Source organism: Rhizobium sp. RAF36 (assembly GCF_052114105.1).
Taxonomy (GTDB): domain Bacteria; phylum Pseudomonadota; class Alphaproteobacteria; order Rhizobiales; family Rhizobiaceae; genus Rhizobium.
The window spans coordinates 1-115343 of record NZ_JBFREC010000003.1 but is presented as its reverse complement, the minus strand read 5'-3'; the positions used below and the strand labels follow the sequence as shown (position 1 = coordinate 115343).

103 protein-coding genes and 9 pseudogenes are annotated in these 115343 nt (G+C 58.1%); 47 read left to right on the top strand and 65 right to left on the bottom strand.

Annotated elements, in window-relative coordinates:
* Positions 1-42: 42 nt before the first annotated feature.
* The 3 genes from AB4Z25_RS11800 to AB4Z25_RS11790 are packed head-to-tail and all read right to left on the bottom strand — an operon-like array spanning position 43 to position 2866.
* Positions 43-1461 (bottom strand): NAD(P)/FAD-dependent oxidoreductase, encoded by a 1419-nt coding sequence (locus AB4Z25_RS11800; protein WP_442208049.1) that lies wholly within the window; start codon positions 1459-1461, stop codon positions 43-45.
* Complete coding sequence (locus AB4Z25_RS11795; protein ID WP_442208048.1) at positions 1458-1748, bottom strand: (2Fe-2S)-binding protein; 291 nt, start codon at positions 1746-1748, stop codon at positions 1458-1460. Before AB4Z25_RS11795 ends, AB4Z25_RS11800 begins: the two co-directional genes overlap by 4 nt.
* On the bottom strand, positions 1748-2866 hold the full coding sequence (locus tag AB4Z25_RS11790; RefSeq protein ID WP_442208047.1) for an NAD(P)/FAD-dependent oxidoreductase: 1119 nt from the start codon (positions 2864-2866) through the stop codon (positions 1748-1750). The genes AB4Z25_RS11795 and AB4Z25_RS11790 overlap by 1 nt, the downstream gene beginning before the upstream one ends.
* 556 nt (positions 2867-3422) lie before the next feature.
* Here AB4Z25_RS11790 and AB4Z25_RS11785 point away from each other — a divergent pair.
* On the top strand, positions 3423-5459 hold the full coding sequence (locus tag AB4Z25_RS11785) for a hydantoinase/oxoprolinase family protein (protein ID WP_442208046.1): 2037 nt from the start codon (positions 3423-3425) through the stop codon (positions 5457-5459).
* Between the two features lie 4 nt (positions 5460-5463).
* Positions 5464-7443: a hydantoinase B/oxoprolinase family protein gene (locus AB4Z25_RS11780; protein ID WP_442208045.1), complete on the top strand. Its 1980-nt coding sequence runs from the start codon at positions 5464-5466 to the stop codon at positions 7441-7443.
* A gap of 177 nt (positions 7444-7620) precedes the next feature.
* On the opposite strand, the gene AB4Z25_RS11775 is transcribed toward AB4Z25_RS11780, so the two are convergent.
* From AB4Z25_RS11775 to AB4Z25_RS11755, 5 genes are all read right to left on the bottom strand, one after another.
* On the bottom strand, positions 7621-8541 hold the full coding sequence (locus AB4Z25_RS11775; RefSeq protein WP_442208044.1) for a LysR family transcriptional regulator: 921 nt from the start codon (positions 8539-8541) through the stop codon (positions 7621-7623).
* Between the two features lie 107 nt (positions 8542-8648).
* The gene (locus AB4Z25_RS11770) at positions 8649-9371 is read right to left on the bottom strand and encodes an ABC transporter permease (RefSeq protein WP_442208043.1); all 723 of its coding nucleotides are present in this window, start codon (positions 9369-9371) and stop codon (positions 8649-8651) included.
* A 1-nt stretch (position 9372) separates the two neighbouring features.
* Positions 9373-10083, bottom strand: a complete 711-nt coding sequence (locus AB4Z25_RS11765) for an ABC transporter permease (RefSeq protein ID WP_442208042.1) — start codon at positions 10081-10083, stop codon at positions 9373-9375.
* 75 nt (positions 10084-10158) lie between these two features.
* Positions 10159-11010, bottom strand: coding sequence for a lysine/arginine/ornithine ABC transporter substrate-binding protein (locus tag AB4Z25_RS11760; protein ID WP_442208041.1), 852 nt, complete (start codon positions 11008-11010; stop codon positions 10159-10161).
* A gap of 57 nt (positions 11011-11067) precedes the next feature.
* The gene (locus AB4Z25_RS11755; protein ID WP_442208040.1) at positions 11068-11841 is read right to left on the bottom strand and encodes an ABC transporter ATP-binding protein; all 774 of its coding nucleotides are present in this window, start codon (positions 11839-11841) and stop codon (positions 11068-11070) included.
* A 248-nt stretch (positions 11842-12089) separates the two neighbouring features.
* Here AB4Z25_RS11755 and AB4Z25_RS11750 point away from each other — a divergent pair, with 248 nt between their 5' ends.
* Complete coding sequence (locus AB4Z25_RS11750) at positions 12090-12992, top strand: LysR family transcriptional regulator (protein ID WP_442208039.1); 903 nt, start codon at positions 12090-12092, stop codon at positions 12990-12992.
* A 39-nt stretch (positions 12993-13031) separates the two neighbouring features.
* On the opposite strand, the gene AB4Z25_RS11745 is transcribed toward AB4Z25_RS11750, so the two are convergent.
* Entirely contained in the window at positions 13032-13523 is a 492-nt protein-coding gene (locus AB4Z25_RS11745) for an Lrp/AsnC family transcriptional regulator (protein ID WP_442208330.1), read from the bottom strand.
* 115 nt (positions 13524-13638) lie between these two features.
* Between AB4Z25_RS11745 and AB4Z25_RS11740 the strand changes: the two genes are divergently transcribed.
* The 8 genes from AB4Z25_RS11740 (at position 13639) to AB4Z25_RS11705 (ending at position 26190) form a co-directional block, all read left to right on the top strand.
* Entirely contained in the window at positions 13639-13830 is a 192-nt protein-coding gene (locus AB4Z25_RS11740; RefSeq protein ID WP_442208038.1) for a hypothetical protein, read from the top strand.
* A gap of 38 nt (positions 13831-13868) precedes the next feature.
* Positions 13869-17567: a trifunctional transcriptional regulator/proline dehydrogenase/L-glutamate gamma-semialdehyde dehydrogenase gene (gene putA, locus AB4Z25_RS11735; protein WP_442208037.1), complete on the top strand. Its 3699-nt coding sequence runs from the start codon at positions 13869-13871 to the stop codon at positions 17565-17567.
* Between the two features lie 238 nt (positions 17568-17805).
* Positions 17806-20124 (top strand): hypothetical protein, encoded by a 2319-nt coding sequence (locus AB4Z25_RS11730; RefSeq protein ID WP_442208036.1) that lies wholly within the window; start codon positions 17806-17808, stop codon positions 20122-20124.
* Between the two features lie 199 nt (positions 20125-20323).
* The gene (locus AB4Z25_RS11725) at positions 20324-21199 is read left to right on the top strand and encodes a hypothetical protein (RefSeq protein WP_442208034.1); all 876 of its coding nucleotides are present in this window, start codon (positions 20324-20326) and stop codon (positions 21197-21199) included.
* Between the two features lie 241 nt (positions 21200-21440).
* Positions 21441-22208 carry a hypothetical protein gene (locus tag AB4Z25_RS11720; protein ID WP_442208033.1) on the top strand — a complete coding sequence of 256 codons (768 nt, stop codon included), beginning with the start codon at positions 21441-21443 and terminating at the stop codon, positions 22206-22208.
* Between the two features lie 36 nt (positions 22209-22244).
* Positions 22245-23075 carry a hypothetical protein gene (locus tag AB4Z25_RS11715; RefSeq protein ID WP_442208032.1) on the top strand — a complete coding sequence of 277 codons (831 nt, stop codon included), beginning with the start codon at positions 22245-22247 and terminating at the stop codon, positions 23073-23075.
* Positions 23076-23582: 507 nt separating this feature from the next.
* Positions 23583-24404 (top strand): hypothetical protein, encoded by an 822-nt coding sequence (locus AB4Z25_RS11710; protein WP_442208031.1) that lies wholly within the window; start codon positions 23583-23585, stop codon positions 24402-24404.
* Between the two features lie 181 nt (positions 24405-24585).
* Positions 24586-26190, top strand: coding sequence for a hypothetical protein (locus AB4Z25_RS11705; protein ID WP_442208030.1), 1605 nt, complete (start codon positions 24586-24588; stop codon positions 26188-26190).
* 15 nt (positions 26191-26205) lie between these two features.
* Here the strand turns inward: AB4Z25_RS11705 and AB4Z25_RS11700 are convergent, their stop codons facing one another.
* From AB4Z25_RS11700 to AB4Z25_RS11665, 8 genes are all read right to left on the bottom strand, one after another.
* Positions 26206-27012, bottom strand: coding sequence for a hypothetical protein (locus AB4Z25_RS11700; RefSeq protein WP_442208029.1), 807 nt, complete (start codon positions 27010-27012; stop codon positions 26206-26208).
* A gap of 126 nt (positions 27013-27138) precedes the next feature.
* On the bottom strand, positions 27139-27576 hold the full coding sequence (locus AB4Z25_RS11695; protein WP_442208028.1) for a very short patch repair endonuclease: 438 nt from the start codon (positions 27574-27576) through the stop codon (positions 27139-27141).
* 6 nt (positions 27577-27582) lie between these two features.
* The gene (locus AB4Z25_RS11690; protein WP_442208027.1) at positions 27583-33057 is read right to left on the bottom strand and encodes an ATP-binding protein; all 5475 of its coding nucleotides are present in this window, start codon (positions 33055-33057) and stop codon (positions 27583-27585) included.
* Positions 33054-34574, bottom strand: coding sequence for a hypothetical protein (locus AB4Z25_RS11685; RefSeq protein ID WP_442208026.1), 1521 nt, complete (start codon positions 34572-34574; stop codon positions 33054-33056). Before AB4Z25_RS11685 ends, AB4Z25_RS11690 begins: the two co-directional genes overlap by 4 nt.
* On the bottom strand, positions 34571-36673 hold the full coding sequence (locus AB4Z25_RS11680; protein WP_442208025.1) for a hypothetical protein: 2103 nt from the start codon (positions 36671-36673) through the stop codon (positions 34571-34573). The genes AB4Z25_RS11685 and AB4Z25_RS11680 overlap by 4 nt, the downstream gene beginning before the upstream one ends.
* A 5-nt stretch (positions 36674-36678) precedes the next feature.
* A complete protein-coding gene (locus AB4Z25_RS11675) occupies positions 36679-37992 on the bottom strand; it encodes a DNA cytosine methyltransferase (RefSeq protein WP_442208024.1) in 1314 nt (437 codons plus the stop codon).
* Between the two features lie 318 nt (positions 37993-38310).
* Positions 38311-39342, bottom strand: coding sequence for a radical SAM protein (locus AB4Z25_RS11670; protein ID WP_442208023.1), 1032 nt, complete (start codon positions 39340-39342; stop codon positions 38311-38313).
* Between the two features lie 895 nt (positions 39343-40237).
* The gene (locus AB4Z25_RS11665; RefSeq protein ID WP_442208022.1) at positions 40238-41029 is read right to left on the bottom strand and encodes an alpha/beta fold hydrolase; all 792 of its coding nucleotides are present in this window, start codon (positions 41027-41029) and stop codon (positions 40238-40240) included.
* A gap of 142 nt (positions 41030-41171) precedes the next feature.
* Here AB4Z25_RS11665 and AB4Z25_RS11660 point away from each other — a divergent pair, with 142 nt between their 5' ends.
* Both AB4Z25_RS11660 and AB4Z25_RS11655 read left to right on the top strand, forming a co-directional pair.
* Positions 41172-41639, top strand: a complete 468-nt coding sequence (locus AB4Z25_RS11660) for a MarR family winged helix-turn-helix transcriptional regulator (protein ID WP_442208021.1) — start codon at positions 41172-41174, stop codon at positions 41637-41639.
* 154 nt (positions 41640-41793) lie between these two features.
* Positions 41794-41934, top strand: a complete 141-nt coding sequence (locus AB4Z25_RS11655; RefSeq protein WP_162698776.1) for a hypothetical protein — start codon at positions 41794-41796, stop codon at positions 41932-41934.
* A 135-nt stretch (positions 41935-42069) separates the two neighbouring features.
* On the opposite strand, the gene AB4Z25_RS11650 is transcribed toward AB4Z25_RS11655, so the two are convergent.
* A complete protein-coding gene (locus tag AB4Z25_RS11650) occupies positions 42070-42981 on the bottom strand; it encodes a LysR family transcriptional regulator (RefSeq protein WP_112539133.1) in 912 nt (303 codons plus the stop codon).
* A gap of 96 nt (positions 42982-43077) precedes the next feature.
* Here AB4Z25_RS11650 and AB4Z25_RS11645 point away from each other — a divergent pair, with 96 nt between their 5' ends.
* The 4 genes from AB4Z25_RS11645 to AB4Z25_RS11630 all read left to right on the top strand — a co-directional run bounded on the left by AB4Z25_RS11645 (position 43078) and on the right by AB4Z25_RS11630 (position 45282).
* Positions 43078-43407, top strand: coding sequence for a nuclear transport factor 2 family protein (locus AB4Z25_RS11645; RefSeq protein ID WP_112444910.1), 330 nt, complete (start codon positions 43078-43080; stop codon positions 43405-43407).
* Positions 43404-44192, top strand: a complete 789-nt coding sequence (locus tag AB4Z25_RS11640; RefSeq protein ID WP_112444912.1) for an SDR family oxidoreductase — start codon at positions 43404-43406, stop codon at positions 44190-44192. The genes AB4Z25_RS11645 and AB4Z25_RS11640 overlap by 4 nt, the downstream gene beginning before the upstream one ends.
* Positions 44193-44323: 131 nt before the next feature.
* Positions 44324-44905 (top strand): DNA-3-methyladenine glycosylase I, encoded by a 582-nt coding sequence (locus AB4Z25_RS11635; protein ID WP_442208020.1) that lies wholly within the window; start codon positions 44324-44326, stop codon positions 44903-44905.
* A gap of 113 nt (positions 44906-45018) precedes the next feature.
* Positions 45019-45282 carry a hypothetical protein gene (locus AB4Z25_RS11630; RefSeq protein WP_442208019.1) on the top strand — a complete coding sequence of 88 codons (264 nt, stop codon included), beginning with the start codon at positions 45019-45021 and terminating at the stop codon, positions 45280-45282.
* A gap of 329 nt (positions 45283-45611) precedes the next feature.
* Here AB4Z25_RS11630 and AB4Z25_RS11625 read toward each other — a convergent pair whose 3' ends face one another.
* The 3 genes from AB4Z25_RS11625 to AB4Z25_RS11615 form a co-directional block, all read right to left on the bottom strand.
* A complete protein-coding gene (locus tag AB4Z25_RS11625; protein ID WP_112539132.1) occupies positions 45612-46175 on the bottom strand; it encodes a hypothetical protein in 564 nt (187 codons plus the stop codon).
* 75 nt (positions 46176-46250) lie between these two features.
* Positions 46251-47186 (bottom strand): pirin family protein, encoded by a 936-nt coding sequence (locus AB4Z25_RS11620; protein WP_112539131.1) that lies wholly within the window; start codon positions 47184-47186, stop codon positions 46251-46253.
* 89 nt (positions 47187-47275) lie between these two features.
* Entirely contained in the window at positions 47276-47935 is a 660-nt protein-coding gene (locus tag AB4Z25_RS11615) for a hydrolase (RefSeq protein WP_112539130.1), read from the bottom strand.
* A 137-nt stretch (positions 47936-48072) separates the two neighbouring features.
* Here AB4Z25_RS11615 and AB4Z25_RS11610 point away from each other — a divergent pair, with 137 nt between their 5' ends.
* Entirely contained in the window at positions 48073-48948 is an 876-nt protein-coding gene (locus tag AB4Z25_RS11610; RefSeq protein ID WP_112444960.1) for a LysR family transcriptional regulator, read from the top strand.
* A 14-nt stretch (positions 48949-48962) separates the two neighbouring features.
* Here AB4Z25_RS11610 and AB4Z25_RS11605 read toward each other — a convergent pair whose 3' ends face one another.
* Both AB4Z25_RS11605 and AB4Z25_RS11600 read right to left on the bottom strand, forming a co-directional pair.
* Entirely contained in the window at positions 48963-49880 is a 918-nt protein-coding gene (locus AB4Z25_RS11605; protein WP_112539128.1) for an alpha/beta hydrolase, read from the bottom strand.
* 22 nt (positions 49881-49902) lie between these two features.
* Positions 49903-50862, bottom strand: a complete 960-nt coding sequence (locus tag AB4Z25_RS11600; protein WP_442208018.1) for a quinone oxidoreductase family protein — start codon at positions 50860-50862, stop codon at positions 49903-49905.
* A gap of 267 nt (positions 50863-51129) precedes the next feature.
* Between AB4Z25_RS11600 and AB4Z25_RS11595 the strand changes: the two genes are divergently transcribed.
* Positions 51130-51870, top strand: a complete 741-nt coding sequence (locus AB4Z25_RS11595) for an SDR family NAD(P)-dependent oxidoreductase (RefSeq protein WP_112444924.1) — start codon at positions 51130-51132, stop codon at positions 51868-51870.
* A gap of 457 nt (positions 51871-52327) precedes the next feature.
* On the opposite strand, the gene AB4Z25_RS11590 is transcribed toward AB4Z25_RS11595, so the two are convergent.
* From AB4Z25_RS11590 to AB4Z25_RS11580, 3 genes are all read right to left on the bottom strand, one after another.
* A complete protein-coding gene (locus AB4Z25_RS11590; RefSeq protein ID WP_112444926.1) occupies positions 52328-52750 on the bottom strand; it encodes a type II toxin-antitoxin system VapC family toxin in 423 nt (140 codons plus the stop codon).
* The gene (locus AB4Z25_RS11585) at positions 52747-53001 is read right to left on the bottom strand and encodes a type II toxin-antitoxin system Phd/YefM family antitoxin (RefSeq protein ID WP_112444963.1); all 255 of its coding nucleotides are present in this window, start codon (positions 52999-53001) and stop codon (positions 52747-52749) included. Before AB4Z25_RS11585 ends, AB4Z25_RS11590 begins: the two co-directional genes overlap by 4 nt.
* A 480-nt stretch (positions 53002-53481) precedes the next feature.
* Entirely contained in the window at positions 53482-53616 is a 135-nt protein-coding gene (locus tag AB4Z25_RS11580) for a hypothetical protein (RefSeq protein WP_442208017.1), read from the bottom strand.
* Between the two features lie 236 nt (positions 53617-53852).
* Between AB4Z25_RS11580 and AB4Z25_RS11575 the strand changes: the two are divergent.
* Positions 53853-53897: pseudogene (locus AB4Z25_RS11575) on the top strand (hypothetical protein); the annotation flags it as partial.
* A gap of 77 nt (positions 53898-53974) precedes the next feature.
* Here AB4Z25_RS11575 and AB4Z25_RS11570 read toward each other — a convergent pair.
* The 7 genes and pseudogenes from AB4Z25_RS11570 to AB4Z25_RS11540 form a co-directional block, all read right to left on the bottom strand.
* Positions 53975-54154, bottom strand: a pseudogene (locus AB4Z25_RS11570) (putative quinol monooxygenase); the annotation flags it as partial.
* A 246-nt stretch (positions 54155-54400) separates the two neighbouring features.
* Positions 54401-54802, bottom strand: a complete 402-nt coding sequence (gene vapC, locus AB4Z25_RS11565; RefSeq protein WP_112444930.1) for a type II toxin-antitoxin system tRNA(fMet)-specific endonuclease VapC — start codon at positions 54800-54802, stop codon at positions 54401-54403.
* A complete protein-coding gene (gene vapB / locus AB4Z25_RS11560; protein WP_037086583.1) occupies positions 54802-55032 on the bottom strand; it encodes a type II toxin-antitoxin system VapB family antitoxin in 231 nt (76 codons plus the stop codon). Before vapB ends, vapC begins: the two co-directional genes overlap by 1 nt.
* Positions 55033-55134: 102 nt before the next feature.
* Positions 55135-55554: pseudogene (locus AB4Z25_RS11555) on the bottom strand (GNAT family N-acetyltransferase); the annotation flags it as partial.
* Positions 55551-55829 carry a type II toxin-antitoxin system TacA family antitoxin gene (locus tag AB4Z25_RS11550; RefSeq protein WP_148194292.1) on the bottom strand — a complete coding sequence of 93 codons (279 nt, stop codon included), beginning with the start codon at positions 55827-55829 and terminating at the stop codon, positions 55551-55553. The gene AB4Z25_RS11550 and the pseudogene AB4Z25_RS11555, both read right to left, overlap by 4 nt.
* A gap of 1140 nt (positions 55830-56969) precedes the next feature.
* A complete protein-coding gene (locus AB4Z25_RS11545) occupies positions 56970-57371 on the bottom strand; it encodes an SEC-C metal-binding domain-containing protein (protein ID WP_442208016.1) in 402 nt (133 codons plus the stop codon).
* A 104-nt stretch (positions 57372-57475) separates the two neighbouring features.
* Positions 57476-58174: a hypothetical protein gene (locus tag AB4Z25_RS11540; protein WP_112539127.1), complete on the bottom strand. Its 699-nt coding sequence runs from the start codon at positions 58172-58174 to the stop codon at positions 57476-57478.
* 32 nt (positions 58175-58206) lie between these two features.
* Here AB4Z25_RS11540 and AB4Z25_RS11535 point away from each other — a divergent pair, with 32 nt between their 5' ends.
* The gene (locus tag AB4Z25_RS11535; RefSeq protein WP_112539126.1) at positions 58207-58959 is read left to right on the top strand and encodes a hypothetical protein; all 753 of its coding nucleotides are present in this window, start codon (positions 58207-58209) and stop codon (positions 58957-58959) included.
* 499 nt (positions 58960-59458) lie between these two features.
* Here AB4Z25_RS11535 and AB4Z25_RS11530 read toward each other — a convergent pair whose 3' ends face one another.
* The 11 genes and pseudogenes from AB4Z25_RS11530 to AB4Z25_RS11480 form a co-directional block, all read right to left on the bottom strand.
* Positions 59459-59716 carry a hypothetical protein gene (locus AB4Z25_RS11530; protein ID WP_112445815.1) on the bottom strand — a complete coding sequence of 86 codons (258 nt, stop codon included), beginning with the start codon at positions 59714-59716 and terminating at the stop codon, positions 59459-59461.
* A 124-nt stretch (positions 59717-59840) separates the two neighbouring features.
* The gene (locus AB4Z25_RS11525; protein WP_112518689.1) at positions 59841-60698 is read right to left on the bottom strand and encodes a nucleotidyl transferase AbiEii/AbiGii toxin family protein; all 858 of its coding nucleotides are present in this window, start codon (positions 60696-60698) and stop codon (positions 59841-59843) included.
* Positions 60695-61522 (bottom strand): type IV toxin-antitoxin system AbiEi family antitoxin, encoded by an 828-nt coding sequence (locus AB4Z25_RS11520; RefSeq protein ID WP_112445819.1) that lies wholly within the window; start codon positions 61520-61522, stop codon positions 60695-60697. Before AB4Z25_RS11520 ends, AB4Z25_RS11525 begins: the two co-directional genes overlap by 4 nt.
* Before the next feature lie 217 nt (positions 61523-61739).
* Positions 61740-62570 carry a hypothetical protein gene (locus AB4Z25_RS11515; protein WP_442208015.1) on the bottom strand — a complete coding sequence of 277 codons (831 nt, stop codon included), beginning with the start codon at positions 62568-62570 and terminating at the stop codon, positions 61740-61742.
* Positions 62571-63284: 714 nt separating this feature from the next.
* Complete coding sequence (locus AB4Z25_RS11510) at positions 63285-64589, bottom strand: hypothetical protein (protein ID WP_112539125.1); 1305 nt, start codon at positions 64587-64589, stop codon at positions 63285-63287.
* Positions 64586-66535, bottom strand: a complete 1950-nt coding sequence (locus AB4Z25_RS11505) for a DUF3732 domain-containing protein (protein ID WP_112539124.1) — start codon at positions 66533-66535, stop codon at positions 64586-64588. The genes AB4Z25_RS11510 and AB4Z25_RS11505 overlap by 4 nt, the downstream gene beginning before the upstream one ends.
* The gene (locus tag AB4Z25_RS11500) at positions 66532-67023 is read right to left on the bottom strand and encodes a three component ABC system middle component (protein ID WP_112539123.1); all 492 of its coding nucleotides are present in this window, start codon (positions 67021-67023) and stop codon (positions 66532-66534) included. Before AB4Z25_RS11500 ends, AB4Z25_RS11505 begins: the two co-directional genes overlap by 4 nt.
* An 8-nt stretch (positions 67024-67031) precedes the next feature.
* Positions 67032-68243: an ABC-three component system protein gene (locus tag AB4Z25_RS11495; protein ID WP_112539122.1), complete on the bottom strand. Its 1212-nt coding sequence runs from the start codon at positions 68241-68243 to the stop codon at positions 67032-67034.
* Positions 68244-68414: 171 nt separating this feature from the next.
* Positions 68415-68849 (bottom strand): type II toxin-antitoxin system VapC family toxin, encoded by a 435-nt coding sequence (locus AB4Z25_RS11490; RefSeq protein WP_112539121.1) that lies wholly within the window; start codon positions 68847-68849, stop codon positions 68415-68417.
* Entirely contained in the window at positions 68846-69442 is a 597-nt protein-coding gene (locus tag AB4Z25_RS11485) for a DUF433 domain-containing protein (RefSeq protein WP_112539120.1), read from the bottom strand. The genes AB4Z25_RS11490 and AB4Z25_RS11485 overlap by 4 nt, the downstream gene beginning before the upstream one ends.
* Before the next feature lie 115 nt (positions 69443-69557).
* Positions 69558-70808, bottom strand: a pseudogene (locus AB4Z25_RS11480) (HD domain-containing protein); the annotation flags it as partial.
* A gap of 188 nt (positions 70809-70996) precedes the next feature.
* Here AB4Z25_RS11480 and AB4Z25_RS11475 point away from each other — a divergent pair.
* A complete protein-coding gene (locus AB4Z25_RS11475; protein ID WP_112390175.1) occupies positions 70997-71245 on the top strand; it encodes a MarR family winged helix-turn-helix transcriptional regulator in 249 nt (82 codons plus the stop codon).
* Between the two features lie 325 nt (positions 71246-71570).
* On the opposite strand, the gene AB4Z25_RS11470 is transcribed toward AB4Z25_RS11475, so the two are convergent.
* Positions 71571-72305: an SDR family oxidoreductase gene (locus AB4Z25_RS11470; RefSeq protein ID WP_112539118.1), complete on the bottom strand. Its 735-nt coding sequence runs from the start codon at positions 72303-72305 to the stop codon at positions 71571-71573.
* Between the two features lie 129 nt (positions 72306-72434).
* On the opposite strand from AB4Z25_RS11470, the gene AB4Z25_RS11465 reads away from it, so the two are divergent.
* The 3 genes and pseudogenes from AB4Z25_RS11465 (at position 72435) to AB4Z25_RS11455 (ending at position 74612) form a co-directional block, all read left to right on the top strand.
* On the top strand, positions 72435-72851 hold the full coding sequence (locus AB4Z25_RS11465; protein ID WP_112390177.1) for a winged helix-turn-helix transcriptional regulator: 417 nt from the start codon (positions 72435-72437) through the stop codon (positions 72849-72851).
* 306 nt (positions 72852-73157) lie between these two features.
* Positions 73158-73894: pseudogene (locus AB4Z25_RS11460) on the top strand (SDR family NAD(P)-dependent oxidoreductase).
* Between the two features lie 142 nt (positions 73895-74036).
* Positions 74037-74612 (top strand): hypothetical protein, encoded by a 576-nt coding sequence (locus AB4Z25_RS11455; protein ID WP_162698775.1) that lies wholly within the window; start codon positions 74037-74039, stop codon positions 74610-74612.
* A gap of 85 nt (positions 74613-74697) precedes the next feature.
* Here the strand turns inward: AB4Z25_RS11455 and AB4Z25_RS11450 are convergent.
* The 3 genes and pseudogenes from AB4Z25_RS11450 to AB4Z25_RS11440 form a co-directional block, all read right to left on the bottom strand.
* Positions 74698-74838 (bottom strand): annotated as a pseudogene (locus AB4Z25_RS11450) (intradiol ring-cleavage dioxygenase); the annotation flags it as partial.
* Between the two features lie 98 nt (positions 74839-74936).
* A pseudogene (locus AB4Z25_RS11445) lies at positions 74937-75323 on the bottom strand (lipocalin-like domain-containing protein); the annotation flags it as partial.
* A gap of 49 nt (positions 75324-75372) precedes the next feature.
* The gene (locus tag AB4Z25_RS11440) at positions 75373-76206 is read right to left on the bottom strand and encodes an SDR family oxidoreductase (protein ID WP_112539140.1); all 834 of its coding nucleotides are present in this window, start codon (positions 76204-76206) and stop codon (positions 75373-75375) included.
* Positions 76207-76301: 95 nt separating this feature from the next.
* Here AB4Z25_RS11440 and AB4Z25_RS11435 point away from each other — a divergent pair, with 95 nt between their 5' ends.
* The gene (locus AB4Z25_RS11435) at positions 76302-77201 is read left to right on the top strand and encodes a LysR family transcriptional regulator (RefSeq protein WP_442208014.1); all 900 of its coding nucleotides are present in this window, start codon (positions 76302-76304) and stop codon (positions 77199-77201) included.
* A 42-nt stretch (positions 77202-77243) separates the two neighbouring features.
* Here the strand turns inward: AB4Z25_RS11435 and AB4Z25_RS11430 are convergent, their stop codons facing one another.
* The 3 genes from AB4Z25_RS11430 to AB4Z25_RS11420 all read right to left on the bottom strand — a co-directional run bounded on the left by AB4Z25_RS11430 (position 77244) and on the right by AB4Z25_RS11420 (position 79366).
* Positions 77244-77570, bottom strand: a complete 327-nt coding sequence (locus AB4Z25_RS11430; RefSeq protein WP_112390182.1) for an Atu4866 domain-containing protein — start codon at positions 77568-77570, stop codon at positions 77244-77246.
* A gap of 96 nt (positions 77571-77666) precedes the next feature.
* Entirely contained in the window at positions 77667-78212 is a 546-nt protein-coding gene (locus AB4Z25_RS11425; RefSeq protein WP_112445830.1) for a nuclear transport factor 2 family protein, read from the bottom strand.
* Positions 78213-78307: 95 nt separating this feature from the next.
* Entirely contained in the window at positions 78308-79366 is a 1059-nt protein-coding gene (locus AB4Z25_RS11420) for an aldo/keto reductase (protein WP_112539114.1), read from the bottom strand.
* Positions 79367-79461: 95 nt separating this feature from the next.
* Here AB4Z25_RS11420 and AB4Z25_RS11415 point away from each other — a divergent pair, with 95 nt between their 5' ends.
* The 3 genes from AB4Z25_RS11415 (at position 79462) to AB4Z25_RS11405 (ending at position 81776) form a co-directional block, all read left to right on the top strand.
* Positions 79462-80352 (top strand): LysR family transcriptional regulator, encoded by an 891-nt coding sequence (locus AB4Z25_RS11415; protein ID WP_112539113.1) that lies wholly within the window; start codon positions 79462-79464, stop codon positions 80350-80352.
* 160 nt (positions 80353-80512) lie between these two features.
* Positions 80513-80962 (top strand): MarR family transcriptional regulator, encoded by a 450-nt coding sequence (locus tag AB4Z25_RS11410; RefSeq protein WP_112390708.1) that lies wholly within the window; start codon positions 80513-80515, stop codon positions 80960-80962.
* 4 nt (positions 80963-80966) lie between these two features.
* Positions 80967-81776, top strand: coding sequence for an NAD-dependent epimerase/dehydratase family protein (locus tag AB4Z25_RS11405; protein WP_112390707.1), 810 nt, complete (start codon positions 80967-80969; stop codon positions 81774-81776).
* Positions 81777-82769: 993 nt separating this feature from the next.
* Here the strand turns inward: AB4Z25_RS11405 and AB4Z25_RS11400 are convergent.
* From AB4Z25_RS11400 to AB4Z25_RS11390, 3 genes are all read right to left on the bottom strand, one after another.
* Entirely contained in the window at positions 82770-83690 is a 921-nt protein-coding gene (locus AB4Z25_RS11400; RefSeq protein WP_162698774.1) for a nucleotidyl transferase AbiEii/AbiGii toxin family protein, read from the bottom strand.
* Positions 83680-84300 carry a type IV toxin-antitoxin system AbiEi family antitoxin domain-containing protein gene (locus AB4Z25_RS11395; RefSeq protein ID WP_112390705.1) on the bottom strand — a complete coding sequence of 207 codons (621 nt, stop codon included), beginning with the start codon at positions 84298-84300 and terminating at the stop codon, positions 83680-83682. The genes AB4Z25_RS11400 and AB4Z25_RS11395 overlap by 11 nt, the downstream gene beginning before the upstream one ends.
* A gap of 1180 nt (positions 84301-85480) precedes the next feature.
* Entirely contained in the window at positions 85481-86620 is a 1140-nt protein-coding gene (locus tag AB4Z25_RS11390; protein WP_442208013.1) for an RHE_PE00001 family protein, read from the bottom strand.
* A 151-nt stretch (positions 86621-86771) separates the two neighbouring features.
* Here AB4Z25_RS11390 and AB4Z25_RS11385 point away from each other — a divergent pair, with 151 nt between their 5' ends.
* From AB4Z25_RS11385 to AB4Z25_RS11355, 7 genes and pseudogenes are all read left to right on the top strand, one after another.
* Positions 86772-87182: a type II toxin-antitoxin system Phd/YefM family antitoxin gene (locus AB4Z25_RS11385; protein ID WP_442208012.1), complete on the top strand. Its 411-nt coding sequence runs from the start codon at positions 86772-86774 to the stop codon at positions 87180-87182.
* 53 nt (positions 87183-87235) lie between these two features.
* Positions 87236-87460 carry a hypothetical protein gene (locus tag AB4Z25_RS11380; protein WP_442208011.1) on the top strand — a complete coding sequence of 75 codons (225 nt, stop codon included), beginning with the start codon at positions 87236-87238 and terminating at the stop codon, positions 87458-87460.
* Positions 87453-88594 (top strand): annotated as a pseudogene (locus AB4Z25_RS11375) (tyrosine-type recombinase/integrase). Before AB4Z25_RS11380 ends, AB4Z25_RS11375 begins: the two are co-directional and overlap by 8 nt.
* Positions 88595-89927: 1333 nt before the next feature.
* Complete coding sequence (gene repA, locus AB4Z25_RS11370; protein WP_112390704.1) at positions 89928-91106, top strand: plasmid partitioning protein RepA; 1179 nt, start codon at positions 89928-89930, stop codon at positions 91104-91106.
* Positions 91103-92104, top strand: coding sequence for a plasmid partitioning protein RepB (repB, locus tag AB4Z25_RS11365; RefSeq protein WP_112390703.1), 1002 nt, complete (start codon positions 91103-91105; stop codon positions 92102-92104). The genes repA and repB overlap by 4 nt, the downstream gene beginning before the upstream one ends.
* Before the next feature lie 163 nt (positions 92105-92267).
* The gene (repC, locus tag AB4Z25_RS11360) at positions 92268-93479 is read left to right on the top strand and encodes a plasmid replication protein RepC (RefSeq protein ID WP_112390702.1); all 1212 of its coding nucleotides are present in this window, start codon (positions 92268-92270) and stop codon (positions 93477-93479) included.
* Positions 93480-94315: 836 nt separating this feature from the next.
* Positions 94316-95200, top strand: coding sequence for a DUF3991 and toprim domain-containing protein (locus AB4Z25_RS11355; protein WP_112445763.1), 885 nt, complete (start codon positions 94316-94318; stop codon positions 95198-95200).
* Positions 95201-95462: 262 nt separating this feature from the next.
* On the opposite strand, the gene AB4Z25_RS11350 is transcribed toward AB4Z25_RS11355, so the two are convergent.
* Entirely contained in the window at positions 95463-95822 is a 360-nt protein-coding gene (locus AB4Z25_RS11350; RefSeq protein ID WP_112445765.1) for a PepSY domain-containing protein, read from the bottom strand.
* Positions 95823-96128: 306 nt separating this feature from the next.
* Between AB4Z25_RS11350 and AB4Z25_RS11345 the strand changes: the two genes are divergently transcribed.
* Both AB4Z25_RS11345 and AB4Z25_RS11340 read left to right on the top strand, forming a co-directional pair.
* Positions 96129-96308 (top strand): hypothetical protein, encoded by a 180-nt coding sequence (locus AB4Z25_RS11345; RefSeq protein ID WP_405049661.1) that lies wholly within the window; start codon positions 96129-96131, stop codon positions 96306-96308.
* On the top strand, positions 96295-96543 hold the full coding sequence (locus AB4Z25_RS11340; protein ID WP_310301134.1) for a hypothetical protein: 249 nt from the start codon (positions 96295-96297) through the stop codon (positions 96541-96543). Before AB4Z25_RS11345 ends, AB4Z25_RS11340 begins: the two co-directional genes overlap by 14 nt.
* A 260-nt stretch (positions 96544-96803) precedes the next feature.
* Here AB4Z25_RS11340 and AB4Z25_RS11335 read toward each other — a convergent pair whose 3' ends face one another.
* Positions 96804-98462 carry a phosphoethanolamine transferase gene (locus AB4Z25_RS11335; protein ID WP_112390699.1) on the bottom strand — a complete coding sequence of 553 codons (1659 nt, stop codon included), beginning with the start codon at positions 98460-98462 and terminating at the stop codon, positions 96804-96806.
* A gap of 225 nt (positions 98463-98687) precedes the next feature.
* Here AB4Z25_RS11335 and AB4Z25_RS11330 point away from each other — a divergent pair, with 225 nt between their 5' ends.
* A complete protein-coding gene (locus tag AB4Z25_RS11330) occupies positions 98688-99056 on the top strand; it encodes a response regulator (RefSeq protein WP_112390698.1) in 369 nt (122 codons plus the stop codon).
* Complete coding sequence (locus AB4Z25_RS11325; protein ID WP_112390697.1) at positions 99053-99733, top strand: phosphatase PAP2 family protein; 681 nt, start codon at positions 99053-99055, stop codon at positions 99731-99733. Before AB4Z25_RS11330 ends, AB4Z25_RS11325 begins: the two co-directional genes overlap by 4 nt.
* 43 nt (positions 99734-99776) lie before the next feature.
* On the opposite strand, the pseudogene AB4Z25_RS11320 reads toward AB4Z25_RS11325, so the two are convergent.
* From AB4Z25_RS11320 to AB4Z25_RS11310, 3 genes and pseudogenes are all read right to left on the bottom strand, one after another.
* A pseudogene (locus tag AB4Z25_RS11320) lies at positions 99777-99899 on the bottom strand (hypothetical protein); the annotation flags it as partial.
* A gap of 156 nt (positions 99900-100055) precedes the next feature.
* Positions 100056-101414: an ATP-binding protein gene (locus AB4Z25_RS11315; protein WP_442208009.1), complete on the bottom strand. Its 1359-nt coding sequence runs from the start codon at positions 101412-101414 to the stop codon at positions 100056-100058.
* Positions 101401-102078: a winged helix-turn-helix domain-containing protein gene (locus AB4Z25_RS11310; protein ID WP_112390695.1), complete on the bottom strand. Its 678-nt coding sequence runs from the start codon at positions 102076-102078 to the stop codon at positions 101401-101403. Before AB4Z25_RS11310 ends, AB4Z25_RS11315 begins: the two co-directional genes overlap by 14 nt.
* A 200-nt stretch (positions 102079-102278) precedes the next feature.
* Between AB4Z25_RS11310 and AB4Z25_RS11305 the strand changes: the two genes are divergently transcribed.
* The 4 genes from AB4Z25_RS11305 (at position 102279) to AB4Z25_RS11290 (ending at position 105118) form a co-directional block, all read left to right on the top strand.
* On the top strand, positions 102279-102542 hold the full coding sequence (locus AB4Z25_RS11305; protein WP_112390694.1) for a hypothetical protein: 264 nt from the start codon (positions 102279-102281) through the stop codon (positions 102540-102542).
* Positions 102543-102556: 14 nt separating this feature from the next.
* On the top strand, positions 102557-103339 hold the full coding sequence (locus AB4Z25_RS11300; protein ID WP_405049662.1) for a COG4705 family protein: 783 nt from the start codon (positions 102557-102559) through the stop codon (positions 103337-103339).
* 223 nt (positions 103340-103562) lie between these two features.
* Positions 103563-104294, top strand: a complete 732-nt coding sequence (locus tag AB4Z25_RS11295) for a phosphatase PAP2 family protein (protein WP_112445773.1) — start codon at positions 103563-103565, stop codon at positions 104292-104294.
* 26 nt (positions 104295-104320) lie between these two features.
* The gene (locus AB4Z25_RS11290; protein WP_112390692.1) at positions 104321-105118 is read left to right on the top strand and encodes an undecaprenyl-diphosphate phosphatase; all 798 of its coding nucleotides are present in this window, start codon (positions 104321-104323) and stop codon (positions 105116-105118) included.
* 713 nt (positions 105119-105831) lie between these two features.
* On the opposite strand, the gene AB4Z25_RS11285 is transcribed toward AB4Z25_RS11290, so the two are convergent.
* The 6 genes from AB4Z25_RS11285 to AB4Z25_RS11260 all read right to left on the bottom strand — a co-directional run bounded on the left by AB4Z25_RS11285 (position 105832) and on the right by AB4Z25_RS11260 (position 112294).
* The gene (locus AB4Z25_RS11285) at positions 105832-106434 is read right to left on the bottom strand and encodes a HupE/UreJ family protein (protein WP_112390690.1); all 603 of its coding nucleotides are present in this window, start codon (positions 106432-106434) and stop codon (positions 105832-105834) included.
* A gap of 346 nt (positions 106435-106780) precedes the next feature.
* Positions 106781-107800 (bottom strand): IS110 family transposase, encoded by a 1020-nt coding sequence (locus AB4Z25_RS11280; RefSeq protein ID WP_442208007.1) that lies wholly within the window; start codon positions 107798-107800, stop codon positions 106781-106783.
* A gap of 571 nt (positions 107801-108371) precedes the next feature.
* The gene (locus tag AB4Z25_RS11275; RefSeq protein WP_162706091.1) at positions 108372-109052 is read right to left on the bottom strand and encodes an FAD-dependent monooxygenase; all 681 of its coding nucleotides are present in this window, start codon (positions 109050-109052) and stop codon (positions 108372-108374) included.
* Between the two features lie 928 nt (positions 109053-109980).
* The gene (locus AB4Z25_RS11270; protein ID WP_112390685.1) at positions 109981-110193 is read right to left on the bottom strand and encodes an ATP-binding protein; all 213 of its coding nucleotides are present in this window, start codon (positions 110191-110193) and stop codon (positions 109981-109983) included.
* 461 nt (positions 110194-110654) lie between these two features.
* Positions 110655-110954, bottom strand: coding sequence for a helix-turn-helix transcriptional regulator (locus AB4Z25_RS11265; protein WP_112390684.1), 300 nt, complete (start codon positions 110952-110954; stop codon positions 110655-110657).
* 17 nt (positions 110955-110971) lie between these two features.
* Positions 110972-112294, bottom strand: a complete 1323-nt coding sequence (locus AB4Z25_RS11260; protein WP_112390683.1) for a type II toxin-antitoxin system HipA family toxin — start codon at positions 112292-112294, stop codon at positions 110972-110974.
* A 720-nt stretch (positions 112295-113014) separates the two neighbouring features.
* Between AB4Z25_RS11260 and AB4Z25_RS11255 the strand changes: the two genes are divergently transcribed.
* The 3 genes from AB4Z25_RS11255 (at position 113015) to AB4Z25_RS11245 (ending at position 115303) form a co-directional block, all read left to right on the top strand.
* Entirely contained in the window at positions 113015-113143 is a 129-nt protein-coding gene (locus tag AB4Z25_RS11255; RefSeq protein ID WP_310301160.1) for a hypothetical protein, read from the top strand.
* Positions 113144-113654: 511 nt separating this feature from the next.
* Complete coding sequence (locus tag AB4Z25_RS11250; RefSeq protein ID WP_112390682.1) at positions 113655-114239, top strand: hypothetical protein; 585 nt, start codon at positions 113655-113657, stop codon at positions 114237-114239.
* Positions 114240-114514: 275 nt separating this feature from the next.
* Positions 114515-115303: an ArdC family protein gene (locus AB4Z25_RS11245; RefSeq protein WP_442208006.1), complete on the top strand. Its 789-nt coding sequence runs from the start codon at positions 114515-114517 to the stop codon at positions 115301-115303.
* Positions 115304-115343: the final 40 nt, after the last annotated feature.

The following is a 115343-nucleotide window of genomic DNA, read 5'->3' as shown; positions in this document are numbered from 1 at the left end:
ATTTTCTCGAATGCGGTCCGCGATCGGGATTCCCACGTTCGATCACTCGTGATGGGATGCCGTTTCGACTTTCTCTGTTTCCTGCGCTGCAAGCATTGCCACTGTGAGTGGCACGAACGGGGGGCGGGGTTTGTAGAGTCCCACGGAGTCCGGGGACAAGCCGGTCGCCGCCTTGAGCAATTCGTGGACCGGGTAACCACACTGCCGTCCCTGGCACGGCCCCATACCCGCTCTCGTGAAACTCTTAAGCTGGTTCGGACCCTTGCAGCCGCCGTCTTGGGCCGCCTGCCGAAGGGTGCCGGCGCTCAGTTCTTCGCAACGACAAATGATTGTACCGTCTCGCGGAGAAGATCTGGCAATCTTCGGCGGGTAAACCCCATCAAGGAACCTTCGGAACGCCCTCAATCGACCCAAGCGGGCGCGAAGAGGCGCGGCCTCGTCATCGGCTCGTTGCGGCGTGAGCCGCGAGGCGTTCTGAAGTATACCGATTGCAGCGATCTCACCTTCGATTTCCGCGTTTGCCGCTCCTCCGATGCGAGCTCCGTCACCGGCCAAATACAGGCCATCCCGACCAGCATTCATCCAGTCGTCGCGTTCAAGGATGAAGGCATACTGACGCTGATCCCAGACGAGCTTGGCTCCTGCTGAAACAGCGAGATGGTGTCCAGGAACCAAGCCTTCGTGGACAAGGAGGGTACCGGCCTCAACACGCCCTCGTTGACCGCCACCACGCCTGAAGTGGACGGCTTCAAGTCTGCCATTGCCGACGGCAGTGATGTCAACGACGTTTGCGACCTGCTTGATACCGGTGAAAATGGGCATCCAGGCCATTCCCTTCAGGACCTGCCCAGGCTCTCGGATCGCTCCGGCAAGATTGCGCACCGCTCGTGCGATCAATCCGCGGGGGGTAGTGTCAAGGAACGCCACCGGCTTCGCGCCCGCCAATCGCATCTGCTGCAAGTAGAGCAAAGGCAATGGTCCGTTCCCAGCTACCACAACCGGACCTTTGGGGAGTTGTCCAGCGGTCTTAAGGAGAATTTGCGCCGCTCCTACGGTCATGACACCGGGTAAAGTCCAGCCTGCAAAGGGAACCGGTCGTTCTTGCGCGCCGGTCGCAAGCAGAAGATTCTTCCCCTGGACGCTACGGATCTCACCGTCCAGAACGAATTCGACAGTCCAACCGTCGGCAATCCGGCTAACCTGCGCTTCCGGCAAATAGCTGGCACCGCAATCGAGAAACGCTTGCACCTGCCCCACGCCACGCTGATATTCCTCGCCCAAAACTTCCAAAAGCGGGCTCTGCGCATTCCGCCCTGCATTGCGCCAGATTTGACCTCCTGGCTGGGCTTGAGAATCCAGCACGATAACAGTGAGGCCACCCGCAACCGCTCGCCTTGCTGCGGCCATTCCGGCAGGTCCGGCGCCCACGATGATGAGGTCAGCAGATCGTTTCTCTGTCATTTCAATCTCTTCGGCTGATCTTGGCGAACCACCCTCATTCCATCGCGCACGGACTGCTGACAGCTCCTTACCGTACCGACACCATCAACATGGACGACGCATTCAAAGCAGACGCCCATCATGCAGAAGGGAGCTCGAGGCTCGGAAGATGGATTAGAAGTGCGGGTGTGGATGTCATCCTGTCGTAAAAAGACGGCAGCCAGCGGCTCGCCCTCGCGCGCTGAGACAACTTTGTCGTCAATCACGATTTCGACGTTTATTCCGGAGGTCAGGAGGGCCTTGTCCATCAAGCGGCAACCCCCAGATCAAAGCGGTGACCGCTGAAGTCGGCGAACGTTTCATCCGTTGCGCCGGACGCCAGCCACTTTGCGAAAGGACCAGCATGAAGTGCTGCAAGGGTGACGCCTGAGTGGCAGGCAACGACGAAGACGCCCGCATACGTGCGTGACCTGTCGTAGACAGGGACCCCATCAGGGGTCAAAACCCGCAGCCCGGCCCACTGACGGACAACTCGAAGCTCCCCAACATCGGGCATAACGTTGATAGCTCTATTTGCTATATGATGAGCTCCGGCTGCCGTCACATCGGTCGATCGCCCAACTCGTTCATTGGTAGCACCAAACTGAAACGTGCCAGTCGCTGTCTGACGGATGCCGCTTGCGGCGAAATGGAAAATCGGGGCAACGCGCTCCGTGATCAGCATCTGGCCTCGCTCAGGCACGAGGCGTAAAGGCAGGGACAACGATTGGACGAAGTCCATGGAATCGTTGCCTGCGGCGACAACCACACGCTCGGCCTCTATCGTTTGACCCTGTCCGGATAGTTGATACCCTCCGGCGGCAGCCATCACATTGGTGACCTTTTCCCCCGTGATCAGGGTCCCTCCGAGGCGAACAAAGCCGTGCAAAATTGATCGCAAAGCAAGGAGAGGGTTCACGTCACCGTCCATTGGGCTGAAAGATGCAGAGCAAACCTTCGGGCCGAGCCGGATGTCAGGCAACATTCTTTCAAGTCGCGATCGTTCCAGCATCTCGAAGCTATAGGCGGGATGGATCTTTCCCATCTTCTCGCCGATTGCCTTTTCTTCCTGCGCCTTTGAGTCCGAGAGACAGAAAAGCAGGCCTCCATTTCGACGGTATTCGACATCCAGCCCGGTATGCTGGCGAAGTTCTTTTGCGAATTCAGGCCATAGGTCGGCGCTCTGTCGCGTTATCCGCTGGTAGGCGGGATAGTCATCCCCTTTCCCCTGAACCCAGATCAGTCCAAAGTTCGTGTGGGAGGCTCGCAGGGAATCGTCGGCTCCATCGATGAGAATGGTTCGAAGCCCCTGCTTGGCCAAACCGTATCCAATCGAGGCACCGACGATCCCACCGCCAATAACTGCAAATTCGTAGTTGCGACCCATTTCACCTTCTCACCAGAGGAAAACAGCGCCAGGCGACCACAAGGCGCACGACCGCAGTTCCAAGAGCATCTTCGACGCTGGACTAAAGGCTCCTCCAGGAGCCGCCTCAGACGATTTCACTTCTGGTCCGGCTGCACGACACGCCGACAGCTGCTCAGTCATCAGCAACAGCCCGTCCTCGTCAGTCACGTGGACCACGGGGAATCGGATGTCTCCACCAAGAGATTCCCCTCACCAGAAGTACGTTCATGCTTTCCATGTCGCAAGGGTAGTAATCGGCATGCGGCCATGTGCAAATGTTATGCAAGCTCTGGTGTCGCCGTAGCTGGAGGAAGCTCGTGGTAGTCTGAAGGATATTGATCACAATCGTCCGACGCTTCGCGTTCCATTGATCCATTTTGCCAATCAATGCCGCGGATTCTCGAATTCTCTCAATTCGGGCTTCTAGCTATCAATGGAGCAAGGGCAGATCGCCCACAGTTCAGATGGGAGAGTTCAATGAATTCAGGCTTAGTCATCGAGTCTCATAGCGGAGACCATCTAGCGGGAGTTTTTCATGCTTAGGATCGGCGTCGATATCGGTGGAACATTCACCGACTTTTGCGGCTGGCGCGAGGGCGACGAGAACATCGTCACATTGAAGGTTCCTTCGACGCCGCCGAACTTTGAAGACGGTTTTCGCAACGGGTTCGAGAAACTTCTCGAACAGCTGCCGCCCAATCCAGGCGAGGCCGCTTTCGTCATGCACGGTACCACCGTCAGCACGAATGCCGTGATCGAGCGTAAGGGTCCAAAGATCGCTTTTTTCGTAACTGAAGGCTATCGCGATCTGCTGGAACTGCAGCGCGTGGGCGTCCGAAACCCGCTCAATATCTTTGAAGCACGGACCAAACCGCTGATCGATCGCGAGATGGTCTTCGAAGTAAAAGAGCGCATCCTGAGAGGCGGCGAGATCAGAACCGCGATCGACAATGCGGAAGTCGAAGCTCTGGCACGCAAGGCGGCTGGGGCCGGCGCTACTGGCTATGCAGTTGCGTTGCTCCACAGCTATGCAAACCCCGATCACGAGGCTGCCGTTGCGCGGGCAATTCGGAAGGCAACTGGCGAAGATGCCGAGATCAGCCTTTCCAGCGAAATCTGGCCCAGGATAGGCGAATATGAACGGGCCATCGTAAGTGTGCTGAATGCTTTCGTGCGGCGTCGCATGAACGAGTACATCGGTGCTGTCGAGACCTATGTGGCCGAACGGCTTCCGGGCTCCCAGCTCTTTGTTACCCGCTCGAATGGCGGCGCGATGGCGGCAAGCGAAGCCAGGAACTTTCCCGTCCATACTCTCCTGTCCGGCCCTGCCTCGGGCGTCACCGCCGTTCAATACCTCGGGCGGGCGATGGGTGAGGCCAACATTCTCACGATGGACATGGGTGGGACAAGCACTGACATCTCTCTGGTTCGCGATGGCGAGGCTCCTACGTCTACCGCGGCGGAAGTCGGGGAATTCCCGGTCGTGATGCCTGTCACAGGCATCGAAGCAATCGGGGCCGGCGGAGGCTCGATCATCTCGATGGACGGTGGCGTCCTGCGGATTGGCCCGCGCAGTGCCGGCTCATATCCCGGCCCGGTCTGCTTCAGCCGCGGTGGTAACGAACCCACGCTCGCCGACGCGTTCCTCATTGCGGGATATCTGCCTGAGGCCCTCCTCGGGGGCGAAATGAAGCTCGACAAGAGCGCCGCCGAGCGAGCACTGGCTCCTGTAGCTCAGGCCTTGAATACCGATGTGCTCAGCGCGGCGGAAATGTGCGTGACCGTCGCAAGTTCGAACATGGTCGCAGGCGTATTGCCCTACTTGGCGCGACAGGGGGTTGATCCGGAAGATCTTACCCTTCTCGTTTACGGTGGCGCTGGCGCGATCCAAGGCCCGCTGCTGGCAGCGGAAATCGGCGTGAACCGTGTGCTTGTTCCGATGAACCCCTCTGTCTTTTGCGCGCTTGGCGGCCTGGTTTCCGACCTGAGCAATGATGCTCTCGAAACGGTCCACGGCCAGGCGGTCGACGGCGCTTTGATTGCCGGCAAATTCGCTAGGTTGCGCAACCGTGGCGCCGAATGGCTGTCGCGACAGGCCCCAGCCGAGCGTCTTGCAAGCACGAATTTCGAATGCTGGGCTGAGATGCGTTACGTAGGCCAATCATTCCAGGTCGATGTGCGGCTTCCTGACAGCGCGATCGAAAATCATGACCTCGCGGCGATGTACGCTGCATTTCATGAAGAGCATGAGCGGATCTACAGTCATGCTGACACGACGGCGCCAGTCGAATTCGTTGACCTGCGATTGCGTGTTCGGGGTGCGATGTCGATCCCCGAGCCTACCAGTAATGGATCACCGGACGCGGGGCCTAGCGTCAAGGCCACTCGATCGATGCGTTTCCACAATCAGCTGATCCCGGCCGTGCCCGTGTATGACCGAGAAAAACTCACCTCAAACGAAGCTGTCCAAGGCCCGGCCGTCATTGAGCAACGCGCCGCGACAATCGTCGTTCCGCCTGAATTCGTGGCACGTGTCGGAGCCTACGGCGCAATACTTATGACAAGGAGCTGAACCGATGGATGCCGTTCGCACTGCCATCATGAACAATCGATTCAACGCAATTGTCGAAGAAGCCTCGGCCGCAATCTATCGCACAGCACATACGACCTTCGTCAAGATCGTCCAAGACTATCAGTGCGCGATTGCCACGGCTGAAGGCGAAACGTTCGCGTACCCGATGCTCTCGGGTGTCAACGTCTTCGTAGGGTCTCCCCTGCGACCCACACTCGACGTTATCGGCCTGGAAAATCTGAAACCCGGCGACATTATCATCACCAATGATCCCTTTGGGACTGATGGCCTTGTTACACATCTAATGGACGTAACGCTTCTCTATCCGATCTTTCGCGATGGCAAGTTGATCGCGGTGGGCTGGGCTTTTGTTCATGCCTCCGACATCGGCGGGGCCGTTCCGGGTAGCATCTCACCGGCATTTACAGAGATCTTCCAGGAAGGTCTGCGTGTCCGCCCCGTCAAGCTATATGAGGGAGGCGTTCTCAACGAGGCGATCAAGTCGATCTTCCAGGACAATAGCCGCATCCCGACCGAGCTCTGGGGAGACATACAGGCGATGATATCCGGCCTGAAGAGCATGGATCGTCGCCTCAACGAGCTATGCGATCGATACGGACGGGACTCGGTCGAGGAAGGGATGCGCGACGTTATCAATTATGCCGAAGCCAAAACGCGAGCCGTGATCAAGAAGATTCCTAACGGCGTATACTCCTTCTCCGACTATCTCGAAGGCATTCACGAGGGTCAGCTCGCATTCTTCAGCGTCACGATGACGGTCAAGGATACAGAGATCGAGGTCGATTTCACGGGGACCGATCCGCAGCTCGCCGCGGCCTATAATCTGGTGACTGGGGCAACGACGCACCCCTACATCATTCAATGCCTGTATGCCTATATCCTGACTGTCGATCCGCTTACGCCTCGGAATTCCGGCATTCTTCGGGCGATCCGCAGTCACGCCCCACGCGGTACGGTTCTCAATGCAGTCTATCCCGCGTCGGGTGGCTCGCGTGCCGCATCCGCGACCCGCGCCTACGACGTCATCCTTGGATGCCTCAATCAGGCTCTTCCCGAAGGACTTGCTGCCGCAGGCGGCGGCATGAGCGGCGTGATCGTCGTATCTGCGCCGGACCCTCGCACGGGACGCGACAGGGTCAACGTGGTCGGCACGATTGATGGCGGCGGTGGTGCACGCCGTGGCGTCGACGGTTTGGACGGATCTGAGGTTCGCTACTCGCAGCGGAGCGTACCGGTCGAGGTGATCGAGATCGAGACCGTACTTGTCATGCGGGCAATCAGACTCGTGCCGGACAGCCGGCGGGCTGGGCGTTATGTGAGCGGCGCTGCGCTCGAGGTCGAGATGGAGAACACGGCTTATCGGGCCGTCATCACAGTTCGAAACCTCAATCGCTTCGTCTTCGCGCCCTGGGGCTTTAGGGGCGGCGAAATCGGGCTGTTGGGGAAGGCGGTCGTCAACCCCGGAGCTGAGGATGAGCGCTCGATCGGAAAGATCTCGGTGCTGGAACTAGGTCAAAATGACGTTCTCAGGATCACAAGTTCCACCGGCGGGGCCTTCGGCAATCCGTTGGAACGCGATCTCGGATCGATTGCGCGCGAGATTGACAACGGGATGTTGTCAGCGGAGCGTGCGGCCGAGGTCTACGCAGTCGTGGTTGACCACGATGGTCGCGTTGACGAGACCGCAACAATCCAACAGCGGAACCTGCGACCTTCGCGGCCGACAGCGGACTTCCAGTTCTGCGAAGAAAGACAGCTTCACGACCTGGCCTGGAACGAAACCATTCGCCGCGAACTTGCAACCTTGGCTCTCACCCACGAGCTAAGGATCCGCAGCCAGCTTGTCGAGCGGGTCCATCATCGGTTGGTCAAGACAGGCGTTCCGGTCGATCCCAGCTTGCTTCGCGAAACAATCAACGACGAGGCCGCCAGACTGTCGGGCGTGAAGCTTTCGGCCGCTTAGTATTTGCCGCGCGCTTTACGCAAAGTTCCAGGGGGCGTCGTCATGACGCCCCCTTTTCCATACTGGCTCCCCACCACGGCAGAAGTCTCACGCACTCGCCGTTCAAGGGAAGCCGGCACTTAAACTGGGTGATTTGCTTCTCGATTTGGCCGTCGAAGGTGAGGACCGTGGGACGTTCTATGCCCGATCAGTCGCTAATCGCTGGGCGGCAAGTGTCGCGTATTCGACGAACGGCAATATGCCCGGAACAGGGCAATCCGGGTTCCAGCCCACTGCCATGGCAATTTCCACCGTGAGGTCGTCGACGACCCTAGTCACAAAACTATCGCCTCCGGAGTTGGAGACCCATTCAGGCAGGAAGGTGATTCCGACACCAGCGGTGACCAGCGCAAGAGCGGTGGTCGTGTCGGAGACCGTAACTGTGCTTTCCGTGAGCAGTCCAGCCTTTGAAAGCTGTTCCCATACGGTTTCGAAGCTGGAGAGCTCAAAACGCTTCAAGGCAAACACGCTCTCGCCGGCGAAGTCGGTTAGCTTGAGAGTGGTTTTGGTGGCCAGCTTCGATTGCCGGGGGATGACTGCAACAAATCGCTCAGCAATAAGATGACGAAACCGGACGAGGTTACTGTTAGATGGCGGCCGCAACAATCCAACGTGAAAGTCGCCTCGCTCGATTCCGCGAAGAAGGTCTCTGGAATCTGCTTCCTTGATAATCAATCTCGTGCTCGGGAAGCGACCTTGAAAGCGATTGAGCACGAGCGGAAGAAGCCGGCTTGTCGCCGGACCGATCGCACCTATGATCAGTTCCTCGCCTCCAGGACTGAGTCCCCCTGCTTCGAGTTTCGTGTTGAGGATTGCTTCGTCGACCTTCAGCAAGATCTCGCGCGCATGATTGAAGAAAACTATGCCGGCGGGTGAAAGCTCCACCCGACGCGTCGATCGAATGAACAGACGCAGGCCTATAATGTCCTCCAGGCGGCGTATCTGCTGGCTGAGCGTCGGTTGCGCCATATTCAATTTGGTGGCCGCGCGATGAAAGTGCAGTTCTTCCGCAGCGACGACAAAGCAGCGCAGACTGGCCAATTCAACTTGGTTGGACATCGCACCTCCATTCTTCTGGCCCGAGCTGCCTGACCCGGCTACAAACGCAGTAGCGTGCCGCGATATTTATCCCGGCACGCTTGCTCGAATTTCATGTAGGCCAGACGCTAGTGCGTCTCGATCGCTTTCACGGGCTTAAGTGCGCGGGATCGCATATGCGGATTCAGCCACCATTCTATCATCATGACGATCCGACTGACGACGAAAGTGATCGAGAGATATATTGCACCGGCGACGATGAATATCTCGACCGGCCGATATGTGGCGGAAATGATCTGTTTCGCCAACCCCGTGACCTCGACGATCGTGATGGTCGATGCGAGCGAAGTCGACTTGATGATCAGCATGATCTCGTTCCCGTAGGCGGGAAGCGCCTGTCGGATGGCGATTGGGAAAATGATCCTTCTGAATTGAAGGAACGGGGACATACCAATGGCACGAGCAGCTTCGATCTGGCCGGCGGATACCGATTGTATCCCGCCACGAATGATTTCGCTGGTATAGGCGCCGGTGTTCAATGCCAGTGCGAGGATCGCACAGAACCACGGCTCTCTGAACGACGACCATAGCCCAACACTCCCGAGAAATCCTCGAAACTGAGCGGAGCCGTAGTAGATCAGGAACATCTGCACGAGCAGCGGCGTGGATCTGATGATGTAGACGTAGCCGTAAGCAACAAAAGAGAGGGCGCGGTTCTTCGATAGCCGCATCAGTGCGACAGGAACGGAAATGAAGAAACCGATGAAAATTGACACGAATGCCAGTGTCAGGGTCGTCGGGATAGCAGCGATGAGTTTGGGAAACGAATCCTGGATGAGTTGGAAATCCATTTTACAGCCCCCTAACGCCGCGGTTTGCCCATCTTTCAGCCTTCAGGAATCCCCGGTTTGATGCTGATGACAGAAGAAGGAAGATCAGGAATGCGCTGATGTAGAATGTGAAGGGTTCTTTCGTCGAACCGGCACCCATGGCAGCCGTTCGCATGATTTCGACGAGGCCCACCACAGAAATGAGGGACGTATCTTTCAGCGTAAATTGCCAGACATTTCCAAGTCCCGGCAATGCAAACCGCGCCGCCTGCGGAATCAGCACCCGGCGCAAAAGTAAAATTGGCCCCATGCCGACTGCTTTTGCGGCTTCGATTTGACCAGGCGGGACGGCAGCAACGGCGGCACGGATGACTTCGGTTGCATAGGCTCCGGCACTAACGCCAATGCAAATGACGCCAATAACGAAAATGGGGGGCTCGATGTAGCCATCGTATCCAAAAAGCCCGTTGGCGATTGTGCGCAACAAGCTGCCGCCGCCAAAGAATACGAGGAAAATGATCAGAAGTTCCGGAACGCCGCGAACGACCGTGGTGTAGATGTCACCAAGAAGACGAAGCGACCAGAATCGAGAGAGCTTGGCCGCGGCAAAAATCGAGCCGAAGACAATCCCGACAAAATAGGAACACAGAGCGACGACAACCGTCATAATCGCACCTCTGACCAGCTCGTCGCCCCAGCCAGCATCGCCCCATGCAAGAAGTGTAAGATCCATCGTGATTGGCTCTAACTTTGGAGATGAGAGGAAGTGCCGGGCACCGAGTTCCGGCACTTCCAACGATCGGGCTGCTTACTTCTGCGGTGCGGCGTCGTAGCCGAACCACTTCTGCGAAAGATTCTTTACCGTGCCGTCGGCCACTGCGGCGTCGATAGCCTTATCGAACATCGCCTTCAGCTCCGGATCTTCCTTCCGCATGCCGACGCCGACGCCCTTGCCGAACAGTCCGCCAGACATTTTGGGGCCGAACATTTTCAGATCCTTGTTTTCCGGCTTGTCCGTGAGCGGCTTTAGGAAGCTCACCGAAGCGAGACTTGCGTCGATGCGTCCGGCCTTCAGATCGAGAACGACGTTGTCGATGGTGTCATAGGTCGAAATCTTCACAGTCGGCATCATTTCCCGCATGAAGGTTTCATGCGATGCGCCGGCCTGCACGCCGAACTTCATCCCCTCGAACTGCTTCCTATAGGTGTTCAGGACAGCCTGCTTCTCCGGCGTCATGTCGTCGAGAGGAAGGGTATCCATGGCGTTTGCAATCTTGAGCAACGGGCTGTCCGCGGTCGTCACGAAAGTCATCGGAGTCAAAAGATACGGGCGAGAAAAGGCAATGACCTTTTCGCGGGCCGGCTGGATGCCCATCGCGGCCATGATCGCGTCGTAGCGACCAGCGTTCAGCGACGGAATGATGCCGTCCCATGCCTGCTCGACGAACTTGCACTCGATGTTCATTCGCTTGCAGAGATCGTTACCGAGGTCGATATCGAAACCGATGAGCTTGCCGCCTGCATCCTTGAAATTGTAGGGCGCGTACGAACCCTCGGTGGCGATGGTGATACTTTTGTAGTCCTTTGCAACCACCGGCGCGGCGGCCAGAAGAGCTCCGGCAAGCATGGCTCCGATTGCGCTGAGTTTCAGAATTGTCATGATGTTCACCTCTGTTGATATTGTCATTGATTCTGAGAAAAACTGACGCTTTGCGGTTCAGAGAACGCTCGAAAGAAACTCTCGACACCGCGCTGACGTTGGATTGCGGAACACTTGGTCAGGTGTGCCCTGCTCTTCGATTTCTCCTTTTTCCAGGAAGAGAACTTTGGTGGAGACATCTCTTGCGAAACCCATTTCGTGCGTGACGACGACCATCGTCCTGCCTTCTTCGGCTAGCCTTCTGATGACCTTGAGAACTTCACCGACCAGTTCGGGATCGAGGGCCGATGTCGGTTCGTCGAAGAGAAGCGCCGCTGGCTGCATCGCCAGGGCTCGCGCTATACTGACGCGCTGTTGCTGCCCGCCGGAAAGTTCGGACGGGTAAGCCGCGTGCTTGTTGGCGATACCGACCTTGTCCAGGAAATCCATGGCTCGGTCGCGAACTTCGCCCTTCGTTTCCTTAAGGACATGGAGCGGACCCTCCATGACGTTCTGCAAGACCGTCATATGCGACCAAAGATTGAAGTTCTGGAACACCATTCCGAGCTGCATTCTCATCCGCTCGATCTTCTTGCGATCTACGCCGACCAGCCGACCAGCAGCATCCGTTTTGACCTGCACCTCATCATTGCCGACAGAAATGCGGCCCTTGCTCGGTATTTCGAGAAAGTTCATGCAGCGCAAAAACGTGCTCTTACCGGACCCCGAACTGCCGATAATTGAAACGACGTCGCCCTTGTTGGCCTTGAGTGTTATCCCCTTTAGAACTTCGAGATGTCCGAAGCTCTTATGGATATCTTCTGCCACCAATGTTGGTTGCACGTCAGTCATCTACGTTCCCTCGTATTTTTGTTTAAGCCCGCTTGGGTCGCAGCTCGATGGGCGGCTGAAAAAGGATCAGCCGCGAATTGACGAGCGCATGATGAGTGAGATCGACCCATTCGCATGTGCTGCTATGTCAATCGCCGAGGTATTCTTCCAAACTGGCAATCAATTTCTCTAAGTTACTAAAACCTTGCCTTCCATACGACAAGGGTAGTAATAAGCATGCGCCCATGATCAAATGTTATGGAGGATAGATGATCCAGTCGCGGCAATTGGAGGCTTTTCGCGCTGTAATGCTGACGGGCGGAATGACCTCGGCAGCTGATCTTGTTCGGATCACCCAGCCAGCGATAAGTCGTTTGATCCGCGATCTCGAGGATGAGACAGGACTTCAGCTGTTCGAGCGTTCAGGCAACCGCCTTCGGCCGACGCGTGAAGCCGGGATACTGTTCAAAGAGGTCTCAAGGCACTTCACCGGTATCGAGCATATTGACAGGGTCGCGACTGAGCTGCGGAAGTCTCACATGGGTTCCCTTCGCGTTGCTTGCTACACGGCGCCGGCGCTGAGCTTCATCTCGGGAGTGATCCAGTCGTTCCTTGCAGATCGACCCGACGTCTCGATCTTTTTGGACACTGTTCCTTCGCAGACCGTCTTGGAACTTGTCGCACTGGAACACTATGACATGGGGCTCTCGATCCTCACAGGCGACTATCCAGGCCTGATGGTCGAGCCCCTTCCGGCGTTTCGTGCGGTGTGCATTCTTGCGAAGGAACATCGGCTTGCTGAGAAGGAAACGATCGAAGCTACGGACCTAAACGGCGAGTCCCTTATCTGTCTCGGGCCGCCCAGCCTTCTGAGAATCCAGACGGATGCAACACTCGATGCTCATCATGTTCAGTGCGGCCGACGCATCGAAAGCAGTCTCGCTTTGAGTGTGTGCGATCTGGTCAGCCGCGGTCTCGGCGTTGGTATCATCGATCCCTTCACGGCGAATTACTATTCGACCAGAGATCTTTGTCTCCGGCCATTTCTCCCCGCGATCCCCTATCATTTTGGAATGGTCTTTCCGAGCGGGAACCCCACGCCGCGATTGGTTGAAGAGTTCCGTTCAGCCCTGCTCAAAGCGCTGGCGGCATTGCCATATGAGACGATGTGAGGGCGCCGCGCGCTAGAATAGCCTTGCCGTATGTTTGGGCTAGATCGCCGATGAAAATCGGTCCCACCCTTCTTTGATGGTCTCCATCGCCGGGTTTGTCGACGTATTCGCCACATGTGGAAGCGTCGAAATCTTCTCCCCGAGGACGCGGCGGTAGCGACCGATATCCCGTGTCCGGACCTTCAAAAGGTAGTCGAACCTGCCGGCGATCATATGGCACTCCTCGATCTCGCGGACCTTCTTCACTGCATCGTTGAAGCTCCTGAGAGCCTCTTCGCGCGTATCGGAAAGCTTCACTTCAACGAACGCCACGTGATCCAGCTGCATCTTGGTAGGATTGAGGATGGCGCGGAAACCCTCGATATAGCCGTCGGCAATGAGACGGCGAAAGCGGATCTGACAAGGGGTTTTCGACAGACCGACGCGCGCAGCGAGTTCAGTGATAGAAATTCGCCCGTCTTCAATGAGGACCTCAAGGATTTTTCGATCAAATTGGTCGAGTTCACTAAGAAGATTGATATCTGTAGCCATTTCGATCTTTCGTCGCCCGCTATAAAAGGCGTTTAGCCCCGTCTTACTGCAAAAACAAGCCAGCTTGCCGTGCAAGCTCATGATAGCATTCGTGTGCCGAGTTGGAGAACAGATCATGGCGAGTGAGCCCAAGCGCGCCGATGCGCGGGTAAGCGAAGAAGAGGTTAATCTGGTGGAGAAGTACGGCCCTATCGGTCCGTCTGCGGTGCGCGCTGCTGTCAGCGTCAGATCGAGAAAGCCACTTCAGAACAGGAAGACGGACAAGTTCGATCACCTGCTTGCCCCGGAGCACCTCCCGGAGAGATGAGCCGGGTTGAACCAATATCATAACCAGGATTGCCCGAAATGCTGAACGTCGTGGCCGACAACTCGCCCCAAGCCCTCACTTCCCCATTCTCACAGTTCGCGCCGCCGATCCGTGAGCAATCGGTTCTCCGCAAGGCGATCACGGCCGCCTATCGCCGGCCGGAAACGGAATGCCTGCCACCGCTCGTCGAAGCCGCCAGGGTTCCCGCCGATCTGAAGGCGACGATCCGTGGCACGGCGAAGAAGCTGATCGAGGCACTGCGCGCCAAGCACAAGGGCACCGGCGTCGAAGGTCTGGTGCAGGAATATTCGCTGTCGAGCCAGGAGGGTGTCGCCCTCATGTGCCTGGCCGAAGCGCTCCTGCGCATTCCCGATACTGCGACGCGTGATGCGCTGATCCGCGACAAGATTTCCGAGGGCGACTGGAAGTCCCATGTCGGCGGCGGACGTTCGCTGTTCGTCAACGCCGCGACCTGGGGCCTGGTCGTCACCGGCAAGCTGACTTCCACCGTCAACGACCGCAGCCTTGCCGCAGCGCTGACGCGCCTGATCGCCCGCTGCGGCGAACCGGTGATCCGTCGCGGCGTCGATATGGCGATGCGCATGATGGGCGAGCAATTCGTCACCGGCGAGACGATCGATGAAGCGCTGAAGCGGGCGCGTCCGCTGGAAGCACGCGGCTTTGGCTATTCCTACGACATGCTGGGTGAAGCGGCGACGACAGCCAAGGATGCCGAGCGCTACTACCGCGACTACGAGAACGCCATCCATGCGATCGGCAAGGCATCGGCCGGCCGTGGCGTTTATGAAGGTCCCGGCATCTCGATCAAGCTGTCCGCCCTCCACCCCCGTTATGTCCGCGCCCAGTCCAAGCGCGTTATGGACGAGCTGCTGCCGCGCGTCCGCTCGCTCGCCCTGCTTGCCCGTAAATACGATATCGGTCTCAACATCGATGCCGAGGAAGCCGATCGCCTCGAGCTGTCGCTCGATCTCCTCGAGGAACTCAGCCTGGACACGGAACTGAACGGCTGGAACGGTCTCGGTTTCGTCGTGCAGGCCTATGGCAAGCGCTGCCCGTTCGTGCTCGACTACATTATCGACCTCGCCCGCCGCTCCGGCCGCCGCATGATGGTGCGCCTCGTCAAAGGCGCCTATTGGGACGCCGAAATCAAGCGCGCCCAGCTCGATGGCCTGCCGGACTTCCCGGTCTATACGCGCAAGATCCATACGGACGTCGCCTATGTCGCCTGCGCCCGCAAGCTGCTGGCCGCAACAGATGCCATCTTCCCGCAGTTCGCGACGCATAATGCCCAGACGCTTGCGACGATCTATCAGCTGGCAGGTCCGGATTTTAAGGTCGGCAAGTACGAGTTCCAATGCCTTCACGGCATGGGCGAGCCGCTCTATGACGAAGTCGTCGGCAAGCAGAACCTAGACCGGCCCTGCCGCATCTATGCGCCGGTCGGCACGCATGAAACGCTGCTCGCCTATCTCGTGCGCCGCCTGCTTGAGAACGGCGCCAACTCCTCCTTCGTCAACCGCATCTCCGATCCGAAGATTTCAGTCGATGAGCTGACTGCCGATCCGGTCGATCTCGTCGAAGCCAACACTCCGGTTGGAAAGCCGCACGATCTGATCTCTCTTCCGGCAAACCTCTACGGCGCCGAGCGGCAGAACTCCTCCGGTATCGATCTGGCGAACGAGACCGAGTTGGCTCGGCTTGCCGGCAATCTCGTCGACACGACCAAAACATCCTGGCACGCGACACCGCTTCTCGCCGACGGCTCGACCGAAGGCACGACCCAGCCGATCCTCAATCCCGCCGACCATGGCGACGTCGTCGGCCAGGTCACCGAAGTCGAGATCGAAGCCGCGGCCAGAATTGCCAAGCTTGCCGAAAAGGGCGCGCAGGAATGGTCGCAGGTGTCGCCGGCTGACCGTGCCGCATGCCTCGACAGTGCTGCCGAGATCATGCAGTCTCGCATCGAGCCCCTGATGGGCATCATCATGCGCGAGGCCGGCAAATCTGCCGCGAATGCGATCGGCGAAGTCCGTGAAGCGATCGACTTCCTGCGCTATTATGCCGAGCAGGCCCGCCGTACGCTCGGTCCCTCACATGCTCCTCTTGGTCCGATCGTCTGCATCAGCCCGTGGAACTTCCCGCTGGCAATCTTCACCGGACAGGTCGCAGCGGCGCTGGTCGCCGGCAATTCCGTCATGGCAAAGCCCGCTGGCGTGACGCCGATCATCGCGTTCGAGAGCGTCAAAATCCTGCACGAAGCAGGCGTCCCGCGCGGCGCACTCCAGTTTACCCCCGGCAGCGGGCGTCTGGGCGCAGCCCTCATCGACGCGCCGGAAACGGCCGGCGTCATGTTCACCGGCTCGACCGGCGTCGCACGGATGATCCAGGCGCAGCTCGCCAACCGGCTTTCCACGTCCGGCAAGCCCATCCCGCTGATCGCCGAGACCGGCGGCCAGAACGGCATGATCGTCGATTCCTCGGCACTTGCCGAACAGGTGGTTGGCGACGTGATCGCCTCAGCCTTCGATAGCGCCGGCCAGCGTTGCTCCGCACTCCGCGTTCTCTGCCTGCAGCAGGACGTGGCGGATCGTACGCTGACCATGCTGAAGGGCGCCCTCCAGGAATTGACGATCGGCCGCACCGATCAGCTAAGCATCGATGTCGGCCCGGTCATCTCCGCCGGCGCCAAGGGCGAGATCGACGCCCATATCGAGAAGATGAAGGCGCTTGGCTGCAGGGTAGAACAACTGCCGCTTCCGCCGACCGCCGATCTCGGCACCTTCGTGCCGCCGACGATCATCGAGCTCAAGAAGCTGTCCGATCTCGAAAAGGAAATCTTCGGCCCGGTCCTGCACGTCATCCGCTACCGCCGCGAGGATCTCGACCGTCTGATCGACGATATCAACGCGTCCGGCTACGGCCTGACCTTCGGCTTGCACACCCGCCTGGACGAGACGATCGCGCATGTGACGAGCCGGGTGCAGGCAGGCAATCTCTATGTGAACCGCAACATCATCGGCGCAGTCGTCGGCGTGCAGCCTTTCGGCGGACGCGGTCTTTCAGGTACGGGTCCAAAGGCTGGCGGTCCGCTTTATATCGGCCGCCTTGTCCAGAAGGCACCGGTCCCGCCGCAGCACAGCTCCGTGCATATCGATCCGGCGCTTGCCGACTTCGCAGTCTGGCTCTCGGGCAAGGATAGAGCCGACGATGCGGAAGCCGCCCGTGAGCTCGGCAGCTTGTCGGCAGTCGGATTGCAGAAGGAACTCGTCGGCCCGGTCGGTGAGCGCAACCTCTATGCCCTCCACCCCCGCGGCCGCGTTCTTCTGGCCCCGGTTAGTGAACGCGGGCTTTATCGTCAGGTCGCCGCCGCGCTCGCCACCGGCAATCAGCTCGTCATCGACGAAGCTTCAGGCCTTCGTTCGACGCTGAGCAACCTTCCGGCAAGCGTTGCGCATCGCATCAAGTGGACAACGGACTGGAACAAGGACGGCCCATTCGCATCAGCCCTCGTCGAAGGCGACGCGGAGCGGGTGATGAAGGTCAACAAGGCGATCGCCGCGCTCGACGGCCCGCTGGTGCTGGTGCAGTCGGCAAGCACGGCGGAAATCGAAAGCGATATCGAAGCCTATTGCCTCAACTGGCTTGTCGAGGAAGTTTCGACCTCGATCAACACGGCGGCAGCAGGCGGCAATGCCAGCCTGATGACGATCGGCTAAAATTAGAAATCTCGATTGCCGGGGCTCTCCCGCTGGCAATCGAGCAGGCCGAAGCTCGCTAGAACTTGCCGCCCCGCGAGGTGTCGGTCATCGCGTCGGGCATTACCCTGCCGTGCGCCGGCTTCAGCCAAAACAAACAAGCGCTTTCGTGCTCTGATTGTCAGGCTCGATGGCTGTATCTTCCCGAAGCGGGTTTGAACACACTATCTAATATTATCAAGCATATAATGAGATTTGAATGTCCGGAAATGCCGCAACGGAGGGTTTCGAGCGGAAGATACGAAGCTTCGCCGAAGTCCGCCTCAGCCCCCTCCTCTCCTCCGACGACCTTGAACGACTTACCGGGTACATGATCGACCTGATCCGTCATCGGGAGAGACCGCCAACCAGGATCGGGAGAACCGACTGGTCGGAGATCGTATTCGCCTGTGGTCTGAAATCCGAGTTGAATGCAAAGCTGAAACGGATTGCTCAGAATGGTTTCGAGGCGATCGTTCGATGGCTCGTCAACAACGAGCCATTCTCCGCGGAGAGCCTGCCCTCGCGCCCGCGCAAAGTGAGTGCGCAGCGGCCAGGGCGCTCGAAGAACCAGACAAAGTCAAGCGCGCGACGGAGACAACTGAAAGCTGACGAAAACCCGTCTGAAACCCATGAAGATTTCCCGACTGCGCTTTTCGATCGATATGACGATCCCAAGTCGTTTCAGGCTTCCCTGGAATTGCAGATGCGCCGGTTCGGCGAAAGTTATTATTACCTCCACCGTGCCATCAAGCGCCCTGGCGACATTTTCGACGACACCACCATGTTGAGCTGGCTGAAAGGCACCAAGGTTCCCCGCAGTGTCGAGAGCATGGACGTGCTTGGCCGGATCGAGTATCGATATCAACTTCCCCAAGGCTATTTCAAAGCCAAGCTTCCGCATCAATCACGGTCGGTATCCGGCCACGACCTTGGCGAGGATGTCTCTCCGGCAGAACGGCGACGTCTGGCCTGGCACCTGCCGGACGATTTCAACAAACTTCCCTTTGCAAAGCGGGACGAGATCCTCGAGTGGGTGCGGCGGGTCATCATTACCGGAGCCACCGACTATCGACGTTTCCAGGCCGCAGCTTCGAAACAGCGCTATGCCATCCGGTTCCCCGCAATGACTTACGGGGGACGCGTCATGCCCAGCCTCGGCCGAGCGAACACGCCTGCCTTCGATCCATCCGCCGACATCGACGACCCAGATCTGCTGTCCGGCGTCATTGACGCGCCTCCCCGGCTTTCCATGGAAATGGCCAACCTCATCACATTCAAGACGACCACGTTGACGGCGATCGGGTTTCAACGAAATGGCGTGTGGGGTGAGGAAACCGCCGCCCAGAAACTCGAGCATCTGGGTCTCATGTTCGGCGCGCTTGCGGCATCCCCAAGTGGCGAGGTTGCTGGCCGCGGCATACCGCTTGGAGCGCTGACATTCGGCCTGCTGATTTTCCCGGGAATCTGGGACTGGTACCTGCAGTGGCGAGAGCGGCGGCGGGGTTTTTACACTGCCTGGGAAGCCGACATGCTCAGCATCGCGCTCTCTTTGACGCGGGAGGAGACGGGCTGGCTCCGCCAGCATCCGGAGCTTGTCGAACGGGTGGTTCCTGTGACTGGCCTGGTAAGCGCTAGCGAAATCGAAGCCGCCAAACGAGACTGGCATGCGAGCCTCGATGCATTTCATATCCATGCGCGGAACCGTATCAAGGAAATCCAACGCGTTATGCGGGTTCATCGCGATCCCTTCGAACCGGTCATGTGTGTCCTCGAGGCACCCAGCCCGCTCGCGGAATATCGCAAGATAACCGACGAGATCCTGCTTCGGATGCCGGACAAGGATCGGTATCCACGCTCTGCGGCGGAATCAGTCCGGTCGTTCCTGATGCTGCGGTTGGGATTGCATCTGGGACTACGACAGAAGAACCTACGGCAGCTTCTCTTTTGCCCGCGCGGCCACTTCCCGACATCGGAGCGCAGGCTCGAGGAAATGAAACGGGGTGAAATCCGATGGAACGACCGCGAAGCTGGCTGGGAAGTCCTGATCCCCTCTGTCGCGTTCAAGAATTCGAACTCGTCATTCTTCGGTTCCAAGCCGTTCCGGCTAATCCTGCCGAATCTCCTTGATCTCTATCATCATATCGGGGCTTACATCGACCGACACAGGGGTATCCTGCTAAGGGATGCCAAGGATCCAGGGACCTTTTTCGTGAAGACCGTGAAACAATCCAGTACGGACGCTGAATACAATCAGACGACGTTCTACGAGGCTTGGCGACTTATCATCCAACGATACGGGATCTATAACCCATATACCGGCCGGGGAGCCATCAAGGGTCTTCTTCCGCACGGGCCACACAACGTGCGGGACATCCTTGCGACCCATATCCTCAAGCTGACGGGTTCGTATGAACAGGCGAGTTACGCCATCCAGGATACGCCGGATATGATCCAGCAGCATTATGGCCGGTTCCTGCCACAGGACAAGGCCGCCCTTGCGGCACGCATTCTGAACCAGGTTTGGGAGGCTGCCTAGGAATAGACAGTAAAAACGTGTTGAGGATCTTCAATGGCAAAGCGCGACCTGTCGAGAGAAGAGCTCTTCGCATTGGTATGGGAGCGCCCAACCAGCGAGATCGCCAACGAACTCGGCATCTCCGACAGAGAGTGGTCGCGTTGCCGTCAAATGGGGGACGTCGGTCAGGGCAAGGATCGGAAAGCTCGTCGAGCGATTGATGCCGCTTGCCCGTCCGCAATTGCTGGCCTTCGAGACAGAAGGCAAGCGCCATTCGTTCTCGGCCGCAGGTCCGATTGTATTCGTCAGGTGGACAAAAGAACTTCAGACCAGGATAGCAACGCTTGCGGGGATCGCACGGAATCAAAATCTTAGCCACGTGGTGCAACCGCTGTCGGCTGCAGACCATGCATGGTCGAGCACCCATCTCTATCAGCCGGAATCAGATTTCATTCTGAATAGCTACCTATGCATTTCGTCAGACGCTACCTGGATAGAATGGTATCGTCGATCGTGGCGCGAGGATAACCCACCGGAACGACACTCGACAACCAAGATCAAATTGCGTGACGTGATGCCGATCGATTTTCTGGATGGAGAAGAGGACAAGGTCCTGCCTCCCGGCATCTCCGAAGCGAAAGTCAAACCCTATCTGTCTCGTTTGCAGGCGCTTGATGAGGCCGAGCGGATCTACGAGATGATCACCAACGCAGCTTATGCCTTGGACAGGTCGGTTCCAAACGAGATCCTGGCCATGGCCGATCGGATCTGGTTTGGAGATGATCGCCCGTTTCAGGCGGCCCGTGAAGCATTTGCCCACATTGAAACGGATCTGGAGCGCTGGGAGCAAGAAATTGAGGCCGAGCGATCACATCTGGCGCAAGCCGTTCTCGGCGTCAGACCCGGTGACATCGTTGCGTCACAGCAGAACGGGGCGCTCATGCGCATTTCGGCAGAATCGATTTCGCTCTACTCCACTGAGAAACGCGTCACATTTGTTGTCTCTGGCAGGCGCTTTCGCAAAGACGGAACCCTTGGCAAGATCAGCGAGACCATGAGTTTTGTCCTGGATCGCGCTGTCGGAGATGGCAAGTAGATCACCGGATCAGAGCGCGAAACATTCGCGGGTTTTCGTGACTATCTCAAAAGCTCTTAATGGGGTTCGAACCGACGATCCCGTTGTTGGCCGAAGCCAAGTATCTCAAATGTTCCAGTGGCGGACGCAGCTGGCCGGAAGCGGACTAGCAGCTCTCTCGGGTGACGAGTAGATTGCTTATCTTCGTTCAGGAGATCGCCCACTGCGAAGACCCTGCAACACTTAGCGAAGGATTCGGCGGGTGCGAGAAATCGAGGATTTCACTGACGATCGGCTGAAGACCTGGTGCATTCACTGTGGCGCGGTGATTGCCGACATCGAAAGCAATCGCGACCATGTTCCGACCAAATCGCTCCTGACGAAGACACTTCGGGAACGGGGCGCCGACTACGACAGCGGCGCGGGGGATGACATGGACTATCTGCCCCAGGTTATCATCTGTCGGCGCTGTAATTCCAGCTTCGCGCCAGACGAGAACTACCTTCTCTGTGTGCTTCACGCGGTTATGGCTGGAAGCCTTTATCCCGATCCGACAAAGCATCCCGAGGCGGCAATCATTCTGCGGAGTAATCGGCACGTCGTCCGATCCCTGAAGAAACAGCCGGACGGACAGCTTCCTTTGTTCGAAAACCTCCAGCCGTTCACCCTCTTTCCCGACACAGACAAGGTCCAGCGCGTCATCGTAAAGAACGCTCGAGGCCATGCCTATCACGAGATCGGCGAGCCACTTCTCGAAGCGCCTGATCACGTTGCATTCATACCGCTGGAGCAGTTAAGTCGAGAGCAGCGTGAAGCCTTCGAGGCCGCTGGTACGGGCGCAGAACTCTCTGTCTGGCCAGAAGTCGGAAGTCGTATGACCGTCCAACTTTTCGACGACGAAGCGATGATCGGCGGCTGGATTACGGTCGAGCTCGGTCGCTACCGCTATTCGATAGACTGGTCCGACGCCGTGACGGTGAAGACTGTAATATGGGAATACCTCGCTACAGAGACCCGCTGGGAGCGCTAGACGCGGCACATTTGCACCCACTCAACGAGGATGGATATGAAGGCTTACGTGATTGACAGCAATATGCTGCAGTCGGACGAACTCCGCCGTTACTTGAAGCAAGAAAAACGCAATCTGGCGATACTTCCGGATTTCGCGTGGTATGAACTCTACAAGCAGCAATCCTTGGAAGGATTAAGACTGGGGCTTTCTGTCGTCGGTGATCATCCTGAGCAGGTGATCCTCCTTCGGTCCGGGGGCCATATATCGCGCTTGGATCCGGCGGTCGCTGAGGATTTGAACAGACTGGTCTTCGACGGACCGGAAGGCGAGATCAGCGAACTTGTTCGCCTTGTTAGATCTGACGAACCAGTGAAGGATCTGGCGGCGGCTCAACTGAACTGGTTATGGGATTGGGCACGAAACCTGCAGCCTTCGTTGATCGAAGGCGCGGCGGACATCGCCGTGTCTTTTCCTGAGATGCAGGAGCAGATGTTCAATCGCCAGGAGGTTCGGATTATAAGGAGGGCCGGCAAGTACACGGAAAAGATGGTTCTCACCATCTTCGGCGCCGCACTGCAGATTTGGGAAACTTTGGCAGGCCATTACGAAATCGAGTGGGAGGGCCTGGACGAAACCGTCGTATGCCGGGCCTATCTCTTTCGGTATGCGCTAGGCATAGTGATCAATCTTCTCTGGTGGATCCGAGGTGGCAGTCAAGCGGTGGTGCGCATGGACCGAATGAGCAATGACCTCATCGATCTCGGTTTCGCTGTTTACGCCACGTACTTCGACGGACTTTTCACTCGTGACGAGAAGGCCGCCTGGGTTCATGCCAATCTCGTCGCAGCAATCACAACCTTTCGTGACATTCATAGCACGGATTGACCTCATGCCGTGCATGCTTCCCAAGGGCCGCACGATTGTCGACGGTCGATGCCGGAGGCTTGCGGCGAAGTACTAGCTGAGGCGTGAACAGTGTCGATCGTGAAAGGGGTTTTGCTCCAGGAGCTCTTTGCGTTGCTGTCGCCCAAGGCCGCCCAAGACGAAGGCATTTAGCCGATTTTGGTAATGCGCGTGATCGTAACAAACCCGGTATGGTGTTCAACCTGGGTTCGGGTATCCTCGGCAATGTGCTGCCTCGAAGAGGTTAGGCAGGTTCCTTACGACATCAATACCGTGTCCAAGCCATTGACAGGTGCGTCGGCACAGGATCGACAGAGGCAGACAATGACCGAAGCGACTGACCGAAAGAGAGGGTGGGTCCTGGGCCGGAAGGTTCCACGGGCGTCTGAACTATTGCGCGCGATCTTGATCACAGTTGAGGGAGGCCCTTTCGCAAGAAAGAATCGTCGAAAGTTGGTCGCACGCGAGGTCGGGTTCCGGACAAGCGATATGGCAACTCGTTACGAGGACGAAGGCGGAGCGTCCTTCAATGATAGTTTCCATCACGCAATCCAACACTTGATTGACGAGAAAATGGTGGTCCTTTTTGACAAAAGGCTCAGCCTCGCAGCGTCGATCCGCGATCAGGCCCGCGCGGTGCGCATACCGCAAATGCCCGACTACCAAGTCGGCTCAACAAACAGGCCGTTGACAAGCTCGGCCTCATGGCCCGTCAACATGCAAAAGCTCGAAACCGAACTTTCAAGGTATACCGTCGAGCAACTGGTCGCCACGTTCGAGGCCGCCGAAAAGCGGTATAGGGAGCTGGAGGGGAAAGAAAAGATACTGGGGAAACGGATCAACGCCTTGGGTGTCCAACTGCATGTCCGACAAGAATTCATCCGCCGAGGTTTTTTTTCTGAGGACGATGAGGTCGGTGAGTTTCGTTGGCCCACGACCGCAGCTAGCGGTGGCAATGGGATGCTTGTCCTGCATGAGCTTCCCGCCATCGGTCCCTTGAAGGCCCTTGGATATGCGGTCGGCAAAGGGTCGCCGGGTCCGGTGCAGCGGCATCAGCTTCTCACCAAAGCATTTCTTCAAGACTTGCCCGAGGTCGAAGGTGTCGAGGAATGGGGAGGCAATGACTCTTCGCGCCGCCTACAGAAGATGGCCGAATCCATCGCGGCCTTCGTTAGGAACGCGAAACGCCGCAAGAAGACGAATTGGGATGATGCCATTGTCCGATGGGAGAACGACCTCGAATACCTCCGTATCAAGCACTACGTTGGCCGCTTTGACGGAGCCTGGGCATTTCCAACTACCAAAATATAATCGAGCGGTAGTATCACTCGCTCGAACGATCTACTAGAGGTCACCTGGGATGCAGCTAGAAACCGGGTTTCCAGATAAAAAGTTCATGTCGGCCAAGGGATAACGCGAACTCCAGCCTTCGGTTTTCACAACCCCCCTCGGCGATAGATGAAAATGGATTCAAAATAGCAGCGAGGTGTCAATGGCGTCCGCAAATTGGTGGCTAGGGAACCCCGGGGAACGGTATTGGCTCGAATCGACCGACCGGGCGGACATCGGGCTGGACCTGCGCGCGCCCGAGCTTGACAGCAAGAACGAAGACAATTGGCGGTATTCGCTTTTCAAAAGCACCATCGTAGGCGACTTGGTGTTTCACTATGACAAGAAGCGATCGGCCATCACGAGCGTTTCACGGATTGCCGGCGCATGGGCTAGCCGCGAAATCGTTTGGGCGGCCCGTGGAACGAGCGCCCGGGAGCGGGCCGCTGTTCCACTGCGTGTGCCGGGCTACTTCGTTCCGCTCGAGGACCATATCAGCCTGGAAAACGTGATCTCCCTCGACGACCTCAGGCTGCAAAGGTCCGTCCTGGAGAAAATCGAGAAGGCAATCCCCAGGAGTAAGGGAAAGGCGGCTTATTTTCCGTTCGAGCTATCGGCGCGCCCCGTTCGGCCACTGCAGGGGTACGCATTCAAGTTGCCGGCCGACATGGTCCGCTCGTTTCCGGCGATGCAAGCAGCCGCGCGCCAGCTCTTGGATTTGCCCGGGAGGGAAAAGCCCGAGGACTTGGTGCGGAGCGCCGTTTCCGCTATCGAGCGAGAAGCCAAGCCCTATGGTATCTCCCGGCTGCAGCAAATGCGATCGCACGCACTTGGACTCAGCCGCACGTCGCGAACAATCTTTGGCCCTGGCCTTAAGGGACCCGATTGGACCTTTCACCTTGGTGGTCGAGGCGAACTCCAATTCAACGTCGGCCACGATCAACTGGACAATGGCGGTCCTGCGATCCGTGTCGGCGTCGCATTCTCCTTCCAGGCGAGTCGTTCCTTTCCAAAAATTGATGCGCTTCTTCCGAAGGTGGCGAGGTTCAACGCCTGGCTCCGGGATCATGTGGAAGAGCTGGGGGACCTAAAGATGTGGTTCTGGCAAGGACTTACTCGCGGACCAAACGTGACCCCATCACCCGTCACGGAAGCCTCGTTCAAGGAAGGAAACTTCATATTCCTCGGTGCGGTGCAGCCACTCGCCAAATTCGACCCGATTGCTGCGCTTCAGGTGCTCGACCGGCTGCTACCTCTCTACGAGGCCGTGGAGTTCCCGAGTTCGAAGGGAGCCAATACAATACCTGCCCACGGTGCTGGTTCGTTGCGCGACGACATCCTCCAGATCGGCAAAGGCAGGGAGGTCGTTGGCGGTCGCTGGATAACGGCTTCGACAAAGGAGCGCCTCTTGAATATCTACCTCCGTCACGCAGAGGTACAGCGGCGCCTCCGGGAAGCGCTCGTCGAGGAGGGCTATTGCAAGATATTATGCGAGGTCCCCATCGGCTCTCGTTCCGTCGACTTGATCGGTTGGCTCGGCGAAGCGCTTTGGATGTTCGAGATCAAGACTGGCCCAACCGTTCGCAGTTGCCTTCGCGAGGCGCTCGGGCAGCTTCTCGAGTACGCCCTGTGGCCGGGGGCAACTAAACCCGATCACGTCGTCGTCGTCGGGACACCCGCCCTCGACGAAAAGGCACGCCGGTACATCGAGGAACTCAACAGGGCGTTCCCCGTGCCGCTCTCCTATCGGCAGGTGCCCCTAGATTGAAATAGCGATCCTACGCTACGCGCGGCCAGGAAGTCCGTGTTCCCCGTTCCACTTCTTGATGATGAAATAACAGGATGAAAGCGCGACGTTCCTGCCAAACCTGACGTATTCCTGCTCGGTGAAGCCGATAGGCCGGTGCGCGCCTTGGCTTACCAGCAGGTAATTGCCGGCGATGGACTTCTCTTGCCCGTTGTCGAGGAAACCCGCTGACACGAGGAAAGAAAGGGCAGCACCAAACTTCGCCGATTCCGACGGCGTCGCACCAAGTTCGGTGGCCAAGGACTTGACCAGGGTTTCAAGGGCGATGCGGACATTGCTCAAGCAGTTGTTCATCTCGGATCGCCGGAAAGCGTCGGACGCAGCCTGGAGGCGATCAATAATTTCCGGCCCCAATGGAACCCCCGACCGCTGGATCGCAATGGAGAGCTCGTCGTCAAAAGGCTTGATGCCATCAAGTTTTGGCTCGACGGGAACAAGGTACTTCTGAGGCTGGCCGTATTCGTCGAGCGCAACGGCAAATCCATCCAGCGACAAGCAAAGAAACAAATCCTCCCAACGCTCATCGAACACATAGCGCGGGCTGACATTGTTGCGCCAAGATGCAGCGGTTCGAACCAATTCCTGCAAGAGGTCACCAATTCGCGAGGCTGGCGCCTGAAGCATCCAGTTGCGAACCGTCATCACCCAGGGCTCAGGGACCCAGCCGCCGTTGTCATCTAGTGGCGTGATACCGTGCTTCTCCAGGAATAGTGTCACATCCGTGCGATTCAGCTCCTCCAGCAACTGGCATAGCGAATACTTGCTACGAATTGAAATTTCCATGAACAACCTCTTGCTCGGCGAATCGCGGAGTAGACCTCTTCGCAGGACGCTTGCGACATCACAGTCTCGTGCTGCGCAAAAGTCATTCCGCGTGGGATTTGAACGGCAAGACACGAGCGTCCTGAACTATTCCTTTCCAGGCCGCGTGTGCCCGAGACGCAAGGAAATCTCGGCCGCTGCGTTCACTGCCTTCTTGGTAGACGTTACCTCGCACTCCCAAGCGGTAAGGACCTGCCAACCCAGGTCCTCAAGCTTTTCCACGTTCATTTTGTCACGTGCGACGTTCCTGGCGAACTTTTCCTCCCAGAAAGGTGCGTTGCTCTTCGGCGTGGACGCGACCTTGCACCCATCATGTCGGTGCCAGAAGCAACCGTGGACGAATATCACCGTCTTGAACCGCGGTAAGACTATATCTGGCTTGCCCGGCAGCCTATTGTCGTTGAGACGGAAGCGCAGGCCAAGCGCATGCAATGCCCGCCGCAGTGCAAGCTCGGGCGCCGTATGGGAAGAACGGATGCGAGACATCCGCGCCGATCGCTGCTCTGGCGTCAAGAAATCTGGCATGAATTCCTAAGGTGTCCCTTCCTCCCTAGCCTTCATCAACTCGAAGAACGGGTATCCCCGTATTATTTCGCCCTGCACATCGAACGACTTGTAGAGGCAGCGATGGTTTGCCAAGGTTTTCACGCGCTCGGCAACCTCTCCGGCGTTCGCAGTCAGGCCAAGGGCTGAGAGTTCTGCCGCTGTAACGTTTGGTACCTTGTGAATGAACCAGGTCAACAGTGGCTCCCGGTAATCAGTCGCGCCTGCCTTGAAATGGCGCAGGTACTGCGATGCAAGGATGACGCCGGTGCCAAATTCGCGGCCTTGGAGAAGCAGCTTCCTCAACACGTCGAATTCATATCGCATGATATTATCAGCTTCATCGACCAGCAGATATGAGTCGATCGCGCGAAGTTGTGGGTCTGTCCCCAGGAAGGGCCGCTTGGGTGTCCTGAGCATGTTTTCATAGAACATGTTCAGCATGACCGCGACGAGCATGTTCTTGCTATGATCGTCCTGGCCGAGTGCACTGAGCGAGATGACGACCACTCCGTCAAGGAAGGTATCGAAGGGCACCGTCCTTGCCTCGTCCGGCTCGAAGATCTCCATGTCGATCAAGTCGTCAATGATGGCCATGGGAGAGTCAGACTTGCCATCCAATATTTCGGAATAGGCGGCGTGGACGTCTCGAAGCGTCGGAGGAGACCCGGCCGGTGCGCGCTCGTACGACTCGCGGACAGCTCGCTTTAGCTTGTCGCGCTGGACCGGGCCGATGCCCGGATAGATCTTCGCCAGCACGTCGGCGAAGAAGCGGAAGCGGTCGAACCACGGAGTCGACACATCCCCGATTGTACGGGTGTCGAAGAGGTTCAGCGGAAGTCGGTGCGGCCGCACGACCTTCGCTCCCGTCGCCGCGACAAAATCTTGGCTACTGTAGTCGTTCTTGTAGTCAAAGATCAGGAAGCGCGGGCGTATCCCGCGGTTTGCTTCCTCACCATCGTTGATCTGAGTGATGATGGACTTGAGAAGTTGCGTCTTTCCCGTGCCCAGGTCGCCGACCACTCCCATGTTGAGCTGGTTCAGTCTCGTGTCAGAGACATTGAGCGAGAGTTGTCGCGAGCTGAAGCCATCGACCGTCGCGCCGACGTCAAGGACAAGACCTGTTGTCGACTGAGGCGGCGGTACGTCTTGTGTTACTTCCGCCTCGGGCGTGGCGTGCCCTGACATTACTTCGATTGGCTCCGCAACAAAAGCAGGAGCTGCCCCGATCTCGTCTTCATCTTGGACCCGGCCATCACCCGCAGTAGTCTCGTCAACTCGGGAGCTGTCGGTCAGGCGAGGAAGGAAGTCCCAGTCTCCTAGCCGTGATCGCACCATCTCGTAGAAGGTAGCAGGATCACCCGCCACAATCTTCCCGGCGTCCTCGCGGCCAATCACGATCGTCTCGTCAAAACCGTCCTTGTCGTTGTCCCTGGGCGCGCTGGTATGGGAATCGTCGACAACGATCAGTCGACCGCGTCGATCGATTTCGACTGTACCCCCACCATCAAGAATTGCCTTCGCAATTCGTTCATGCAGGTCTGGCCAACGCGATGGATGGCCGGCGACCTCCTCCTGTTGGCTATAAACTCGCAGGCCGAACCCAATTATCGACAGCAGCAGGTGCTGGAACGCAAGGGCCCACAGGGTGGGCTGGCCTTCGTGAGGCGCAAGTGCCGACAGCAGGGAGGAAAAAGCCTTTGCCTGTGCGAGGGCGTCGGACGCATCGCCCTGTCCGAAGGATGCGGTGGGCCTGCACTTTACTTCGACAGGGGTAATCCTGATCCTCGGGGAGGAACCGACGAAATCGATACCAACGACGACTAGGTCCGGGCGAAGCAGGCCGGCATCCTTCAACTCTTTGCCGAGGGCACGGCTGAGGTCGGCGAGGTAGTTGCGAAACGGATCGACGGGAATCACGAGCGAGACCGTTGGACTGCTGGCGGTTCCACCAAGTATTGGCAGGATGCCACCTGCCGGGGAGGCGCCCCGCCGGAATCGATCCTGAAGCAACCTTGCTCCGACGAGGACTCCAAGGTCTCCAGTGGCTCCCGCGTCGTCGCCCGCAAGTCCCTTGATCGTAGGAATTCCCCGGCGAGCGACTTCGAGCAACACCTCGTTTATCTTGCTGCCTTCGATCCGTTCGCAGCCTGGTAATCGAGCCAATGCCTTTTCGAGCGACTCCCGGTCGGCATCCGATACTTGCGACAACAAGTAGTAGCCGTTGGTATCCCCGGACCGATGGGAATAAGATGGTAGTTCATAGTCCCAGAGATATGCTCCCTCAAGCCATTCCCCAAGGAAGCAAGCTGGATCAATAGCCGATGAGGAGACGGCGACGAAGTCGGTCTTGCGTCCGAACAGCATGTGCCTGACCTCGTGGACGTTTGGCGCGAACTGTAGGGCAAGGCGGTTCTCCGGGGAGTTCTCCATTGCAGATGCCAAGGACGAGACCTTGTCCGCGAGTATGTTTGTACTTGGCACAGGCGCGGTCGACTGCCTAGATTCCGAAAGATATATGCGCATTTGACGCCGCACCCGATGCCTGATGAGGGCGCCAATCCCAAGTGGGCTCCGGTGCTCCGCCGCTGCGACGCCCGGTTCTGACATGTCGAGCTGCGCGATAATGCCGAGGTCGGGATTGCTATCCTCGGGCTGCCCTGAAAACCACCTGACGGCGTTGCGCGTATCCTCGGAGAGATTCGCAATTCTTGCGTCGTCCGGACGGGCGGCCTCTGGCCGTTCGTCATAGACTTCTACGAAGCGTGGGCCGGTAGCCCGGGAGCGGGGACGCCTGGCCTCTTCCTCATAGCGAGCCTTGCACCATTCGAGGAGACCGTCATTACACGCGTTCGTCGTTCCCCCGACGCTCGACACCGCAACCGAAATCACGGGCTTGGCAGCAAGCAGTTCCGAGACATCGTCGAGGGCCCGGCCGACTTGCGCCGCGCTGAAACCTGCGGAAATGCCGCCGACGGTAATACCAAAGTCCTCGCCAAACGGCGCCTCCTGCGAGCGACGGGGCAGGTCCGCCAACCGAGATCCATTCCAAAGGACGGACCAATAGTCGGTACCGTTCTCAGCGGCCAGGAAATCCACCCGCTCAATTCCTGAAGGTGCCCTAACATGCATCGACATAATGTCGGGTACGCAGTCCGGATCGAGCACGCTCGCTGCCGGACAGGGCTTGCCTAGCTCGTCAGCCTCAAGAAGTACCTCTTGCGCGACGGCATGCCAGCCGAGCCGCAGTGGGTGGAAAGGCGACAGCATTACCGCATCCGGGACGCGTGACAGGCTGCGTCCACTACTGTCCAGCGAGCACACGGCAATAACATCGCACCAGCAAGCCACGTCCGGTGCAGCGGCGAGCCAGGCATTGTAGGATTCGACATATTGCTCGACGGTCGCCCTGAAATCGGCGTCCCGCGAAATCCACTCCCCGAGCCTGGCGGTCTCGAAGACCCCGGATTGGTCACCATCTCCCCTCACCCGGCGCGCGATTTCCTTGCGGGTCGAGAGGAATGCAGCAGGCGGCTCGAATTCCTCCGGCGACGGCCGGGGATCGGATATGAAGGTTCCCGCGGAAAGGATTGGCCCGTGCCCATCTCCCCACCGCGGCGGCGCCCAGTGGGCGCCATAGTCATTGGCAAGGATGAGCGGTTGGTAGGATTTTTCTACCATGGCGTCCGACAGCATCCAGTCCTGCAGCATCGTCGCCCGTGCCGGTCGATTGAGGTCGATTTCAGCACGCGCGTCAAAAGCCTCGAGTTGCCGGCGGTTCACGCGTATCAAGCGTTCAAACTCGCTCCGGCACCCAAGGCCCGGCGCGTCCTCGCAAACAATGAACGCGCGGCAGCTTTCCTCTGAGACACTGCCGTCGCGCAAGGTTCGCCTGAACTTGAACTCGACCTGGTAGTTGCCCTCTGCCTCGACCTCTAGCTGCAACATCTCCCGGAAGGGCCGTATGGGCAACTGGATTGGATCAGACCGGCCATCAAGCTGATCGGACAAGCCCGTCGCTATCCGCTCGACCTCGACGTCGGGCGAATTGAAGACTAGCAATTCATAACGTCCAGGGCCGGGCAAGGTAAGGGTCGTCTCCCAACCGACGGGACCCTTGCTTGCCGCCTTCGTGGTCCTGCGTGGACTTGCAAGCTTCTTGGAGGCCCTGCATGCGACAAGAATTCCGGGCTGCCAGGTTGCAAGCGATACGACCTTCATCGAGCCGGGCTTGTAGCCAGGTGCGGAAGCCTTGTAGCTGATTGGGTTCTTGTGGGACGGGGGCGAGTTGTCTGCCAGAACCTCCCCGGCATCCGCGATAACCTCGCCGACTGCCTTGGCTCCTCCGGCTGGCGTCCTCTCAACCAGCACACGTACGCCACTTTGCTCGCCGCCCTTCGTGGCGAATGCGAGCTCGACCCTGTCAAGCACGACCGCGGGCGTCGCCTTCCCGAGGTCGGCGAGCGAATTGGTGCAGGTCATGAGGATGTCGCCGGATACACCCGGCTCTTCCGCAAGAAGTTCGGACCATCTCTCCACGTCGAGATGGCCCCACCAGCCCGGTGGCTGCGAAACCGATAGCCCGTCTCCGGGCGAGTAGTAAGCAGCGGTCGCGCGAGCGAACGTCGTTTGAATCTGGCACCTGGACCTCACATGCAGGAGAAATTCCTCGAGTGCCTGCCGGTCCTCCTCTCCAGCTCCTTCGGAAAGCCGGTCGATTCCACTGCGAAAACCCTCCACCATGGCCTCTGCGATCTTGTCGAGTGTCGCCAATTGCTCGCGTGCCGAGATCAAGCCATTTCTCTTTGGAGGCAGACCGCAAGCGAGGCTTAGCCCAACTCCCGGTTGGGAGGCCAATGCGGCTGGTATCTCGAACAGGCGCGACAGCACCCGCCAGACGCCGCGCCGAACCTCTCCAGCATGTTCAAGCTCGTCCGCCGCGCGCGCGGCGGCCTCCACTAGGAGCCGCCCTTCCTCCCACTGGCCTTCCTGAACGCCAGCCATCGACAGCCCTTCGGTGACAAGCCGCTGGACAAAGGCGTCGTCCCACCAATCCTCAAACGGCGCGTTCGCACCGTTGGTTGCCTCGTCGACGCCGAACTTGATCGTCGTCGACGATACGGAAAGAATGCTGTGCTGTCCCGGGGGCACGAGAGCCACGAAGCTCGGTTGACCGGGCAGGTTACGAAGATCCAGGAGGTGGGTCTCATCACACCAGCCGGACTCGCCGACGCCAGGATTTTCAGCCGGAAGCTCGCCACGTGGCACCTGTAGCAGGTAGGGTGGTTTTCCCGACCCTGGTGCAACTTGTCCAGCTACCAACAGTTCGAAGACGTTTGATAGGATCTCGAGCGGCGGCCCATGGAAGACAAGCCTGATCTCTGCATTACCGCCAGTCGAGCGTGCTGCGGCGTCCACCTGGGACTCGACGTAGTCTGCGAGGGCGTGGGCGATGGAGGTCATCGGGGTGTTCCTCCAGGATTTTGGGTGCCGAACGGCGGCAGGAGCAACATGCCACTCTCGGCATCAGGGCTATCGAGCACTAGGCCAAGCATCCTCAGCTGGCTACCAAGGTCATTGTGGGGAATGTCACCGTGGTCGACAGTAACACCATATTGCCCGAGATGCTGCGCGAGCCGGTGGACCGACCTCGGTCCAGCCACGCCGGATAATGCACAATGCACCAGCGTCAACACAGCCACCGGACCTAGAGAAACTATCCATGGACTATTCGTACTAGTCCCGGACTTCTTGAGGAAGAAGCCTTGGTCATAGGTGCGCAAGCTTTGGTTCGCGGTCTGCCGTTTTCCTAGCGCATGCCTGGCAAACTCGTTGATGTTGGAACCGATCCCGCGCCTGCACAAAAGTACGCGGGTCTCCTTGTCCAATAGGCTTGAAGTGGCTTCCCGGATAGACAAGCCAGCCAACCCTCCGCGGTTAACCCTCACCTCCTCGCAGAGGCTGGCAAGTCCAGCGGCCGAGGATAGACCGTCCGAGGGCTTTATTCCAAGGCTATCGAGGCCCCAGAGAACAGCGTTGATGCTAAGCCGGGCAGCGAGATACTGCGAGACCGTGTCGCGGATGGATGGCAGGGCCTTGTTACCATATGGAAGGCAGGCGAACCGATCGGGATACATGGCCACGCGCGCGCTACCCTCGTCCGTCGGTCCTGCGCCGTCAAGCGCGCTTGCCAGCGCTTGCCATATGCGGCCGTGAACTTCGCAAAGCCACACGACATGTGCAACAGAGGCAAGGCGCAGGATGGACTCCAGCAGGCTGGTCCATTGCCGGCGAGTCATCATCGGCTTGGCAGCAATCACGGCCTTCAGGTCGAGGACCATTTGCCGAGCGGGAAATATTGCAACCTTCGCGTCCTCGAGCGACAGCGACTTCGTGTCTGGAAGATCAAGCAGGTGCCACGATGGCTCAGGAAACCAGCACTTAAGTTCCGCTTGCAGGAACCGCGCAAAGACATCGTCGTCTTCGGTTACCGAAAGAGCATCGAAGAGCGCCTGCCAGGTCGATCTCGCGGAGGCTGCGCTTGGCGAACCAAGCCAGATCATTCGGCGAATAAGCTGCCCTGGCGTCCAGGGATTTCCCGCTAGGCGTGCCGATCCCGAGAAAATCGCTACTTGCGGAACAAGGGGCGTCACCTGGAGGAAGCGCTTGGTCGATTGGTTTGGAAGCTTGGGGCTCTCGAGCACGGATCCCAGCAGGTTCTCGAATGCGTCTGCCTCGAGCGTAGCGCCTTCGGGCTTACGGGACCTCTCCCTCGCACGCTTCAATAGCCGGTCGAGCTCCCTGCCTCGCAGCGGAACGGTGCGCTCTTGTGCTCCTTCTATCCCTATGACCCTGTACACCGAGGACAGGATCACCTCCGAGCTGGCATATTCGGGCGCGGGGGAAATGGCGAGCGTTGCGCTGCTGTATAGCTCGTGCGATTTTCCCCAAGGGTCATCCAAGAAGTCTACAAGGCTCATCGCCCGCCCTCTCGTATTATCCCGAAGCCATTGCGCCGGAGCTGGACCGACAATCCTTCCGGGCCAAGCTTCATCTCGGCCCTGGGCAACACGCTGGCATCACGCACTATCGGGCCGCCAAGTTTCGCTCCGGTTGTGTCGAGAAGCGCGAGGACCGCGCGCGGGAGGGAAGCCCTCGACATGCCTCGCTCGATTTCCCTGACGGCCTTGAACAACTCGTATGTCAAAGCAATCTTCTGGGCCGAATGCCCCTCACCAACCTCGAGGAATTGCAACGGTGAACGGGGCCGACCTTCGCCGTTGACCTCTGGCGGTTGGACATGCCTCCTTTGGACCACGAGAGTTGCGCGGCGGCTTGGCGGGGGCAGCGGCTGCCCAAAGGTCGTGGTGAGCGAGACCTCGAAATTCTGCCCCTTGTTCAATAATTGCTCGACTTGCCGCGCAACGTCGAACAGAGCGTCGTCACCCTTGTCCTCGACGATGTGCTGAAATTCGGCCAATATGTCAGCATCGCGCACGGCTCCGGTTCTCGCACCAATGCTCCTGCGCACGATCCGGCATGAAAAATCGCGGATAACCCGTTGAACCCTGGTGGCAACGGCGGGTTTTTTCCTTCGCACCTGCTGTTGCGACAACAGCAAGTCGACCTCCGAAAGTCGATCAAGCAGGTGCGTCTCGACTAGTGTCAGGACACGCGACTTGCGCACGAAGTCGAGCCCCTCGGCGACAGACCTGCTGAACCGCGTGTCGAGCTCACGGAGCTTGAACGTCGTCCCACTGGTGACGGCAACCTCGGTATCCGGGCTCGCCAAGGCTGGGTCAAGAAGCTGGTCGATACCATCCAGCAGGCCGGAAATCATGGTGGGCAGGTATTGTGATCGCCGCGATGAAAGGAACCACGCCAGCCCCATTGCGGTATGGTTCTCCCTCAGTCCAAGCTCACCAAGGTCGCGAAGCAACGCATTGCCCGCCCCCTTGTCCCAGCCGTGGAACAATGCGTGCTGGTATTGCGCCGCGACTAGCCGATAAATCGAGGTCGCCGACCGCGCATTAGGCCGCGCCCCACGCTGGGCATCGTCGAGCTTGATCTGCGATGCAGCCCAGGTACAGGGCGAACCGTCATCCCGGGACGCTTCTTCCCGATGTCCTGCCAGCAAATATGACATAAGGGAGAAAACGTCCCTGAAACTCCAGCGCTTGCCGCTTCCGACCTCGAAGTAACGCAGCATCTGGTGCAGCGCCTTCCCCTGCCGGTTTCGTGCCAAGGCGACCCTGCTTCCGCAAAAAGGACAACGTGGTCCCGCCTCGCAAGTACCTGCTTCCGGCCATCTGGATGCATCCAGTGCCCTCGCAAAGATCTGCCCGTATGGAGCCGGTTGGCCATCGTCTGTCGCGGTGAAGAGGGAATCCATGTCCATCGGCCACACGACAACTTCAGGATATCCAGACAATGGCCAGCAAGAGGGAGCCCCAGGCGACACGCTTACTGCCTGGCAAATCCGCTCGAGGAGCACTCGGGATCGATGGTCCTCACGATCAATCGCCTCAATTAAGGCGTCATCAAGAACCCCGCGATTGACGCAGCATAGATATAGGTCCGTCGCACCGGCCTCGGTCGCCCTTGTAAGCTCCTCCCTGAGGAGGCTGGCTGGAGAGCGACCGGGAAAACCAAAGACTACCGTTGCATCCTGCACGATGGACAGCCGCAGAGCTCGCCGTGGACTGGCGAGTTCCCCTGCCTCAACTTCCACCCTTCGCGGGACCTTTTCCCCCGTCGGACAAAATCTTTCACTCAAGTCGTCGACAAGTCGCCCGGCGCAGCCAAGCGCTTTGTCAAGCGAGCGGACGGTCGTCTCGATCGCCTCCGTCTTGCCGTTTCCCGGCCCGCCAACCAGAAGGATCACGCGGGCTGCCTGCTGGTCGCCATCCCTCACCATCGAGGCCCATTTGGCGAGACGCGACAATAGGTTTGTTTCCAGAACGCCTTCGCCAGACCAGCCGCTCGTTTGGTCAAACAGCCTTCGAACACCGCCCGACCGATGGCCCGCCCATACCAGCAGGCCCGCTGGAAACTGCACTGCCTCATTCTCGCCCGGCATCCGTGTCACCCCGAAACCGCCACAGCCTGCACAGGGCTCGCACTTTCACTATCGATGGCGGACTGGATTTGAGCCAGGGCCTTGGTGAGTGCTGTCCCGATAGCCCTTGCAAGAAGTGGCGGTACTGCATTCCCGACTTGCGTATAGCGGGGGCATTCGCGGGTGCGACGGTCTCCCCCGGTCGTGTACTTGCCTTTAAATTCAAACCAATCTGGAAACGATTGGAGGCGCGCGGTTTCCCTCACCGTCAGGATCCGCGGCTCGGAATAGTGCAGGACGTCGTCCGGAAGTGTGGTTACTGTTGGAGCGGGATTGCTATCCAGGAGCGGGTAGATGCGATGTTTCTTGAGTCCATAGCTACGTCTGGATTCGTCGTCCATCCGCACACCTCGCCGGCATTCCGCCAGTATCCTTGCAAAACGCTCGCGTACATCATCCCGATGGCGTGCCAACCGCATGCTGTTGGGGTGTCCATGTCCCCCTTGCCGCATCAAGCGCTGGTAAGGTGTAGTCGCCCGGCTCCGCCTCCCCTCCAGGAATCCGGGCGGCGATTCTGGATCATCACAGGTACGCAGCGCTACTTTGGAAGTTTCTAGGTCTGAAAGCGCCTCCGCGGCAGACACCACACCGTCCAAGCTGAGCGCAGCGAGTTGCTGGCTTCGAACGTCCTCCAGGAGCTTGAAGACGCGCCCCACCCCTCCGTCGAGCCAGCGGGACATATCCTTGCGCACCCCAATCGCAATGAGCCGGGAGCGCTTTTGCGGAACTCCAAACCTTGATGCGTCCACTAGCATCGCCTGTACATCATAACCGATCCCATCAAGGCTTTCGGCAAGCTTCTCGTAAAAGGATTGCTTTCTCGGTTGGCCGGACACCAGGTCAACCACATTCGTCGGCCGGTGGACCACCTTCATTCCAGGGACGTTCTCCAGGATCAAGGCCGCCGGCCGGATTGCCTCGACCGCCTCTACATACTTCTGGAAGAGCATGTTCCTCGGGTCGTCTTCAACCCTGCGGCCAGCAAAGCTGAATCCCTGGCAGGGCGGCCCTCCAGCTAGGACGTCCACCCCACCGCGCAGCCGCGCCAGGTCTTGCCGATGCTCCTCCAGAAGCTCGTCTATTGCCCAAGCGCGTTGCTCTAGCCAAGCCGGCCATTCGAAACGGTTCGCCAGATGCGATGTATCTTCGACCATGTTCGCCGCAAAGGTACGAAATGCCATCGGGTCGCGTTCGATAGCGAACAAGCCCCGCATGCCGGATTGTGCTAGCCCTAGCGAAAGGCCTCCGCAACCCGCAAACAAATCTATGAATTTCGGCACTGGCACTCCATTCGACTGGTCAATTCTGCGGTCGGAACGGAGGGCATAGTCGGGCCTACCAAAGGGCACCTGCTACTGAATCCGTTGAAGAATCCCCAACCGCGAAGCAGTTTGACGTATAACAGGGAAAGGTCCTGCCTTCCATGGGGAAGTTCCCGTTGGTAAAGATCGGTTATTTTGCTTCATTCTCTCTCGCTGGTCGGGACGCGCCATTTTCCTCCAGCCCTGGCGGCACTAACCCTCGCTTTCTCTATTGCTGTAGTTCGGTTTCAAGAAAACGATGACAGTGGGGTCCAAGGCGTTTCGTTAATCGCCAATCTACCCTTGGTCCAAGAAATGTTGATGCGAACTAATCATATTTGAGACAGCCGGCCGATTAGAAAAAGATTTAGGGGGATGTATCCCGGCCCAATCCTTGCGGAGCCAGCTTTGATACTTTTCGAGAACTGCTGGCGAATTGATCGATTCAAGCATCTCTGGCAATGAAAGCCGCGACAAATTTCCAAGCGGTATGTTTGGAGGCGCCAGAGCAACGTCTCCATTGTGATTTATGCTGATGCCGAGCGGGTTCTGAAACGAAAAGTCAGAAAAATACGAAGCTGCACAATCGACCATCCGCAGCTCGTTGACGACGGTTGATTGCCGGCGGACGTCAAAGACGAAGATCTCGTCGTAGTACTCGCCTAGTGGAGAATAGACCTCACTCACTCGAAGGATCTCGTTGGCGTATTCCTCATCACTCACTGCCATTGCTGCGGCATGCAAGCTTCCCCTGCCGCTTGGGGTGAACTTGATGCAATTGAAGTAACTTGCGCCAAGCGTCGCAGCGAGCTTCGCCGTCGACAACGCATGACCGAGATTCTGCTGACAGCATACGTAGTTCACGCCCCAAAGGATTTTTCCGAAGGAGGCAAGTTCATACATGCCAAGGAGAGTTCCATAAAAGCTTCTTGGCCCGCGGATCCGTCCGTTGATTCCGTCGTCGGGGCCATCAAGGCTGATGGCCATGTTGTAGCGCATGCCAGCTTCGTAGAGAGCAGCGATCCGTTCCCTGGTGACGCCATGTCCGTTCGACGACACGCTTGGAAGAACGCCTTCCGCAAACATATGCGTGACAAGTCGATCGAGGTCGGGATGAAGAAAAGGCTCACCGCCGCCGACAAAGATTTGCCTGACACCGTATCGCTTGAGCGTGCTTACTATATCGTTGAGCGTCTCCAGCGAGTGCGTGGCACTTACCTTTGGGCTTGATTCCGAGTAACAATGACGGCAAGCGATCGTGCAAGCCCCGGTGACAGAGATTGCACCGGAAACCAGTTGAAGGCGCGAATCCAGATTTATGCCAACCATAGCCCCAACTCGGCTAGACCATGTTGCCCATACCGGGTTTGCTACGTGAGCCGGGATCCATGCTTAGGCGGATGCCGTCGAGCGGGACGCCAGACGGCTGAACATCCGACACTGCTAGCGGCCGACCCTGGAATGTCAGATCATCCGGCGCTAGCGGGTCTTCAGTCGGGCGCACTATCATCAACCGCAGGCCGGTTTCCTTGTCTTCTAAGATAGTCCCCATTTGCATCGCTTTTCCCTCCTTCAAGCAACTCTGGGTAAGGGAAGCCGAAAAACTCGCCTTGTCAAGGCGCCGCTTAAAGATTGGGCGGAGGAGACGAACATAGGTAAGTCGGTGCCACTCTAGGTAAGACTTCTTGAGGGCCCTTGAGCGAGGAATCTCAGTGCTCGGCCAAGGAAGCTAACCAACTGCAAACATGGGTAATATTCTCTATAATGGAACCTAAGTTGCATTTAAGGTTCGTTACCTCGCAGCGCATTGTTTGATTAATTCAACCATCGATAACTATCTGTTATCGATGGTAGATTGATATGACCCGCAAATCATGCTGTCGGTCGCCCTGGATGACCGGAAACGCCTGGTTTTCCGGTCTTCTTGGCAGATTTCGGCTTGGATCGGTGGAACGGTAGCTGCTCCGCGGGCCGCTCGGCGGTCCTGGCATTCGGCCATGATGCGACTTCCCTCATCATTGTTCTGCTAGCCGACCGTTCTTGCCCCTCCCCTCCTCCGATCTCCTTATTTTCAGGCATTTCCGCCACAGATGGCCGCCAGGGCGCGTTTCACGCTGGTTACGGCCAGATGCCCGTTCGAGATCGCATTTCGAGTCTGGCGGGGCTGCATCTACCCTATAAAACACGCTTGCAACTGGTTGTTTCCTGCCGAGGCTTTGTTTGGTCACTTCGTTTTGGCAGAGACAGCCTTCGCGGCCTGATCGATGGTATCTGCGATGACGACCGGCTGAGTCATGAACAGCGCATGGCTTGCCGAAACCTTGGTGATCTTAGCGTTGATGCGCTCAGCCATATGGATCAGCATGGCCTGATCGAAGGCCTTGTCTTCGGTTGCGATAACAGCCCAGCTGGGCTTTGTGCGCCAGGCCGCATGTTCGAGCTTCGTGGCGAACGCCGACATGTTGATCGGCACCTGCGAAGCGCTCATGAACGCCGCCTCATCATCGCTGACGTCATGCGCGAAACCGGCCTTGAACTTTGCCGGACTGACATAGCCGAAACCGTCCTTGGTGGTCTCAAGAACAAATTCAGATGCGGGTGCAAACCCTTCATACTGCTGCGCCGTTGTCTCCCCGGCGTCGGGTGAGAGCGCGGAAACATAAACAAGGCCGGAAACCTTCTCATCGCTCCCGGCTTCCGTGATGACCGTGCCACCCCAGGAATGACCGACGAGAATAACCGGACCATTCTGGCGCTCGAGCGCACGCTTGGTAGCGGCAACATCGTCTGCCAGTGATGTCAGAGGGTTCTGCACGATCGTGACGCGATATCCGCGCTTTGTGAGGTTGTCGTAAACACCCTTCCAGCCTGAACCATCGGCAAATGCGCCGTGGACCAGGACGACGTTCTTGACCTTCTGGTCTTGCGGTAATGTATCAGCGGCTGCCGGCAACGAGACCGAAATGGAGGCTGCAGCTGCGATTGCGGCAACAGTGGTGATTGTCTTGCTTGTCATGGCTTTCTCCTTATCTTGTAGCGATAATCATTATCGCGATAAGTATAAGCTGTCATATCTGATGATGCCCGTCAACATCTTTCTTATCGCGATATTGGTTTTTGCGATAAGTTAGGTTATAAGGGTGTCATAGGAGTTCGAAATGTCTCAACGCCACAATGATCCCCCGCCCCTGCGCGACCAGCTGTGCTATGCGATTTACACAGCGGGTATCGCGATCCAGCGCGCCTACAAACCGCTCCTCGACGAGCTTGGGTTGACATACCCCCAATATCTCGTTCTGAACGTCCTGTGGGCCCAAGACGAGCAGACGGTCATATCGATCGCTGATCAGCTTGCTTTGGATTCCAGTACCTTGACGCCACTTTTGAAGCGTCTCGAAATTGCCGGACTGGTGCGACGGGCACGAAATCTCAGCAACGAAAGGCAGGTCCTGGTCACGCTGACTGATCAGGGTTACGCCTTGCAACACAAGGCAGGCTGCCTGAGCGACGCTTTGCTTGCAGCCTCGACCCAAACACCCGCCCAACTCGCCGCTCTGAACCGCGACGTGCGACATCTGCGCGACGCTATTTATCTGCAAATTGGCGGATGGGATGCGCCCGCCTGACCCCAGCGGTCTACTTTAGCAAGACTGCCGTCCAGAAACCTTCATCCGGCCATGGGCCACAAGTCAAAGTGGCAAAGTAGAATGGGTAGGCCGCGCAGGATCGGTCGAAGACGGAGACTACATCACATCATCGGGCGTATCCGCAGGCACCGATATGTCTCTCGCGGTCGTCGAGAAGGTCTACGGGCGTGAGGCCGCCGAGCGTCGCGCCAAAGGTGCTGACTATATCTGGAGTGGCGATCCGAACAATGACCCCTTCGCAGTTGAGATCTCTAAAACGGAACTGAACGACTGACGTAGGCCGTGTTTTTGAGCCCAATGTACTGCTAACTAATCAGCCTCGCCCCGACTGGTCGGGGTCCGCTTTCACGATCTGATCGGCACTGTTCAACACGCCGTAAGCGCGGCGTCGCTGACGCCAAGCAGCCCCTTAGGGTGGTGAAAGCCGTCCGGCTGCGAAGTCGCGCGCAACCGCGATAAAGGCCTGAAAGGCCGCTGAGGAATTGCGCCGATTGTAGTAATAGAGGCACAACGGCGCAAGCGGTGGAGTCCAGTCGTCGAGAATGCGCACAAGCCGTCCTGCAGCGAAGTCATCGCGCACATCGGCTTCCATGAAATAGCCGATCCCCACGCCGTTCGTCACCGCGATCCGCGCCAGGGATGCTTCGTCAAGAGTGATTGGCCCCTCGACGTCGAGCTGCAGTTCTTCGCCATCCTTTTCGAACCGCCACCGGAGCAATGTGCCGTCTGGAAGCCGTCCGCGAACGCAAGGATAGGAGAGCAGTTCCTGCGGCACTCGCGGGACAGCCCTGTCTTCGAAAAAGGCGGGTGACGCGGCAATCGCCATGCGCCTCATCTTGCCAAGCGGAATGGCGATCGCGTCGCTTGGCACAAAATCCGCGCTGCGCACTCCCAGATCAAAACCCGCCGCCACGACATCGACAAGCCGCCCTTCCGTGACGATATCGATATGAACCTGCGGATAGCGCTGCAAATAGCTCAAAACCAGCGGCGCCATAATTTCACGCGCCGCCGTGGCGAATGCATTGATCCGCAGTACGCCAGAAGGCGTCTCCTGCTGGGAGCGCGCCGTATTCATGGCTTTCTGGATACCCTCAAGCGATGGTTTAACTTGTGCAACGAATATCCGCCCTGCATAGGTGAGTGAGACGCTCCGCGTCGTACGATTGAATAATCGCACGTCAAGCTGACGCTCTAGCTTGCCCACCGCATTGCTGATGGCCGTGGTCGACATGCCAAGATCGGTTGCCGCCGCGCGAAAAGAGCCGCATCGGACGATAGCGAGAACTGCCTCAAGTTCGATCAATGAGTGGCGCGTCATTGTCCCGGTTTTCGTGATGCCCCATGGCGATTTATCTTGCTTATCAGGCGAAAAGTCCAACGCTAAATTGGCGTCATCACCACTCAGGAGATGAACATGTCACTGAACCTACCCAAGCCGATCGCCGCCTATATCGAGGCGAATGCCCACCTCGATCTTGAGGGCATGATGAGGCACTTCACGAATGATGCCGTCTTTATCGACAACGGCAAGCGGTACGAGGGGCCAGCTGAAATCCGCAAGCTACTCAGGGACGAAGCGATCGCGGTAAAGGCGATCTTCGAGCCCGATACGTCTCGGGAAGAAGACGGCATGGTGGTGCTTGAAGGCCCCGCTCATGGTGAGTTCCCCGGCAGCCCTCTGCGCTTCACCTATCGTTTCACGCTGGCAAATGACGCCATCAAAGTTCTGGAGACCACCGTATGAGCATTCAGGCAGATCCCAACGAGTTCGCCGGCAAGCGCGTACTCATCAGCGGCGGCACCAAAGGTCTGGGGCGCGCAACGGTTCAGCGGTTCCTCGCCGGCGGAGCTCGTGTCGTCACGGCTGCCCGCACGATCAAGGATCCTATCGAGGGTGTTGAATATGTCCAGGCGGACCTGACCTCTGCGGAGGGAAGCGAAGCGCTAGCAAAGGTAGCACTTGAGCGGCTGGGCGGCATCGACATCCTTGCCCATGTGATTGGCGGATCGGCTTCGCCGGCGGGTGGCTTCGCCGCGCTGACAGACGACCACTGGCTCGCCGAGCTGAACCTGAACCTGCTGGCGACTGTCCGTCTCGATCGCCTGATGATCCCGCAGATGCTGGAGCGGGGCAAAGGTATCGTGGTCCATGTTACCTCAATTCAGTCTGTTCTACCGCTGCCCGAGTCCACGACCGGCTATGCATCTGCGAAGGCCGCATTGCGGACCTACAGCAAGTCGATTTCGAAAGAACTCGGTCCCAAGGGTGTGCGGGTCAACTCCGTATCTCCAGGCTGGATCATGACTGATGCCACGGGAGACTTTCTCGAAATGCTGCGGAAGGCCAATGGCGGCACGATAGAGGACGCGCGGCAGTCCGTGCTCGATGTCTTGGGCGGGATTTCGATCGGGCGCGGAGCTGAGCCAGAAGAGGTGGCCGACCTTATCGCCTACCTCGCGTCCGACCGGGCTGCTGCGATCCACGGCGCCGAGTTTGTCATCGATGGCGGGACTATCCGAACTGTCTAAGGGTGAGACCCGGCATTCGCGCAAGAGCGGATGCCGGGAACTCGCTGTTCCTCGACCATGGGAAAGCCGTCACGGATTGCTGCTTGGAGCAGTTGGCAACGATCGGCGGCGATCAATAGGAAGCTTTAACAATGCTTGACACTTCATCCTGCGAGCGCTGCAGCTGGGCTCAAGATGACCCGATGATGCGGGGATATCATGATGCCGAATGGGGCGTACCACAGCGAGATCCGCGGATGTTGTGGGAAATGCTCATGCTAGAGGGGTTCCAGGCCGGACTTGCCTGGATCATCATCCTTCGTAAGCGAGATGCTTTTCGGGCCGCCTTCGCAGATTTTGATCCAGCCAAGGTCTCTGCTTTTGACGAACGAGATATTCAGCGCTTGATGGCGGACCCTGGCATCGTACGCGCACGGGCCAAAATCGAAGCCACAATCAAGGGCGCACAGATCTACTGCGAGATGCGGGGTCGCGGCGAGGACTTCTCGGAATTCTGCTGGTCTTTCACCAAAGGCATTCCTGTTCTTGGTGACCGGAAAAGCTGGGTCGCGACCACGCCCCTCTCCGAGACGATCTCTAAGGAATTGAAGCGGCGCGGTTTCAAGTTTGTCGGCCCGACGATCACCTACGCATGGATGCAGGCGGTCGGCATCGTCAACGATCATTCTATTAGCTGCTTTCGACGTCACTTAGAGCCTGAATGTAGGCGCTAGGACGATCGTCATGCATCAACCGCCATCGTGCGAGGCCAATCTCCATCGGAGGGGGACAACAACCTCGCGCCAAAATGCGCTCGAGCTGCCCTTCTCCTGCGCGCATGTGGGCGATGGCGCTTGGCGTGCCAGCGCTGCGCCGTGCTTTTCAATTCTTGCTGAAGGGAAGAACGATGTTTGCCGTCTATGGAAAAGACGCCAATTTCAACGACCCACTCGCCTCAGTGGTTGTCGGAGAATGTCCGCAGCCTCTCGTGAAAGAGGGATGGGTGCGCGTGAAGGTAACCCACGCCAGCCTGAACCGGCACGACGTTTTCACCCGTCACTACGTGACCTATAATTCCGGAGGATCAACGTCGATCTCCGCCGACCAATAGTGTTTGGCAATGTTCTGACTGTTGCGAATGACGTGGTAAGCCATTTCAGGATCCCCTCCGGCCAACGTGCGGGATCAGCGCCGCACACAACGCAATACATGCGCTGATGGACGAGCGCAGCGAAGTATTCAGGGGCCGGCGTCGCGTCCTCTTGTCCGATAGCCGCCATGTCTTCTGCGGCCTGATATCTCGCATCCTGCAGAGCGGCGAAGATCGCTGTGGCCAACCATTTGTCGGCACGCTCAATGACGTCGGCGATTTCCCTATCGGCGGAACTGCCAGCAGGATTGTCTCGTCATGCCTCTTTCCTTCGGCGGTAAGGACGGTCGTCAGCCGGTTGATTTGGTGAAGAGCGCTAGGTAGTTTCGCGCGGTTTCGATGAAAGCTCGCTCTGCTTCGGAGCCGTCGGCGAGTTCGGCCGCACGGGCATCCACCGTCGCTTGTAGCCGAGCGTCGATCTGCGGATCGGTGGCACGCGCTTTCTCCATCAAGGTACGAAGGACGGTTCTCAAGGCAAAGCATTCCGCCGATCTAACCAACTGTTGACGTTCGCTTTGATTCTTCGCGATATCGTCTGCGCGTTTATTCTTCTGTCGCATCGACACTGGCCTGCCTTGCTGCCTTTCCCACCTCCGAGCGACGTTGCGCCCGGCATAGAGAATCTTCCAGGCGACGTCGGGATCGCCATTCTCGAATGTTTGGGCATCGGCGCCGCAAAGGCGCATGAAGAGGTCGCGAAGCGCTCCATCGCTGAAGTAGTCGTGTGGCGCAGCGGAAACGCCGAGGGACTGGAGCGCGGCGCCGGCGGCTCGAACGGCTTGATCGATCGCTTCATCAACCGCTCGGAACAAACTCTCGTCTGCCTGATGTACCTCGTCTATTGTCATCGACATGAGCCTCTCCCACGAATTAGCTCTCTTCGTTGAATGACATCGGGTCAGCCCTCGCGTCCAGGCTTACATGAAGCATCAATCGGGCAAGGGTATGAACTCACCCCGGTCGTCAGCAGGAAGGTCGAAACGGCCCTCGCCCCACTTTCCGGCTCGCCATTCGGCCTTGGCTTCCTCGATACGTTCCATCGACGAGGCGACGAAGTTCCACCAGATGTATCTTGGCCCGGAGAACGTTGCGCCACCGAGTATCATAATCCGGGCGCCGCGTTCGCCGGCCGCGACGGTTATCCTGTCTCCGGGACGGAACACCATCATCTGCATTGTGCCGAATTCCTGTCCAGCGACCGAGATCGAACCTTCAACGACGTAGATGGCGCGGTCTTCGTGTTCATCTGGCATCGGAAGACGGGCGAGCGGATCCAGCTTGACGTCGGCGTAGAAGGTCTCTGAAAACATCTTAGCGGGAGCGCGCTCGCCATAGGCGTTTCCGAGGATCAGCCGCGCCGAGACGCCTTTGTCTTCGATCATCGGAAGCGCGCTCCGGCCGTGGTGCTCGAAGGACGGCGCCACGTCCTCCTGGCCGTCAGGCAGGGCGAGCCACGTCTGTATTCCGAACAGGCTGTTCGGTCCGCTCCTTGCCGCCGCGCTCGTGCGCTCCGAGTGCGATATGCCTTTGCCCGCGACCATCCAGTTCAACTCGCCCGGCCTGATGATCTGGTCGGCACCGGTGCTGTCCCGGTGATGAAAGTCTCCTTGGTACAGATAGGTGACGGTGCCGAGACCGATATGCGGATGTGGCCGGACGTCGACGCCCTGCCCCGTCAGGAGTTCGGCGGGACCAGCATGGTCGAAGAATATGAACGGGCCGACCATCTGTCGGTTCGGTGCGGGCAGCGCCCGTCGGACTTCGAAACCGCCAAGATCGCGAGCGCGAGGAACGATTAAGGTCTCGATCGCCTCCACGCCTATCTCATCGGGGCATCCTGGTTCGATCGCAGGGTTCCAGCTCATGTGTTTCGTCCTCTTCTTCGGCCGATGATCATCCATTCAAAGCGAGAGGCGGTGACGCGTGACGCACCCGCTCCTCTTTTTAGGCGTGCTCACGCTCCAGCACCAGCCTTGGGCGCGGCAGTGTTGAGCAACTGCTGCTCCCACAGATATGCGATTCCGCTCCCGCCAGAATGCTGGACGATGACGTCGGTGATCTTTGCAGCCTGTTCGGCACGGGACCAGTCGCGCTGCCATTCGGCTGCGAGCGCGAGCCAGGTCATCATGTTGACGCCGGCTGCGATCATACGCTGGATTGCGACCTGATGCGCCTCGGGCGAGACTGCGCCAGAGGCGTCCGTGATGACCGTGACATCCCAGCCCTCGCCCGCGGCCTGAATAGCCGGCATAGCAACGCACACCTCTGTCCACAGACCCGCAATTACCAGTTGCTTGCGACCGGTCGACTTCACCACGTCGACAACCTTCGCATCCTGCCAGGTGTTGATAAGCGTCCGGTCGATGATTTCCTGGCCTGGGAAGACGTCGGCGATCTGTGGGAAGAGTTTGCCGCCGCGCTCCGCGATTACCGTTGTGAGGATGGTCGGAACGTCGAAGGCCTTGGCCGCCTTTGCAAGGCCTACCGTGTTGTTGACCACCATCGTCGGTTCGTGGCTGTTCACGTTCGCGAGCTGATACGGCTGATGGTCGATGAGGACGAGAACCGAATCTTCAGGGCGGAGAAGCGAGGCGAGGCCGTTACGAAAGGTCATGAAACATCCTTGTTTGTTGGTTCGTCGAAGATGCGAACGCGCCCGTTGGACGTCGATCCACGAAAACCTTGTCAGTGCCAGCCCTGATGCGGTAGGCCTCGAAAACGCGAGCTGTGTTGCAGAAAGGGGAACGCAAGATGGAAATCGACGATCTCAGGACCTTCGTGGAAGTCGCCGACGCAGGAGGGGTGACACCCGCCGCTCAACGGCTTGGCGTCTCCAAGTCGATGGTCAGCCGGCGTATCGCTCGTCTTGAGGCGGAGTTGGGCGTTCAGCTCGTCGCGCGAACGACCCGCGGCATCGCTCTGACTGAGGAAGGCGCGACGTTCCGAGATTATGCGGCGAGGGTTTCGGCGGAGATCGATGCGGCCCGCGAGACGATATTGCCGGCGGGCGAGCTTCGCGGGCGCATTAGGGTCGCCGCCCCACTGTCGTTCGGGCCGACCCACCTCGCTCCCGTCCTGTCTCAGATGGCGCGCCGACACCCGCATCTTCAGGTCACCTCGTGCTACACCGACCGCTTCGTCGATCTCATTACGGAAGGTTTCGACTGTGCGATTCGGATCGGATATCTGCCGGATTCCAATCTCGTTGCCAGGCGCGTTGGACCACTCTACGCGAAATTCGTTGCTAGCCCCGACTACATCACCCGGAATGGCTCGCCCGAGACGCCGGACGAACTTCTCAAGCATGAGGCGCTCATGCAGGGAACTGAGAGTTGGCAAGTCACAGATGGCGACCAGGTACTCAACACCCGGCCGCAAGGACGGTTCAAGGCCGACAACGGAGTAGCATTGCTCGCCGCCGCGCTGGAAGGGCTAGGCATCGCCAGACTTCCGAACGGTCTTACGGACCAACACATCGCCTCCGGTGCCCTCGTCGAAGTGATGCCGAAGTATCCGCCTCCCACCGCCGGCATTTTCGTGGTCAGGCCTCCTGGACAGCATCCTGCCAAGAAGGTGCGTGTGCTGACAGAGATGCTGATCGAGTGCTACGACTCCGGCTCGTCCTAGCAGCCCGCCGAATCCTACGGCGCAAGATGTTCTGAAAAGAACTCGGCCAGCCGTGCGGTCGCCGGGCCGACATATTCCGGCTTGTAGTACATGTCGTAGTGTCCCGCGCCCTCGACTTCCAAGAAGTGCTTCGCCCTCGACGGAGAAAGGTCGAACAGACGCCTCCCCGCCTCGTATTGTCCGGTCGGACCCCGGCGCCCGCCGACGATCACCTGCAGCGGCTGGGTCAGTAGCTCGGGCAGGCTGAACGCGTCGAAACCCAGCAGGGCGCCATAGCTGACGAACAGCAGGCGGTTCGTCGAATTCGGATGCCGATACTCCGACTCTCGATAAAACGTGACCGCCTCCAGCAGCTCGGGATCAGTGATGCCTGCAGCCTCGGCTTCCACGAGGCTATCAGGAATCCATGGATCTCTCCGTGCCGCGGCACCGCGCGCTTGCGCAGTGCGCTCCGCCGCAACATCCAGGAGCGTCTGCCGGGCGTCGGGAAGCAGGCGGCGCATCGCTTCGCCGATGTCATTGGCGACGACCGTGCCCACCGCCTTGAAGCGCCGTTCGGTCAGTGCTGCCTTGATCGCGTAGCCGCCACCTGCGCAGATCCCAAGGAGTCCGATCCGCGCATCGTTGACATAGGATAGCGTCGCCAGATGATCGACAGCGCAATGAATGTCTTCGACACGAACGGCTGGATCTTCGAGATCACGCGGTTCGCCGCCGCTCTCGCCCTGATATGACGGGTCGAACGTAAGCGCTATGAAGCCCTTTGCGGAGAGTCGCTCGGCGTAGATCGCGCCGATCTGTTCCTTCACGCTGCTGCCCGGCGTCGCAAGGACAACCGCGGGATATGCGCCACCCTCGTCGAAGTCCGTCGGCAAGTGGATATTGCCGACGACTTCGATCCCTCTGTTACTGAACGAAACCCGCTTGATCATAAGGTGGTCCTCTTTCCATCGTTCATGGGGTCATCACGATCCGCCCGAGAGGCTTTGCGGCCTCGGCGTAGTCGTGCGCGTGCGCAGCGTCTTCAAGCGCGAAAGATCGGTCGATCACGACGTCGATCTTTCCGGCTGCGGCGGTGGCAAGGAGATCGTCGACGGTGCCGTGCACCGAAGGCCGTTCGAAGATGGATCCCATGAATACCCCGTGGAGCGTCTGATTGTTCTGCATCGGCTGCCATAGATCGACATCGAGCTTTCCGCCGCCGGCATTGCCAAGGAAGACGAGACGCCCTTCCTGTGCGAGTGCGGAGAGCGAAGCTTGCAATGTGGAGCCGACGGGGTCGATCACCAGGTCGACGCCCTTCCCATTGGTCAGTCGGCACGCTTCTTCCACGACGTCGTGCTGGAGTCGGTCGATGACGAAGGTGGCGCCGAGTTCGATTAGACGGGCCTGCCTTTCGCTCGCGCTTGCGACGGCAATCACGGTCGCCCCTGCCCGCTTGGCAAGCTGTACCGCCGCGAGCCCTACGCCACCGGCCGCAGCGTGAATTAGGATCGTTTCGCCTATCCCGACAGCGCCTCGGGTGACCACGCTGTGATAGGCGGAGCCGAAGGAGATGGGCAGCGCGGCGGCCCTTGCCATGTCCAGTCCCGCGGGAACCGGCCACGTTCGCGAAGCAGCGACAGCCCAGAGTTCAGCATGCGATCCCTCCATGCTGAAGGCAGCGACCTTGTCGCCAACGGCACGGGTGGTCACGTCCTCGCCCACGCTCACGACCGTGCCGGCCGCTGCATATCCGACCACCCACAATGGTACCTGTGACGTCGATCTGCGATTGATCAGATCTCCGCCTTCGATGGAGATCGCTTCCACCCTTATGAGGACTTCGTCCGCCCCGCAGACGGGATCAGGCACGTCGACGTATTTAAGCACAGACGGAGGTCCCGGATTGTCGTAGACGGCGGCCTTCATCATCACTCCATTCTTCAACTTCTAGAGACATTTAGGTTGTCTGTGCTCCCGAGAAAGGGTTCGCCATCGGGAACGTCGTGTTGCGCGAGCTGCAACGAGCGGGATCGGACGCGGTCGCCGTTCCCCACCGTGCAACAAGCTGTCGCAATCATCGTCACTTCAAGCGCTGCCCCACGGCCACAAAATAGGAGGCATACCCTGTCGGGCGCATCCGCATAGCTGCGGTTCTCCCGACTTCCCGACTGACAATGAAGAAAGGAATCGAGGCAAATGATCGATTTGAGTGGAAAGCGCGCTTTGGTCACGGGCGGCTCGCGCGGCATCGGCGCGGCCATCGTTGAAGCGCTTGCGGAGAACGGTGCGGATGTGGCGTTCACCTATCAAAGTTCGAGCGAGAAGGCTTCGGCGGTTGCCCGCTCCGTTGAAAGCCGCGGCCGCCGCGCCGTCGCCATCCAGGCCGACAGCGCCGATCCGCAGGCGATCGCGCGGGCTGTCGAAGACGCCGTGGCCGCCCTCGGCGGGCTGGACATCCTCGTGAACAGCGCAGCGATCGGGCATTCGGGAAACATCGCTGATCTGAACCTGGATGAATATCAAACCCTCATGGACGTCAACGTTCGGGCGCCGGTGCTGTTTGCAAAGGCGGTCATCCCGCATTTGGGAAACGGCGGCCGCATCATCACGATCGGCTCGGCGCTCGGCGAGCGGGTGCCCTTCCCTGGTATAACTCCTTACGCCATGTCGAAGGCGGCGCTCACGTCCTTCACGCGCGGCCTTTCGCGTGAGCTTGGGCCGTCCGGCATCACTGTGAACCTGGTGCAGCCTGGGGCGACGGATACGGATGCCAATCCGGCCGACGGCACGGCAGCAGACTTCCAGCGAAGCCTGACGTCGCTGGGGCGCTACGGCGAGCCGAAGGAGATCGCAAACGCCGTTGTCTTCCTGGCAAGCTCCGCCGCGAGCGTCATTACGGGCGCGACTGTCACCGCGGATGGCGGCGCGATCGCCTGAGCCATCTTAATCCACGGACGGCCTGACGGACGGGCCGTCCCCTTTCGCTGTGCTCGGGAGGACCTAGGGAGCGCGTCCGACCTGGAGGTTGCAGACGCGCCATGGGGCGTTCATGCCGCATCAAGCGACAGAGCAAGCATATCACTGTTTACTGCTGACCCTGACGCTTTAAAGTCCGAAGTTGCATCGCATCAAGAATCTGAAATCAAAAGCCGAGGATATCGACACGCGATTGGTCGAGGCCTGGCCTCGCGACAACCGCATCGCCCGGCGGCGTTTCGAGCTGTTGTCACGCGCCTATGTCGAAGCCCGATATTCCGCAAGCTACGAGATCACCAAAGACGAGCTTCACTGGCTGACAGAGAGGGTGAAGGTTTTACAGGACCTCGTGGAGAGAATTTGCCGGGATCAGATGGATCAAACGAAGGACGGTTGGCGTCGTTCAATGTGTCGAAGCTCAAGCGCTCCATGGATCCACGAGGACAACGCCAGTGCTCTGAAAATCTTGAATATTGCGCGTCACAACTGCGAAACCGTGAACAAGCGCCGTCGCGGCAATGATCGCATCTGCCTCATTGCGGCGGTCCGGAATATGTAAGTGAGCACACCGCGTCGCAATGGCATCATCGACAGATATGACCCGCTCTGCAAACTCCGGGCGAACCCGACTGTCCATCCATTTCCGCAAGCGTGAACCCTGTACCCCATCTCGCCGCTGAATGCTGAGTATTCCCCGCTCAAGTTCCAGAATTGTTATCGCGGATAAAAAGAGGTCACGAGAGTCCTGCGCACTGATCCAGGCCGCCACATTCGGATCAGCTTTACCGTCGCCGACTTTGCGCAGTTCTGAAATGACATTAGTGTCGAGCAGATACTTCAAGAAAAATCGATCTCTCGAGTGGTGATGACCGCCCGTGGTAGATCAAACTCAATATTTGACAAGCCAGGCATCGAGAGCGCATCGACCAGGTTATGGCTCTTGCCGGTCAGGCGCTCGTAGTCGCCGAACGTCATTAAGACATGCGATGGTCTGCCTCGATCTGTAATGACAACCGGGCCGGCCTCAGCAGCCTTTTTCGCGCGGCTGACATCGTGATTCAATTCACGACTAGTTAGACTGATAGTGCCCAAAGCAACCTCCATGTAGGAACGTACCTACATATAAGGTCTCGCGGTCCAAGATGCAAGTCGTTTGAAGCCGCCCAAACGGTCACGGACGGTTGCTGCCACAAATGCTGGCAGCAAAGATCCTAACCGCGTATGGGAAGTGGCTTAGAGGCCCGCCGCTAACGTTCTATCGACAATCTTCAGCAGGTGCGCGGCGCGCGAGTGGCAATTACTTCGTACACTGAATTGAGAATTGGATACCTGGTTCAAATCAAAGGCGCTAGTCTCCCGGATGCAGTGCAGGCGTTCTCCGATGTTGAGGCGCCGAGCAAATCCTAGCACCGCAACAGGTCAGCGCGCGCCCAAACGGCAGCGGGCTGACCACGTTGAAACTCAGAAGGATCAGCTCGCCGATTGAGCAGAGTCGGACCACGGCCGGTTTTAGGCTATGGTGATCGTGAGCGTGGTATTCCCATCGTGGATCCGGGTTCCGCAATCGGATCCCTAGTTGGATCCGCCGGATGGATATCGAACGTAGGCGAACGACTTCGAGTCCGGCGACCAGAATGCCACGTTGATGCTGCCCTGCCCGCCGTTGAAGCTGTTGATGTCGGCGATGTTATCGCCTTCGGGGCTCATGGTCCTGATGATGACGTCCTTGAAGGCAGGATGACCCAGTGTGCCCTGGGGAAATGCAATGTAGGCGATGATTTCACCGTCTGGCGATGGGGGAACCAGTTGACGCGTTCGTCATGGGTGAGCTGCTGTACCTAAAGCCTTCCCGCCCTTTTCAGAGAGCTTGCGCGATTGATGGCGAGCTTCAAAGGTCTTACCGGCACCAGGCTCTGCCAGAATGAGGACGCGATTAAGGTTCTCCAAAGCTCGCCAATGTTGGAGAGTTCCGCCGGCTAACGGGTTGAGAAACACCCAATCCTCGCGCTGTGGTGCCGCGGAAAGAAACGGCTGACGGGGATGACTGTCTGATCTTTCATTTGCCATCGTCGAACGCATCGAAGATTGCAAACGAGCTCGGGCCTTCCTGCATCGCATACGAGGAAATCGTGCCCGGCTCCGCGTTGACGAGAGGTATGGCTGATCTCAGGAAATCGGCGACCTCCTGTTCCTTGCCGGGTTTTGCTTCAAGCGGAACGTAGAGCGCGAATTTGGTCACGGCCATCTCCATGGGCACCTGATCGCGCCGCAAACTACTATACCACGTTCAGCCGCCGGATGTTTCACGATCGGGCAAATAAAGAAATCCATAGGAAAGCTCGGGGTTGATCTAGGATGGTGAACCCCTCGGAAATAATTTGAAAATAAAGCTCACGGGATCGCGCTCCTGATGGGGATCCGGTCCGACAACCCGGTGGTTAAATGCTTACTGCAATTCGCGAGATCCGGCTATGTGATTAATTATTTGAAACTAAGTTGTCCAATCTTCCACTCGTAAGCCGGGCACGCGATCAAATTCCCGTCGATTATTGGTAACCATAATCAGTCCCCGCGAGCGGGCGTGTCCCGCAATCAATTGATCATATGGACCAATCGGAGTTCCGCTACGCGCCAGTTCAGCTCGCAGTTGACCGCTATGGCCTGCTGCCATTTCGTCGTACGGCAATACCTCGAGGCGCCCTACGAAGCCCTCCACAACGGAGAGGTTCTTTTCAGGACTGGCTGACTTTTCCGCTCCGTAAATCAATTCCATTAGGCAAACCGAGCTGATGCACAGCTGATCATGGGAACGATTGAATGCGTCTCGCACCTGCTGCGGTCGATTTTTGATCGTAAAGATGCAGATATTGGTATCGAGCATGTACTTCAGCATCAAAACGCCTCACGCTCCTGCAAAGCAGGTTGATCACGCTCGCTCATGAAGTCGGATGTCGCCTCCGCTCCTTCAAACCAGCTGTCCCAGATCTCACCAGCTGGTGCAATGATACGAGTGCGTCCCACCGCAACGATGTCGACACGCTTTACATCATCAGGCAAGGCAACCGCCTTTGGCAAACGGATCGCTTGGCTACGATTGCTCTGGAATACTGCACCCTGCTCCATCTGCACGTCTCCGAATTGCTTGATAACGACGTAATGTAAATAGCCTTCTTGCTGGGATATGTCAATGGGATATACAATTTAGGTTTGCCACACACATGCGAAGGCCTGCCTGCTGTCCTTCTCGGGATGTTTGTATTCAAGTCCCCCGCCCTCTCCTGCAAGTCGGAGGCAGCGGAGCGCTGCGGCGGCTAGGAGTTGGCCTCCCAGTCCCTGCCCGGCAACCGCGCGGTCGGTAGCCAGTCGTGCAAGCTTGAAGCCAGGCACGTCATGGCGGGCAAGACCGCGTGTCATTGCATCAGGCACAGTTGCACGCTCGACTGCCGAAGGCGCGATTGTATAGAACCCAAGAATGCGGTCGGATGCTGTATCATCGATAGCACAGAAGGTCTTCGAGGCGTTCTGCTCATGGCTTTGTTGGGCAAAGCGGAGCAGAAACTCGTTCATCTTAGCGTCGCCGCAATCGAACTCCTCCCGACGGTGAGACTTGGCAATCGGTTCCTCATGCCATGAAGGTAAAGTCATAGGCTGTCAGGCAAACCGGCGATTGCCGCGCGCAGCTTGGCGTTGGGTTTGGGCGGATTTTCCAGAAGCTCAAGAATGCGAAGATGATCGCGCTTTGACACTCTGATCGTTTCCGCTTCCTCGATAATAGCTTCTGCTTCTCTCAGTGCGGATTGGGTTACGAAATTCGTCAGATCGGTATTACGAAGTGCTGCGGCGCGCAGGAGCTTAGCCTTGGCCGTGGCAGGCACCCTCAAACTCATACGCTCACTATTCTCGTTCGCTATGCTCGGCATGTCGGCCTCCATCTATCAATGCAATATAGGCAAAATTCCTCTCGGCGTCACTTACGTGTGTCTTCAAAGCGCACAGGTCAGATGCCAGGGCTTCCATATCTTCACCGCTTGCCTCAGGGCTTGGCGGCAATTCGAGCGGCCCTGAAACTCTTCGCGGGGAGGGAGCAGAATTTCGGCGAGCTCTCGCTCGGCATGGTGCAGCAATGCATTCAAGACTAGCTCGATACGCAGCTCGGCTTTCCATGCTCCGGCGATGAGGGCGAGTATAGCTTCTACATCGACCGCTGCTATCCGCGCGTCGAGGATCGCCGCTCGTTCTTCCAGCGCTATATCTAGGCCGCGAAGCTAAGCAGCGCGCCTCGCGAAGAATAATCTGTTCCGTCTGGTCTGGACCACGAATTTCGACGGCCTCATGGCACGGGCGCTTGCGGAGACGCCGGTCAAGCTGTGCCTCTCGGATAAAGGAGGTCGGAAGGACTTTCCCCTTTCAATCTATTTTTCCTCCTGACCGCTACCAAATTCTACGATTGCCGCTGCGTCCAGGTCGGAGTTTGCATCCGTCCAATTCGGTTTGCAACTTCGTCCAATCCGGAACTTACAGCCGTCCATTTCGGAAATTCGGAGGGGATTCGCCAGCTACCGAGGAGAGTGAGCGGAGGCGTGTTGGAGTGGGCGTTCAAATCGTACGCCTTGAAGGGGTTTGAACCTTCGACCTGCAAATGCAGGTCACTTACCATTGATTTCATTTCTGATTAATCGTTGCTCGATCGTCGTTATCGGTCTGCAGGTCCAACCTTTCTCGAAACATCCGCAGTCTGGTGCCTGGCGGTAGGCTTGTCCAAGTCGGCGTGCTGGGACGCGACGACAACGCCATCATTCCTCTCGACCTCATTCTTCACAACCCCTGCGGCTTATCGGAACGGTCATAAAATCCAGAGCACGGCCGGAGAAAATAGCGATGATCCGCAGGTTCAAGGAACAAGTGCTGTCGAGGATTGGCCAACAGCTTACGCCGGTCATCGGAGCGGTATATCCGATTACGGCTAACTAGGACGCCCATCGCCGGATGGAGGCCGGCGGGTTATTTGGGAAGGTCGTTATAACCGGCTTGCATGAATGAGGCGCGGATAACTCCCCCAATCAATCGAGCTTTCCATGACAATGCTTGTATTTTTTCATTGAGCCACATGGGCAACGATCATTGCGGCCAACCTTAGGAAGCTTGATTTCTCGGTGCGGCATGGGGCTATCCCCGAGCATCAGTTTGTCAGCAAAGCGCCTTACCACATCTACTGGCGGGGCTTTCCATTGCGGCGGCGGGCCAAATCGACGAAGCTCCTTGATAATATTTTGCTGATCACTCAGTTCCTTCTTCTGCATCGGCATTAGACCGCCGGCATAGGGCGCAAGCTGCTGCATTTGCCGTTCAGCCTTATCGAACTCACCGCAATAGGCCAAAATCACCGCATAGTGGGAACGGACCGAGATCAAAAAGTCCGCCAGTTTCCACTGCTGAAGTTGCGGTAACAGGATTGTTTCCATGACCTGCTTTGCTCCGAGGAAATCGTTCCGCCCAACGAATTCATCAGCGAGGTCCTGCCCCACGCGGAACAAGGAATGCGGCGCTCGTGCTAATTCGTAAAACTTCAGAGCGTGGATTCGGGCAAATGCGCGACCGAGCCTGCCACATCATGTGCTTTTGCTAGAGCATCTAGAGAGTCTGCGAGATGCTTGATATCCTCGACGTTGGCGCCTTGCTTCACCATCTTAGCCAGTTGCGGCGAATTGTTGCCCATCACCTCGCGCGGTGTGAGACCAACAATCTCATAGTAATCCGCCACCAACCGGTCCAGCCTGCGAATGGCTGGCTCTGCGTCTCCCAATGCTGTTTCGGCTATAGCGACATTGTAAGAGAAGATGCGCTTGTGAGCTGCGGGCATTCCCTGCACGACTGGAGCCAATCGAGCAATCAATGCCGCTACGCTGCGGCGATTTCCCTCAGAAGCGAGAACAACCATCCGTTTCATTCCGACGCGAAGTTGTTCCTCGTTGCCGAGATGATGCTCGGCAATAAGGCCATCCATTTGATCGAGCCAAGCCAATGCGCGGTGGGATTTAAGCTTAATATCGGCAAAAGCCAGTGCATCCAGACCTTTCAACCGCTGATCTGCCGGAATTTCTGGGTTGGCAATGGCAGCTTCACGATAGCCGGCAATTTCCGGCCACACTCCGAGTTCATGAAACAATTTCTCGGTGCCCATTTCGACAAGAACATCAATTCGACCGACCTCGCCCGTGAGGCGCAGGAACAGGGAGAGCTTAGCGGGGCTCCAGTTCGTGAGCACACTTTCGTATATAGAAGGCCCTTACTCAGGAGGTGGCGCAGAGACAATGCAAACGTTTTCGGATCGGGTCCGCCTGCCTGCGCCACATACCGGGACGCCTCGTCGCGGGTGATGGGTGCATCACAAAAGCTGAGGCGATCGGCGACTGCAGCGACGACGTCTGGAAGACGATCGAAAACACGGCCAAGGATGATCTCCTGGACGACTTCCTTCGAATGGGTTGCACGAGCAAGATCGGCGACGAACTGTTTGACAGACCCGTCGTAATCGCTGATGGCAACCGAGAGAGCATTGAGGACAAAGAGAGGAAGGCCGCCGGTCAAATCGATCAGCAGCTGACAGTCGGCAGGATCTGCCCGACACCCCTCTTCATGAGCGGCCGACGCGACGATATCAGGCGACCATCCTCTAAGGTCCTGACGCTCAATGCCGAGCTTCGCCTCGATCGCGCCGATCTCGCCGTCAGGCCAAGCCAAGAGGACGAAACGAATTCCCGGGCAAGCTTGAATGACTCCAAGCAGATCGTCACTTTCCGGCCGGTGGGCATTATCAAGAGCGACGGTGACGACCCGCCCCTCTTGGTCGAGCCGGCGGGCAAGCAGTGGCAGGATTTCGCGGCCCGATGCACCAGGCAGGAAAATTTCGCCGAGAGCAGTGCCTTGCTGGAAGAGCCTACCAGCGATCTCTCGCGAGAGCGTGTTTGCCAATGCTGGCCCCGGCATGTCGGCGACATCGACGTAGACGAGAGCGCCTGGAAAGTGTTGGGCCGCTTGTGCGAGCCATGACGTTTTTCCGGCACCTGAATGCCCCACGATCAGGCGCGCATCAGCTGCCTCTGATAGCGATGGCTCTCCCTCTTGCACTCGGTAAGGCACGGGCGGAGCCGGTAGATCCTGTAGCTGCAACACCAGTTGCTCGAAAAGCTGAGGTAGATCCTCCGTCCGAAAAACATGGTCAAGGTCGCCCTTTTCTCCGGTCGCTGCCAACATCACCAAGCCGGACAGTTTCCAGATAAGTGTTTCGGGCGCCAGGGTCGCAAAAGGAAGAATGCCAGCGAGACGACATGTCGTCTCGACTGCTTCCAACAAGGTTGGATGGGGAGCGGGAAGTATTCTCCGCTCGGGATCGGCCGATGGCCAATCAACCCGGACGTCACGAGGCCAGTCGGCTGCAATGAGCTTTGCTTTGAGCGGCCCGTTTGGAGGTGCATTGCTTACAATTAGGAAACGCGCTGCACCGGCGCGCTCCCCGCCTTCGTGTGCAGACCGCAGTTGAGCGAAACGCTCAACTGCGCCGTTTGATGTCATCCCAAGCCAATGCGCCCTGTCGGTGCTTCACTTGGACATAGATTCGCTCGCCCTCGAGCTGGACCTCCACATCCTCATCCGTTTCGATTGAAACCGATGTCGCAGAAAGCGACGCGACGGACAGGAGACACTCCACGGCGAAGAGATGCTGAAAGAGATAGCCGCGATGCACGGCCTCGATCCGCGTGAGCTGTGTGGGATCAAGGATTGTGGCCTTCTTATCCTGTTGCGTCATCGCGGCGAAGTCGCCCCTTTTGTTTAACTGATGTCTGCCCCTAATGCCGCGATATTGTGGAGGCCGAGGTTGTCCAAGCGTAGCACGAAATCAGGTGCGACCCGTTGTAGCTTAGCTGGCAGAGCTAAAGTCTGAAACGCTCTTTCATCTCTGACGTACGTATCCATGGATCGCCGGCAATCTTAACGATCATCTCTTCAAACACCCGAACAAACGCATGTTTGGTGGCTTCTTCAGATAATTCTTCTGCCTGCTCAATCGGAAGCAGCGGCTTCATGTCGATCAATAGACGCGGGTTTGCCAGCTTCGCGAACATCCGCTCTTCTGCCTGAGCACGTGATATCGATTGGCCTGCTAACCCCAGATACTGGCCAAACAAAGCGGCGACGCGTTTCACATTCAGCCCGTCAAACGCCTCGAGCGCATGGGAAAGATCGTAGAGATCGCGGCCTTTGTCGCGTTGTAGAAGCGCCCGCAACTTCGTCGCCAACATCTCCTCGCGCGAGAAGGTCGGTATTTCTGCCTCGCCTGAGAACCATGGGTTGTCAACCCGTAGTGCCAGAGTCTGTGGGGGGTCAAAAGCTTCAATTTCGCGCGTGTTGATTTCAACTTTCAGCCGGATAGGCACGCCGCTGCCGTCTTCTGCTTCCACACGGAAACGAAACTTGGGAGCGACCGGGCTCTGATCAAAATTCGCTCGGCCGAGCCAGGGTTCGAGAACGACGCGCAATTGATCGAGGATCGGGCCTATCGGACCTGAAGATGTCCGCACGAGATCGATGTCTTCAGAGTAGCGAAGCGGCTTTGGGAAGTGGAGCTTGTTGAGAGCTGTGCCGCCGCGGAAACGCAGCTCGGTGCCAAGCATCTTGTCGTTGAAGATGTCGACTAGAGCCCGGCTGATAATGAGGTCTTGCTCCACTTGCCGCTGATCCGCCCAAGGAACAACGTTGCTCCAGGCAACAATATTCTGACTAGGAATCATTCGTCCACCTCAGGCGTGCGGCGGACAATCACTTGCCAACGATCATCCCTCTCCTGCGGCTCACGCGTGAAATCCGGGTCACGTATCTCTTGCCGATCGAGTTCGGTCCATGCTGGAGGGCCTCGGGCTATCAAGGCCGTATGCATCAAGCCTGTTCGATCAAGGTGGCCGAGCCGGTCCAGCAAATAACCGAGACGCTGCACGACCGGGCGCTCGGTCATATCGGAGAGGACCGCAAGTTGATCAGGTGAGATTTTCTCGCCGAGGTCCGCAAGGACGGTTGCAACATTGTCCAGCCCCCCCGAAGCCTGCGGATACCGGAGGAGATCAAGCGCAGTGAGTGCCGGCGACGATATCTTCATCGTTCCCGTATCTGTTTTGCGATTTTCGATTCCCGCTTCCACCCTCGCTATATCCTTGCGGAAATAGAAGACAATCAAATTGCGACCCGCCTTGATCTTCGGCATTCGCTTACCGGTAACAACCTGGAATTCCATGACGGCCTGGTGTGTCGCGCCATGAAGTTCTGCCGCTTTCAAAAGACCGACATAATAGGGCCGCTGTTCATGCCGCATCAGAGCGTCAATGTACCACGACGGAGGCGGCGAGCCCCAAGAGGCGAATTGTGGAGGCACGGCAACATAGAACCCCTGTCGCAACCTTATTAGCGCTTTACGGCGTTGCAGGCGTTCAGCCGCATCAAGAAATGCGCCGCGGTTTAACCCGAGCCCGTGCTCCGCTTCTTGAGCTGTAAATACCACTCTGCCAGCAGACAGCAGGCCGTTTATGTGAGATGACAAGGCGGATCGCTGATCGTGAATCATAGCGCATTATCCGCTCTTCATGCGGACATTTCAACATAGTTTTCTCGTGGAGCAGCAATCATGTTTGTTTATCCGCGTTACAAGCGGCTTTCCAAACATGATAAGTGAAACTGAACGAAACGGATTTCTATGTGTGTTGAAAAGCACGAAATCAACTGACTTGCTCGGAGACGAAGCGAGCTTGGGGGCGCTTTAGATGATGCCTTAAGATCCCCGATTACATGAAGAGCCGGTAGGGGTACACGTTCCTCGGCAAATCGGGGACATTCGCTATCGTACGGGCAAGACGCTGCGAATATCGGATGCTCACCGGAACAGGATCGTAGAGGGCATCGTTGTTCCAGTCCATCTTCGTCAACGCGAGCGCCTCATGAGCCGAGAGCTCCAATGATCCGCTGCCGGCGTGTCTGATCAGCTGGAGCGGCTTTGGAATGCTCTTCTTCCCCTGGTAATAGTCGCCTTTACTGGACACTTCAGGAGCGTTGCCAGCCACCCAGACAAGGGCTGACGTTCCGGATCTGATGACAACGGTCCCCCTCGGCACGGGATAGCCGGATGGCTGGGTCGGAGAGTTAGATCGTAGAGATTCAATAAGCCAAACCCCTCTCCAACAGGAGGCAGGGCTTACTTCGATACACTCGATTTCGGCTACACCAGCCAACGCATCAAAGGCACCATCGATTTCCGCCTGTTTGAAAGCTGTCGTCTTGTGGATCGCCAGGCGCTTGGGAAGAATGCCGCCATTCCGGCCTTGGTATAGCGCAAGGCTTCGAGCCAGAACCGCTCGCATGTCGTCGCGGCTAAGAAACGGGTTCCGCCGTGCCTCCGCGATATCCGCCACCGGGTCGTTCGCCTCGAACGCAACGAACTGCATTCCACCGCCATCCATGTCGAAGACTTGGGAGCAGCATGTGACATAGTGCGCATCGCGTTGATTGCCGCGCAGAGCATAGGCAAGACCGATATAGGCAGTGTCAGCGGGGACGCCCTTTAAAGGTGCAAGCTTCCACGGCGTTCCTGCTGCTTTGACGTAGAGCGCTATCGCCAATCGCCACGAGCGCGAGGCCGCGTGGGAGAATGAGAATACCCTGTCGTGCCGGGGTCGCGGCGGATACCGGCTTGTGGTCGGCTGTAGCAGCGGGCATGGGCATAACGTGCCGTGTCCCGCTCGGCACTCATAAGGCGTGGTTTGCTATCGGGACGAGCGCCTGCCTGCGTTGGCAGCGATTGATCTCGTACTGCGATCCTCCAGGATTGCAAGTTCCATAGCGCGTGATCTCGAAGCACATTTGAGGAGGCAATCGAGGTTCCTAGGTCTTGAAAGGAGTCGAACCGTCGACCCCGTCATTTGGCCGATAGGTTCGCGCTGAATTTCCGTATAGGGGCAGCTACTTTCCGTCGGGAATGGCTGATATGGGCCGGCAGCGGTTCGACCGCTTCTAGGACCCGAATTGCGATAAGTGACGTTCACCAGCAAATCGGCAAAAGACAGCTCCCGACCGCATTGCGGTCGTTACAGACGCGTTGACAGGCACCTGAAACCCGACATTCATTCTCGCCGAGCGATCAAACGCCTCGTCCACCTGTAGCAGCTTCCCAAGCGGCTCCTGTCACGGCATGAGCTCGTACAACAAGTACAATGTCGCAAGACTTTATGGCAGGATGTTCGATTACAATTCTGAAAACTCAGAGTGCCGCGTCGTTCGGCAGCGGAAGCGCTGATGCGAGACAGTAGAGTGCCCATGAGGCTACCGATTTAGTCTCACGAAGAAAGCAGTCCATTCAAATACGTCTCGCGATCAATGTTCGCGGCTTGGCTTGACGCAAGATCGACCAACGCCAAGACAACCGAGCGGGCTAGCCGGCGTGCGCGACGTCGGTCTTCACTCGATATTGGCGCCATCGATCGGCCATGAACATAAGCGCTCCTAAGATCGAACAACGATTCATATTCGCCACCGGATTTCGGATCGGCTAGCAGGTTTTGCACTCTCGTCCGCATCACCTCCGTTACCTTCATCGCCTTGCGGGGATCGGTTTTTGGCTTTTTCCCATAGTCGGAGTGCAGACCCAATGCCGCTTCAATGACCGTGAGATGGGCGATAAACTCATCAATTCCTGCGGAGTGGAACGCCCTGATCAAGAAGTGCCGAACAGGAGTTTCGAACAAGGTGGTCGTCAAAGCGCGCTCTAACCTGCCCCAACGTTCCTCGCTAACGAAGTCTGCAAGAATTTCGGCCTCATTCTCCAGACGGAACTGCGCTGGTTCCTCAACCTCGACCTGATCCCCATAGGCGTCGGTATAAGACTGTGGAAGCCAGGTCAGATTTTGGTCTTGTGGCGGCGTTTTAAGTCGTACGCATAAATCCCCATGACGCGAAAAAATCCACGGCAACCGGAAACCTCGCCAATCCATCTGGTAATACACGGACCATTCCTCCCATGGCGCCAATAGCAGCAGCATCAGGGCCCGCTCGACTACCTTTGGGAAATGATCCTCGTGCGCGACAATCGCTCCCAGATCCTCGTGGATACGGTAGAAATCCGGCATGGTGCGTTGGCCGGGCTCGACCGAAATCGGAACTTCCTCCTCGACGACAAGCCAATGAAACTGAGACAACCGTTTCCAGTCGATGGCGATCGTCGGAAATAAACGAGCAAGCCGTGGCGCGTCGGCGAACGTCTGCAATTCGATTGCGGTGAACTTGCCGATCTGGTTGCTGCCAAACCGCACCCGCGGGATATTGTCGGCCCAATCAAGCGGGCATAAATGGACAATTTTGTCTGTTTTCGAAGTGAGTGTTGAATGCAGGAGCTGGGCGGCATCTTCAGATGGGAGTGCGAGCTCGGGGCGCTCCCTTAGAAGCATGGGACATCCGACCGACCTCAGTATTTCCCAAAGGGCAGTCGTAAACCAGAACAGATCCCTGACGGAATATTGGCGAACGCATGCCTCCTTGAGCGCCAAGAATTCGGGAGTCCGGTAGCTATTTTCTGGATCTGGAAAGCGCCGCTTCCAGAGGTTTGCCATTGCGGCTGTGATTTCGTCCGTAGGCTTGACGGTCATGGGTCGTCTTTTTGTGCCGTCCATGACGGTGGGACAAGTTTGATCCCATCGCGCCAACGCTCGGCAATCACCGCGCGGAACCAGTCGTCAAGGAGCTCGACATGGTCGGCGACTATAATCTGCATGTTTTGATCGGGCTTTGCGCAATAGTCGTGGAGAACGCGATAAAGACGCGCCACCGCGATCTGGTCCTCGTCCTCTGTCCCGGAGATTTGTCCAAGATCCCGTTCCGGTGGATAGTGCGCCTGGGATGGCTGATCTAGCATGAGGAATGACGGCACCGGCCGTGACCGGGCGCGGAATAACCGATGCAAGGCCAGATGAGCTGCGACGTGATATCCGACCCAGTTCTCGCCACTGCCGATTTGTGCAAGTGGCAATGGCCCGTCGATCGTGTCTGCCACGACTGTGAGGTTGCGCAGGTCGATGCGGAGCGAATTTTCGCCGTGCTCAAGGCGCAAGGCTGTGGCGAAGGTCGTCAGATCCTTGCCGATCACGCTGATCGCGCTGCTGACGCGTTCGTTCAACGCCTCTTGGTCCAGCTCAGCGCTCAGGGCGTCCACCTCGGCGCGCACTCTCGCTACTCGCAGGCGCAGGCCGTTGTCGTCCGAAACGATGCGGACGTTGTCGAGATAGTAGCTGATGCGTCCTGCGACGCGCGCCTGCTCAGTGAACTGATCCTGCTCGATCCTAAGGCGCTCGTTGTCAGCGATGCGGGTGGTAATGTCGGTCTGAACCGTTTCCAGCTCGACTTCGCGCGCAGTGCGCAATGTCTCCAGTTCGGTGATGCGGACCTGAACTCTCGGGCTATCTTTCCGCACCGACCGCAGTTGCAGGTCCAGGCCGGAGAGCGATTGGCGCATGTCATCGACGGTGGGGACAGACGTCTTCAAATGGCTCTCGCATAGGGGGCACGTATCGTGTGAACCATCCGCGGTGACCAGGAGCTCGATGGAAGCCAGTCGCACGCGTTGCTCATCGGCCTCTTTTTCGAACTCGGATGCGTCGCGCATCAGTCGGTTAAGCTGCTTCGCCTCCTCTCTGATATCCTGAAGCTCAGATCGCAGCACCCGACGCCGGTCCTCAAGGTCGGCGAGATCCGCTTCCGGATTTGCGAGAGTGGCATAGGAGAGCGTCCTTGGCACGGCGGCCTGCTGCAGCAGTTCGCGCGCTGTATCCGGCGTTTCCGCAAATGCATTGACGTCCAGCAGGCCAACGCGTCGGGCTTCCGCGACAAGCGCGAGCGCCGTTCCGGATGCCTCGTTTGCAAGTGCCCGGGCTTCGGTGAGTTCACGTTCGAGTTTTCGCAAACGGAAGCGCGCGTCGTCGAGCCGCTTCTTCTTGAGGAAATAGTCCTCCCCCATGGCGCCAAGGAAATACGGGAACGTATCTCGAATGGCCTGAGCGATCCCGGTCTCGCCCTGTCGATGAAACAGCAGGCGTCGGCTGGCAATTTCATCCTGGGCCTGCAATGAATAGAAGATCGCCTGCCCGGACGAAGCCTCAACCTGACGCCTCGCTCCCGTTGGCTCAGGATCGTAAAGGTTCTCGGCAATTCCCAGGATGCCGCTCATTTTGCTTCTGAGCGCTGCCGCCGTCATGTTCTTGATGAATCCCGCTGGCGTTTCGGGAAAAGCTTCGACATTGCGTTCAAAATAGATTTCGTCGCCGTCACTGCCGGATGGGCCAGGATTATGCCGGGCGACAAGGATGCCTTCGCCGGCCCGATCGAACAGGACCGCGAACCAGCTGACGCCATTTCTGATCTCGCCGCGGGGAACCGTGCAGTCGTCACGGCCCCAGCAGAAATCCACGATGTCCAGAAGTGCTGACTTGCCGGTCTTCGATGCACCCGTCACTACATTGAGTGAGTTAAGTTTGAACTTCGTCTCACGTTTTTCGCCCGACCTCGAGTAGATCGCGATACCTCGTACTTGAATGGTCAAAGCGTTACCCCCATCGCCTGGAGAACAGGAGCGACTGCAGGCTGGGATGCAAACCAGCGGCCAACCAAGCCAGCACGTCTTCTGATCTCGTCGATTTCCGGTGTTGTATGTTTGGGTTTTGCAGGCAGGCGCATCGGGTTTGGTCCAAGGGAAATACCATCTCGGGTGACTTGCAAGGCTTGGAGCTGCGTAAGAAATAGAAGCGCTTCACGGGTTACTGGTCTTAAGGCTAATACCCGCTCCGGAACCCCCACAAGGATGTCTTGCTGACTTGCACACCAGGACTCGAATGTGGTGCTGGCCTTGCTTGGCAAAACCCTGCGCGTGCCCGGATGGAGCACAAGCGGAAGAATTAGAAAGGTCAGAGCTAGTGGAATCGGTGTGCCCCTGGTCGCAGTGTAATCACGGGCGCTGCGGCTGATGACCTCACCACAGAACGCCGGATTGAAATGAGCGGCCTCCTCGGCCGGCCGCTCGGACCATGCCATCTCTCGGCTCACTTGCCGCCCTTCCCGTTGCAAAGTTTCCGAAATTCGCGATGCCATCCCACGCGCAGCGCGTTTGCGAGCATATGGTATGACCCGACGTTCAGGGATTTTGACGTGAGCGTGCGCAGCGGGAAACGCGCTTCCATCTCCACCCAATCGTAGATGTCACGCCCGCCTGTCGATAGGCGAGGATCCTCTCCGTCCACCTCGGAGGTGTCGTCACACATTGCCGCATAGCGCGGTTCCCACTCTTCCACCAGAACGCGCTCGAATTTCTCTAATTCCTCATCCAGAACGACATGCTCGCGTGTCCACTTTGATCGTTGGACAAAGGCACGGTAAAAGTCGCGTTTCGCATAGCCAATGCGGTTGCCGCCAACGCCGATTATCTGCAGCTGCCGGACGAACACGAAGGCATCATATTGATCCGACTCCTCGGCCGACGGCTCGACTTGGTCGAATTCGGCAACAAGAGCGTCACGCTTTAGGGCATCGCGGATGTCGTCCAGTTTTGCCTCGATGAGCCCGAGCGGGATGGACTGGACGGTACTGGCTGACAACGCAGCGCAAATTCGTGGCCACCACCACCCCTCCAGCATTTCCCTGGCAAGTCTGGCTTTGCCCGGAGGGGCGACAAGCCGCAGCGCGCGTTCCAGCTCTATCTCGATATCGGCCACGATCGGCTGCTGATCGACGATCTCCAGAGCGCTCAGGAGAGATGCGCGCATCCGCTCCGGCAGTGCAAGAAACGCAACAAAGGCTTGCTTGAGCCCTTCATTCTGAGACTGCGAGGCCGCCCTGGACAATATCTCTGCGGCGGCCTTTGGATCCCGGCCGTTATGGCGTCCCTCGGTGGGCGCACGCAGGAAAGACGCTGCAGACCCTTCTGGAATACTCCCTGTCGTGACCAGCACCAGCTTGACGCGTGACGGAAGTGAAGGATCAGCGCTTGCCAGCCCTGACCAAATTCTCAACGTCTTCCAGATGTCGGGGCTTGTGTCAGATAGACTGCCCACCCGGCTGATATGATGCTTTGCCTGGAGAAGCTGCTTGGGCTCTCCTTCTTGCTCGAAGGAAATATCATCAAGCTTCTCAATCGCGACTTCGAGCTCCGACCCAGCATTAAGATGCGGAATGCACAGAAGAAGCGCGAGCCTCGCCTGATACAAGTATCCGGCGGCCGCCGGCGCCGCACTGAACTTGTCGGACTGCCCACTCACGCATTGTCTCCCTACCAATCTCAAGTAATGGCATGAATTTGCAACCGCACAAGTATAACGCGTGCAGCGCCAACAGTTTTCCCCTGTCTTCTTGGCATTTGAATTGTTTCCTCAGCTGACGGTCAGGTTGTTGGTCAAGGCCAACTTGGCATAGATCATGTTCCAGCCAGTTCACACACGAGGAATAAGTTTCGCAGGAGATTTGAAGGGATTCAGAATTGTTACCTCACGTTCCGCGAAGTCCTTTTCGTTTCTGGTGACGACGACAAGATTGTGAACCTTTGCAGTCGCAGCCAAGCCCACATCATCGATGTTTTTGTCACTGCGGCCGAGGTGAGTTCCCCAGACGACCGCGATACGTCCGTCGATAGAGATGATCCGATCATCGTAGGCGGCAAATATCCGCTTCGCCGACTCGGCAAGTCTATTTGCAAGCCCCTCATCGGATGCGCGCTTTTTCTCAATGCCCTTGGATATTTCACGCACAGAGATAACGCTGATGGCAAGATCGATATCATCGACCTTTGAAAGCCAGGCTTCGACGTTCTCATGAGGCGTCGGTCGGCTGAGTTCCTTCAGCACGTTTGTGTCAAGCAGGTATTTCAATCTAGGTCATCCAACGCGCTAAGATCAGCGTTGCGCATTGCGGCTTTCGCGGTTTGCTTTGGGTACGGTCGGCCTGCCTTTGGATGTGCCTCTGCGAAAAACTTTGCGGCGGTGATCTGAGACTCGGTGAGCTTAGGATAGTCCTGCAGGATCTGGCGGATCGAGGCGCCGGCGTCGAGAAGCGCTGCAATCCGATGGGCTTCGATTTTGGTACCCCTGATCAACGGATCCTTCCCCGACGCGTCGATCTGCGCGTTCAGCCTATCAAGTTCTTTTACTTTCTTTTCGATGTCACGAACGTGGCCGGAAATGTCGTATCGATGATTCCCAAATGTCACGAGTTTCTCGTGTCGGCCGTTCATGGTCGATTTCAGGGCATGGTAAAGTTCCGACTGAATTTTCGGCGTGAATGCCTGTTTCAGCTCGTCATAAGCATGCAGAAACACTAGGTCGGCAGTACCGAACTGTCGGATCCTCCGTCCTCCTCTCTTTACCATATCGGGCTTCACCGGCGACCGCTCAACAACCTTTTTAAAGTTATCGAGAGGTTCTCCGAGAACGAAGGCCGCCTGCGCCGTTGTCAAAGTTTCCATTCTAACCTCGCTAATTCAGCCCCTAGTATAGGGCCGAATTAGCTAGTTTTCAAGGTGTGGTGAGGGGATGCGCTGCCTCGAATTAAATTGCCAATCTTCAAATGCAGCCCGACTTCTAGCTTTCCATTTCCGTCAAACGCGCAGTGACGAGATCTCGGATGGATCTTTTTAGCGCGTCCACGCGCTCGAATTTGCGATCGTCGTAATAGATCCTATGGATTTTGAAGGATGCTGCGCTTGCGACAATCGGTGAGATGGAAGCAATGTCGAGAACCTGTCCTTCGACGCCGACGTTGATCTGTTGCGGATGGCCACCGCGGATACCCTTCGGTTTATAGATCTGGCGGCCTGCATTGTCATAGTAGCAGTCACTGCTCCAGATTGCAGGATCTTCCTGGATCTCTTTCGCTACCGCGTCACAAATGGCGCCGATGCGCTCTACGCGCTCGGGCGCCGCAAGGTCCAATTTGGTCGATCGCAGCGCCGTGACTTCGTCGGCAATTTTCCAGACATCTATCATCGGGAAAATGTTGCGATCAGAAATTCGGGTGGCTACATCGCTTACCGACGGATCCGGCGCTTCCCGGAACTGATAGAGTGAGCCCCAGAACAGCGTGTCGTCGAGGAGACGGGCGTTCTCTAGGTTTCCCGGATTTCGGAAAAACCTCACAAGCGGGTGGTCTTCGGTCAATCCAGCACTTGAGATATCACCAGCAGCGATGAGTTCGAACACCCTGCTCAGCAGTAATGCGAACATGTACTCGAGCCCCCTGGTCTTCTTATGAAGATAAATGGTGGGGTAGAGTTGGAAGAGGGTTACTGTGAACTGCTCAAGGGAAATGTAAGCCTTGCTGTCGACGTAAAGAAAACGGGCGTTTCCATTTTCCCCAACTCTGAAATTCCGTAACAGCCAATCCAGGTCTATGCCACCTGAGGAAACGCCGGCAAAGTAAGCGTCGCGTTTTGCGTAATCGAGCCTGTCGGCATCGAGCTGGCTTGAAACGACGGATGTGTAAATGCAGTTTTCATCCGTTTTCTTGATGATGTCCCGGACCATCGAGGGGAATTGCTGACCCCCAAATTTGGTCAACGCCTCGCTCACCGACGAGTCCATGATGATTTTCTGTCCGACTTTCTCATGATCGACCGCCGCCTGAAACGCGATAGCGGAATCGCCTTCAAGCTGATTGCGGGAGAGGAAGAAGTCCATCGCTGTTTCGAAGGCGTGGCTGAACATGTCGTGGCCGACGTCATGCAAAAGGGCCGCCGCAAGGCTCGCCTCGGCTTTTGGAGACCAATTCCCTGCTGCTCCATCAGGCTCAATGACCGCAAGCATCCGCTTTGCGATTTTGTAGACCCCCAGTGAGTGAGCGAACCGCGAATGACCGTCTCGACCAAATCGGTTTCCTTCATCTCCAGTGAGATGCCTCCGCCAAGGCGCGCGCGTGCAAGATCCATGATGTTATCGACGAGACCGGTCATCCTGGAGATGCTGGCCTTCATCAGGTTCAGGAATAACGGACGGCCGAGCGGCTCGACGTCGAACGCACGGCGATGGGGAAGATGGTCGGCACGCTGGAGAGGGACGGTTTCGTGACGATGAAGCCGTCGCCCACCGATGGCCGCTATCGGATCATCAAGCTGACCCGCGAGGGCGATGCCCTGCATGACAAGGCATCGCCTCTCTGGAACGCAGCGCAACAGGAGTTCGCGAAGCTAAACGGTGCAGCGGGCGTCGCCACCCTTAGGAAAGCACTCGACTCGATCGTCGTTGAGGACGGCCTGGAGCGTCCGGGCACTTGATGGTCTGCGACGACGGCGCACGGAGCGATTGTGAGCCCCTGCCCTGCCTGAAGATATAAATTTTTGCGTTTCCTCTTGAAAGGATTTGAAAACAGCGACCCCATTAGCTGAACGGCGCTAGGGTGCTGACATGCAGCGGCGGACATGATGTTGGCGATGACAGCGAAACGCTCAGAGTATGCGTGAACGGTGATCGATGAGGCTCGACCGCTCTCATCAACGTTCGTCCGGTGCCATCGACCACCTAATTTACAAGCTTGAGAGCAAATCGACGCCGCAGGCCGCAATTTCCAACCTGCGACGCCGCCGACACATCTACTACCGATTAGACTTGCGCCAGACCTCCATCGACGAAGACTTCGCCGCCAGTCATGAAGCTTGAATCCGAAGATGCGAGAAACGCAGCCACCGCTCCGGTCTCGGAGGGCTCGCCCATGCGCCCGAGCACTGTCGTAGCCCCGATTGCGTTCATCCCTTCATCACCTAAGACTTCCAATGCCAACTCTGTTGTGATCGGCCCCGGCGACATGACGTTGACGCGGATGCCTGTGCCGCGTAAGTCCAGCGCCCAGCCGCGTGCGAGGTTTCGGACCGCCGCCTTCGTTGCGCTGTAGATGCTGAAGGCCGGCGTCCCCATCACCCCCGTGCTTGAACCCGTCAAGATGATCGACGCCCCCTCCGACATCAGCGGCAGGGCCTTCTGCACCGTGAACACCGTGCCCTTCACGTTGAGATCGAAGATCTGGTCGTAGTGCTCAGGCGTAATTCCGCCGAGCGGCGCGAACGACCCGGTCCCGGCATTGGCGAGGAGAACATCCAGCCCGCCGCGCTCGCTCTTGACCGTCTCATACAGCCGGTTGAGGTCGGAAAGGTCGGTCACTGACCCTTGGACGGCGCGTGCCGAGGACCCGAGTTGCGCTACGGCGGTGTCGAGTGTTTCCTGGCGGCGGCCGAATATGTAGACAAAAGCGCCCTCTTCGATGAACCGCTTGGCGGCTCCGAAACCGATGCCGCTTCCGCCGCCCGTTATCACTGCCGTCTTACCCTGTAGTCTGTTCATGATGTGCTCCTTCACTGAGATCAGACTAAGCTGGCGGCCCGCACACTCATTGACAAGTATGCACCTTTTGGTAAGTACGTAGAAATGGTATCAGATCAGTCACACTTCAACTCGTCGTCAACGCAGGCTATGCCAGCGGCTAAAACCTGCACCCCAACGCTGGCCGGGTTTACTTGCGGCCTAGACGCGACGTTGCGTGTTATTGCGGGCAAGTGGAAACCGCTGATCCTGTACTTCGTCGCCCAGGGCGGCCCAACCCGATACGGCGCGCTACGGCGAGCCGTGCGCGACGTCAGTGACAAGATGCTGATCCAGCAGCTCAAGGAGTTGGAGGCGGACGGTCTCGTGAAGCGGACCGACTACAAAGAGATTCCACCAAGGGTCGACTACAGTCTCACCCCGTTGGGTAGGAGCCTGGCCGAAGCCCTTGTGCCGCTCTGCTCATGGGGCACAGACAACATGGCCGAGGTTACCCGCGTCTTCGCCGAGCGTGAGGCTTTGCAGGATGGACGGATTGCTTCGAAGCGATCGGCGGCCGCCGAATAGGAATCTCTTTGCGTATCGCGCGCCTATTGAGTGTTACAAAGCGGCCGCCTTGAGGGGATGTGAACCGAAGACCTAGTTGTTATAGAGCCATCCAGTCGAAATCTCTTTGTAATGTACATTGGTTACCTGGTTGGAATGAGCGATTGCGCCGGGAAGTAGGCTTACGGCTATGGTCGACTCTTTTTCTTGACGGGATTACGCGGACTGTACGGCGCGGCTGGCATATTCGTTGTGGAGGCGCTGTTGGCTCAGAGCATCCTGTTTGGGCGCAACGCCAAAGGTTCTCGTATACTCTCGGGAAAGCTCATGGAACTGCTTGGAAAACGGGCCTTGGTGAACGGCGGCTCACGCGGAATGGGACCGCGATCGCTTTTGCGCTTGCCGAGAATGGCGCCGACGTCGCCTTCACGTATCATCGCTCGGCCGATAGGGCTGCATCGGTGGTCAAGACTATCGAGGAAAAGGGCCGGCGCGGGCTGGCCATTCAAGCCGACAGTGCCGACCCGAACGCCATTCGGCGCGCCGTCAGCCATACGGTCGATGCACTCGGAGGGCTTGATATCCTGGTCAACAGTGCGGGCATCGGAACTGCCGGCATGACTGCGGATCTTCCCCTCGCCGACCTGCAGGCCATGCTTGATGTCAACGTTCGCGTGCCCGTCCTGTTCGCACAGGCGGCAATCCCACATCTTTCATCCGGTGGCCGGATCATCTCTCTCGGCTCCTCCCTGGCAGAGCGCGTCCCCTTCCCAGGTGTAACGGCTTACGCGATGTCGAAGTCGGCACTTCTGTCCTTCACGCGGGGGCTTTCGCGCGAACTTGGACCTCAAGGCATCACCGTCAATCTGGTTCTCCCGGGTTCAACTGACACGGAAATGAACCCCGCCAATGGGGAGAATGCTGACTATCAGCGGAGCCTCACCTCACTTGGCCGCTTCGGCGAACCCCGTGAAGTCGCCAGTGCAGTTGCTTTCCTGGCTGGTCCTGCGGCCAGTCTGATTACCGGCGCCGTTCTAAGTGTAGACGCCGGCTTCAACGCGTAATCCTCCACCTTATTCGGACGTCGGCCTTCCCGACGTCCGCTGGCCCTCGCATCGCGTCTTGACTGGTGCCGAAAGGGTCCAGAAGGCATCAAGGCGCGGCCACACTTGATAACCACAATCGGCCGAAGAGACCTTATCTGGTATGGAATTCGTCGGTACGCGATCAGCCCTGAGCAAGCCGACGATGCGATGTTCAGAGGCAGGAGTAACCAAGGGAATCAACACGATGATCGTTACAGGCAACTCCCGGATTCCCCTGCTCTTGCAGTCGGCATCACGCTTGCCCGGGCAAGACACCGTCCGTGAAGCACAGCAAGGAAAAGGAAATGGAAATCTCCCGTCTGTCTCGCTTGATCCCCGATATGGCTCGAAGCTTGCGGACGCGCTGTGGTCGATGGAGAGCAACGGCGTTGTGTTGGACCAAAAGCCTAACCGCGCCGCTCTCAGTAAAGACGAGAAACCCAATGCGGGTGACGAGTTCCTGAAGGTGTCCAAGATGACTCCAGCCGAACGCATCCGCTATTTCTTCCTGAAAGATCGCGAGCTTAATGAAGACAAGCTGGCTGCAATGAGCCAGAAGGATCGAGAGGCGATCGAACAGCAAATCAAGGAAATTATCCTCCAACAACTCGGGTTGGAAAACGAAGACGGCAAGCCTGACGACGCACCAGAACCCGCGCCGGAAGGGGATCCCATACCCTTGGATGCAACGCCGTGAAGCGGCGGCGTTCGCAATCGCCCGAACGGCTCAATGACATCCTGCAGGTCGGTAAAGCGGGGCGCCCGCTGAGATGCCATCTTCGTCAAACTACGAAATCAAACCGCCCGAACCCTCCGTCACCGGTTTGCTTGATGTCGAGGAGAAGCGCCTCGTCAAACAACCTGTCTCTGGTATTCCTCGCCTCGCCGGGAAAATAGAGCTGGGTGGTGAGGACGCGCCCACCCGCTGCCATTCAATCTTAATTTCAGTGCCTTCCGGCCTGCGGAACTGTTCGGTCATCCGGTCGCCGTCAACAACCATCCTCAGATCATCGCGTGTTCGTACGCTGCCGACCCAGTTCGGAAATGTCGATCCCTCGACACGATTTCCGCTGAATTCGCCCGTCTCATCGACGGTGTAAGTGCCGAAGAACCCGATGCTGTGTGACATCGCATTGCGATTTTCATCGTCAGTCCCCTCACCTCGTGCATTGGAAGCAAAGCGCGGGACGTCGGCGTCGGTCAGAACCTCTACAAAGTGCATGTCGGGTGTGAACACGAGAAGGCCATTGGGCTTTTCTCCATAGGCGGCGATGTTTTTTCCGCCGGAATCGATGGTTGCCGATACCATGCGCCAAGTGCCTACAACCTGGTTTTCAGCGGCTGTCTGGGCAAAAGCAGAAGCCGAGACAGTAAGGGCGAGAGCCAATATAGCTAGACGAATGGTCATGTTATCTTCTTTCCTGTTCTCGAAGTCCTTGGTTCCGGACCGCTGCGGTTCAAAGATCCTGCCTGTCGGCGGAATCTGCCACGTCTCTCTGTGCCTCAAGGGCGGACAGGCGTGCAGAAAGCGCCTTTGAGATAGAGGAATAGGCCGTGCTGCCTAGCGTCAGCCGCAGCGGTGGCTCCTCGCTCTCGGCGGCTGAGATCATTGCGGACACGGCGCGCACCGCATCCCCTTTGATCTCGAAGCTTCCGTCGCTGATCGCCCGGCGAACGGCGCCAGCCGGCGTTTCAGCGTAGGCATCCAACGGTATGGCCTGAACGAGATTCGCTCCGAAATTTGTGCCCGTCGGCCCGGGCTCGGCGATGATGACGTCGATGCCGAAAGGCGCCACTTCCTGTGCCACGGATTCGAGGAACCCCTCGATGCCCCACTTGGTCGCGTGATAGAGGCTGAAGCCCGGATAGGCGATCTGCCCGCCTTCGGACGAGACTTGAACGATCCGTCCACCGCCTTGCCGGCGAAGATGAGACATTGCTGCGCGGATCAGATGAATGGACCCCGTGAGATTTGTGGCGATCTGCCGGTCGATCTCTTCATTCGTCAGCTCCTCCGCAGCACCGAACAGGCCATAGCCCGCGTTGCTGACGATCACGTCTATGCGGCCATGCCGCTCAAAGGCTCGTTCGACGGCCGAGACAATGCTCTCCGGCTCGACCAGATCAAGCTGAACGGTATCCAGGCGCTCGCGATATTTCTGCTCAAGCTGCGTCAGCGTTCCTGGGCGGCGGAGCGTGGCGATGACGGTGTCCCCTTGGGCGAGTAACTGCTGCGTCATCTCAAGACCGAGCCCGGAGGAAGCGCCAGTGATGAACCATGTTCTTGTCATGTAATTTTCCTCATTGTTCATCTGCAAATGTAGATCCGGAGGATTGGTGCTGTAAGATCTTCAATTTGGGATAACGTGGTGAGGATAATTCACGAATGGTACGCCCCAGCTTGAACGACCTTGCCGCCTTTGCCGCGGTGGCCAATCATCAGAGCTTCCGCAGGGCGGCCGATGTCATGGGTGTTTCGCGCTCCGCCCTCAGCCACACGATCATCGGATTAGAAGCAAAACTGGACGTCCGCCTCTTCAATCGGACGACACGCAGCGTGTCGCTGACCCAGGCTGGCGCTCGCCTGCTTGCACGCCTCGATCCCGTTCTTCAGGATCTTGACCACGCGCTCGATACGCTCTCGGAGGAGCGCGGTACCCCAAGCGGAGCACTACGCATCAATGCGAACAAGAGCGGTGCCCGCATCCTGCTTGCTGACGTCGTCCCACGATTTCTCGATCTTTATCCCGACGTCGAACTTGATCTCGTGTCTGAAGGTCGGCTCGTCGATATCGTGGAACAGGGTTTCGACGCGGGCGTCCGACTGCTGGAAGCTGTTCCCAAAGATATGGTCTCGGTAAAGTTTGCAGGCGACGTTCGCTTCATCGCCGTGGCGGCGCCGTTCTATCTCAAGGGCAAAGCCGGACTGCAGACACCTGACGACCTCAATGCGCATTGCTGTATTCGCCAGCGTCTGCCGAGCGGCAAACGCTATCGCTGGGAGTTCTCAAAACGAGGTGCCGAAATTGCGGTCGATGTGCCCGGCAATCTCACGCTCGATGACAGCGATCTTCTCGTCCAGGCGGCGGTGGACGGGCGCGGTATCGCATATGTACCTGAATACTTTGCCCGATCTTTGCTCAAATCTGGCCAATTGGTGACTGTGCTCGATGACTGGTGTCCGCCTACACCCGGCTTGGCACTCTATTGCCCTCGCAGCCGGCACGTGCCGTCACCGCTACGAGCCTTCATCGACCTCCTCCGAGAGGTGGACAGGTCGCGATGACAGGGCGGCGCTGAGTGGGCACCGCCCCTGTCAACTGGTATGTTAAGGCGTCGCTTGCTGACGTCGCAAGATCATGCCGCCATGGTGCAGTGTGTTGGCATCGACGAAATCGCCGTCGGCAGTAAAGCCCGTGTCGTCCCAGTATTCGATATGCGTCCCGTCGACTTCGTAGCGGCCTTGATAGGCCCGCTCGCGCTGGCCGCGGGCCTCGACATAGCGTCCGTTCGGCAGAAGTTCATGGCGAACCCGGTTGTCGTCGGTGACCCACATGCCGGCATAAGGATGGTTCGGATGCAAATTGGTCTCCTGTGCTTCTGCGGGTTGGATAGAAAGGGTGGCCGTGATGAGTGCAGCAAATGCCTGTCGCATGGTCTGGCTCCACTAAGGTTCTCGGTTTGGAGGCGATCGCGCATGGATGCTTGGTGCGGTTCGGCAGACGCACATCTGCCGAACCGCGGGCGTCGGTCATTGGGACCGCGGGGCGTTGTTGTCGACGACCTGCTGATAGGCAACAAGGTCCAGAAAGGCCTCCGCATTGACGACGAGGCCGTCCTTCATTTTGAGTATCCAGACGAACTGGTTGCGATAAGGTGCGCCCGACATCGTGGTCGCTGTTCCGTCGAAGCGGATAATGACCGTGTCGCCGTCGGCGAAGATGTTGTGCACCTCCGGCGCGATCGGGGTCGCGAGCCGGCTGGTCAGAGGACGCGATGCCTGTTCGATGAAGTCCTTCTGGTTAAGATAGGTGCCAGCGACCGGTCCGGAACCATGGATCGTCCAGACGACATCGGGAGCGAGAAGTTCCGCGAAGACATAGGTGCCTCCACGCCACTTTTCGAAGGCGGCTTCCACGATCGCTTTGTTCCGTTGCTCGATCGCGGCACTGTCCGTAACCTGCGTTGCCGCGGTGTCGGCGAAGGCTGCGCCCGGCAGGGCGAGCGACAGCAATCCCAGTGCAATCAGAGCTGTTCGGCTCGCGCGGGCGATATGGTGGTACCTCGGGAGGGTCATGATATCGGTCCTTTCCTGTTGCTGACGGTTTGTTGGGACCTATCGACTGGCATGAAGATCATGCACCGTCGACAGGCCCCACATCGTCTGAAGGGTCAGCCGCGGCGTTCGACCGCAGCGTTGCCGAAGATCAGTTGCTGGACGAGGGGACGTTGCGTGAAGCGAGCGGGAAAGACGGGGCTCGGGGCGCTGATCCGGTTTAAACGATCCAGTTGTTCCGGCGTCAGCAGCAGATCCAGAGCTCCAAGATTGTCTTCGGCCTGAGCGAACGTGCGGGCGCCGATGATGGGGGAGACGACCGTCGGATTGGCCAGCGTCCACGCAAGCGCCACTTGCGATGGTGTGGAGTTGGCCTGCTCGGCGACGGCTCGAACCTCGTCCGCGATTTCGATTGCGCGCTCGTTCAGGTGACCGGACGACGCTATGACACCCTTGCGGCTGGCGGACACAGCCGCCTCTCGTGAATCTTCTACGTCGGCAAGGGAATATTTGCCTGTGAGGACGCCACCGCCGAGCGGTGACCACGGAAGCACCCCAAGGCCCAGAGCCTCAGCCGCCGGTATAAGCTCGTGCTCGACCGTCCGTTCCACGAGGCTGTATTCGATCTGCAGCGCCACGAAAGGCGACCAGCCGCGAATGTCGGCGAGCGTCTGCATTTGCGTAACGCGCCATCCAGGGGTGTTGCAAATGCCGAGATAGAGCACTTTTCCGGACCGAATGAGGTCGTCGAGCCCTCGCATGACCTCATCCGGCCGGGTCGTCATGTCCCACGCATGCAGATAAAGGAGGTCGATGCGATCCGTGGCGAGTTGCTTCAAGCTCTGCTCAACGGAGCGCACCATGTTCAGGCGGTGGTTACCGCCTGAGTTCGGGTTGGCCGGGTCGCGTGCCATCGTAAATTTCGTCGCAAGAACGATCCGCTCGCGCTTGTCGCCGATAAAGGTTCCTAGCAAACGTTCAGCGCCTCCATTGGTGTAGTTCACCGATGTATCGACGAAGTTACCGCCGCGATCGACATAGAGATCGAAGATGCGGCGGGCCTCATCGCCGTCCGCACCCCATCCCCACTCGGAACCGAAGGTCATCGTTCCAAGGCTCAATGGCGAAACGCGCAAACCCGACCTTCCAAGAAGTCTGTAGTGATCAAGCGTCATGTTGGCTGTCTCCTGTTAGTGAGACAAAGGTAGGCGTATCGATAAGATGGGACAACTTGCTCAATAGTGACCAAGCTGGTAATATTTACTAACCAATGGCAATCGATCTGAACGGCATTTCTGTTTTCTTGGCGGTCGCCGAAGCGCGGAGCTTTCGCATTGCCGCGGAGAATTTGGGCGTCACCCGGCCAGCGGTCAGCCAGACCATCCGCCGTCTCGAAGATCGGCTGGGCGTCGCCCTGGTGCAGCGCACGACACGCAGCGTGGGTCTCACAGAGGCGGGCGAACGACTATATCAGCGCGTGGCGCCGGCAATTTCCGAAGTCGGAATGGCCCTTGACGCGACGGCGGACCGCGACAGCGCACCGAGCGGACTGTTGAAGCTGGCGGTGTCATCCATCGCCGAGCAGTTCATCTCCGGGCCGCTACTGGCGTGTTTCGCGGATGCCTTTCCAGCAGTTCAGGTTGACGTAACTGTAACGGACGAGGAATTCGACATCGTCGCGGAAGGCTATGACGCTGGGGTGCGGCTCGGCGAAGTCATCGATCAGGACATGATTGGCGTCCCCGTCTCGGGCGATCAGCGCCAGGGCGCCTTCGCCGCGCCTTCCTACATCGAGCGTTTCGGCAAGCCTGAGCATCCTTCGGAACTTTCGGCCCATCGTTGTATCGGCTGGCGCCCAGCGCCACACAGTGCGCCCTATCGCTGGGAGTTCGGGCAGAATGGACGTGAGTTCGACGTGGCTGTCGACCCGCAGATCACCACCAATGACATGTGGCTTATGATCCGCACAGCCTGTGCCGGCGGTGGCATCACCTTCGGTATGGAAGACACGTTCAAACGCTATGTCGCATCCGGTCAACTGGTCCCTCTCCTTCAGGACTATTGCCCACCCTTTGCCGGCTTCTTTCTCTACTACCCCAGCCGCCGCAATCTCGCTCCGAAACTGCGTGCACTCGTCGACCATGTGAAGCGGTGGCGATAGCGCTTGCCCATAAAGCCGCTGTCGTGGCCGAGCGCGACCGCTCAGCTTCCGATCCAGCAATCCGACATTCCCCAATCCGTAACCGATCGCCTAAGACTTGACATTCGTTTGCTACCTTGCGATTTTGGTTTGGTAGCGAACGAATTCACGGGTCTCTAACATGAGCGAACATGCGGACACCAAAAATCTCTCTGTCGGCGCATGGACGAAGCGGTGTTACTTCGCGGGCCGAGCCCTCATGGACGAGCGTCTGCGGCCTTTCGATCTGGGATCCACGCAATGGTATGTCCTCTGGTATCTCGTCAACAACGGCCCGTCCGTCCAACGAGACCTCGGCCGCGCACTTGAACTTGAACGCGCGACCTTGAGCGGGATTATTGCCACACTCGTCCGCAAGGATTTGGTCGCGCAGACCGCGGATGGAGGCGATCAGCGTCAACGTCTACTGAAGCTGACAGCCACAGGTGAGGCGCTGTGGCGCAGAATTCCTGATCTTTCTGTCATTCACGACGCCGCCTTCGGCGGGATCGACGAGGCCGACCTGGCCACGACCATCCGTGTCCTCAAATCTGCGACCGAACGACTGCAGACCCTGTTGCGAAAGGATTGAGTAAATGACCGTATTGATCACCGGAGCCACCGGGCTCGTTGGCGAGCGCCTTCTGCCGAGGCTGGTGGAGGCCGGCTATACTTGCCGCATCCTGCTCCGCGCGGGCAAGGACTGCCCTGAAGGAACAGAAGCCGTGACGGGCGATATTCGCGACCCTTCGACCCTGACGAACGCCGTCCAAGGGATTTCCGCTATCGTGCACCTCGCCGCCGTGTTTCGCACACAAGACACCGATCTCATCTGGAAGAGCAACCTCGATGGGACACGCAACTTGATCGCTGCTGTGAAGACCCACGCTCCCGACGCGCGGTTCATCATGTCTAGCACCAGCCATGTCTACAATAAGGACAATCCGCATCCGGGAAGAGAGGACGACCCGGTCGATCCTCAGCACGCCTATCCCGCAAGCAAGGTCGCCTCAGAAAAGGAACTGCGCGAAAGCGGGTTGAACTGGTCCATCCTCCGCTTCCCCTTCGTCTATGGCGACGGTGACGGACATCTTCAATCTCTTCCCAACCACGTCAGCACCTGGCATCCGGCCCAGCGCATGAGCACGATCCACCATCGTGACATCGCCCAGGCAGTCACGCTAGCGCTGAAGGGTGTATTCGATCGGCGCATCGTGAACTTGGCCGACGAGACGCCCTCCTCAATCTATGAACTTGCGGGCATGGTGGGGAAGCGCTTGGACTCAAGTAGCGAGCCTCTCTCAAATCCCTGGTATCTGCATGTCGATACGTCCCTCGCCCGCAGTCTGGGTTTTCATCCCAGAATCAGGACCGTCTACCAAGCTTGGCAGGAAGGAGTTTCGTAGGCGGGTCAAAGAACTTGGTGGCCGAGCTCGACATTTGGCCTGTTAGCGTCTGTTGCCTCAGCGGGTGACAGGCAAAGCCTATGGAACAACATCGGGGCGTTGTCCGCCTTGGCTAGGCATGTGACGGAGAGAATACGACGCGAGGACTTGTCGCATCAGAACCATCCGCCGTCTGGTGACCGACCGGAGGCATCGGCTATCTTAGCGGCACGATGTCCACCGCTTCAACGCTTAACTTTCCCAGGATCAGATCAGTAAGCCCTAAGATCGGCCTGCCTGGCGCTTATTCCCCACTGGAAACCGGACCGCCAAAACATTATCGAGAATGGATCCCCAAGATAAGATGGTAGGCAATCATGCAGCGTTCCCACAACCCACTTGCTAGAGTCATTCTGCATTGAATACCGGAGTGCCGGCGGGGTTTCCGCGTCTCAATGGGTATGTGATCATCCCAAATGAAGCCGTTGCGACGGTCGCCTACATAACCTGGATCGGGATCGAACGCTCTCCTTATCCAAAGCGCTCTTGCCTGAAAGACTTTGGCCTGATCGATCTTCCATTTCCACTGCGGAAGATGTCGTTATCGCCAGTGGGTACATTGACATCTCGGCGCGACCGCGCTTCGGGAATGACCAGATACGAACTCTCTCGTGGCGTGGTCGCATTTCCGTCAGTGGGGGACCAAGTCCTTATCCCGACACCCCCGCAGGTCGAAGCCATCGTGGGCGCGAGGGACGACGATAAGAGAGTCTGCCGAGCAGTAGGTTGAGGTGCTCTGCTTGGAAGACAGCAGAGAGCCACGGCTCGATGTGCTTTCGAGCACTATTGGTCAGAGAATCCAGTTCATCTGGGTCAGTGGGTAGATCGTCCCAGGCGCCAGAGTGGCTGCCTACGCGATAAAAGTGCTTCTTATCCATACTTCCCCCCAACCGCGACAGCGGCTCCTTTCTTCGTCAGTCGCACCATGCGGGACGGAGAAATTTTCTCGTTCCGCTACGCCTCATTGATTGCTTCCCCCGGCGACCACGGCCCGCTCGGCGGCCAAATTCGTTCTTCCTTCGATCCGACGACCAACGGCATCAAGAAGAGGCGAAGATCGGCGACGGTAGCGGCGAAAGCATCTGGCGCGGCTGCCATCCGGTCCCGGTCCAGGAAGGCGCGCCATTGAGCGGTCCATGCTTCCGCGAATTCATCGGTCAGACCGACCGGAACAACAGACGGGAGGACCGTTCCGCGTCGTTCGAAGGTCCGCTGAATTGCCTCGACAAGGGGAGCCTGGCGAAGTTCGAATGTTCGGGAGATCACCCAGAGATCATAGAAATCCTTGAGCCGGCTATTGGCCACGCCGAGCGTTACGAGCGCTTCGAATTTCTCGGCCACCACCGTTTCGACCGGATATGCGCGAAGGCGCGGCGTTGGGGCGTCCAGCAGGGTGGGGTAGTCGATCTCGACGGCCGCAGGTGTAATGGCGTCGCCGAAACCAATGTCGACCTGGATCGGAATACGCGCCCCGGCGATGGTTGCCGTTGTGCGGACCCGCACACCACCATATTCCGCCTCCTCACGGATCGGGGCCGCCATCAGCGCGGCGACATCAAACGTCACACCGTCATCGGCGACCGGCTGCGCACAAATGGCCCGGAAGGTTTCGGCAATTGCCTCGGCGTCGCTGTTGCCGTGGCCAAGCAGATCCAGATCGCGCGTGGGCCGAAACGGATCGGCGACCCATGTCACGAAGAGCATCGCACCTTTGAGGATGAAGCGGTCGCGGTGCGGCGACGCGCTTAGCCGGTAGAGCAGACGCTCGAGCGCATATCGCGTCAGGAGAATCTGGAAATCCGATCGCTCGGCACGTGCCCGATCGAGGAGCCGCGCTCGCACTGATGCGCCGATGTTGCGAGGCTCACGCGGCATCAGACACCATTGCCTCAACGTAAGGACGCATGATCGACCAGACCCGCGCCTTGCGCGCGTAACGCCAGATTTGATCCGGTTTGCATCGGCGACGGCGGAGACCCTCGCGCAGTCCCTCCATCGCGACGTCGAGGCCGATCTTCGTCCGGTAGCGAAAGCAATCGACAATTGTCCTCGCCGGATCCGTGATGGGAACGTCGACATTTTCGATGCGGTGACGCTCGACCCCTTCGGTCAGTGCCCACCCAGTGAAGCGCACGAACCGAATAGGCGGATAATCGATCTTGGGCCGCCAGGCGGTACGGTTGATCGCCATCCATACAGCCGACGGCATTTGCAGCGTCAGTTCGTGGTACTGGAGGGCTGAAGTTAGGCAAATCACACCCTTTGGAACCAGAACTGCCGCCTCAGCGAGCGCATGGGCAGCCTCGACTTGTGCATCTGGGAGTTGATAAAGGCCCCGTGCCGGGCGGATGACCGCCTCCTCCCGGACCAGGCGCGCAAGCGTCTCTGGGCCGATACCTTCGGCAGCGAACTCTTTTAGCCGGAGCATGCCCCGAGCATCTAGGAGTTTCAGCGCACGGAGCCGCTGGTCGCTTTTGGATGACATGGCTCGTGATGTTTCCTATGCCTTTGCAGATTAAAGCAGAGGTTTTATCACGCGACGACCTTCGTGAAAAGTTTGATCATTGTCTTCAGGCCCGTAAGTTTCGCTATTTAGAATCGGAGCGTTCGTGGAGCCCCGGTTAGCTCGAAGAATTTCGATAAAAAGCGTTCACGGCTTGCTACAGGCGACAGGAACCTAACTTCGATATCTGCAGGCCTGATGTTCGACGGCCGTACCCAACAATCCGTGCCTTCGGGCATTACCTGTGCTTGCTCCGCCGCCAGAACGCGAAGGTCTGCTCGCTTAATCTCAGCCTTGGCATTTAAGTCAATATGAAAGCGGCTACAAATAGCAGACTCGACATTCGACTCGATCTCTTTGTACTGGGGCAACAATTGCTTCAGAGGACGGGTAATGTCCCCAAGGAAAGCCTCGGCCGCGTCATGTAGGAGAGCTTCACGCTTGTAGTTTTCGACTGTTTCGCTGACATAAAGCGAATGCTCAGCGACAGAGTAGAACTTCTTACATTGACCCGCGTAGCGACAAATATTCGAAAGACCTTGTGCAATATCAACAATTGTAAAAGTGCTGTTTCATGGATCTAATAAATCGAACCAGTTACAGCTGGCGAGCATAATACTAGGGCCAGATTTTACTTTGATAGCGATGTTCCGCCATCATGTATATCGATTGTTTCGTTCACAATGAGATGAAGTTCCAGGGCGGCTAATCGCTCAAGAACCGCCAAAACCTCTTACACGTCTTTTAGACCGTAAACGAACTCTCTGCTTCGGGGACTGCTCGGTTCATAACTCCTGACATTGACCATCTTATCAGAGCTATGCTCCAATAGCGCATCAACCGCCTCTCGTGCACTCAATAATAGATGGTTGGCATCAAAGCCGGAGACGCGACTATAACTTTGTGTAAGGGAGCCTTTTCCGTTTGGTCGAAACCCAACGAACTGGGCCACGTTCGCCGTTGCCGCAAGCGCGTTCAAAATCTCGTCTTTGTGCAGCACCATCGCAATGCCCTCTCTCTTCTGTCGGGCCGCTCTTATCCAAAAGTGGCGTCAGATAACAATGTTCTGACCTTTATTTCTCGCAATTACCTCCACGTCGTGCGAGTTGACGGCGAGTGCCGACATCGATCAGGCCGCGGGTCAGCTGATCGGTTGCCGGGGTTAAACAAGTCCCCATGCCCGAAACCTCCCCCTCCCCGTCAACTCCCGCAGACCCAGCTCCAAAACAATCCGCCGCGCCGCCTGCGGCGTCACGTCAAGGGTCTTCGCCACCATGCCGCCCGACACCAATGGCTTCGCCATCACCAGCTCGACGAGCTCTGGCAGCTTTGACGACGTCCGTCGCCCCTCCAGTTTTCGGTCCATCATCGTTTTTGCAAGCGTCAGCCTGTCGTGCTCTTTCATGCCGATCTCGGCGACCGCCAAAAAACCGTGGGCGATGGCAAGCAGCCGGGTTTCGCGATCACTATGCCGGCGCCGATCGACGGGGATGGTTTTGAGGCCGAGATTGATTGCGGCGAGATGGGCGCCAGTCGTGATGCCGGCTTCCCGCAGGATAGAAGCAGCCAGAAGTCGGCCGAGCCATGGCGCGTGCTGAAGCGCGGACAGCTCGTTCCAGGCATCGAGGGCGACGATCGCCTGCAGCATCGTCGGCAAGCCCTCAGCCTGCCGTAGCAAGACGCGCCATTCCTCCAACCTGGAATCCTCGTCCCAGTCTAGATCGTAAATCATCGGATCTTTGTCCTGAACGCCGCCACGCCCTAATCGTTTGGCGTTCTCGATCGCAGCCTCCGATCGGGCGAGCACCGCATCGATGACGGCATAATCGACGCCGGGGAGATTTCCGATGTCGTCGTCGTCCTCCCCCTCCCCTTCCGAGTGGATCGCGGCCGTCGGCCAAATAAAATCGGCCGTCGTCGCCTTGTCCTCACCGCCCGACCCGATCTCCGGGGTTTTCCGCAGAGAGCGGATGCCGTCGGAAGAGAGCGCCCAATCCGGGGATTGGCCGGCGATCCGCCGACGCGTGCGCAGGACGTCGCGGGCGATTGTCAGCTCATGGGTCGGCGTGCGAATGTCCTTCGTGGCGTCGTGGAGGACGAGGTCTTCGAGATGGACGAGTTCACCGTCGATCCACAGCGAGGCGCAGGCGTCAGTGAAATGGGTGCGCTCAATCCAGCCGGCGCCGACCGGCGAACGGGCGATGCGCTCGTCCAGACGCGCAAGTTCGACACCGGCCCGAAATGCCGGCTCCAACAAGGGTGTCATGCTGATTTTCGCAAGATCGTAAGCCATTGAAATCATGGTAAATGATTTCGTAAAGGAACGCTATTGGAATATTACGGTTCCTCACATGGTATGATTGTCGGTTAAGACTATAACCATCGATAAGTGCCTCTTATCGATGGTTATGACACCATATTGTTGACCAACACGCAACGCGAGCATACTTTAAGTGCTCGGAACCAACCTCAATAGGCTCCGTTGCAAAGTGACGACGACAGTTACGATCTCTGAGGCTAAGACCCATCTTTCCGAGCTGCTAGTTCGTGTTGAAGCTGGCGAAGATCTCAACATCACACGCGGCAACGATCCAGTCGCGCATGTCACGTGTGCACGCAAGCCTACCGACTTACAATTGCTGCTCGCTGAAGTCCGGGCATCGCGTCTGAAAGCTGCCGTCTCCACCCACGAGGAAATCTTATCGTGGCGCGACAAGGACGCCGCTAATGGCATTTCGTCGTTTACGCCTCGCTCGCCGCCGCCTGGCTTTTGCCGGAAGAGTATTCTGAAGCAGCGGAGACAGCCATTGCCTCGATTCGGAGCCCTGCCCGATGCCGTCACTGTTCTGGTTGGGGATTCGTAACATTTTGACTTTGTCCGAGAGGCGCGGCCGGGTCCGGCCGGGTGGTGCGCTTGTTGATGGAGCGTGTCCGCCGGTTGCCGCTCTACGACGCCGGGATTGGCGGCGACAGTTCGGTTCTTCTGTTGGCAGCCAGCTATACGCTGAGCGCTTACGATGCTGCGTATTTGGCGCGTGCCCTCAATCGATGCATTCGCCTCGCAACGCTGGACCGCGAGCTGTCTGCTGCTGCGCGCAAGGAAGGGGTAGCGGTTCTCGGCCCTTTCTCACACAGTGAATGACTGTACAGCCTCCGATGTCGTTAGCCGCCGGGCGATCGACCTCGACACACTCGCCGCGGTCCTGCCGATCGAGCGACGGGATGAGCTAGCAGAGCTGCTGACCGACCAGGACGTCGAAACCCTTCGTCATCTGGTCAATGAGGGCATGGGCGCAAACTCCCTGCGGGCTCTCACATTGGATCTATCCTATCTGCAGGCATGGGCGCTGGCTGCGACGTGAAGCGCCCTGCCCTGGCCCACACCCGAAGCTTGCTTCTCAAGTTCGTTGCCCATCATCTTTGGTTGCCGGAGAAGCGCGAGACCGATCCCAACCACGGCATGCCTGCAGATGTCGAATTGAATTTGCGTGACGGAGGCTTCCTGCGCGTGACAGGCCCACACTCGCCTTCGACCGTTCGGCGCCGTCTTGCGCACTGGTCGACGCTGACGAAGTGGCGCGGCCTAGATGGAGTCTTCGCCTCCCCTGCCCTGAAGTCGGCGATCCGGCTTCAGTGCGTGCCGCCGGGCGACCGCGTCAGCGTAAAAGCAGGAAGGCGTTGACGGGCGATGTTGTCGCCCGCCTGATTGCCACCTGTGCCGGCGGAAGTCTGCGCGACCTTCGTGACCGCGCCGTGCTCATGGTTGCCTTTGGATCGGGTGGCCGCCGGCGTAGCGAGTTCGCTTCATTGCGCTATGACCAGATTGCCCGGCTATCCCGTCGAGCTCGACGACGGGACGAAGCTTCCGTCGATCTCGATCGATCTTGGCCGCACCAAGACGAGCGATGGCAGCCGTGAAGAGATCGTCTTTCTCACCGGAGCGCCAGTCGATGCGCTGGATGCCTGGTTGGCGGCAGCCAAAATTCAAAAGGGCGGCGTCTTCCGCGCAATCGACCAATGGGGCAACATCTCCCGGCGGGCAATCGATGCGCAGTCGATCAATGCCATCGTCAAGCAGCGGGCCGAGAGCGCCGGTTTGGAACCCAGCGACTATTCCGCTCACAGCCTGCGCTCGGGCTTCCTAACGGAGGCTGCGCTGCGCAATGTCTCTCTTCTCGAGGCGATGGACCAGTCCCGCCATCGTTCGATGCAGCAGGCAGGCAGCTACTATAATGATGGACGTCGCAAGACCGGACTGGCCGCACGGTTACTCTGATCGCCGTGGGATTGGCCCTGGCCGGAAGGGTCAGTGTCAAAAGTTCCCCGCGGGGAACTTTTTAAAGTGGGTGCCGAACCCTTCGATGCTGCAGCTTACGGCCTGCCTCGAGGCCGTCTCGCTCCCAGCAGAAAAACCCGCCAGCGGAATTCTCTAACTGGACGCTTTACCCTCACTGTCCGGCCCAGGCTGCCGGTGAACCGAGCGCAAGAAGCGGTGCAATCCGTTCGCGCCCGGCGATCGCATCGCCGTCATTCCGAATGCCACAATTTGAAGCGCATTGGAAAAGTTCCCCGCGGGGAACTTTTGGGCTCCGTCCATCCGCCCTCGCATTTTGCCGCGCCAAACAGTGAAGCTGCCGGAACGTCAAGCGCACCACGGTGTCCGCCCTCTCCGGATCCGCGCCTCTCACTTCGACCGACTGCCTACTTGGGCAGTATCCAGCGCTTTGCCGCCACTCGAAATCCTGAAAGTTCCCCGCGGGGAACTTTGGTGCCATCGACTGTAGGAGACAGATTTACCAGTCTCAATCAACTCGAGCAGCGGCGGCGTTCGCGATGCTCAAGACTGCCATCGATTAAGCCTCCCCCCGGACAGAGATTGCACTCAAGCCCCGTGCTTGGTGCCCGCACTCTCAATAAGTTCCCCGCGGGGAACTTTTCAGAATTTGACTAAACCAAAGCCGTCGAAAGGCTGACGGGTCGCGCAAATGTCCCCGAGCAGGAGAGGGGGCTGATACGCGAAGCACTCTTTTCCAACCATCGTCTCCCCTCGCCTGACCAAAACCGCGTGGTTGCCATGTAACCCGGACCGACGCTCAGTACCCAGCACGCCCTCCGCCAGACCCGGCTACAAGACCAAGAGCGAAACGTCCCGCGGGAGCGCCTTTCTCGGGATGGCCGGTGTGGCGCAGAACCCGGCCTGCGCTCCAGCAATGGGAAATGATAATGTGGCGCCCGCCGTCCGATCGAAAAGTTCCCCGCGGGGAACTTTTGGCCGCCCGCCGCAAAACGGTTGTCGTAAGACGGGCGCTGGCCAAAGTTAGAGTATCCAAGTTACCCCTGCGTTGCCGCATTGGGACAGACTACTCTGTCACGATCTCTATTGATCGTTACCCGACCAGAAAGTTCCCCGCGGGGAACTTTCTGTCGGACAGCAAAATCATATCAATGAATTGCCCCTTGAGGCCATTTGCCGGTGCATGCGAATCGCGATACCTCTCTAACTACGGAAAATATGCGAATTATCGTTCTTTCGCGAAACAACGGCCGGTGTAACGCTTCGTTAACCACAAGCGGCGCTAAATTGTCCGGAACGAACCGAGGGAAATCCAGTGAATCGGCATCTAAGCAGTCTCGATTTTATGCAGAGCTTCTCGAGCAAGCTCGACTTTGCTCTTCAAAACCTGAGCATGGCGCAATATCCGCCCGACGCGCGCCGCGAAATGCGCAAGTTCTCCTCATCGGAGGCGGCCGCCCTTCTTGAAGTGTCGGAAGCCTACATCCGCCAGATCGTCCTCAAGGACAAGGGCCCGACCCCTGAGGTCACGCAGAACGGACGGCGCATGTACTCGCTGGATCAGGTTCTCGAGCTGCGCATGACGCTTGCCGAGAAGGGCCGCAAGAAATACATGAACCCGCGCCGCGTTGAAGGCGAGGAATGCCAGATCATCGCCGTCACCAATTTCAAGGGCGGGTCGAGCAAGACCTCGACGACGATCCATCTCGGCCATTATCTAGCGCTTCGCGGCTACCGCGTGCTTGCGGTCGATCTCGATCCGCAGGCCTCGCTGACAAGCCTGCACGGCAATCTTCCCGATTTTGATCCGCGCGAAGACGACACGCTTTATGCGGCGATCCGCTTTTCCGAGCAGCGCCCGACGAAAGACCTGATCCACAAGACCCACATCACCGGCTTCGATGTCATCTGCGCCGGTCTCGACCTCACAGAGTTCGAAACCGCCGTGGCCCTGGAGATGCGCAGGGCAGGGGGGACAAGTTTCCTCTTGCGGGTCTCCCAGGCGCTCGAACAGGTTGCCGACGACTACGACGTTATCCTGATGGATTCAGCACCGTCGCTCAACTTCCTGACGCTGTCTTCACTGACGGCAGCCACCGGCGTCATCATTCCGGTTCCGGCTCACATGCTCGATGTCGATTCAACCGGCAAGTTCCTGGAGCTGGCTGCCACCTACATGCAGATCCTCAGCGAAATGGGTGCCCCGGCGCAGTGGGACTTCGCAAAGTTCCTCGTCACCAAATTCGAGGCGAACGATCACCCGCAGGCCAACATGACGGCACTGATGCGCCAAGTATTCGGTGATGACCTCCTTCTCAACATGGTGTCCAAATCCACAGCCGTCGCCGACGCTCTGACCTGGAAGCAGAGCCTCTACGAAGTGCAGCGTGCCAGGTTCTCGGCGCCGAAGACCTACGACCGCGCGATGGAATCGATCAACGCTGCCAATAGCGAGATCGAAAAGCTGCTCTGGGCAGCATGGGGGCGTGAATGAGCCGCAAAGATTCCCGTGGTATGTTCGCGAACGTCCTTGGAGGCCTCGACCAGCCTGCACCGAGCGTAGCGCCGGTTGCGGGCCGAACCCCGTCTCCACATCTGATGAAGGTTGCAGCCGGTGTTCGCCAGATTCAGGAAAAGGGCGAGGCGCTCGATCAACTTCTGAAGGACGGCGACCATATTATCGAGGTCGATCCGTCCGAAGTAGCGCCATCGGCGATCCCGGACCGCTTCGACGGTGCCTATGAAGGATCTGCGATCGAAGCCATCAAGGAATCCATCAAGGAGCGCGGCCAGATCGTTCCGGGTCTCGTGCGTCCCCTCAAGGATGGCAGCAAGCCCTACCAGATCGTTTTTGGCCGCAGGCGCCTGGCTGCAGCCGCCGCGCTCGGCATCAAGTTCAGGGCGATCCTTCGTGAGTTGCCCGACGAGGAAGCAATCGTCCGTCAGGGCGAGGAAAATACCAACCGCAACGACCTCAGCTTCATCGAGAAATGCGTTTTCGCTCTTGCCCAGGAAGAGGCGGGCTATCGCCGCGATACGATCTGCGCATCGTTGTCGACGAAGAAGTCCCACCTTTCAGAAATGCTGAAGATCGCCTCTGCCATTCCGCGAGCTATCCTATTCGCAATCGGCCCTGCACCAGAAGTTGGGCGCCGGCGCTGGCTGGCATTCGCGGAGACTTTTGCTATTCGCCAGGACGCTGCAGAGCGCGTTTCCGGTCGCCTGGCCGATCACAGCCAGCCAGACACCAATCTGCGCTTCCAGGTGGCCTCTATGGCCCTGCAGGACAAGGCACCGGTAGCAAATGAGACTGAGGCCGCGCCGAGCGAAATCAGGGCCAATGGCTTCGTGCTCGCGACAGTGTCCTATCCGAGTTCCGGCCCACGGATCAGCTTTACCAAAGCTGTCCCGGCAGAGTTCGTCGATTTCCTGAATAATCGCATGGAAGCGCTGCACAGCGAATTCGTGCGAAGCACTCAACCCAAACAATAGAGGTCGAACCGCGCAAAAGAAAAAGGCCCCCAAACGTCGCCGTCGTGGAAGCCCTTCTCGATCTTAAGCAAATCAAGAATCGCATTTCCCCGAATCACAGTCAAGAGTCTAGGCGCCATTTTGGTGAGCGGATTTCTTTTGCCTCAACGCAGGTGAAAGAAAGATGGATACGACATATGTGACGACGCCTGTCGGGCGGCGGCCGATGACGCTTGCCATGATGCTGACGCAGCGCAAGGCCAGTGCCTTGCCGAAAGGCGAGAGCCGCAACAAATGGAAGCTTTTCAGATCGGTCTGCGAAGCACGCCGCGAGCTTGAAGTAACCGATCGCGCCCTCACGGTGCTCGATGCGCTCCTGACGTTTCTCCCTGAGGATGAGATGTCAACCAGTACTTCCCTCGTGGTGTTCCCCTCAAATGTCCAGCTCTCCATTCGGGCGCGCGGCATGACCCCGGCAACCCTGCGGCGGCATCTCGCCATGCTCGTCGATGCCGGTCTGATCGCCAGGAAGGACAGCCCCAATGGCAAGCGCTACGCCCGGCGGGGTAGGGGAGGGGAGATCGACGAGGCTTTCGGCTTCAATCTCGCTCCATTGCTGGCCCGCGCTGAAGAGATCGAGAGGTTAGCCGCTCGCATTCAATTGGATCGCGAACGGCTCCGTATCGCCAAGGAGCGCGTGTCGATTTGCCGACGCGATATCGCAAAACTCATCTCGGCAGCCGAGCTCGAAGATGCGCCAGGTGACTGGGCACCCCTTTACGTGCAGTTCCGCAGCGTCATTGACAGCTTGCCGCGTCAGGCCACGCTGATGCAAGTTGAGACCGCCTTGCGACAGCTTGAAGACATCCGCACCGCAATCGTCAACCAATTGGAAAATCACGTAAAAGCACAGAATATATGCGCCAATGAATCGCAGCGTGAGCGCCACATACAGGATTCAGATCCAGAATCCCATTTTGAAATTGAACGCTCCCGCAACCATGATCGGCCAGCGCCAACGGTAAATGTTGAAGACCGAAAAAGCGCGGAAGATAACCCAGTCAGGCCGCTGAGCCTGGCAGCCGTCCTCCAAGCATGCCCACAGGTCGGTGCCTACGGACCCGGCGGCACTATTCGAAACTGGTCGGATCTCGCATCTGCATCAAGCATCGTCCGCACAATGCTCGGCATCAGCAACTCGGCCTTCCACGATGCAGTCGCGGCAATGGGAGCCGAAAGCGCGTCGATCGTTACTGCCTGCATTCTCGAAAACGCCGAGCGCATCACGTCGCCTGGCGGATATCTTCGCAGCCTTACCCTCAAAGCGCGACACCATTCCTTCACTCCAGCTCCCATGCTTCACGCACTGTTGCGGTCGCGAGATACAGGCGGTTGACCCTTTTGCCGATGTCAGGCGCCAATTCAGGCGCGAGACTTTGCGATCAGATGGATGTCCGTTTTAAGAATGAATAGCTATGACGGAAATAAACCCCGACTTCGCTTCTGGTTAACAGGAGATATACAGGCTGATCAGACCCCTAGATCCCGCATCTAAGGGGCACAGGTTGCTCACTCGCGAAGCATTTCGAACTTTATAGGCCGCCGCCTCGGTTTTCCGGGACGGCAGACGATCCCTCGCGACACACGTTGGATAGATAGCACAATTGTCGACTCCTCGATACCGCCTTCGGGAGGGGTTCAGCTTTCCGTCGGACCGAGAGACGATCGCCTGTCACTCGACCGGCAGTTTCAAAAAGGGATGACGCGATTTTCTGCTTCGGTCAGGTATCGCGACCGTAGCCAACTCGGCCAAAAATTTTGATCTATCAAGCCTCGCTAACTCGACACGCTGCTTAAGGATCGCGTTGCCTCAGTAGGCAAGGAGCGCTCTGATCGGGAGCAGTCGATCCCGCCTCCCCTATGGGCCACTATGTTGAGGCTCCTGCGGCTGCCCTTCGCCCGATCCCGCGCGGCGAGAATTACCGAAATCCCGCCCTGCGGGCGGCGCTATGCTGATTTCTCCGATACTCTTCATCTTCGTTGGCGGCGCTGCCGCCGTACGGTCTCGCAGGCGAGACCTGCGTAGCGCTTGCGGCTTACTGGCCGCAAGGGAAGCTGCGCCGCGCCGATACTTTCCTTCTCGCACGTCCTGTCATCGCGCCCTTGCAGCCACGGCCTTCGCGCGGGGGAGGGGTATAGCCCCAGTCAAAGGAGGGGAGAAAGGAGACAAACATGGATCGGATCAAGCTCGAGAGATTACGCGGCCTCGTGTCCTGCGAGGCGGTATTGCTGCAGGCAGGTTTTGTCCTTGACGAGAAGGAGAGCAGCCGGCGTGCCCGTAAATTCCGGCGCAGCCCCGAAATTCTGATCGTTACCCACGCCGGCGCCGGCTGGTTCGATCCGCTCTCGGATCACAAGGGAGACGTTTTTGCGCTTGCAGGTTTTCTTGAAGGGATTTCGTTCCCCGCCGCCGTCGAGCGTATCTGCGAATTGGCCGGGAGAAACACGCCGTCATTTGTACCGCGTCATTCACCAGACAGACCCGTTGCCACCGCGCCGGTGCTCGAACGGTGGCAAAACCGGCCGCTCATGACACCGGTATCGCCCGGCTTCCGGTACCTGACTGAGGCGAGAGCATTGCCGGGGCCCATCCTAAGACGCGCGATCAGGGCCGACCGGATCCGGCAGGGACCATTTGCCAGTGCATGGTTTCGCCACGACGACGATGCCGGCAATGTCTCGGGTTGGGAGGAACGCGGTCCGGATTGGCGCGGCTTTTCGACGGGAGGCACCAAGACGCTATTCTGCTTCGGTGCCCGCAATGCTCCCCGCGTCTGCATAACGGAGGCGGCGATCGATGCCTTGAGCCTGGCCGCTCTCGAAGGAGCACGGGGCGACACGCTCTATGCCAGCACCGGAGGAGGTTGGGCGCCGGCGGTTGCGCACCATATAGAGGCGATCACCACCGGTCGGATGCTGGTTGCAGCGACAGATGCCGATCCGCAGGGCGAGGTCTATGCTGACAGGCTGCGCAATATTGCCGATCACCTCGGGTGTGACTTCGTGCGTCTCAGACCCCATGCACAAGACTGGAACGAAGAGTTGAGAGCACAGTAAGGATTGCGCATACGCTCAACAACGCTTCAAGGGTGAAGGCGAGTCCGCCGGGATCTCGGCAGCAATCTGGCGTCGGCCATCAGCCCCGCCAACGATGGCTCGCTCGCTCCAGGTTCCAATACCAGCCCGTCCGCAACGCCTTTCGGCGCACCGATAGTGAATTTCAAGGAGGAGCGGCAATAGGGGAAGCGTCATTGCGGGTCCCGAGGATAAAGCGAAAGAGCGACTGCGGAGCGCAAGGCCCGCAGCCGCTCAAATGGAGTTATTTGACGTCTTCGCCGCCGTTGTCCTGCAGGTCGGGCGCGGCGGTCGGTTCGCCGCTGACACCATCGACCGCGACCGTCTGAGAGCCCTTGTCGGTCATGAGTTCGACCTCGAAGGCAGCACTGGCCTGCTCATTATCAAGCGCGGCGTTGACGGCCTTGCCGCCGAACTTCTTCTCGGCGGCATCGACAGCCTGGGAGAGGCTGATCTTTGCCCCCGACAGCTCCGAATATTCGGCAGTGTCGTCCTTGCCGTTTTGCTGGTCCGCGGCCTGGCCGAACGTCGGCATTGCAAGCCCGATGGCGCCGGCTGCGATCATCGCCGCCATGGCGGCCTTGAGAGAGCGATAGTGGTTCATCTTCTTCTCCTTGTGGTGCCCGTCATTGGGACGCAAGGAGCCTGCAACACGCAGTTTGAGGTTTCCTTTCCGTGATTATACGGATCGGTAACGTGGACGCCTGTGACTTTACAAATCCGTATGGATGCAGACAGGAACGGGAGAACTTCGAAGCGCAGGTTCATGGCCTGATCATTGCGTTTTTAGGCTCCCATGAACGTGCACTCCAGTACTCAGGCGTCCATCAATGACCTGAGCACCACACTCAATTCCTGACTTTCGGTCTATCTGATCAATCTGGACCGATCGCCTGAGCGTCGCTTTCGGATGGAGGCGCGGGTACTCAACAGGGGTTTGGACTTTGAACGTATTTCCGCGCTCGACGGGCGCGAGATCACGATGCCCCTCTCAACATTCGACGAAGCGGCACGGCCGAAAGCCGAACCCTTTCGAGATCGGGTGTTTCCTCAGCCATGTCGAATGGGCGTAGAGAATGCAGAATTCTAGAGCGGCCCATGCTCTCATCCTCGAGGACGCTCTCCTCTTCGAAGAGGATCTCGTGGCGGCACTCAGCGCGGCGCTCGACGAGCAGAGGGAGTCGGACATCCTCCGTCTCTCGATTGTCAATCGCGGCCGGAAGTTCAAACTGAAGCCGCTTACGCCCTATCGCGGCCTGGCTATTTCCCTGACGCGCGAGAAGGGGTCGGGCGCCTATCTCATCAATCGCAGAGCTGCAAAGTAGATCGTTGATGAGCTTGTTCCGATGCGGTTGCCTTACGACCTCGCGTTCGATCTTGAGCATCTCTCCGGATTACGAGGTCTGTTCATGGAACCGCAGCCTATACGTCAGAGTGCCGAGCGTGGCTCCCTCTTCCAGAACGGCCTCAGGCAGTTCAAGCTGCCCATGACCTGCTACTGCATTGTTTTGCCATGGCGGGCATTCTACGAGACATCGCAGTTTTTGGCTCGGGCGTCGCGGCTCATCCGTCGAATATGGAGCGCCTACTTTGTGCCGCCGAAAGCCGCGGGCGACGCCTCGGCCAGGTCGCCGGGCACGCGGCATCCGGCAAACACATCAAGCGAGGGATCGTAGGCGGATGTGGAAATGTCCATCATCCCGAGAACGCTGTGAAAGAGGTTGTCATGGGACGTCGGAGCCGAGGCTTTCTGTTTGAGGCAGCCCATGTTGAAACCATTGGTCTTCTGCACGTCCGTAGCGACCCAGGCGAGAAACGGCACATGCGTCTGTTGGGAGGGCGCGACAATGTATGGGGCGCCGTGCAGATAGAGACCATTCTCTCCGAGCGACTCGCCGTGATCCGACAAATAGATCACGGATGCAGCGACGGACGATTCGCGAGACTTGAGCTTGTCGATCACCTGCGCGACGACGAAGTCTGTGTAGAGGATCGTGTTGTCGTAAGCATTGCGGATTTCCTGCTGACTGCATTTGCCGAAATCCTCGGCGCGGCAATCCGGGACGAACCGCCTGAATTCATCAGGGTAGCGTGCGAAGTAAGCTGGGCCATGGCTGCCGAGCTGGTGCAGGATCAGGACGCTGTCGCCGTGAATCCGGTCCAGCCACTCGTCCATGCGATCCAGAAGGATTGCGTCCAGGCATTCGCCGCCGCTGCAGAAGCGAGGATCGGCGGACTTGGGAAGAAACTGGTAGGGGACGCGGTCCGAGACGTTGTAGCTCCCGGTGTCGTTATCCAGCCAGGAGACCGACACGTTGGCATGCATGAGCACGTCGAGAAGGTTTTCCTTCGCAAGCGCCTTATCATGAGAGTAGCTCTGCCGCGTATATATCGAGAACATGCAGGGTATGGAGACTGCCGTCGAAGTGCCGCAGCTCGACGTGTTTGGGAAATAGACGACGTCCCTCTTCTTCAACTCGGGGTTCGTCTCGCGCAAATAGCCTCCAAGCGAGAAATCCTCTGCACGGGCAGTCTCGCCGGCGACGATGACGGTGACCCTCGGCTTCCCGGCTGCGGTGCGGTGCGCATCGGTACCGAGGGCTGTTGGAGCGCCGCGCGGACCCTTCATCGCATCGATGCCGTAGCGGACAGCGCTGGTCATCGGAAAGAATGGCGTCAACGGATCCATGATGTCGGGATGCGCGCGGCCCACGCCAGCGATGGACTTGTAGTCGCTGATTGCGGAGCCTGCCAGGACAACGAGGCATGCCGCAATGATCGCGCTGTTGTGAAGCAGTTTCGAGAGAACCGGTCGGTGGACGATCCGCACCCAGAGAATCAGCAGGGCGGGGAGAATTCCGGTCAACGCGAAGTGGGTGATGAACCTTAGTGTGATGAGGTGAGCCGTCTCCGCGGACGTGGACTGCAACATGTTTCGGATCATCTCGCGGTCGACGATCACGCCAAACTGGTCTGTAAACCAGGACGCTGCGGATGCGGTGAGAACGAAGAAGATCAGGAAAGCCTTGGTGACGTACTTTGCCGATACGAGCGTGAGTATCGCCATGGCTCCAGCGGTGATGCCCGTCACGAACAGGCCAAGAGCAAATTGGTCGTCCTTGAAATAGTTAGCGGCGCGCGCCCAGAAGGTGTGGTTGGCAACCAAAAGGAGATATGCGGTCGTGATGGCACTGATCGTAAAGCTTCCGACACTGGGACGCTGGTGCCAAATAGATTGTTTCATGCCTCTTGGTGTCCCCACGGTGCGACTGTCGATCGGCGGATCGGACGCGGCAGCGCAATCACGCTACCGTTCCGATTCCAGGCTGCCTGTCGCTTTGCCGATGAACCTGACGGATACCTGAAACACACTGACCGCCCACGGCCATTCGATGCTGTCGACTTCAGGTGGGTGTCAGGTTTGGAAGTTCATTGGCCCCGGAGTCTGACATGTGTTCCGGGGATCCGAGTGGACATCCTATTAATCGAAGACAACAACCTGATCGGTGACGCTATCGTGGGCCACATGGCTGACGGTGGTGACTCCGTGCGTTGGTGCCAAAACGCGGTGGACGGGATGGCAGCAGCCGGGCAGGGCACCTATGATTGCGTCGTGCTGGATCTCAGATTGCCTGACGGCGACGGTCTGTCGGTTCTCGAGCATATTCGGAAGCTTGATCGCAATGTCCCTGTCTTGATCTTGTCGGCATTCGATCAACTCAGCGACCGCATGGAAGGATTGGCGAGCGGGGCTGACGACTACCTTATCAAACCCTTCTCTCTTCCCGATCTCGGCATCAGGATATCGCGTCTGGTGGGAGAGGGGCGTCAGCAATGACCAGCTTGCACAACTTGGTTCGACGCAGTCATCCGTCAAAGATTGCGATCACAGTCGCGCTTTTTGTCGGAGTGGTAGCTGTCCCATGGCTCGGTCACGAAACCGTCGAAGGCGAGACTGCAAGCCTCGATACACGTGTCCTTCTTGCACTGCGTAAGGCAAGTGATCTGAACGTTCCGGCAGGTCCCCACTGGTTACAGAACTACTTCGAGAACATGACCAGCCTCGGCAGTCTGGCCGTTCTGGCGACGATAGTGTTCTTCACTGTTTTGCTTCTGTATTTGGCGAAACGGAGCGCTGCTGCTGGTTTTCTGGCCTTATCGGCATTCGGAGCGTGGTGTATCAGCAATGTGGTGAAGACGCTTCTCAACAGACCCCGCCCTTCCATCGTCCCGCATCTGGTCGAGGTTCATGATGCCAGCTTTCCGAGCGGCCACTCCACGGTCTCGGCGGCCACTTACTTGGCGCTTGCCCTCATTGGTACTGCACTGGGAAGCATTCCCGCGCACCGGCCAATCTTCTACGGTGCTGCAGCTCTGGTTGTGATCATGATCGGAATGAGCCGGGTTTATCTTGGTGTCCATTATCCAAGTGACGTGCTCGCGGGCTGGATCATTGGAACCAGTTGGACGTTGCTCTGCTGGCGCTTTTTCCGGGCATCGATCTTAATCTGCTGATCAACCCTTGCGCTCGAAATGCTCTTCCAGGTCTTCCCAGATCCATCGACATCGTCACTGCGTCCCCGCCCGTCTCGCCGAGCGTGGTGGCGAGGATCTTTATGATCCAGAATGCCAACGTGACTTCCGGCACTTTGGTGACGGCATACTTGAGCTGTTGATGCATTATCTTTCCTGTAGTGTTTGTGCCGTTGCGGCAGGGTCAGAGGATTGCCGCCTCGCGTGGGAACGGGCGGCACCACGCATGCCTAGGCAACCATTCTTACCGTGGCTTCGACAGGTTCTTACGATTTTGTAAGGCTGGATTCCGTCAAGCGGACGTTTACACCGATTGGAACGAGACGGTGACCGCCAGGCCTGGGGCGTTATCGGCGAGGCCGATATGTGCGGAATGCAGATCGGCGATCGCCCTGACGAGGCTGAGGCCGAGGCCGCTGCCGGGTGTCGTGCGGCTTTTATCCAGCCGATACAGGCGCCGGAATACCTTGTCTCGTTCTTCCGCGGGCACGCCCGGACCGTTATCGGCTACGCGCAGCACGATTTCGGCATGCGCCGAGACGAGCGACATGTCGATCCTAGTACCAGGCGGGCAATGATTGATGGCGTTCTCCACGAGATTGACGACCATCTGGGTCAGAAGCTCCTTGTCGCCTTGGACTTGGAACGCGGCAATAGGTGAGGGAAGGAGGTTCAGTGCCTGTCCATTGTCCTCGGCAACGCTCGCATAGACTTCCTCGACGAAAGTCAGGATCTCGGTGAGATCAACGTTCTGGAAGCGCTGTCGACGAGCGCCCGCCTCGATCTGCGATATGCGTAAAAGCGCTTCGAATGTCGCATTGATCTGATTGCTTTCGGCACGCGCATCCGCCAGCAGCTGTCCCACATCGCGGCCGCGCGCGGCTCCACGAATGGCGTCGTCCAGAGTCATCTTCAGGCGATTGAGCGGCGTCTTGAGCTCGTGGGCAATATCGGCGCTGACCTGGCGCATCCCCTCGACCATTCCAGAAAGGCGATCGAGCGCGCTGTTGATCTGCATTCCCACGCGATCGAGATCATCGCTGCGGCCCTGGAGAGGTATCCGGCTGTCGAGTCGGCCGTTGGAGACGTCGAGCATTGTGCGGGCCACCGCATCCAGACGGTGCTGTGCCCTGGCTGCCAGGAAGATGCCACCGCCGAGCGCGGCGACGACGACGAGTACCGCCGCCCAGCCGAGGCTTACGAGCACGATCCTCAGGAGGTCATCCATGTCCGAGAAACTCTCGCCGACGACGAGCATGTTGGGGCCAAGCTGCGTGACTTCGATCCTGAACCTGCCCGAGCCTGGAAGGCCGATGTCTTCCGGTTTTATTGTGTAGATGCCGGGCCGCATTCTGATTGCCGTGAAATTGCCGGCCAGCCTTACACCCTTTGGATCGACCAGCGAGTAGAGGCCATCCTTTGTCGTCTGGAGGTTTACGTAGCTGTTCAGCGTGGCCACGAGATCCTCCATGTCATCAGGAGCATAGGTCGAGGCGATAACGGAGTTCGTTTCGTGCAGGGACGCGTCCATCTGGCGGGCAAGGCCAGCGCTCAGCATATGGTACATGATCGCGCCGCTGACGATGAACGTGACGATGAACAGGACGCCGAAGGTCAGGGCCAGTCTGAAGGGCGTGCTGTGTCGCAGACTAGCGAGGCGCATGCAGGCTGTATCCGGTGTTTCTCACGGTGTGGAGGAGTTGCGCCTGAAAGGGCTTGTCGATCTTGGCCCGGAGCCTGCTGACATGGGTCTCAACGACGCTTGTCTTCGGATCGAAATGGAAATCCCAGACGCGTTCGAGAAGCATCGTTTTCGTCATTACCCGGCCTTCGCCACGCATCAGGACTTCGAGCAAGGTGAATTCGCGTGGCTGTAGTTCGATAACCTGCCCGGCCCGCCGGGCCTCTCTCCGGATCAGGTCGAGTTCCAGATCCGCTACTTTCAGGACAGTCTTTTGCTCCTGCACGGGCGGGCGCCGGGCGAGCGCGTTGACGCGGGCGAGCAGCTCCGAAAAAGCGAATGGCTTGACCAGATAGTCGTCGCCTCCTGCCTCCAGCCCTTCGACACGGTCGTCTACGCCACCAACGGACGTGAGGAACAGGGCAGGGGTGCCGACGCGGGCGGCGCGAAGAGACCGGACAATCGACAGGCCGTCCAGCCCCGGCAGCATCCGGTCGACGACGAGCACGTCGTAGGACTCGCGCTGCGCCTGAAACAGCCCGTCCCGGCCGTCACCCAGAACGTCGCAGCTGTGTCCGGCTTCGGCAAATCCCTTGGCCACGTATTCCGATGTCTTGCGGTCGTCTTCAACCAGGAGGATGCGCATGTCGTGTCTTCGCCAGTTTGTGTCCGTTCGGTGAATGTAACCGCTGTGATGCCGCTGCTACAACATACGGTTTTGTAAAGTCGTGGGATGTCGAAACCTTACCAAACCGTATGGTTCCGGCAAGGCGCCCGTATGACCCCGCCGATATCGTCCCTCTCGCTGCAATGGTGCGGCACCCACTGTTCCGAGAGGATACTATTATGAAAACAATCGTTGCCGCTACCGTTCTGAACTCTGTCGTGGCGCTCGGCTTCATCGCGCTCGCCATGCCTGTTCATGCCGCCGTTCCCTGCGAAGAAATGCTGAAGGAAATGCGGACTGCGAAGGGATCCGCCAAGCTGTCAGACGCCGACATGAAGAAGGTCGAGGACCTCGAGACCAAGGCTGTCGAGCGTTGCAACGCTGACGATGATACGCGCTCGGACAAGTTCCTCGCTGAAGCCATGCAGATCATGGGTAAGTAATAGGAGGACTGAGCATGACCATGGCAAACCAACACCTTGCCGAGCCGGAAAATCGCGTTCCCGAAGTGACTGTCGATTTCTGGCTCATCAAACTCATGGCGGTTACCATGGGGGAAACCGCGGCTGATTACCTTGCCGTCAATCTTGGCCTCGGCCTGACATTGACGTCCATCATGATGACTGTCGTCCTGATGATGGTGGTTGGAGCGCAATTCGCACAAAAGCGCTACGTGCCGGCAGTCTACTGGGCGGCAGTCGTTCTGATCAGCGTCGTCGGCACGCTGGTGACTGATAACCTGACGGACAATTTCGGCGTGCCGCTGGAAGCATCGACGATCTTCTTCACAGTCGCGTTGGCCGTCACGTTCCTCGCCTGGTATCTGATGGAAGGTACGCTTTCGATCCACACGATCTTCACCAACCGTCGCGAAGGGTTCTACTGGCTTGCAATCCTGTTCACGTTCGCACTTGGAACGGCTGCCGGCGATCTGGTCGCCGAGAAGTTCGACTTCGGATATCTGACGACCGCGCTCATCTTCGTGGCGCTGATTGCAACGATCGCTGCGGCTTATTTCATCTTCAAGGTGAATGGCATCGCTGCCTTCTGGCTGGCCTACATCTTCACCCGGCCGCTTGGCGCATCGTTCGGGGACTTGCTGTCGCAACCGAGCGAATACGGAGGCCTTGGCTTCGGAACGATCTACACGAGCTTCGCCTTCCTCGGCGCGATCATCCTGATCGTCGTCTACATGACCGCCAACCAGGATCAGCGAGAAACAACGGGGCTTTCTCATTGAAGAAGAGGGAGCCCGTCACCGAGGCACGGGCTCCCTTTTGTGTCCTGCAACCCGCTCATTCCAATCGTGTCTCATCCACACCTGGTCATCCGGTATTTCGGTGAAGCTCCGAGCTTTCGGAATTCTTTACAAATCCGTAAACAACCCGGCGGCCTTCGTTCAGGTTGGTGTCAGGCGGAGCCGAAATATGGCGGGCGTTCCCTAGAACCAAGAGAGCCCATTCATGGCCATTTTTCACGCGGTTGCTCGGCAGCGCAAATACCTCGATTCATTTCTGATTCTGACGGCGTTCTGGTTTCTGCTATTGGCCATTTTTCACGCTTGGCCCATGATTGACGTCCAGATCTCGGAGCTATTCTTTAGCAGTCCTCTCTGCGTGAATCTGCCTGCCGGGGATCAGTGCGGTAATTTCCCGCTGAGCAGGGACACATCGATCACGACCCTTCGATGGATCCTTTATGCGTTACCTTACGTCGCCGCAGGGATGGTTGTCGTAGCTTTGGCAGTCGCGGGTTTCTCACCCAGGCTGCGGCACCAGATGCCGGTTCATCGCCTTTGGGCGTCTCTGGTCAGTCTGGGCATCGGCACCGGGTTGATCGCCAACGTGTTCCTGAAGGCACATTCCGGCCGCCCACGTCCGATCCAGACCGATCTGTTCGGCGGCAAGATGGAGTTTATGCCGGCGGGATCGTTTGACGGAGCCTGTGAGAGGAACTGCTCGTTCGTATCGGGCGAGGCCTCGGGAGCGGGTTGGCTGATTTGCCTTCTTTTCCTGCTGCCGCCCCGCTATCGCACTTGGATCGCACCTCCGGTCATCCTGGCTTCGATCGGAACTGCAGCGCTTCGCGTGGCAGTCGGTGCACACTACGCATCCGACGCGACACTCGGTCTGCTCCTCTCCGTCACTGTCTTTGTCGGCATGCTCGCCTTCGAAGAACGGGTGGCAAACCGCTGATCTCGTATTCATTTCTGAGAGAGACCATGCCCGATTTTCTGACCGCCGCCCTGCTCGGCTCCATCGAGGGATTAACCGAATTCCTTCCTGTATCGTCGACCGCGCATCTCATCCTGGCAGGAAAACTGCTTGGCCTCCAATCGGCCGCGACCTTCGACGTCCTCGTTCAGCTCGGAGCAATACTGGCGATCATATCGATCTACTTCCATCGGCTCATCGCCATCGTGACCGCGCTGCCGACGAGCCGGGAGGCACGGCATTTCGCCGCCGCAATTATCCTCGCCTTTCTTCCCGCAGCGGTGATCGGAGCGCTCGCACACGACTTCATCAAGGCGGTGCTGTTCGAGAGCCCGGTCCTCGTGTGCATCGTGCTGATACTCGGGGGTATAGTGCTTCTTGTGGTTGATCGCGTCGCGCCGGAGCCACGCTACTTCGATGCTCGGCAATTCAGCTGGCCAATGTCGATTACTATAGGATTCGTTCAGTGCCTGGCGATGATCCCGGGCACATCTCGATCCGGTTCGACTATCGTCGGCGCTCTTCTACTGGGTGCCGACAAGCGATCAGCAGCCGAGTTCTCGTTCTTCCTCGCTATGCCGACCATGCTCGGTGCGTTCACGCTCGATCTTTGGAAGAGCCGCCACGACCTGACCGCCGACCAGGGCATGATGATCGTGATCGGATTTGTATTTGCATTCCTGACTGCGCTTCTCGTTGTCCATCAACTTCTCGAATTCGTCTCCAAAAGAGGTTACGCTCCATTCGGTTGGTGGCGAATTGCCGTCGGGATTTTTGGTCTGATTGCGCTTCAGGTCGTCAGATGAGCGAAGCTGCCACGAGGGGAAGGGCGGTGGTTTTGGCGATATCGACAAGACTCACGAGAGCGCAGACACGGGTGATGGTTGCATGCGTAGAGCAGGGGTTTATTGCGCCGAAGGGGTCCGATCTTTCCACGTTGCGCGTTCTCGAGCTCATGGGGCTCGTTAAGCGGAACGACACGCGTCCGCAGAAATTCCTTCCAACCATGGCAGGCGAGGCGTGGGCTGCAGATTGGTCACGTCGTCGATCGCCTGATGCTGATATTCCACCGATGTGAACAATCGATCAGACCACTCGCTATCCCAACGGACCTCCATCCGAACCCCTTCAACGCGCGTTGCCGATACCGAACAACGAGTGGATTGAAGGCGATTGCGATGGTCACCAGCGAGGTCGTCAGAGCGATTTTCAGCGGGGTAACGATTAGCGTATCGACGCCCGTGGTCTCCGGCCATGCTACGCCTCGCTCGGGAAGTGCGACTTGTTCGACTTCACCATCCGCGCCTACTATCCCGACTGTGATTGGATTACCAATTAGAGGTTCCTGAGCCATCATGTTCTCCCTGGTCGAAACTCATGAGCGCCAAACCCCAAGCTCGGTTTCTCAGTATGGGGCATTAAGGCGACCTAGAGATGATAATGTCGGCTTCAGTCGGGTATCCCAGTTCGAGAACCTCCAACAGTCGATGCGGGCGCGCCTGACATGATGATGTGCGCGTCACGCCACCAAGCCAATTGCGAGTCCCAATCCCGCTAGAGCTGCCAAACCTCCAGCGGTGCGGGCAATGAGTTCGCCCCTGCTGTCACTCAGGCGTGCGGTTATGAAACCTGCGACAAGGCCGAGTCCGTGCAGCAGTGCAGTTGCCGCGACAAAGCCCGAAGCATAGGTGAAGGCGGTCGCGTTCGCCGGCATTTCTGATCCATGCGCGTGCCCGTGGAAAAGAGCGAAGAGGCCGACGACCGCCATTGCAACCGTCGTCGGCGTCTTAATTCTAAGCGCGACCGCGGCTCCCAGGACAACAACCGACAATGCGATCCCAATTTCGACCATCGGGAGATCGACGCCCGCGACACCAAGCACGCCGCCAACCATCATGATGCCTACGAAAGCCGCTGGCACGAGGAATATCGCCCGGCCGCCGAGTTGGTATGCGAGTAGGCCCACCAAAACCATGGCAAGCGTATGGTCTATGCCGGAGATCGGATGGGCGAAGCCATGGACGAAGCCCGATGTCGGCCCTATCCCGGTATGCGCGGATGCAACGGCGGGTATCATGAACGTGGTCAGAACGAAGGCGGCGCGGGTCAAAAAACGGGGCATCTTCTTCTCCAAGGATATCGTGCTGTTCACATGTGATCCGAACCTGTCCTACAACGCAAGTAGTCAAACTGCGTATTTCTGACGCCTTGGCTTGACGATAGAGGCGGACCGCAGTTGCCTACGATCCGCCCGATCGGAGTTCGATGAGCGATTTCTTGAATGCTGCAACCAAGTGTACGGCTTCCACGCGAAACCCGCGCTGAGCCTCAGCGACTTACGCGGGGCAAGCACCCGTCACTCGAGCGTGCTCATGGGCACATGGTATTCGCCGGTGTTGCTTGCCTACTCTTGCATTCCGCTATCTCGAACTCCGATCGACGACCGACATGCGGTCATCCGTTGCGGCTCAGGCTCTTGTGGGCGCGGTCTCGTAGGAACCGCCTTTTGTAAGGATGGCCCAAATCGTGCGCGCGTTTTTGTTTGCCAGAGCGATCGCCGCCACCTTGAACGGTCTTCGTCGCTTTAAGGACGCAGTCCAGCTTTTGTTGTCATCCGTTTTCGTGTTCCGAATTACCGACATAGCTCCTGTGACGAGAAGCGACCGCAAATCCGCATTCCCCATTTTTGTTATGCCGCCGATCGTGATGCTTTCCCCACTAGAGAAAGACTTGGGCGTGAGACCTGTCCATGAAGCGAAGTGGCGGGCAGATTTAAAGACGCCAATGTCTGGCACGAAAGCCTTGATGGCGGTAGCGGTCATTGGTCCAAGACCCGGGATGGTCATCAGCCTCCTCATCTCGTCATCCTCCTTCGCTTGGCCTTTTAATGTTTTTTCGAGACTTTCGATGTCTTTGGTAAGGGTATCGATCTGCCTGGCAATGATCTTTAATGCTGTAATAGCTGAAGGCGGTAAGCTCTTGCTTTGTCGATCGCGGACAATCGAGATCAACGACGAGACATTCGATGTCCCGGGCCGCGCCACGATACCCAGTTCAGCGAGGTGGGCGCGCAGCGCATTCACAGCACGAACGCGTTGGCGAACCAGGAGCGCTCTTGTTTTGAATAGCATTGTCGACGCCTGATGGCTCGTGGACTTCAATGGGACGAAACGCATTGACCTCCTGAACAAGGCTTCATGGATGGCTTCAGCATCATTGGCATCCGTCTTGTCGCGATTCACAAAGGGTTTCACGTATGCTGGATGGATAAGCCGCACCTGATGGCCCAGCGCCGATATCGAACGCCCCCAGTAATGGGCTGTCGAGCACGACTCCATTGCAACCACACATGGTGGTAATTTGCTGAAGAAATCCAAAATGGCTGCTCGGGAAACCCGTCGATTGAACAACGGGTCGCCGGCGGCGTTGGCTCCATATACTTGGAACACGTTCTTCGCTATGTCTAATCCGATGGTCGCAGCATACATGGGCCAATGTCCTCCTGGGCTAGTGAAGCCTGTCCAGGATGCACTAAATTTGCGACGTGGATTTTGGCATCGAGGAGCGGTGGCGGCTTGGAGACGAGAAGAGCGGGACTAAGTCTGTCGATGCTCTTATTGGTGCGCGCCTAAAGGAAGTCAGGAAGAGGGCAGGGCTGTCCCAAAGGCCGTCGCCGAGCGACTGGGGATATCTTTCCAACAGTGCCCGAAATCTTGCGTTTCGCGATCTCGACAAGGTGCCACCGTTTTAAATCCAAGCTTACTCTCTCAGTGTCGGGCCTAGACGGAAGATGACGCCTTGCACAGCTCGGCGAGTGGGGTTCGATTTCAGAACGTAGATAGTGGAAGATGGCCCTTTCAGCAGGGCGTGGAACCGGCGGGAGCATCGAGTGCTCGCTGTAGCGCTCACCGGGGTCCGCCGCCTGCTCCTAAGTAAAGCGTTGGCGACCACAGTCTTATCGCCCCTTAAACCAGATCCCGTTTCGGCGAGTGCAAAGCCCTTTGTTACCATTTCGTCGCACTCGATTTATCCACACCGTGGTGGCGGAAGGCGAGAGCGTCATGTACCGGCCTCTTGGTCACCGACGCGCGGTCGCCTAGAGCGTCCGAACAAGTGCGGCGTATACCTAGACGTCTCGCAAGCATGGAGCTGGATCGTCAGCATCGTCTTGCGAATTCGGAGTGCTCTTTCGAAGGCGGTGACACGGGTAGGAGCTTGGAGCCAGCTTTGACAGATAAAACCTCTCCGGCGCGTACGTCCGTAATGTCTTCCTCGCATCGTCGAGACCGTCAACCTGCCTTGGCTAATGGTGCACGTCGCAGACAGAAGCCAAGGTCGAGCGTGTCGCGCAGGAAATTGGCGTTGGGATTTCATAACCCGATCAAACGATAGGCCCGGTAAGCGATTGGTAGGTTTTCCGGTAGATGTGGTTGCCTGACAGCCTGAGCATCGAATCTTGGACGAATCCCGATCCCGTCCGCAACCCGTCTCTCTTCCGCGATTTCTCCAGCACCAACGCGATCCGCGGGGAACGAACGGTGTGGAACTGCTCCAGCGCTCGGTCGACAGGTTCATCGGAGTGAGGATGTTCGCAAGTACGACCCAGTCCTCGAGCGCCATCGCCGCTCCCTGCGCCACGCTTGGAGACGTGGCATGTGCGGCGTCCCCGATCAAGACGAGGCGGTCTGCTATCCAGCGTCGTGCTTGCACCTCCTGGAGGGCCGCGCGATGGACCTGCACATCACTGCGCAACCCGGCGACGACTGGCCCCAGTGCACCGCCGAAATCCCTGAACAGTTCCTTCAGATTAGCTATGGAGCCATCTGCGAATTCGGGGGACGGAGGGATGCTGGGAGGATTGTGGCTCCGATCCGTCGTGCGGAAGGGCGTGAAGCCAGCTGACGAGCGCTCGCCCGACCCTCCCTAGGCGGCGCCATCTTCATCAAGCAGTACCTTAATGAGCGTGCCCTCGTCTCTCAGACCACTGCGGAATGCGAGCACAATACGTTTGGCAAGCTCTTCTCGATGCATGTCCAATGCGATTTGCTTCGTCACACAAACGTGGTCAAAAACGCGCTGGCAGATCGCTAGGTCGCGAGGCGATAGGATCGACGCCTCTCTTGTCTCAAACACCGAAATCCCTTGTTTCATTGAAGGCCTGCAATCCGATGGCTGTATTGCGTGGGGTCCATGAAGAACAAAAATTCGTCGATCAGTTCAGCTTGATCGGGCCTCCCGCTGATCCGAAGAAGGCTTCTGTCGTCGCCGATAAATGCGGCTTGAAGGCCGAGGAACTTCGCATGAGCTAGTATCATGTCAGACGTCTTCGCGACATCCGGACGCTGCGAATTCAGGTCGATGAAACAGTTCAGTAAGTCCCGCATTGAAATCGGCCAAAAAAGACGCAGAGCAGTGAGTTGAGTTCTGTCTGCCAGGCGAAAAATAATTCAGCTTTGTTCTGCGTTCAACCAAAAAACAGTGGCCGCTACGTCCGTCCGGCAGGGCCGGAAACCGTTAACGGTTGCCAATAAAGCCTTGGTGTCAGGCCAATCGTTCCGGGTGCTTAGTCTCGATGGGCATGGAGAAAGTGAAGCGATGCATTTTCTCGTCGAACAAAACCGCTAACGTTCCTCCGTGGGCGCGAGCGATATCTATGAAATGTAGAGCCCTAACCCCAACCCCTGGCTTTTCGAACCCTCCGCTCGGTCAAAAGGTTGAAAAGCTTGTTGAGAGATTGCACCGGGGTTGGCTCGCCACTGTCATCGACGCTCAACTCGAATTGATTATCCGTAGTGATTGCCTTCACCCGCACGGGATGGTCTGGCGCACCGTGCATTAGGGCGTTTCCAAGGAGATTGGAGAACATCTGTCCTGTCCGCACATGGTCGATCCGCGGCGCAGCTTCGATCTCCACGGACACCTTAATCTCTCTTTCGGGATGGGCGATTTTGAACTCCTGAACGACGTGCTCGATCGTGTCCTCAACGGTTCGGCCGGGATCGAAGTCAAGATTGATCCTGCCGCCGAGCCTCGCGCGCGCCAGGTCCCATGACGTTGTCTACAGGCCGCCATGCGCACCAGGCTTGCCTTCATCATGCGTAAGAGTTGTGGCGACTTGTCGTTTAAGCCATCACGTAGAAGCCGGTTGATACCCGGCGTCCACGCCGGGGATCAGATTACGATGATTGTGGCCAAGTACGGCGATGAATTGTTCCCAAACCTCGGACCGCTTTCTTGCGTGGTCGAGATCAATCTGTGCGGCGTCAGCCTGTCTCTGGCGTCAAGATGGTAGGCGATCAGTTCCGCGAAAAGTTTAAACGTTCCTACGGGGTTGTTCGCCTTTTAGTTTTGAGTATTCGCACGGCTCTCTGCCCTCGGCACAAAACCTACCGAAAATCCGAACAGGCGCCCAATTCTTTCCAGTGTTTCCAGTGTCGGGTTTGCTTTGCCGGTTTCGATCTCAGCAACTTGACGCCGCGTAAGTGCCAGCGTTTTGGCAAACTCTTCCTGGGTCATGCCGAAACTCTTCCGGATTGCCGCTACTGCGCCGGGCAGCCTTAAATCACCGGTTCGAGCTCGCTCAGCAAGCGTGCGCCGGTTCTCAAGAACCTGTTCTTTTGTAGGCTTTTTCCAGCGAGCCACTCAGATTTTCTCCGGCATCATAGCTTCGCCTGCAAAACGCTATCGGCGATTTCAGTGCACCGTGCCATTGCGCGCTCTAAAATTTCTGGAGCTGCCGCCAGGTTTTTCGCAATGCTCGGCGCCTCACAGAGTCGTTCTGCAAACGTCAGAAGTGCGGACGCGAGTATCTTTTGCTCAGTGAGATCGGGAAACAGTTCGGCGCAAATTTTCTTCCAATCAGGGAAATGATCCCGGCCGGCATCTCGCATCGTGGCCCATCTGGTGGAGCGAACGATCCCCTCCTTGGCGAGCCGCATTGGAGCGAAATCAAAGAGCGGAGACAGACGGACAGTTCCGTCTTGGAACTTGGTGAGCGCGGTATTTCGACCATGATTGTCGGGATTGCCGAGAGCCAGGTTGGCGATGTCCCGTTTGAGGTACTCTACGACGTCCGCGAGGGGATCGGCGGAATATTGGCGCAGAATGTCGATATAGGCCTCATGCGTGCCAACATATCCGAAGTCGGCAACGCCAATGGCCGAAACAAGGCTTTCTTGACCCAGCCGAACGGTTCCACCTCCTTCTCTCTTCTTTCGATCAAAACGGGGAATGATCAGGACGCCTTCGGCATAGGCCGACGGTTCACTGACATTGAGGCCGATCTTTTGAGCGATCTGCGAATAGAGGGCTTCGCCTTCAAGAATGAGCCGGTCTACGGGCTCATTGCTGCGGACCAGCTTGACGATCACATGCCGCACGGCCTCATCGTCGGACACGAAGCTGTCGGGATAATAAAGGCCATCGATAGCCTTGGTCATGGAGACCTTTGGCCATTCGCCTTGCAGGCCACTTGAGCCCGAAGCAAGCATACCGAAACGATCGGCTACTTCCATGAAACGATCTGATCGTTCAAGGATCTCAGCCTCTGTTACTCCTTGGCGCTGCACACCGTGTAGCCGCTGCTTCTCTGCCTCAGCGGCTTCTTTTATGCGGACATTACCTATTCCGCCTACGGCAGAGCGGAGAAGCAGAGGAAGATCCGAGCTGCGTGCTCCCTCGCTGAGGCCTAAATGTTCTGCCAGCTTGCGCCTTGCATGTCCTTGCGGCATTAGATCGAGCAGGAATGGTGGCCACGTTGAGGTATATCGATTCTCGAGGTCAACGGGATATCGGATTGAAAGTGCGCGATTGTCACTTGCCGCGTTTCCTTCTGCAAAATCCACCGATGCGAACCGTATAAAGTAATCGAGATCGTAATCGACTATCGACGCACCCTGAAAGCCGGCTGCGTCGCTCTTGAGTTCAAGTGCCGCGGCTTGATGCCATTCATCTTTGAAATGGATTTCAAGAGTGAGAAACATTAATTGATCCCTTTGGTGGACCAATATATTTCATATTCTTGGTTATTCAACCCATTTAAGGGGTGTATATAAACTGAGCTGTCCGGTTTTGCCTTTTCTGTGATCAAGACGGCCTGATGCGGTCAGGGGACGACAACGCAGGATTGACGCGGCCCTCAATACGGCTCGGCAAGCACCTTCGCCAATTGTCGAGAGCGGGCGCGAATTGCGAAAACCTGCCGCGCCAGTCAACACAAGACCGTGGGCAACAGTTTGCGCGGTTATCCCAACGCGGCCCGCGGCTGCACGGAGCCATCGCAACCTCGCGCGCCAATTTGATCGCAGTGATCCCGGTACGCGAGCATTCGTATGAGAATGGTCCTGCGTGTGATTTCTTGACGAATGGCGTTCATCTTCCGGTGGTTGGCAGGGGTGTCTGCTGAACCTAATGCGGAAATAGAGGGAATGGCAAGGGGTAAACGAAATGCGAATTGGGAGGGCCGTACGAACGCGGCGCTAACCGCATTAGCGCCTCGACGCTTTTCGAGACTACGCGCGCGCTGGTTGTTTCCGATGACCTGCGCGAGATGAATGGGGCCGTCAACGTCCCGCCAACGCTCGACACCGGCAAGCTTTTGCAATGTGTCAGAAAAGCAAACTGCCAGGTTCTTTGCTGACTTTTCGAGGCTTCCATCCGGCGTCGCTAATCGTATCTGCCGCCGGGAGGCCGAAGCCTGGGCGATGACGCAACTTGCAAGCGCGGTGGAGGCCGGAGAAGACGATCCTGAAACGGCGGCCAACCCGGCCGCGGCTGGTCTCGATCATGTCGGCGACGAGTTGGACAGCAGGTTCAACGAGGCGACCGAATAGCCGGAGCGTAACGACGGGTTAGCGCCTGCCCAGCGCCGCCGGTTCTCGCCGGCGGTGTCTTGTCACTATCATCTAGGCAGGTCGGTGCCTGAGGTTGCGCTGCCGCTGCAGCCAGACTCCTTGCGGCCACGCGATCGGTTTGTGGGTAGGCAATACCGCTGAAGCGCGGCTCGGGCGCGACGGTAGTGGTGACGCGCCGGTCTGCTGGCGGCGTATCGGCCACAGGTTCATACGCTCTGACCCTCGGCTTCGTTGCGGTCTGAACCGGACGGCGCCCGGTCAAAGGCCGCGTGCCGCGCCGCATTGCGGCAGTCTCGATGCGCGGTTCGCCAAAGCGCGGCCGCGTTTTCTGCAGGCCTGGGCCCGCAACCTCCGCAACCGCACCTCGCTCTCTTGCATCGTCCTGACCTTGGGCCGGGCCGCTTCGCCGGTTCGTGTCGACCGCACCCGAGGGACAGCACCCAAAACCGGACCTCGGGTTTTGCTCAACCAGACCGAAAGGACACCGACCATGGCACCGCTCAACCGTTCTGCTGCGACGAATCGCTCAACTACGCCCCGCGCGACGACCCTCGAAATGGTCCGGCATGCCTGCCCGGACACCGCCCAGGCAATGCGCATCTCGGAAAGCTTTGGCCTATCCGTTGTCGACAGCGAGGGAATCCGCGACCTGCACCGCCAGCAGCTTATCGATGGCGCCGAGGCGATGAAGGACGGCCTCGGCGAGAAGGCGATGCAGATCCATATGCAGCGCATCGTCGGCTCCTTCGTCGGATCGGCTCACGGAGCCGGGCTGTTTTATAGCCGCTCCGTCACCGAGGCACGCGATCTGACCGCCAGGCTTAGCAACGATCTGCGCGACGAAGATCTCGAGGGTCCGGTCGGTTTCGACAGCCGCGCCCAGAGAAAACGCGAATTCGCCGCCGTCATGGGGCTTCAGGCCCATGTCCTGCGCATGGCGGCCGAGGGCGCCGTTGTCGCTTACGAAGACATTACCGGCGAGACCTGGAAGCCCTATGAGCGCAGCGGCTCGCCGAATCCCGCGACCTCGATCGACCAGCGCGCCGCGTCACTACAGATATCGGCTTTCGACTGAAGGCGCACGCTCACTGATCCATCTCGAAAGGCCGGCCTCGTCCGGCCTTTTCTCGTGTCACTCAAGGCGGCCCAGGCGCCGAGCGCGGCTCATCCCGGTTTGCGGTCTAGCCCGAGGGCGACATGAAAGCGGCGCAACGGACAAGCCGTCCTCCACTGTCGTTTCGGCCCAGCGGTCCTTCTATCTCCAGCACGATCTTGACGAGCCGGGTGCGCCGCTGCCGCCCGCGCGCTGGTCGACCGCCGTGACGAGCCGCGATCGGCGCGGTGTCGAAGATGAAGGAAAAGACGATGAGAAAGCCAAAGAAAACGTCAATGAAATTATCTGGCGAGACCGATGCTGTGCGCCCGGACGTCTACACACGGATCACCGATATCATGCTCGCTCAGTTGGAAGAGGGCGTGCGCCCCTGGGTCCAGCCGTGGAGTGCCGCCCGGCATGCGGGATGCGTGTCGCGCCCGCTTCGCTTCAACGGCGAACCCTATTCCGGCATCAATGTCCTGCTCCTCTGGTCTGAGGCCGCAAGCCGCTGCTTTGGTGCCAGCACCTGGATGACGTTTCGCCATGCGTTGGAACTTGGAGGCAACGTGCGCAAAGGCGAGACCGGGACGATGGTCGTTTATGCCAACCGCATCAGGAAGACCGAGACCAACGCCAACGGCGACGACGTCGAGCACGAAATCCCGTTCCTGAAAGCCTATACCGTTTTCAATCTCGAGCAGATTGAAGGCCTGCCTGCGGGTTTTGGCGCATCGCCGCAGACGCCGGCCTTCAAGCCTGTCGAGCGTCTCGAGCATGCCGACGCCTTTTTCCGGGCAACGGGGGCAACGATCCGCCATGGTGGTGCGGCAGCCTTCTATGCGCCCGAGCGGGATGTGATCCAGATGCCGCCGATAGAAGCGTTTCGCGATGTCGAGAGCTATTATGCGACGCTCGCCCATGAGGAAATCCATAATGCCGACCGCCGGATTATGCCGATAAGGGTGGGAATGCGCCGACGTTCGCAACGATTCCGGCGCATCCTGCGCGGCATAATCAGAGCGATCATTAAACCGCGAAGCTGATCTGCAATCAAAAATGCGGAGACGATGAGAGACGATGAGA

Bases quoted from the DNA above. Each gene is read 5' to 3' on its own strand.
- AB4Z25_RS11435 (WP_442208014.1), top strand. From the start codon at position 76,302: ATGGTACGCCCCAGCTTGAACGACCTTGCCGCCTTTGCCGCGGTGGCC.
- AB4Z25_RS11510 (WP_112539125.1), bottom strand. From the start codon at position 64,589: ATGACCGTCAAGCCTACGGACGAAATCACAGCCGCAATGGCAAACCTC.
- AB4Z25_RS11715 (WP_442208032.1), top strand. From the start codon at position 22,245: ATGAAGGCTTACGTGATTGACAGCAATATGCTGCAGTCGGACGAACTC.
- AB4Z25_RS11335 (WP_112390699.1), bottom strand. From the start codon at position 98,462: ATGAAACAATCTATTTGGCACCAGCGTCCCAGTGTCGGAAGCTTTACG.
- AB4Z25_RS11260 (WP_112390683.1), bottom strand. From the start codon at position 112,294: ATGTTTCTCACTCTTGAAATCCATTTCAAAGATGAATGGCATCAAGCC.
- AB4Z25_RS11795 (WP_442208048.1), bottom strand. From the start codon at position 1,748: ATGGACAAGGCCCTCCTGACCTCCGGAATAAACGTCGAAATCGTGATT.
- AB4Z25_RS11595 (WP_112444924.1), top strand. From the start codon at position 51,130: ATGATCGATTTGAGTGGAAAGCGCGCTTTGGTCACGGGCGGCTCGCGC.
- AB4Z25_RS11745 (WP_442208330.1), bottom strand. From the start codon at position 13,523: ATGGCTACAGATATCAATCTTCTTAGTGAACTCGACCAATTTGATCGA.
- AB4Z25_RS11355 (WP_112445763.1), top strand. From the start codon at position 94,316: ATGGATCGGATCAAGCTCGAGAGATTACGCGGCCTCGTGTCCTGCGAG.
- AB4Z25_RS11580 (WP_442208017.1), bottom strand. From the start codon at position 53,616: ATGAGCCCCGAAGGCGATAACATCGCCGACATCAACAGCTTCAACGGC.
- AB4Z25_RS11350 (WP_112445765.1), bottom strand. From the start codon at position 95,822: ATGAACCACTATCGCTCTCTCAAGGCCGCCATGGCGGCGATGATCGCA.
- AB4Z25_RS11415 (WP_112539113.1), top strand. From the start codon at position 79,462: ATGGCAATCGATCTGAACGGCATTTCTGTTTTCTTGGCGGTCGCCGAA.
- AB4Z25_RS11630 (WP_442208019.1), top strand. From the start codon at position 45,019: ATGGCGCTTGGCGTGCCAGCGCTGCGCCGTGCTTTTCAATTCTTGCTG.
- vapC (WP_112444930.1), bottom strand. From the start codon at position 54,802: ATGCTGAAGTACATGCTCGATACCAATATCTGCATCTTTACGATCAAA.
- AB4Z25_RS11765 (WP_442208042.1), bottom strand. From the start codon at position 10,083: ATGGATCTTACACTTCTTGCATGGGGCGATGCTGGCTGGGGCGACGAG.
- AB4Z25_RS11530 (WP_112445815.1), bottom strand. From the start codon at position 59,716: ATGACGCAACAGGATAAGAAGGCCACAATCCTTGATCCCACACAGCTC.
- AB4Z25_RS11420 (WP_112539114.1), bottom strand. From the start codon at position 79,366: ATGACGCTTGATCACTACAGACTTCTTGGAAGGTCGGGTTTGCGCGTT.
- AB4Z25_RS11650 (WP_112539133.1), bottom strand. From the start codon at position 42,981: ATGACGCGCCACTCATTGATCGAACTTGAGGCAGTTCTCGCTATCGTC.
- AB4Z25_RS11245 (WP_442208006.1), top strand. From the start codon at position 114,515: ATGAAGGAAAAGACGATGAGAAAGCCAAAGAAAACGTCAATGAAATTA.
- AB4Z25_RS11725 (WP_442208034.1), top strand. From the start codon at position 20,324: ATGCCGCTTGCCCGTCCGCAATTGCTGGCCTTCGAGACAGAAGGCAAG.
- AB4Z25_RS11325 (WP_112390697.1), top strand. From the start codon at position 99,053: ATGACCAGCTTGCACAACTTGGTTCGACGCAGTCATCCGTCAAAGATT.
- AB4Z25_RS11470 (WP_112539118.1), bottom strand. From the start codon at position 72,305: ATGAACAGACTACAGGGTAAGACGGCAGTGATAACGGGCGGCGGAAGC.
- AB4Z25_RS11520 (WP_112445819.1), bottom strand. From the start codon at position 61,522: ATGATTCACGATCAGCGATCCGCCTTGTCATCTCACATAAACGGCCTG.
- AB4Z25_RS11250 (WP_112390682.1), top strand. From the start codon at position 113,655: ATGGCACCGCTCAACCGTTCTGCTGCGACGAATCGCTCAACTACGCCC.
- AB4Z25_RS11545 (WP_442208016.1), bottom strand. From the start codon at position 57,371: ATGGAAACAATCCTGTTACCGCAACTTCAGCAGTGGAAACTGGCGGAC.
- AB4Z25_RS11550 (WP_148194292.1), bottom strand. From the start codon at position 55,829: ATGCCGAGCATAGCGAACGAGAATAGTGAGCGTATGAGTTTGAGGGTG.
- AB4Z25_RS11455 (WP_162698775.1), top strand. From the start codon at position 74,037: ATGGAATTCGTCGGTACGCGATCAGCCCTGAGCAAGCCGACGATGCGA.
- AB4Z25_RS11780 (WP_442208045.1), top strand. From the start codon at position 5,464: ATGGATGCCGTTCGCACTGCCATCATGAACAATCGATTCAACGCAATT.
- AB4Z25_RS11440 (WP_112539140.1), bottom strand. From the start codon at position 76,206: ATGACAAGAACATGGTTCATCACTGGCGCTTCCTCCGGGCTCGGTCTT.
- AB4Z25_RS11295 (WP_112445773.1), top strand. From the start codon at position 103,563: ATGGCCATTTTTCACGCGGTTGCTCGGCAGCGCAAATACCTCGATTCA.
- AB4Z25_RS11310 (WP_112390695.1), bottom strand. From the start codon at position 102,078: ATGCGCATCCTCCTGGTTGAAGACGACCGCAAGACATCGGAATACGTG.
- AB4Z25_RS11775 (WP_442208044.1), bottom strand. From the start codon at position 8,541: ATGTCCAACCAAGTTGAATTGGCCAGTCTGCGCTGCTTTGTCGTCGCT.
- AB4Z25_RS11800 (WP_442208049.1), bottom strand. From the start codon at position 1,461: ATGACAGAGAAACGATCTGCTGACCTCATCATCGTGGGCGCCGGACCT.
- AB4Z25_RS11620 (WP_112539131.1), bottom strand. From the start codon at position 47,186: ATGAGCTGGAACCCTGCGATCGAACCAGGATGCCCCGATGAGATAGGC.
- AB4Z25_RS11625 (WP_112539132.1), bottom strand. From the start codon at position 46,175: ATGTCGATGACAATAGACGAGGTACATCAGGCAGACGAGAGTTTGTTC.
- AB4Z25_RS11300 (WP_405049662.1), top strand. From the start codon at position 102,557: ATGACCATGGCAAACCAACACCTTGCCGAGCCGGAAAATCGCGTTCCC.
- AB4Z25_RS11790 (WP_442208047.1), bottom strand. From the start codon at position 2,866: ATGGGTCGCAACTACGAATTTGCAGTTATTGGCGGTGGGATCGTCGGT.
- AB4Z25_RS11655 (WP_162698776.1), top strand. From the start codon at position 41,794: ATGTCTCTCGCGGTCGTCGAGAAGGTCTACGGGCGTGAGGCCGCCGAG.
- AB4Z25_RS11665 (WP_442208022.1), bottom strand. From the start codon at position 41,029: ATGACAAGCAAGACAATCACCACTGTTGCCGCAATCGCAGCTGCAGCC.
- AB4Z25_RS11475 (WP_112390175.1), top strand. From the start codon at position 70,997: ATGGGGAAGATGGTCGGCACGCTGGAGAGGGACGGTTTCGTGACGATG.
- AB4Z25_RS11760 (WP_442208041.1), bottom strand. From the start codon at position 11,010: ATGACAATTCTGAAACTCAGCGCAATCGGAGCCATGCTTGCCGGAGCT.
- AB4Z25_RS11700 (WP_442208029.1), bottom strand. From the start codon at position 27,012: ATGGAAATTTCAATTCGTAGCAAGTATTCGCTATGCCAGTTGCTGGAG.
- AB4Z25_RS11645 (WP_112444910.1), top strand. From the start codon at position 43,078: ATGTCACTGAACCTACCCAAGCCGATCGCCGCCTATATCGAGGCGAAT.
- AB4Z25_RS11280 (WP_442208007.1), bottom strand. From the start codon at position 107,800: ATGTATGCTGCGACCATCGGATTAGACATAGCGAAGAACGTGTTCCAA.
- AB4Z25_RS11605 (WP_112539128.1), bottom strand. From the start codon at position 49,880: ATGATCAAGCGGGTTTCGTTCAGTAACAGAGGGATCGAAGTCGTCGGC.
- AB4Z25_RS11705 (WP_442208030.1), top strand. From the start codon at position 24,586: ATGGCGTCCGCAAATTGGTGGCTAGGGAACCCCGGGGAACGGTATTGG.
- AB4Z25_RS11635 (WP_442208020.1), top strand. From the start codon at position 44,324: ATGCTTGACACTTCATCCTGCGAGCGCTGCAGCTGGGCTCAAGATGAC.
- AB4Z25_RS11660 (WP_442208021.1), top strand. From the start codon at position 41,172: ATGTCTCAACGCCACAATGATCCCCCGCCCCTGCGCGACCAGCTGTGC.
- AB4Z25_RS11500 (WP_112539123.1), bottom strand. From the start codon at position 67,023: ATGGCATGGTCCGAGCGGCCGGCCGAGGAGGCCGCTCATTTCAATCCG.
- putA (WP_442208037.1), top strand. From the start codon at position 13,869: ATGCTGAACGTCGTGGCCGACAACTCGCCCCAAGCCCTCACTTCCCCA.
- AB4Z25_RS11255 (WP_310301160.1), top strand. From the start codon at position 113,015: ATGACGCAACTTGCAAGCGCGGTGGAGGCCGGAGAAGACGATCCTGAA.
- AB4Z25_RS11770 (WP_442208043.1), bottom strand. From the start codon at position 9,371: ATGGATTTCCAACTCATCCAGGATTCGTTTCCCAAACTCATCGCTGCT.
- AB4Z25_RS11290 (WP_112390692.1), top strand. From the start codon at position 104,321: ATGCCCGATTTTCTGACCGCCGCCCTGCTCGGCTCCATCGAGGGATTA.
- AB4Z25_RS11615 (WP_112539130.1), bottom strand. From the start codon at position 47,935: ATGACCTTTCGTAACGGCCTCGCCTCGCTTCTCCGCCCTGAAGATTCG.
- AB4Z25_RS11485 (WP_112539120.1), bottom strand. From the start codon at position 69,442: ATGGAAACTTTGACAACGGCGCAGGCGGCCTTCGTTCTCGGAGAACCT.
- AB4Z25_RS11750 (WP_442208039.1), top strand. From the start codon at position 12,090: ATGATCCAGTCGCGGCAATTGGAGGCTTTTCGCGCTGTAATGCTGACG.
- AB4Z25_RS11600 (WP_442208018.1), bottom strand. From the start codon at position 50,862: ATGATGAAGGCCGCCGTCTACGACAATCCGGGACCTCCGTCTGTGCTT.
- AB4Z25_RS11405 (WP_112390707.1), top strand. From the start codon at position 80,967: ATGACCGTATTGATCACCGGAGCCACCGGGCTCGTTGGCGAGCGCCTT.
- AB4Z25_RS11430 (WP_112390182.1), bottom strand. From the start codon at position 77,570: ATGCGACAGGCATTTGCTGCACTCATCACGGCCACCCTTTCTATCCAA.
- AB4Z25_RS11465 (WP_112390177.1), top strand. From the start codon at position 72,435: ATGCCAGCGGCTAAAACCTGCACCCCAACGCTGGCCGGGTTTACTTGC.
- AB4Z25_RS11410 (WP_112390708.1), top strand. From the start codon at position 80,513: ATGAGCGAACATGCGGACACCAAAAATCTCTCTGTCGGCGCATGGACG.
- AB4Z25_RS11285 (WP_112390690.1), bottom strand. From the start codon at position 106,434: ATGCCCCGTTTTTTGACCCGCGCCGCCTTCGTTCTGACCACGTTCATG.
- AB4Z25_RS11670 (WP_442208023.1), bottom strand. From the start codon at position 39,342: ATGGTTGGCATAAATCTGGATTCGCGCCTTCAACTGGTTTCCGGTGCA.
- AB4Z25_RS11690 (WP_442208027.1), bottom strand. From the start codon at position 33,057: ATGACCTCCATCGCCCACGCCCTCGCAGACTACGTCGAGTCCCAGGTG.
- AB4Z25_RS11340 (WP_310301134.1), top strand. From the start codon at position 96,295: ATGCAGAATTCTAGAGCGGCCCATGCTCTCATCCTCGAGGACGCTCTC.
- AB4Z25_RS11685 (WP_442208026.1), bottom strand. From the start codon at position 34,574: ATGAGCCTTGTAGACTTCTTGGATGACCCTTGGGGAAAATCGCACGAG.
- AB4Z25_RS11395 (WP_112390705.1), bottom strand. From the start codon at position 84,300: ATGTCATCCAAAAGCGACCAGCGGCTCCGTGCGCTGAAACTCCTAGAT.
- AB4Z25_RS11315 (WP_442208009.1), bottom strand. From the start codon at position 101,414: ATGCGCCTCGCTAGTCTGCGACACAGCACGCCCTTCAGACTGGCCCTG.
- AB4Z25_RS11695 (WP_442208028.1), bottom strand. From the start codon at position 27,576: ATGCCAGATTTCTTGACGCCAGAGCAGCGATCGGCGCGGATGTCTCGC.
- repB (WP_112390703.1), top strand. From the start codon at position 91,103: ATGAGCCGCAAAGATTCCCGTGGTATGTTCGCGAACGTCCTTGGAGGC.
- repC (WP_112390702.1), top strand. From the start codon at position 92,268: ATGGATACGACATATGTGACGACGCCTGTCGGGCGGCGGCCGATGACG.
- AB4Z25_RS11740 (WP_442208038.1), top strand. From the start codon at position 13,639: ATGGCGAGTGAGCCCAAGCGCGCCGATGCGCGGGTAAGCGAAGAAGAG.
- AB4Z25_RS11390 (WP_442208013.1), bottom strand. From the start codon at position 86,620: ATGATTTCAATGGCTTACGATCTTGCGAAAATCAGCATGACACCCTTG.
- AB4Z25_RS11710 (WP_442208031.1), top strand. From the start codon at position 23,583: ATGGCAACTCGTTACGAGGACGAAGGCGGAGCGTCCTTCAATGATAGT.
- AB4Z25_RS11400 (WP_162698774.1), bottom strand. From the start codon at position 83,690: ATGCCGCGTGAGCCTCGCAACATCGGCGCATCAGTGCGAGCGCGGCTC.
- AB4Z25_RS11425 (WP_112445830.1), bottom strand. From the start codon at position 78,212: ATGACCCTCCCGAGGTACCACCATATCGCCCGCGCGAGCCGAACAGCT.
- vapB (WP_037086583.1), bottom strand. From the start codon at position 55,032: ATGGAGCAGGGTGCAGTATTCCAGAGCAATCGTAGCCAAGCGATCCGT.
- AB4Z25_RS11785 (WP_442208046.1), top strand. From the start codon at position 3,423: ATGCTTAGGATCGGCGTCGATATCGGTGGAACATTCACCGACTTTTGC.
- AB4Z25_RS11345 (WP_405049661.1), top strand. From the start codon at position 96,129: ATGGAGGCGCGGGTACTCAACAGGGGTTTGGACTTTGAACGTATTTCC.
- AB4Z25_RS11680 (WP_442208025.1), bottom strand. From the start codon at position 36,673: ATGCCGGGCGAGAATGAGGCAGTGCAGTTTCCAGCGGGCCTGCTGGTA.
- AB4Z25_RS11640 (WP_112444912.1), top strand. From the start codon at position 43,404: ATGAGCATTCAGGCAGATCCCAACGAGTTCGCCGGCAAGCGCGTACTC.
- AB4Z25_RS11305 (WP_112390694.1), top strand. From the start codon at position 102,279: ATGAAAACAATCGTTGCCGCTACCGTTCTGAACTCTGTCGTGGCGCTC.
- AB4Z25_RS11610 (WP_112444960.1), top strand. From the start codon at position 48,073: ATGGAAATCGACGATCTCAGGACCTTCGTGGAAGTCGCCGACGCAGGA.
- AB4Z25_RS11755 (WP_442208040.1), bottom strand. From the start codon at position 11,841: ATGACTGACGTGCAACCAACATTGGTGGCAGAAGATATCCATAAGAGC.
- AB4Z25_RS11525 (WP_112518689.1), bottom strand. From the start codon at position 60,698: ATGATTCCTAGTCAGAATATTGTTGCCTGGAGCAACGTTGTTCCTTGG.
- AB4Z25_RS11730 (WP_442208036.1), top strand. From the start codon at position 17,806: ATGTCCGGAAATGCCGCAACGGAGGGTTTCGAGCGGAAGATACGAAGC.